This is a genomic window from Flagellimonas algarum (assembly GCF_040513375.1).
Lineage (GTDB): Bacteria > Bacteroidota > Bacteroidia > Flavobacteriales > Flavobacteriaceae > Flagellimonas_B > Flagellimonas_B algarum.
Genome location: NZ_JBEVTG010000004.1, coordinates 1 through 86,161, shown reverse-complemented (window position 1 = coordinate 86,161; position 86,161 = coordinate 1). Strand labels below are relative to the sequence as shown.

The 86,161-nt window shown below is 47.0% G+C and carries 85 protein-coding genes and 5 tRNA genes; 40 read left to right on the top strand and 50 right to left on the bottom strand.

What is annotated here, in order from left to right; genetic code table 11:
- Positions 1-714: hypothetical protein (locus ABV409_RS16070; protein ID WP_353878643.1), on the bottom strand; the 714-nt coding region annotated here is incomplete at its 3' end.
- Between the two features lie 374 nt (positions 715-1,088).
- Here ABV409_RS16070 and ABV409_RS16065 point away from each other — a divergent pair.
- Entirely contained in the window at positions 1,089-2,675 is a 1,587-nt protein-coding gene (locus ABV409_RS16065; protein ID WP_353878642.1) for a peptide chain release factor 3, read from the top strand.
- 14 nt (positions 2,676-2,689) lie between these two features.
- Here the strand turns inward: ABV409_RS16065 and ABV409_RS16060 are convergent, their stop codons facing one another.
- From ABV409_RS16060 to ABV409_RS15930, 27 genes are all read right to left on the bottom strand, one after another.
- Positions 2,690-2,998: a DUF3467 domain-containing protein gene (locus ABV409_RS16060; RefSeq protein ID WP_353878641.1), complete on the bottom strand. Its 309-nt coding sequence runs from the start codon at positions 2,996-2,998 to the stop codon at positions 2,690-2,692.
- Positions 2,999-3,059: 61 nt separating this feature from the next.
- Entirely contained in the window at positions 3,060-7,358 is a 4,299-nt protein-coding gene (rpoC, locus tag ABV409_RS16055) for a DNA-directed RNA polymerase subunit beta' (RefSeq protein WP_353878640.1), read from the bottom strand.
- 60 nt (positions 7,359-7,418) lie between these two features.
- Positions 7,419-11,228: a DNA-directed RNA polymerase subunit beta gene (gene rpoB / locus ABV409_RS16050; protein ID WP_353878639.1), complete on the bottom strand. Its 3,810-nt coding sequence runs from the start codon at positions 11,226-11,228 to the stop codon at positions 7,419-7,421.
- 130 nt (positions 11,229-11,358) lie between these two features.
- The gene (rplL, locus tag ABV409_RS16045; protein ID WP_353878638.1) at positions 11,359-11,742 is read right to left on the bottom strand and encodes a 50S ribosomal protein L7/L12; all 384 of its coding nucleotides are present in this window, start codon (positions 11,740-11,742) and stop codon (positions 11,359-11,361) included.
- 54 nt (positions 11,743-11,796) lie between these two features.
- Complete coding sequence (gene rplJ / locus ABV409_RS16040; RefSeq protein WP_353878637.1) at positions 11,797-12,312, bottom strand: 50S ribosomal protein L10; 516 nt, start codon at positions 12,310-12,312, stop codon at positions 11,797-11,799.
- Positions 12,313-12,337: 25 nt separating this feature from the next.
- On the bottom strand, positions 12,338-13,027 hold the full coding sequence (gene rplA / locus ABV409_RS16035) for a 50S ribosomal protein L1 (protein ID WP_353878636.1): 690 nt from the start codon (positions 13,025-13,027) through the stop codon (positions 12,338-12,340).
- A gap of 20 nt (positions 13,028-13,047) precedes the next feature.
- Positions 13,048-13,485 carry a 50S ribosomal protein L11 gene (rplK, locus tag ABV409_RS16030; RefSeq protein ID WP_353878635.1) on the bottom strand — a complete coding sequence of 146 codons (438 nt, stop codon included), beginning with the start codon at positions 13,483-13,485 and terminating at the stop codon, positions 13,048-13,050.
- Positions 13,486-13,553: 68 nt separating this feature from the next.
- Positions 13,554-14,105: a transcription termination/antitermination protein NusG gene (gene nusG / locus ABV409_RS16025; protein ID WP_353878634.1), complete on the bottom strand. Its 552-nt coding sequence runs from the start codon at positions 14,103-14,105 to the stop codon at positions 13,554-13,556.
- 3 nt (positions 14,106-14,108) lie between these two features.
- Positions 14,109-14,297 carry a preprotein translocase subunit SecE gene (gene secE, locus ABV409_RS16020; RefSeq protein ID WP_353878633.1) on the bottom strand — a complete coding sequence of 63 codons (189 nt, stop codon included), beginning with the start codon at positions 14,295-14,297 and terminating at the stop codon, positions 14,109-14,111.
- A gap of 18 nt (positions 14,298-14,315) precedes the next feature.
- Positions 14,316-14,391 (bottom strand) — tRNA-Trp (locus ABV409_RS16015).
- Positions 14,392-14,460: 69 nt separating this feature from the next.
- Entirely contained in the window at positions 14,461-15,648 is a 1,188-nt protein-coding gene (tuf, locus tag ABV409_RS16010; protein WP_353878632.1) for an elongation factor Tu, read from the bottom strand.
- Between the two features lie 47 nt (positions 15,649-15,695).
- Positions 15,696-15,767, bottom strand: a tRNA-Thr gene (locus ABV409_RS16005).
- Positions 15,768-15,835: 68 nt separating this feature from the next.
- Positions 15,836-15,908: transfer RNA gene (locus ABV409_RS16000), tRNA-Gly, on the bottom strand.
- A gap of 74 nt (positions 15,909-15,982) precedes the next feature.
- Positions 15,983-16,065 (bottom strand) — tRNA-Tyr (locus ABV409_RS15995).
- A 22-nt stretch (positions 16,066-16,087) separates the two neighbouring features.
- A tRNA-Thr gene (locus tag ABV409_RS15990) sits at positions 16,088-16,161 on the bottom strand.
- A gap of 101 nt (positions 16,162-16,262) precedes the next feature.
- Positions 16,263-16,565, bottom strand: coding sequence for a ribosome hibernation-promoting factor, HPF/YfiA family (hpf, locus tag ABV409_RS15985; RefSeq protein WP_353878631.1), 303 nt, complete (start codon positions 16,563-16,565; stop codon positions 16,263-16,265).
- Between the two features lie 62 nt (positions 16,566-16,627).
- Entirely contained in the window at positions 16,628-17,518 is an 891-nt protein-coding gene (locus ABV409_RS15980) for a tyrosine-type recombinase/integrase (RefSeq protein ID WP_353878630.1), read from the bottom strand.
- A gap of 95 nt (positions 17,519-17,613) precedes the next feature.
- Positions 17,614-17,808, bottom strand: coding sequence for a 30S ribosomal protein S21 (rpsU, locus tag ABV409_RS15975; RefSeq protein WP_353878629.1), 195 nt, complete (start codon positions 17,806-17,808; stop codon positions 17,614-17,616).
- A 68-nt stretch (positions 17,809-17,876) separates the two neighbouring features.
- A complete protein-coding gene (locus ABV409_RS15970) occupies positions 17,877-19,016 on the bottom strand; it encodes an acyl-CoA dehydrogenase family protein (RefSeq protein ID WP_353878650.1) in 1,140 nt (379 codons plus the stop codon).
- 34 nt (positions 19,017-19,050) lie between these two features.
- Entirely contained in the window at positions 19,051-19,905 is an 855-nt protein-coding gene (locus ABV409_RS15965) for a ComEA family DNA-binding protein (RefSeq protein ID WP_353878628.1), read from the bottom strand.
- A gap of 10 nt (positions 19,906-19,915) precedes the next feature.
- A complete protein-coding gene (locus tag ABV409_RS15960; RefSeq protein ID WP_353878649.1) occupies positions 19,916-21,514 on the bottom strand; it encodes an alanine/glycine:cation symporter family protein in 1,599 nt (532 codons plus the stop codon).
- Positions 21,515-21,598: 84 nt separating this feature from the next.
- Positions 21,599-22,606 (bottom strand): potassium channel family protein, encoded by a 1,008-nt coding sequence (locus ABV409_RS15955; protein ID WP_353878648.1) that lies wholly within the window; start codon positions 22,604-22,606, stop codon positions 21,599-21,601.
- A gap of 2 nt (positions 22,607-22,608) precedes the next feature.
- On the bottom strand, positions 22,609-22,836 hold the full coding sequence (locus ABV409_RS15950) for a PspC domain-containing protein (protein ID WP_353878627.1): 228 nt from the start codon (positions 22,834-22,836) through the stop codon (positions 22,609-22,611).
- An 8-nt stretch (positions 22,837-22,844) separates the two neighbouring features.
- The gene (locus tag ABV409_RS15945) at positions 22,845-24,128 is read right to left on the bottom strand and encodes a DUF2851 family protein (RefSeq protein ID WP_353878626.1); all 1,284 of its coding nucleotides are present in this window, start codon (positions 24,126-24,128) and stop codon (positions 22,845-22,847) included.
- Positions 24,129-24,202: 74 nt separating this feature from the next.
- Positions 24,203-24,511, bottom strand: a complete 309-nt coding sequence (locus ABV409_RS15940; RefSeq protein WP_353878625.1) for a rhodanese-like domain-containing protein — start codon at positions 24,509-24,511, stop codon at positions 24,203-24,205.
- A gap of 77 nt (positions 24,512-24,588) precedes the next feature.
- On the bottom strand, positions 24,589-25,206 hold the full coding sequence (locus ABV409_RS15935; protein WP_425590014.1) for a thioredoxin family protein: 618 nt from the start codon (positions 25,204-25,206) through the stop codon (positions 24,589-24,591).
- Positions 25,203-25,751 (bottom strand): TlpA disulfide reductase family protein, encoded by a 549-nt coding sequence (locus ABV409_RS15930; RefSeq protein WP_353878624.1) that lies wholly within the window; start codon positions 25,749-25,751, stop codon positions 25,203-25,205. Before ABV409_RS15930 ends, ABV409_RS15935 begins: the two co-directional genes overlap by 4 nt.
- Positions 25,752-25,882: 131 nt before the next feature.
- On the opposite strand from ABV409_RS15930, the gene ABV409_RS15925 reads away from it, so the two are divergent.
- The 10 genes from ABV409_RS15925 (at position 25,883) to trpA (ending at position 34,103) form a co-directional block, all read left to right on the top strand.
- Entirely contained in the window at positions 25,883-26,329 is a 447-nt protein-coding gene (locus tag ABV409_RS15925) for a MarR family winged helix-turn-helix transcriptional regulator (RefSeq protein ID WP_425590013.1), read from the top strand.
- A 1-nt stretch (position 26,330) separates the two neighbouring features.
- A complete protein-coding gene (locus tag ABV409_RS15920) occupies positions 26,331-26,963 on the top strand; it encodes an NAD(P)H-dependent oxidoreductase (RefSeq protein WP_353878622.1) in 633 nt (210 codons plus the stop codon).
- A 28-nt stretch (positions 26,964-26,991) separates the two neighbouring features.
- Complete coding sequence (locus ABV409_RS15915) at positions 26,992-27,564, top strand: YceI family protein (RefSeq protein WP_353878621.1); 573 nt, start codon at positions 26,992-26,994, stop codon at positions 27,562-27,564.
- A gap of 250 nt (positions 27,565-27,814) precedes the next feature.
- Positions 27,815-29,212: an anthranilate synthase component I family protein gene (locus ABV409_RS15910; protein WP_353878620.1), complete on the top strand. Its 1,398-nt coding sequence runs from the start codon at positions 27,815-27,817 to the stop codon at positions 29,210-29,212.
- A gap of 1 nt (position 29,213) precedes the next feature.
- Positions 29,214-29,780 (top strand): anthranilate synthase component II, encoded by a 567-nt coding sequence (locus ABV409_RS15905; protein WP_353878619.1) that lies wholly within the window; start codon positions 29,214-29,216, stop codon positions 29,778-29,780.
- Entirely contained in the window at positions 29,777-30,769 is a 993-nt protein-coding gene (gene trpD, locus ABV409_RS15900; protein ID WP_353878618.1) for an anthranilate phosphoribosyltransferase, read from the top strand. Before ABV409_RS15905 ends, trpD begins: the two co-directional genes overlap by 4 nt.
- Positions 30,766-31,554: an indole-3-glycerol phosphate synthase TrpC gene (trpC, locus tag ABV409_RS15895; RefSeq protein WP_353878617.1), complete on the top strand. Its 789-nt coding sequence runs from the start codon at positions 30,766-30,768 to the stop codon at positions 31,552-31,554. Before trpD ends, trpC begins: the two co-directional genes overlap by 4 nt.
- Positions 31,551-32,177, top strand: a complete 627-nt coding sequence (locus ABV409_RS15890) for a phosphoribosylanthranilate isomerase (protein WP_353878616.1) — start codon at positions 31,551-31,553, stop codon at positions 32,175-32,177. The genes trpC and ABV409_RS15890 overlap by 4 nt, the downstream gene beginning before the upstream one ends.
- Positions 32,161-33,342 (top strand): tryptophan synthase subunit beta, encoded by a 1,182-nt coding sequence (trpB, locus tag ABV409_RS15885; protein ID WP_353878615.1) that lies wholly within the window; start codon positions 32,161-32,163, stop codon positions 33,340-33,342. Before ABV409_RS15890 ends, trpB begins: the two co-directional genes overlap by 17 nt.
- Positions 33,339-34,103, top strand: coding sequence for a tryptophan synthase subunit alpha (trpA, locus tag ABV409_RS15880; protein ID WP_353878614.1), 765 nt, complete (start codon positions 33,339-33,341; stop codon positions 34,101-34,103). The genes trpB and trpA overlap by 4 nt, the downstream gene beginning before the upstream one ends.
- Here the strand turns inward: trpA and ABV409_RS15875 are convergent.
- A complete protein-coding gene (locus ABV409_RS15875) occupies positions 34,100-35,413 on the bottom strand; it encodes a sensor histidine kinase (RefSeq protein WP_353878613.1) in 1,314 nt (437 codons plus the stop codon). The two genes, trpA and ABV409_RS15875, sit on opposite strands and share 4 nt — an antisense overlap.
- 67 nt (positions 35,414-35,480) lie before the next feature.
- Between ABV409_RS15875 and ABV409_RS15870 the strand changes: the two genes are divergently transcribed.
- Positions 35,481-36,986, top strand: a complete 1,506-nt coding sequence (locus ABV409_RS15870; protein WP_353878612.1) for a M20/M25/M40 family metallo-hydrolase — start codon at positions 35,481-35,483, stop codon at positions 36,984-36,986.
- Here the strand turns inward: ABV409_RS15870 and ABV409_RS15865 are convergent.
- On the bottom strand, positions 36,983-38,128 hold the full coding sequence (locus tag ABV409_RS15865) for an acyltransferase family protein (protein ID WP_353878611.1): 1,146 nt from the start codon (positions 38,126-38,128) through the stop codon (positions 36,983-36,985). The genes ABV409_RS15870 and ABV409_RS15865 overlap by 4 nt on opposite strands.
- A 192-nt stretch (positions 38,129-38,320) precedes the next feature.
- Here ABV409_RS15865 and ABV409_RS15860 point away from each other — a divergent pair, with 192 nt between their 5' ends.
- A complete protein-coding gene (locus ABV409_RS15860) occupies positions 38,321-38,698 on the top strand; it encodes a response regulator (RefSeq protein ID WP_353878610.1) in 378 nt (125 codons plus the stop codon).
- Here ABV409_RS15860 and ABV409_RS15855 read toward each other — a convergent pair.
- Positions 38,695-41,241 carry a phosphoenolpyruvate carboxylase gene (locus ABV409_RS15855; protein ID WP_353878646.1) on the bottom strand — a complete coding sequence of 849 codons (2,547 nt, stop codon included), beginning with the start codon at positions 41,239-41,241 and terminating at the stop codon, positions 38,695-38,697. The genes ABV409_RS15860 and ABV409_RS15855 overlap by 4 nt on opposite strands.
- A 129-nt stretch (positions 41,242-41,370) precedes the next feature.
- On the bottom strand, positions 41,371-42,030 hold the full coding sequence (locus tag ABV409_RS15850; protein ID WP_353878609.1) for a uracil-DNA glycosylase family protein: 660 nt from the start codon (positions 42,028-42,030) through the stop codon (positions 41,371-41,373).
- Positions 42,031-42,110: 80 nt separating this feature from the next.
- Here ABV409_RS15850 and ABV409_RS15845 point away from each other — a divergent pair, with 80 nt between their 5' ends.
- Entirely contained in the window at positions 42,111-42,236 is a 126-nt protein-coding gene (locus ABV409_RS15845; protein ID WP_353878608.1) for a 30S ribosomal protein THX, read from the top strand.
- Between the two features lie 3 nt (positions 42,237-42,239).
- Here the strand turns inward: ABV409_RS15845 and ABV409_RS15840 are convergent, their stop codons facing one another.
- From ABV409_RS15840 to ABV409_RS15825, 4 genes are all read right to left on the bottom strand, one after another.
- Positions 42,240-42,602 (bottom strand): hypothetical protein, encoded by a 363-nt coding sequence (locus ABV409_RS15840; RefSeq protein WP_353878607.1) that lies wholly within the window; start codon positions 42,600-42,602, stop codon positions 42,240-42,242.
- 46 nt (positions 42,603-42,648) lie between these two features.
- Positions 42,649-43,410 carry a peroxide stress protein YaaA gene (gene yaaA, locus ABV409_RS15835; protein WP_353878606.1) on the bottom strand — a complete coding sequence of 254 codons (762 nt, stop codon included), beginning with the start codon at positions 43,408-43,410 and terminating at the stop codon, positions 42,649-42,651.
- 89 nt (positions 43,411-43,499) lie between these two features.
- Entirely contained in the window at positions 43,500-44,537 is a 1,038-nt protein-coding gene (locus ABV409_RS15830; protein ID WP_353878605.1) for an RluA family pseudouridine synthase, read from the bottom strand.
- On the bottom strand, positions 44,537-45,127 hold the full coding sequence (locus tag ABV409_RS15825) for a PASTA domain-containing protein (protein WP_353878604.1): 591 nt from the start codon (positions 45,125-45,127) through the stop codon (positions 44,537-44,539). The genes ABV409_RS15830 and ABV409_RS15825 overlap by 1 nt, the downstream gene beginning before the upstream one ends.
- Before the next feature lie 72 nt (positions 45,128-45,199).
- Between ABV409_RS15825 and ABV409_RS15820 the strand changes: the two genes are divergently transcribed.
- The 5 genes from ABV409_RS15820 (at position 45,200) to ABV409_RS15800 (ending at position 50,911) form a co-directional block, all read left to right on the top strand.
- Positions 45,200-46,180 (top strand): D-alanine--D-alanine ligase, encoded by a 981-nt coding sequence (locus ABV409_RS15820; protein WP_353878603.1) that lies wholly within the window; start codon positions 45,200-45,202, stop codon positions 46,178-46,180.
- A 27-nt stretch (positions 46,181-46,207) separates the two neighbouring features.
- Complete coding sequence (coaD, locus tag ABV409_RS15815) at positions 46,208-46,672, top strand: pantetheine-phosphate adenylyltransferase (RefSeq protein WP_353878602.1); 465 nt, start codon at positions 46,208-46,210, stop codon at positions 46,670-46,672.
- 156 nt (positions 46,673-46,828) lie between these two features.
- Positions 46,829-48,670 (top strand): PAS domain-containing sensor histidine kinase, encoded by a 1,842-nt coding sequence (locus ABV409_RS15810; RefSeq protein ID WP_353878601.1) that lies wholly within the window; start codon positions 46,829-46,831, stop codon positions 48,668-48,670.
- Positions 48,660-49,073: a response regulator gene (locus ABV409_RS15805; protein ID WP_353878600.1), complete on the top strand. Its 414-nt coding sequence runs from the start codon at positions 48,660-48,662 to the stop codon at positions 49,071-49,073. The genes ABV409_RS15810 and ABV409_RS15805 overlap by 11 nt, the downstream gene beginning before the upstream one ends.
- Positions 49,074-49,117: 44 nt before the next feature.
- Entirely contained in the window at positions 49,118-50,911 is a 1,794-nt protein-coding gene (locus ABV409_RS15800; RefSeq protein ID WP_425590012.1) for a M14 family metallopeptidase, read from the top strand.
- Here ABV409_RS15800 and ABV409_RS15795 read toward each other — a convergent pair.
- Positions 50,874-51,368: an NUDIX hydrolase gene (locus ABV409_RS15795; RefSeq protein ID WP_353878599.1), complete on the bottom strand. Its 495-nt coding sequence runs from the start codon at positions 51,366-51,368 to the stop codon at positions 50,874-50,876. The two genes, ABV409_RS15800 and ABV409_RS15795, sit on opposite strands and share 38 nt — an antisense overlap.
- A gap of 124 nt (positions 51,369-51,492) precedes the next feature.
- On the opposite strand from ABV409_RS15795, the gene pyrE reads away from it, so the two are divergent.
- Both pyrE and ABV409_RS15785 read left to right on the top strand, forming a co-directional pair.
- Positions 51,493-52,134: an orotate phosphoribosyltransferase gene (pyrE, locus tag ABV409_RS15790; RefSeq protein WP_353878598.1), complete on the top strand. Its 642-nt coding sequence runs from the start codon at positions 51,493-51,495 to the stop codon at positions 52,132-52,134.
- 3 nt (positions 52,135-52,137) lie between these two features.
- Positions 52,138-52,536: an SRPBCC family protein gene (locus tag ABV409_RS15785; RefSeq protein ID WP_353878597.1), complete on the top strand. Its 399-nt coding sequence runs from the start codon at positions 52,138-52,140 to the stop codon at positions 52,534-52,536.
- On the opposite strand, the gene ABV409_RS15780 is transcribed toward ABV409_RS15785, so the two are convergent.
- Positions 52,530-53,264 carry a biotin--[acetyl-CoA-carboxylase] ligase gene (locus tag ABV409_RS15780; protein WP_353878596.1) on the bottom strand — a complete coding sequence of 245 codons (735 nt, stop codon included), beginning with the start codon at positions 53,262-53,264 and terminating at the stop codon, positions 52,530-52,532. The genes ABV409_RS15785 and ABV409_RS15780 overlap by 7 nt on opposite strands.
- 89 nt (positions 53,265-53,353) lie before the next feature.
- Between ABV409_RS15780 and rsfS the strand changes: the two genes are divergently transcribed.
- From rsfS to ABV409_RS15750, 6 genes are read left to right on the top strand one after another with little or no spacing between them, the layout of a single operon-like run.
- Positions 53,354-53,728 carry a ribosome silencing factor gene (rsfS, locus tag ABV409_RS15775; protein WP_353878595.1) on the top strand — a complete coding sequence of 125 codons (375 nt, stop codon included), beginning with the start codon at positions 53,354-53,356 and terminating at the stop codon, positions 53,726-53,728.
- A 6-nt stretch (positions 53,729-53,734) separates the two neighbouring features.
- Positions 53,735-55,720 (top strand): ATP-dependent zinc metalloprotease FtsH, encoded by a 1,986-nt coding sequence (gene ftsH / locus ABV409_RS15770; RefSeq protein WP_353878594.1) that lies wholly within the window; start codon positions 53,735-53,737, stop codon positions 55,718-55,720.
- 40 nt (positions 55,721-55,760) lie between these two features.
- Positions 55,761-56,369 (top strand): LUD domain-containing protein, encoded by a 609-nt coding sequence (locus ABV409_RS15765; RefSeq protein WP_353878593.1) that lies wholly within the window; start codon positions 55,761-55,763, stop codon positions 56,367-56,369.
- Positions 56,370-56,373: 4 nt separating this feature from the next.
- Positions 56,374-57,177: a phosphatidate cytidylyltransferase gene (locus ABV409_RS15760; RefSeq protein ID WP_353878592.1), complete on the top strand. Its 804-nt coding sequence runs from the start codon at positions 56,374-56,376 to the stop codon at positions 57,175-57,177.
- Positions 57,167-57,832 (top strand): phosphatidylserine decarboxylase family protein, encoded by a 666-nt coding sequence (locus tag ABV409_RS15755; protein ID WP_353878591.1) that lies wholly within the window; start codon positions 57,167-57,169, stop codon positions 57,830-57,832. The genes ABV409_RS15760 and ABV409_RS15755 overlap by 11 nt, the downstream gene beginning before the upstream one ends.
- Entirely contained in the window at positions 57,825-58,091 is a 267-nt protein-coding gene (locus ABV409_RS15750; RefSeq protein ID WP_353878590.1) for an acyl-CoA-binding protein, read from the top strand. Before ABV409_RS15755 ends, ABV409_RS15750 begins: the two co-directional genes overlap by 8 nt.
- Here the strand turns inward: ABV409_RS15750 and ABV409_RS15745 are convergent.
- The 8 genes from ABV409_RS15745 to ABV409_RS15710 all read right to left on the bottom strand — a co-directional run bounded on the left by ABV409_RS15745 (position 58,088) and on the right by ABV409_RS15710 (position 68,103).
- A complete protein-coding gene (locus ABV409_RS15745) occupies positions 58,088-59,353 on the bottom strand; it encodes a sterol desaturase family protein (RefSeq protein WP_353878589.1) in 1,266 nt (421 codons plus the stop codon). The genes ABV409_RS15750 and ABV409_RS15745 overlap by 4 nt on opposite strands.
- Positions 59,354-59,357: 4 nt before the next feature.
- Complete coding sequence (locus tag ABV409_RS15740) at positions 59,358-60,194, bottom strand: sugar phosphate nucleotidyltransferase (RefSeq protein ID WP_353878588.1); 837 nt, start codon at positions 60,192-60,194, stop codon at positions 59,358-59,360.
- Positions 60,195-60,198: 4 nt separating this feature from the next.
- On the bottom strand, positions 60,199-61,248 hold the full coding sequence (locus ABV409_RS15735; protein WP_353878587.1) for a GHMP family kinase ATP-binding protein: 1,050 nt from the start codon (positions 61,246-61,248) through the stop codon (positions 60,199-60,201).
- 7 nt (positions 61,249-61,255) lie between these two features.
- On the bottom strand, positions 61,256-62,653 hold the full coding sequence (locus ABV409_RS15730) for a Gfo/Idh/MocA family oxidoreductase (protein ID WP_353878586.1): 1,398 nt from the start codon (positions 62,651-62,653) through the stop codon (positions 61,256-61,258).
- Complete coding sequence (locus ABV409_RS15725; RefSeq protein ID WP_353878585.1) at positions 62,653-63,537, bottom strand: dienelactone hydrolase family protein; 885 nt, start codon at positions 63,535-63,537, stop codon at positions 62,653-62,655. Before ABV409_RS15725 ends, ABV409_RS15730 begins: the two co-directional genes overlap by 1 nt.
- An 11-nt stretch (positions 63,538-63,548) precedes the next feature.
- Positions 63,549-64,433 (bottom strand): MBL fold metallo-hydrolase, encoded by an 885-nt coding sequence (locus tag ABV409_RS15720; protein WP_353878584.1) that lies wholly within the window; start codon positions 64,431-64,433, stop codon positions 63,549-63,551.
- A 97-nt stretch (positions 64,434-64,530) separates the two neighbouring features.
- Positions 64,531-65,382, bottom strand: coding sequence for a methyltransferase family protein (locus ABV409_RS15715; RefSeq protein WP_353878583.1), 852 nt, complete (start codon positions 65,380-65,382; stop codon positions 64,531-64,533).
- 90 nt (positions 65,383-65,472) lie between these two features.
- Positions 65,473-68,103, bottom strand: a complete 2,631-nt coding sequence (locus ABV409_RS15710; protein WP_353878582.1) for a valine--tRNA ligase — start codon at positions 68,101-68,103, stop codon at positions 65,473-65,475.
- 197 nt (positions 68,104-68,300) lie between these two features.
- Between ABV409_RS15710 and ABV409_RS15705 the strand changes: the two genes are divergently transcribed.
- Positions 68,301-68,687: a DUF1573 domain-containing protein gene (locus ABV409_RS15705; RefSeq protein ID WP_353878581.1), complete on the top strand. Its 387-nt coding sequence runs from the start codon at positions 68,301-68,303 to the stop codon at positions 68,685-68,687.
- 39 nt (positions 68,688-68,726) lie between these two features.
- Here ABV409_RS15705 and ABV409_RS15700 read toward each other — a convergent pair whose 3' ends face one another.
- Positions 68,727-70,073 carry a PDZ domain-containing protein gene (locus ABV409_RS15700; RefSeq protein WP_353878580.1) on the bottom strand — a complete coding sequence of 449 codons (1,347 nt, stop codon included), beginning with the start codon at positions 70,071-70,073 and terminating at the stop codon, positions 68,727-68,729.
- A gap of 148 nt (positions 70,074-70,221) precedes the next feature.
- Between ABV409_RS15700 and ABV409_RS15695 the strand changes: the two genes are divergently transcribed.
- The 9 genes from ABV409_RS15695 to ABV409_RS15655 all read left to right on the top strand — a co-directional run bounded on the left by ABV409_RS15695 (position 70,222) and on the right by ABV409_RS15655 (position 78,974).
- Positions 70,222-71,415 carry a pyridoxal phosphate-dependent aminotransferase gene (locus ABV409_RS15695; protein ID WP_353878579.1) on the top strand — a complete coding sequence of 398 codons (1,194 nt, stop codon included), beginning with the start codon at positions 70,222-70,224 and terminating at the stop codon, positions 71,413-71,415.
- Positions 71,412-72,428 carry a UDP-N-acetylmuramate dehydrogenase gene (gene murB / locus ABV409_RS15690; protein ID WP_353878578.1) on the top strand — a complete coding sequence of 339 codons (1,017 nt, stop codon included), beginning with the start codon at positions 71,412-71,414 and terminating at the stop codon, positions 72,426-72,428. Before ABV409_RS15695 ends, murB begins: the two co-directional genes overlap by 4 nt.
- A 178-nt stretch (positions 72,429-72,606) precedes the next feature.
- A complete protein-coding gene (locus ABV409_RS15685) occupies positions 72,607-73,173 on the top strand; it encodes an RNA polymerase sigma factor (protein ID WP_353878577.1) in 567 nt (188 codons plus the stop codon).
- The gene (locus ABV409_RS15680) at positions 73,170-73,928 is read left to right on the top strand and encodes an anti-sigma factor (RefSeq protein ID WP_353878576.1); all 759 of its coding nucleotides are present in this window, start codon (positions 73,170-73,172) and stop codon (positions 73,926-73,928) included. Before ABV409_RS15685 ends, ABV409_RS15680 begins: the two co-directional genes overlap by 4 nt.
- Before the next feature lie 72 nt (positions 73,929-74,000).
- The gene (locus ABV409_RS15675; RefSeq protein ID WP_353878575.1) at positions 74,001-74,210 is read left to right on the top strand and encodes a membrane or secreted protein; all 210 of its coding nucleotides are present in this window, start codon (positions 74,001-74,003) and stop codon (positions 74,208-74,210) included.
- Positions 74,211-74,263: 53 nt separating this feature from the next.
- The gene (locus ABV409_RS15670) at positions 74,264-74,797 is read left to right on the top strand and encodes an RNA polymerase sigma factor (RefSeq protein WP_353878644.1); all 534 of its coding nucleotides are present in this window, start codon (positions 74,264-74,266) and stop codon (positions 74,795-74,797) included.
- Positions 74,798-74,845: 48 nt separating this feature from the next.
- Positions 74,846-75,721, top strand: a complete 876-nt coding sequence (gene lipA, locus ABV409_RS15665) for a lipoyl synthase (RefSeq protein WP_353878574.1) — start codon at positions 74,846-74,848, stop codon at positions 75,719-75,721.
- A gap of 26 nt (positions 75,722-75,747) precedes the next feature.
- Positions 75,748-76,758, top strand: coding sequence for a type I glyceraldehyde-3-phosphate dehydrogenase (gene gap / locus ABV409_RS15660; protein WP_353878573.1), 1,011 nt, complete (start codon positions 75,748-75,750; stop codon positions 76,756-76,758).
- Positions 76,758-78,974: a tetratricopeptide repeat-containing hybrid sensor histidine kinase/response regulator gene (locus tag ABV409_RS15655; RefSeq protein ID WP_353878572.1), complete on the top strand. Its 2,217-nt coding sequence runs from the start codon at positions 76,758-76,760 to the stop codon at positions 78,972-78,974. Before gap ends, ABV409_RS15655 begins: the two co-directional genes overlap by 1 nt.
- Here the strand turns inward: ABV409_RS15655 and lpxK are convergent.
- Positions 78,946-79,968, bottom strand: coding sequence for a tetraacyldisaccharide 4'-kinase (gene lpxK, locus ABV409_RS15650; RefSeq protein ID WP_353878571.1), 1,023 nt, complete (start codon positions 79,966-79,968; stop codon positions 78,946-78,948). The two genes, ABV409_RS15655 and lpxK, sit on opposite strands and share 29 nt — an antisense overlap.
- A gap of 48 nt (positions 79,969-80,016) precedes the next feature.
- Here lpxK and ABV409_RS15645 point away from each other — a divergent pair, with 48 nt between their 5' ends.
- On the top strand, positions 80,017-81,111 hold the full coding sequence (locus ABV409_RS15645; RefSeq protein ID WP_353878570.1) for a Nif3-like dinuclear metal center hexameric protein: 1,095 nt from the start codon (positions 80,017-80,019) through the stop codon (positions 81,109-81,111).
- Positions 81,112-81,113: 2 nt separating this feature from the next.
- Complete coding sequence (locus ABV409_RS15640) at positions 81,114-81,893, top strand: zinc ribbon domain-containing protein (RefSeq protein WP_353878569.1); 780 nt, start codon at positions 81,114-81,116, stop codon at positions 81,891-81,893.
- Positions 81,894-81,922: 29 nt separating this feature from the next.
- On the opposite strand, the gene ABV409_RS15635 is transcribed toward ABV409_RS15640, so the two are convergent.
- Both ABV409_RS15635 and ABV409_RS15630 read right to left on the bottom strand, forming a co-directional pair.
- A complete protein-coding gene (locus tag ABV409_RS15635; protein ID WP_353878568.1) occupies positions 81,923-83,281 on the bottom strand; it encodes an FAD-dependent oxidoreductase in 1,359 nt (452 codons plus the stop codon).
- Positions 83,282-83,480: 199 nt separating this feature from the next.
- The gene (locus ABV409_RS15630; protein WP_353878567.1) at positions 83,481-84,026 is read right to left on the bottom strand and encodes a ClpP family protease; all 546 of its coding nucleotides are present in this window, start codon (positions 84,024-84,026) and stop codon (positions 83,481-83,483) included.
- 404 nt (positions 84,027-84,430) lie between these two features.
- On the opposite strand from ABV409_RS15630, the gene ABV409_RS15625 reads away from it, so the two are divergent.
- On the top strand, positions 84,431-86,161 hold a 1,731-nt coding region (locus tag ABV409_RS15625), incomplete at its 3' end, for a Calx-beta domain-containing protein (protein WP_353878566.1).

Genomic DNA, 86,161 nt, shown 5'->3' with positions numbered 1-86,161 from the left:
CACTACATCGGGAACACCGTCCCCGTCCGTATCGGGACAGACTATGGGTTGCAAGAACAAGGCGATACCGTGATTGACATCATCCTCAGTACTATAGAATTGTAATCGGGTAGCAGCAGTACGCGACGACCACTCGTAGTTTTCAGCATTATTGATATCATCGGCCATAGTGTTCTCTACGAAATAGTTGGTTCCCGTGTTTCCGGAAACGATTCCTGAAGGGATGTTGGCCACGAAGTCGTATTCGGTGCCATCAAGCGCGATGATCCCATCCCGTTCACCCGCCGACAAGCCAAAGGAATGATCGGCCTTTACCATGACCGGAATGGATCCTGAAAAGGTAAATTCAATAGGAAAACCATCACCGACCACAAAAGATCCATTGTTCCTTACACTTGCGTTGGAAACACTTATCAACACGCTCCCCGCGGGCAACCCCCATTTACTACTGATATCGACATCGATCGCTGAAAGGCTGCCATCGAATACCGCGGATGGAAAGCCAAACTCAATCGGATTGATCCGAACGAAGTTGGCTGGTGTACAATCCGTCATCATCGGTATCGCCGCGGTATCCGTCGGCAGAGGCTGACTCTTGTCAGTGGATTTTTGATTCGTATTTACGGTAAATGAAGTCAGTATAGTGAGCATCAAAACTGCCAGTGTTCCCAGGCTCCAGGAACCACTATTCATAAAACTTGATCTATTGTCCATAAATGATAGTTTTTCATTAAACATATCACCATGGCAAGCGTAGGTAAATTTGCCGATTCGGGTTCAATCGCAAAACTGCAAGATATCCATATTTTGGGCGATATCATGCTGTGCATAATTAGGTTTTATTCACATAACATCCCATTTTAATCGATTAAGTGTCGGCTTTTCAATGCTGTTCTGAACAGCTTTCCCATTCACTTGCAAGAATTGACAGTTCACCGGGTATATTAACATGAAAAATAGTACAGCTAAATTGAAAAAGTTGTTATTCGACCGAAAACAAATCGGAATACTGTTAACAACTTCCCTTTCAAGAATCAAGGATGACGACAGGTCAAGATCTCTTATTTTTGCTCAAATTTTTTTAATAGATGGATTTTGAAGCGGAAATCGCGCGTCGCAGGACCTTTGGTATTATCTCACACCCGGATGCCGGAAAAACCACGTTAACGGAAAAGCTATTGCTTTTCGGTGGGGCGATCCAAGAGGCAGGTGCGGTAAAAAGCAATAAGATCAAAAAATCGGCTACCAGTGATTTTATGGAGATCGAACGCCAACGTGGTATCTCAGTAGCCACTTCGGTACTGGCCTTTATTTATAAAGACAAGAAAATCAACATCCTGGATACCCCGGGACACAAGGATTTCGCTGAGGACACCTTTCGCACCTTAACCGCGGTCGACAGTGTGATCGTGGTCATCGATGTCGCCAAAGGGGTTGAGGAACAAACCGAAAAACTGGTCGAGGTTTGCCGGATGCGCAATATTCCGATCATTGTTTTTATCAACAAATTGGACCGGGAAGGGAAAGACGCTTTCGACCTTTTGGATGAAGTCGAGCAGAAACTTTCGCTTTCGGTCGTTCCGTTGAGTTTTCCTATCGGGATGGGCTACGACTTCAAGGGAATCTATAATATTTATGAAAAGAACATCAATCTTTTCAGCGGCAACAACAAACAGCAGATCGAGGATGCGATCGCCTTCGATGATCTAGACGATCCGAAGTTGGATTCGATCATTGGAGACGATGCCGCCGAATCGCTCCGTGAAAACCTAGAGCTCGTTTCAGGCGTTTATCCGGATTTCGATAAGCAAGCCTATCTCGAGGGCACCCAGCAACCTGTATTTTTCGGATCGGCCCTGAACAATTTCGGGGTACGCGAATTGTTGGATTGTTTCATCGATATCGCCCCTCCTCCCCGGCCTAAAATGGCTGAAGAGCGTTTGGTCAAAGCGGACGAGCCCGACTTTTCAGGATTCGTATTCAAGATCCACGCGAATATGGATCCCAAACACCGGGATCGCCTGGCCTTTATAAAAATCGTATCGGGCACCTTCGAAAGAAACGTGCCTTACCTGCATGTCAGGCATGCCAAAAAATTGAAGTTTTCGAGTCCGAATGCCTTCTTTGCCGAAAAAAAGGAAATCGTTGATGTTTCCTATCCCGGTGATATCGTTGGCCTGCACGATACGGGCAACTTCAAGATCGGAGACACGCTCACCAAAGGGGAGCAATTGAATTATAAGGGCATCCCCAGTTTTTCACCCGAACACTTCCGCTATATCAACAATGCCGACCCGATGAAAGCGAAACAGTTGGCAAAGGGCATCGATCAGTTGATGGACGAAGGTGTGGCCCAGCTTTTTACCCTCGAATTGAATGGCAGGAAAATCATCGGAACCGTTGGGGCCCTCCAATACGAGGTCATTCAATATCGACTTGAGCATGAATATGGGGCGAAATGCACCTATGAAAACTTTCCGGTGTATAAGGCCTGTTGGGTCGAGTCCGGGGACAATGAGGAAGAATTCAAGGAATTCAAACGGGTCAAACAAAAATTCCTGGCTACCGATAAGCATGGCCAATTGGTCTTTTTGGCCGACTCGTCATTTTCATTACAGATGACCCAGCAAAAGTACCCTTCGGTTACCCTACATTTTACTTCAGAGTTCGACTAGGAACCCTATTCGGTTCAGGCTTCGCCGGTAGGGCCGAAATTCAAAGGGATGGGGGGTTGCTCGTAATCCTTGATCGTGCCATGCGCCTTTTCGAAACGGCTCACATTGTCGTTCAAGGCCTTCAAGAACTTTTTGGCGTGTTGGGGGGTCAAAACGATGCGGCTCTTCACCTTGGCTTTAGGGGCACCGGGCATCATACTGATGAAGTCGACCACGAATTCGGAAACCGAATGGTTGATGATCGCCAAGTTGGAATAGGTTCCTTCAGCGGTCTTTTCATCAAGTTCGATATTGATCGATTTCTGTTTTTTCTCTTCTGACATGATGATATAAGGCATTAAAAAAGCCCTGACCAGGGTCAGGGCTTTTCACTATGTTTCGGTATTAAAACTTAAACTCCTCTTTGCGGGCCATGATTTCATCATACTCTTCTTTCGAGCCCACAATGATGTTGTCGTAATCACGCATCCCGGTTCCTGCTGGGATTTTGTGTCCGACGATCACATTTTCCTTGAGACCTTCAAGTGTATCGACTTTACCGCTTACCGCAGCTTCGTTCAATACTTTGGTCGTCTCTTGGAAGGAAGCCGCCGAAATGAACGACTTGGTCTGCAACGACGCCCTGGTGATCCCTTGAAGGATTGGGGTTGCCGTAGCAGCCACCGCATCCCTGGCGGTAACCAGGTTCTTGTCGGCACGCTTCAACAGTGAGTTTTCATCACGAAGTTCACGGGCGGTAATGATCTGACCTGCTTTCAAGTTATCGGATTCACCGGCATCTTCGACTACTTTCTTTCCGTAGATCTCATCGTTCTCACGGATGAAGTCGTCTTTATGCACCAATTGGTTCTCCAAGAAAATGGTATCACCCGCATCTTGGATACGTACTTTACGCATCATCTGGCGAACGACCACTTCAAAGTGCTTGTCATTGATCTTCACCCCTTGCAAACGGTATACTTCCTGTACTTCGTTCACCAAGTATTGTTGAACGGCTGAAGGTCCTTTGATCGCCAAGATGTCCTCAGGTGTGATCGAACCGTCAGACAATGGCATACCGGCACGAACGTAATCGTTCTCCTGAACCAAGATCTGATTAGACAATTTCACCAAATACTTCTTGATCTCACCCAACTTTGACTCGATGATGATCTCTCGGTTACCTCTTTTGATCTTCCCGAAAGATACTACACCGTCGATTTCGGAAACGACCGCAGGGTTCGATGGGTTACGCGCTTCGAAAAGCTCGGTCACCCTTGGAAGACCCCCTGTAATATCACCGGCCTTGGCCGATTTTCTTGGGATCTTGACCAACGTCTTACCTTCTTTGATCTTCTCATTGTCATCGACCATGATGTGCGATCCGACAGGTAGGTTGTACGAACGCAAGGTCTCTCCTTTGCCGTCTTTGATCAAAAGGGTCGGGATCAACTTCTTGTTCCTTGATTCGGAGATTACCTTTTCTTGGAAACCGGTCTGTTCGTCGATTTCAACCTGATAGGTCACCCCTTGCTCAATATTCTCATAGGCGATCTTTCCAGTAAATTCGGAAACGATGACCCCGTTGTATGGATCCCATTTACAAATCACATCACCTTTCTTGATCTTGGCGCCGTTCTTGATGAACAGTTGTGAACCGTAAGGAATGTTATTGGTACTCAATGTAATACCGGTCTTCTCATCGACTACTTTGATTTCCGAAGTCCTAGAGATGACGATATTGGCCTTACCACCTTCGCCGTCTTCACCGACTACGGTGCGCAAATCTTCGATTTCGGCAACACCGTCGAATTTGGCTTCCAATCGGTTTTCTTCAGAAATGTTACCGGCGATACCCCCAACGTGGAAGGTACGCAGCGTCAGCTGGGTTCCTGGCTCACCGATGGACTGGGCTGCGACCACACCGACGGCTTCCCCCCGTTGTACCATTTTATTGGTAGCGAGGTTACGACCGTAACACTTGGCACAGATTCCTTTCGGGGCCTCACAGGTCAATGGCGAGCGTACTTCGATCTTATCGATCGGAGCGGCCTCGACTTTCTTGACCTCGGCCTCGGTGATGTGCTGGCCTGCGGCCAACAACAACTCTTCGTTCAACGGATTGTAGACGTCATGTAAGGATACACGACCTAAAATTCGCTCTCCAAGGGTCTCCACCACCTCTTCGTTCTTCTTCAAGGCTTGGACCTCGATACCACGTAAGGTGCCGCAATCTTCGATATTGATGATCACATCTTGCGATACATCGACCAAACGACGGGTCAAGTAACCTGCATCAGCCGTTTTCAAAGCCGTATCGGCAAGACCTTTACGGGCACCGTGGGTCGAAATAAAGTATTCCAAGATCGAAAGTCCTTCCTTAAAGTTCGAAAGGATCGGGTTTTCGATGATCTCACCCCCACCGGCTGTTGATTTTTTCGGTTTGGCCATCAAACCACGCATACCGGTCAACTGACGGATCTGTTCTTTCGAACCCCTTGCACCGGAATCCAACATCATGTACACGGAGTTGAAGCCCTGTTGGTCTTCACGGATTCGCTTCATGGCCAATTCGGTCAACATGGCATTGGTCGATGTCCAAACATCGATGACCTGGTTGTACCGTTCGTTGTTGGTGATCAATCCCATGTTATAGTTCATCATGATCCCATCGACCTGTTCGTTGGCGTCAGCGATCATTTCGTGCTTTTCTTGCGGGATGATGATATCCCCTAAACTGAACGACAAGCCGCCTTTGAAAGCGAACTGGTACCCCATGGTCTTGATCTTATCCAAGAAGGCTGCGGTTCGCGGCACATCGGTTACGGCCAAAATATCGCCGATGATGTTCCGCAACGCCTTTTTGTTCAATACGGTGTTGATGTAACCGGCTTCTTCCGGCACCACGGTGTTGAACAATACCCTACCGACGGTAGTGTCGATGATTTGGTATACCAATTCACCGGCCTCGTTGAAATCCTTCACACGGACCTTGATACCGGCATTCAATTCCACTTGTTTTTCATTGAAGGCGATCTGTACCTCCTCAGGGGAGTAGAACGTCAAGCCTTCCCCTTTTACCTTGACCTCTTCGGTCGACACGCGTTTCTTGGTCATGTAGTACAAGCCCAAGACCATATCTTGCGAGGGTACGGTAATCGGTGACCCGTTGGCCGGGTTCAAAATGTTCTGTGAAGCGAGCATCAACAACTGGGCTTCCAAAATCGCCTCAGGGCCCAATGGAAGGTGCACCGCCATTTGATCCCCATCGAAATCCGCGTTGAATGCGGTACAGGCCAATGGGTGAAGGCGGATCGCCTTTCCTTCGATCAATTTCGGCTGGAAAGCCTGGATTCCCAATCGGTGTAGCGTGGGGGCCCGGTTCAATAAGACCGGATGGCCCTTGATCACGTTATCAAGGATGTCCCAAACCACGGGCTCTTTCTTATCGATGATCTTTTTCGCCGATTTCACCGTTTTCACGATTCCCCTCTCGATCAATTTCCTGATCACGAAAGGCTTGTAGAGCTCGGCGGCCATATCTTTTGGCAGACCACATTCGTATAGGTTCATTTCCGGACCGACGACGATGACCGAACGTGCCGAGTAATCGACCCGTTTCCCCAATAGGTTTTGACGGAAACGTCCTTGTTTTCCTTTAAGGGAATCGGAAAGTGATTTCAACGGTCGGTTCGATTCCGTTTTAACGGCAGAAGCCTTTCTGGTATTATCGAACAATGAATCGACCGATTCTTGCAACATCCGCTTTTCGTTCCTCAAGATCACCTCAGGTGCCTTGATCTCCATCAAACGCTTCAAACGGTTGTTACGGATGATCACCCTTCGGTACAGATCGTTCAAATCGGAAGTCGCGAAACGGCCCCCATCCAATGGCACCAATGGGCGCAATTCCGGTGGAATGACCGGGATGACCTTCATGATCATCCACTCGGGCCTGTTTTCCCTATTGTCTTGTGATTCGCGCAAGGCCTCGACTACTTGAAGTCGCTTCAAGGCTTCGGTCTTACGTTGTTTTGAAGTTTCGGTATTCGCTTTGTGGCGCAATTCGTAAGAAAGCTGCTCCAAATCGATACGGCCCAAAAGGTCGATCAAACACTCCGCTCCCATTTTCGCGATGAACTTGTTGGGATCGGAATCTTCCAAGTATTGGTTCTCGGCCGGAAGGGTCTCCATGATGTTCAGGTACTCCTCTTCGGTCAAGAAATCCATTTTGTTGATCTCTTCCCCTTCGGCGCCTTTGGCGATACCGGGTTGGATGACCACATAACGTTCGTAATAGATGATCATGTCCAATTTCTTGGATGGAAGACCAAGGAGGTATCCGATCTTGTTCGGAAGCGAACGGAAATACCAGATATGGGCCACCGGAACGACCAAGTTGATGTGACCTACACGATCGCGCCGTACTTTCTTTTCGGTCACTTCCACACCACAACGATCACAAACGATACCGCGATAACGGATACGCTTGTACTTTCCACAGGCACATTCGTAATCCTTGACAGGACCGAAAATACGCTCGCAGAATAGCCCGTCACGCTCAGGTTTGTGCGTTCGGTAATTGATGGTTTCAGGTTTCAAGACTTCACCCCTTGATTCTCCTAGAATGGCTTCAGGAGAGGCAAGGCCAATTGAAATCTGGTTGAACCTTTTTGGTGTGTTATTATCTTTTAATCTAGCCATGATGCTATAAAGATGAAAATGTTAAATATGTTCTCTTACAAATAGTCTTGCAACTATAATTTACTCTTCCAATCGGATATCCAAGCCCAAACCTTTCAGTTCGTGCATCAATACGTTGAAAGATTCTGGCAAACCAGGTTCTGGCATGGTCTCTCCTTTGACGATCGATTCGTAGGTCTTCGCCCTACCGATCACGTCATCGGATTTCACGGTCAAGATCTCACGGAGGGTAGAAGACGCCCCATAGGCCTCCAATGCCCACACTTCCATCTCACCGAATCGCTGTCCACCGAACTGCGCTTTACCACCAAGTGGCTGTTGCGTGATCAATGAGTACGGTCCGATCGATCTGGCGTGCATCTTATCATCGACCATGTGGCCCAATTTCAGCATGTAGATCACCCCTACCGTCGCAGCCTGGTCGAAACGCTCTCCGGTACCACCGTCGTATAGGTGGGTATGGCCGAATCGCGGTACACCGGCTTCATCGGTGAAGGAATTGATCTCATCCAAGGTCGCCCCATCGAAAATCGGTGTGGCGAATTTCTTCCCTAGGTTTTGACCGGCCCAACCGAGAACGGTCTCATAGATCTGCCCGATGTTCATCCGTGATGGTACCCCTAGTGGGTTCAACACGATATCGACCGGGGTACCGTCTTCCAAGAAAGGCATATCTTCTTGTCTGACGATACGCGCTACGATACCTTTGTTACCGTGGCGGCCTGCCATTTTATCACCAACCTTCAGCTTGCGCTTCTTGGCGATATACACTTTCGCCAACTTCATGATCCCTGCCGGCAGTTCGTCACCGACCGAAATCGTGAACTTATCGCGACGCAAGTTTCCTTGAAGGTCGTTCAATTTGATCTTATAGTTGTGCAACAAGTCGGCCACCATGCTGTTGGTACCGTCATCGGTCGTCCAGCTTCCGCCTACCAAGTGGGCGAAATCGTCGACCGCGTTCAACATTTTGATCGTATACTTCTTACCTTTTGGCAATACTTCCTCCCCAAGGTCATTGATCACCCCTTGTGAGGTCTTGCCATTGATCATGGCAAAGAGTTTCTCGATCAAGACATCCTTGAGTTGTTGGAATTTCACCTCGTATTCCATCTCCAATTTCGAGATCGCCTCTTTGTCTTCGGAGCGCTTGCGCTTATCCTTGATCGACCTAGAGAACAATTTCTTGTCGATGACCACCCCGCGAAGCGAAGGTGAGGCCTTTAGCGAGGCATCTTTCACATCACCGGCCTTATCACCGAAAATGGCGCGAAGGAGTTTTTCTTCCGGTGTTGGATCTGATTCCCCTTTCGGAGTGATCTTACCGATCAAGATATCACCCGGCTTGACTTCGGCCCCGATACGGATCATACCGTACTCATCGAGATCCTTGGTCGCTTCTTCCGAAACGTTGGGGATGTCATTGGTCAACTCCTCGGCCCCTAGTTTGGTATCACGAACTTCCAAGGCGTATTCATCGATATGGATCGAGGTGAAGATATCTTCACGTACTACCTTTTCGGAAATCACGATCGCATCCTCGAAGTTGTATCCTTTCCAAGGCATGAAGGCCACCTTCATATTCCGGCCCAAGGCCAATTCGCCTTTTTCGGTCGCATAGCCTTCACAAAGGACCTGTCCTTTCTTGACCTTATCGCCTTTTCTGACGATCGGCTTCAGATTGATGCTTGTTCCTTGATTCGTCTTACGGAACTTGATCAGGTTGTAGGTTTTGAAATCTTCTTCGAAACTGATCAATTTCTCTTCTTCGGTTCGGGTATATTTGATGGTGATCTTTTCAGCATCAACGTACTCGACCACACCATCTTCCTCTGCATTGATCAATACCCTTGAATCGGTCGCAACTTGACGCTCCAATCCGGTACCGACGATCGGTGACTGTGGGCGCAACAACGGAACGGCCTGGCGCATCATGTTCGATCCCATCAATGCCCGGTTCGCATCATCATGCTCCAAGAATGGGATCAAGGAGGCTGAAATCGATGCGATTTGGTTCGGTGCGACGTCGGTGTAATTCACTTCCGAAGGATCCACTACCGGGAAATCGCCTTCTTCACGAGCAATGACCTTATCCCTATCGATGGCGCCATCTTTCTTCAACGGAATGTTCGCTTGGGCGATTTTCATTCCTTCTTCTTCCTCTGCGCTCAAATAAGTAAATTCCTTCGTATCGACCTTACCGGATTCCACCTTGCGGTATGGCGTTTCCAAGAAGCCCATTGGGTTTACCTTGGCAAATACCGAAAGGGAAGAAATCAAACCGATATTCGGACCTTCAGGGGTCTCGATCGGACACAATCTTCCATAGTGGGTGTAGTGTACGTCACGAACCTCGAAACCGGCCCGCTCACGTGACAACCCACCAGGGCCCAATGCCGATAGTCTTCGCTTGTGCGTAATCTCGGCCAAGGGGTTGGTCTGATCCATGAACTGCGACAACTGGTTGGTACCGAAGAACGAATTGATAACCGAAGACAAGGTCTTGGCATTGATCAAATCGATCGGGGTAAATACTTCGTTATCACGAACGTTCATACGCTCACGGATGGTTCTTGCCATACGGGCCAAACCGACACCGAACTGCTGTGACAATTGCTCCCCTACGGTACGAACACGGCGGTTCGACAAGTGATCGATATCATCGATCTCCGCTTTGGAGTTGATCAATTCGATCAAGTATTTGATAATGGTGATGATATCTTCCTTGGTCAAGACTTCCTTGTCCATTCCGATATCCAATCCCAATTTTTTGTTCATCCGGTAACGTCCTACTTCTCCAAGGCTATAGCGTTGATCAGAGAAGAAGAGCTTATCGATGATACCCCTTGCGGTTTCCTCATCGGGCGGCTCGGCGTTACGCAATTGACGGTAGATGTGCTCGACCGCTTCTTTTTCGGAGTTGGTCGGGTCTTTCTGCAGCGTATTGTGGATGATCGCGTAATCAGACTGTGAATTGTTTTCTTTGTGCAACAACACCGTCTTTACATCCGCATCGATGATCTCATCGATGTGTTCTTTTTCCAATACGGTGTCACGATCCAAGATGATCTCGTTCCTTTCGATGGAAACGACCTCACCGGTATCTTCGTCCACAAAATCCTCATGCCAAGTGTTCAATACCCTTGCGGCCAATTTTCGACCCAAAACTTTCTTCAATCCGGCTTTGGAAACCTTGACTTCCTCAGAAAGGTCGAAGATTTCCAAGATGTCCTTGTCGCGTTCGAAGCCAATGGCCCGGAACAAGGTGGTCACCGGTAATTTTTTCTTTCGATCGATATAGGCGTACATCACCGAGTTGATATCGGTCGCGAATTCGATCCATGACCCTTTGAAAGGAATGACCCGTGCAGAGTACAGCTTGGTCCCGTTCGCGTGGAAGGATTGACCGAAGAAAACCCCAGGGGAACGGTGCAACTGTGAAACGACGACACGTTCGGCACCATTGATTACGAAGGTACCGCTTGGGGTCATGTAAGGAATGGTCCCCAAATACACATCCTGTACGATGGTCTCGAAATCTTCGTGCTCTGGATCGGTACAGTATAATTTCAAACGTGCCTTGAGCGGAACGCTATAGGTCAACCCCCTTTCGATACATTCTTGGATGGTATATCGTGGTGGATCGATGAAATAATCCAAAAACTCAAGTACGAATTGGTTTCTGGTATCGGTAATCGGAAAGTTTTCCATGAAGGTATTGTACAAACCTTCGTTGCCTCTTTCGTCAGATTTTGTCTCAAGTTGGAAAAAGTCTTGAAAGGACTTAATCTGAATGTCCAAGAAATCCGGGTATTCCGGTATGTTCTTAGCGGATGCAAAATTTACTCTTTCAGTCTGTTTTGTGAACATCTATGGACAATTTTTGATAGTGAATTCTCTAGGGGTGGCATGCGCCGAAACATGCTGCTATATAAACAGGCTAAGGTCTAACCCACCAATGGTGGAAAAGACCTTAACCCTAATGTATCAATGGATGCTATTATTTAAGCTCAACTTCCGCTCCTGCTTCTTCCAATGATTTTTTGATACCTTCAGCTTCATCTTTGGAAACAGCTTCCTTCACTGCTTTTGGTGCGCTGTCAACGATCTCTTTGGCATCTTTCAAGCCAAGACCAGTCAATTCTTTCACCAATTTAACAACAGCCAATTTCGAAGCACCGGCCGCTTTCAAAATAACATCGAACTCGGTTTTCTCCTCAGCAGCGTCTTCACCACCACCGGCAGCGGCACCGCCACCAGCAACGGCTACTGCAGCAGCTGCAGGCTCGATACCGTATTCTTCTTTCAATATGTCGGCCAATTCATTCACCTCTTTTACGGTAAGGTTGACCAACTGTTCTGCAAAATCTTTTAAATCTGCCATTTTTCTATCGTTTAATGAAATTCTTAAATTATAATTTATTTAGTGCGTACGTGATTATTTCTCGGACAAGGTTTTAAGGATACCCGCGATTTTGCCACCACCGGACTTCAAGCCGGAGATAACGTTTTTCGCCGGAGATTGAAGTAGACCGATGATATCGCCGATGACCTCCTCTTTGGACTTGATGTTCACAAGTGCCTCAAGGTTTTCGTCACCGATATAGACGGCTTCTTCGATAAAGGCCCCTTTCAATACGGGCTTATCCGATTTCTTTCTAAAGTTCTTGATAAGTTTCGCAGGGGCGTTTCCTGTTTCGGAAAGCATCAAGGAGGTATTCCCCTTCAATACTTCAGGAAGATCCCCGAATTCCTTATCAGAAGCTTCCATTGCTTTTGCAAGCAAGGTGTTCTTAACTACTGCCAATTTAATGTTGGCCTTGAAGCATGCCCTTCTCAAATCGGAAGTGGACACAGCGTCCAAGCCAGAGATATCGGCCAGATAAATATTGGTATTATCGGCCAATTGGACAGTCAAATCTTCAATTACAGTTGCTTTTTCTTCTCTTGTCATTGTTTCAATTTTGGACTATCCGTTATTAAACTGCTTTCGGATCCAATGGAACGCTAGGACTCATGGTGCTGCTCAAATAGATGCTCTTCATATACACCCCTTTGGCGGCGGCAGGCTTCATCTTTACCAATGTATCGATAAGCTCCTTGGCGTTTCCGGCGATTTTATCGGCCGAAAAAGACGCTTTTCCGATAGCGGCGTGAACGATTCCGGTCTTGTCGACCTTGAAATCGATTTTACCTCCTTTAACATCGGCGACAGCTTTGCCCACTTCCATGGTTACCGTTCCTGTTTTTGGGTTTGGCATCAGACCACGCGGACCCAAAATCCGACCTAGGGGACCTAATTTCCCCATAACGCTTGGCATGGTGACGATAACGTCAACATCGGTCCAACCGCCTTTGATCTTATCCAAATATTCATCCAACCCGACGAAATCGGCTCCAGCCTCCTTGGCTTCCGCTTCTTTGTCTGGGGTCACCAAGGCCAAAACCTTTACATCTTTACCGGTACCATGGGGCAGGGTCACTACACCACGGACCATTTGATTGGCTTTTCGCGGGTCAACCCCTAGACGAACGGCCAAATCGATCGATGCATCGAATTTTACGTTGGTTATTTCTTTAACTAGTGCAGAGGCCTCGTCTAAGGAATACAGTTTATTCCTATCTATCTTGGCGTTCGCCTCCTTTTGCTTTTTAGTCAATCTTGCCATTTGAAATTGCTTTAAGATTCTTAAAAAGGTCTTTTACCAGCGACTTTCAATCCCATGGATCTCGCCGTACCAGCAACCATACTCATTGCCGACTCGACGGTAAAGGCATTCAAATCGACCATCTTGTCTTCGGCGATCTGCTTGACTTGATCCCAGGAAACCGATCCTGATTTCACACGGTTAGGTTCGCCCGATCCTTTCTTGATCTTTGCTGCTTCCATCAATTGCACGGCCGCCGGAGGTGTTTTGACGACAAACTCAAACGATTTGTCTTTGTACACGGTGATCACTACAGGCAAGACTTTACCTTGCTTGTCTTGGGTCCTGGCATTGAATTGCTTACAGAACTCCATGATGTTGACACCGGCAGCACCTAAGGCGGGTCCGACCGGTGGCGATGGATTCGCGGCACCTCCCCTAACTTGTAATTTAACTACCTTATCTACTTCTTTTGCCATTGTTTCTAATTAATGTGAAATTGTATCAAGTGGAAGCAACACAATTTCGATATATGTAACAGCTCTTCTTAAACTTTTTCTACTTGCATATAGCTCAACTCCAATGGGGTCTTTCTACCGAAGATCTTCACCATAACCTCGAGCTTACGCTTTTCTTCATTGATTTTCTCAACGGAACCATTGAATCCGTTGAAAGGTCCGTCGATGACCTTGACCGTTTCGCCCAAGACGAACGGTATGGCCACATTGTCGGTATTGACCGCCAACTCATCGACCTTACCTAACATCCTATTGACCTCCGCCTTGCGCAATGGCACGGGATCCCCACCTTTGGTCTCACCCAAAAACCCGATTACGTTGGTAATCGATCGGATAATGTGGATCATTTCGCCGCCCAAATTGGCCTTGATCATAATGTAACCAGGAAAGTAGGTACGCTCTTTATTGATCTTCTTACCGTTTCGGATCTGAACGACCTTTTCGGTCGGAACCAAGACTTCTTCCAAGTAGTCGGCAAAACCATGACGTTCTACCTCACTTTCGATATAGCCTTTGATCTTGTTTTCTTGACCACTGACCGCTCGGACTACATACCATTTCTTTTCCAACACTTCCGACATGGCCTAACCGATTAGATTATCAAAGTACAACTTGATCAACTTACTGAAAACGGTATCGACACCCCAGGTCGCCAAGGCGAACAAAATGGAGAAGACCGCTACCACAACCATGAGATTCGATGCCTGTTCCCTGTTCAACCAAGTCACATTGTTCTTCAATTCTTCCCAAGATTCCTTTACGTAAGTCAACATATCACTACTTTTCTTTACTGGCACGGGAGGAGAGACTCGAACTCCCGACACCTGGTTTTGGAGACCAGTGCTCTACCAACTGAGCTACACCCGTTTATAATTACACTTAAAGGTATTCCGCAAAAGCGGAACACCTTTTAGTGTAAACTATGATATAAAATGATTAATCTAAAATTTCAGTAACCTGACCGGCACCTACGGTTCTACCACCTTCACGGATAGCGAAACGAAGTCCTACGCTCAAAGCGATAGGCTGGATCAAATCAACTGTAATGGTCAAGTTATCACCTGGCATTACCATTTCAACACCGTCAGGCAAGTTGATGTTACCTGTTACGTCGGTAGTCCTAACGTAGAACTGTGGACGGTAGTTGTTGTGGAATGGCGTGTGACGACCACCTTCTTCTTTCTTAAGGATATAGACCTCAGCTTTGAATTTGGCGTGCGGCTTAACAGAACCAGGCTTACAGATAACCATACCTCTTTTGATATCGCTTTTCTCGATACCTCTCAATAGGATACCTACGTTATCACCTGCTTCACCACGATCCAAAATCTTACGGAACATCTCAACCCCGGTAATGGTAGAGGCCAATTTCTCAGCACCCATACCGATGATATCGACGGCATCACCAGTGTTGGCAACTCCAGTTTCGATACGACCAGTAGCAACGGTACCACGACCAGTAATGGTGAATACGTCTTCTACAGGCATCAAGAAGTCTTTCTCAACATCCCTTTCTGGAAGCTCGATCCACTCATCAACGGCAGCCATCAATTCCATTACGGTATCGACCCATTTTTGCTCACCGTTCAATGCACCCAAGGCGGAACCTGAAACAACAGGACCATTGTCACCATCGTACTCATAGAAAGAAAGCAACTCCCTTACTTCCATTTCCACCAATTCCAACAACTCCTCGTCATCGACCATGTCGACTTTGTTCAAGAAAACGACGATTCTTGGAATACCGACCTGACGACCCAATAGGATGTGCTCACGAGTCTGAGGCATAGGACCATCAGTAGCGGCAACAACCAAGATAGCACCGTCCATCTGTGCAGCACCTGTAACCATGTTCTTTACGTAATCGGCGTGACCAGGACAGTCAACGTGTGCGTAGTGACGGTTTTGAGTCTGGTACTCTACGTGCGACGTATTGATGGTAATACCCCTTTCTTTTTCTTCAGGAGCATTATCAATTGAATCGAAGCTTCTAAGTTCAGACAACCCTGCGTTCGCCAATACAGTAGTAATAGCGGCAGTCAATGTAGTTTTACCATGATCAACGTGTCCAATAGTACCGATATTAAGGTGCGGTTTGGAACGATCAAAAGTTTCCTTTGCCATTTTAATTAATTTTAATCTTAGTTTATATTAGTGTACAAATCGTTTTGAGCCAATGACGGGATTTGAACCCGTGACCTCTTCCTTACCAAGGAAACGCTCTACCCCTGAGCTACACCGGCGTAAAGTGTTGAATCTTCGACGTTACTGCCGAGACTCCTGCCTTCGCAGGAATGACATCTTTTCTTTGAGCGGGAGACCGGGTTCGAACCGGCGACATTCAGCTTGGAAGGCTGACGCTCTACCAACTGAGCTACTCCCGCATTGTTATTTTCAATATTTCACTTAAAAGCCCTAAATTTTAACACTTTAGGACGGAACGTTGTTTTTTGTGTTGTGGGGAGAGCAGGATTCGAACCTGCGAAGGTAAAAACCAACAGATTTACAGTCTGTCCTCGTTGGCCGCTTGAGTATCTCCCCGCCTTTATTTTAGCACTTTACGAGCCGGTAGAGGGACTCGAACCCACGACCTGCTGATTACAAATCAGCTGCTCTAGCCAGCTGAGCTATACCGGCTTTTACAGCCCTTTTTTACACAAAAAAAGCCCGTTATTTCTAACGGACTGCAAATGTAGAGATTTATTTTTGTATTCAAAATAATTTGAGAAAAATTTTGACTAGGCGTGAGCCCGCATTTTCTCTTTCTTTTTGACCAATTTGCGTTCGAGTGAACTGCATGCCGAATCGATGGCTTCCTCGAAGCTTTTGCATTGCTTTTTGACAATGAATTTGTCGCGCGGAACATGTACTTTGATTTCCACAATCTTATTTTCCTTTGCACTGGTGTTCTCAACCTTCAAATACACGTCGGAACTGATCACCTTATCGTAGAAAAGATCGAGCTTGTCCATCCGGTTTTGGATGAAATCGATCAACTTCCTATCGGCATCAAAGTTTACGGATTGTGTGTTTACCTTCATAGTACTTCGAATTTTTTGGGATCCGCTTGGGACGGACCGGGTTAAACTTCGGCAAGGAGGGTCTATTCCTTACTCCTAGGATGGGCAGCTAGATGTGCTTTTTTTAGCTCGGCAATACTATTATGGGTATAGACTTGTGTTGACGCCAAGCTTGAATGGCCCAGTAATTCCTTGACCGTATTCAGGTCGGCTCCCTCATTGAGCAAATGGGTCGCGAAGGTGTGTCTAACGATATGCGGACTCCTTTTTGCCTTGGGGGAGACCATACTAAAATACTTATTTATAACCCTATAAACAAGTGTTTCATAGATTTTGTGACCCGTTTTGGTTAAAAACAAATAGCTTGGATCAGCGATTTCGGGCAGTAGTTCGCGCGCATCCAGATACTCCTTCAAAGTCATTTTCGTGGTGTCCAAAACCGGTATGATGCGCTCTTTGTTCCGTTTGCCCAATACCTTGACCATTTGTCTTTCCATATCGATGTCTGTCATCTTAAGGGCGATCAATTCGGCCCTTCGCATACCTGTTGCATAGAGCAACTCGATCATCGCCCTGTCACGCTTGCCTTCGAACGAGGCTTCGAAAGGGAGCTGCTCCAACACTTGCTTAAGCTCCGCTTCGGAAAAAGGCACCTGCACCTGCTTTTTGGTCTTTAAGGCTTTGTGTTTGGCCAAAGGGTCGGCAGTCAGGGTGCCTATGGCCAAAAGAAACTTAAAATAGGCTTTTAAAGAAGCTATCTTTCGGTTGATCGACCGGTTGGTGGTTCCTTGTCCGACCAATTCGACTACCCAGCTGCGGATCATGGGGTAGTTGATCTCAGTGGCATCCTTCAGCTGGAACTTATCAAGGCCAAAGGCCATAAAGGCGTCTAAATCACCTTTGTAGGCCTTGACCGTATGCATCGAATAGTTTTTCTCATGCTGCAAGTAGGCAATAAAGGCATCCAAATCCATGATTCAAAGGTACATAAAAGGCAATGGAACACTTGTAGCCATAAAAAAAGCCTTGCGATAGCAAGGCTTTGATTTTATGATTGAACGCTAGGGGACTAGATTTCCTCTCCGTCCCTCAAGTGTTGGATGTACTGTGCTTTTTGGATTTCGGCACGTCGCTTCACAGAAGGTTTGGTGAATTGCTGTCGGCTTCGCAACTGACGCATCGTACCTGTTTTATCAAATTTACGTTTGAACCGCTTCAGGGCCCTATCGATGTTCTCTCCTTCTTTTACTGGTATAATTAACATGGACTACAACCTCCTTTCTTTAAAATTTTGGTGTGCAAATATACAAATCTAGTTTCGCAATGAAAGCATTACTTCAAAATATTTTTTGAAATCACTACTTTCTGTATTTCGGTCGTGCCTTCACCAATGGTGCACAACTTGCTATCCCGGTAAAACTTCTCGACCGGAAAATCTTTGGTATATCCATATCCGCCGTGAATTTGAACGGCATCGTTGGCTACCTTGACACAGACCTCTGAGGCATACATCTTCGACATCGCCCCCATGGTGGTCACTTTTCTTCCTTGATTCTTCAAAAAGGCCGCCTTGTGCAACAACAGCTCCGAAGCTTCGATTTCGGTAGCCATATCGGCCAACTTAAAGGAAACCCCTTGAAACGCACTGATCGGTTTTCCAAACTGTACGCGTTCCTTGGCATATTTCAAAGCTGCCGAATAAGCCCCTTTGGCGATACCCAAGGAAAGGGCACCAATGGAAATCCGACCACCGTCCAAAATTTTCATGGATTGGATAAAGCCATCCCCGACCGCTCCCAAACGATTATCGTCAGAGATCCGGCAATCGGAAAAAATCAACTCAGCGGTCTCACTGGCCCGCATCCCCAATTTATCCTCTTTCTTACCGCTTGAAAACCCAGGAGTACCTTTTTCAATGGCAAAAGCGGTCATGCCGTGGCTGTCACCCTTCTCACCCGTCCTGGCTATTACGACCGCGATGTCGCCTGATTTACCGTGGGTGATAAAATTTTTAGCCCCATTCAGGATCCAATGATCCCCATCTTTAACGGCGGTGGTGTTCATACCCCCTGCATCAGAACCGGTATTATGTTCGGTAAGCCCCCAAGCACCGATCCATTCGGCTGTCGCCAATTTGGGTACCCAGCGTTGTCGCTGTTCTTCGTTGCCGAAAGAAAGGATGTGATTGGTACATAGCGAATTGTGTGCGGCTACGGAAAGGCCTATCGACGGATCGACCTTTGAAATTTCTTCAATAATGGCGACGTATTCATGGTATCCCAGTCCGGACCCCCCTAGGGATTCGGGAACCAGCACTCCCATAAAGCCCATTTCACCGGCTTTTTTAAAGACCTCGACCGGAAAGGTCTGGGCCTCGTCCCACTCCATCACGAACGGACGGATGTACTGCTCTGCGAATTCCTTGGCGGATTCCGCGACCATCTTTTGGGTCTCTGAATAATCGAAGTTAATAGTGGATAAGGTATCCGTAATCATTTCAGGCATTTTAAAGGGACAAATATAATTGAATTATGTCGATTTTGTTTACCGGAAACCCTTCAAGATCAAACAATTCTTCGAAAGATCCGATGCGTCCCCGCGCTTGACGGTAGGCGACCATACGACGGGCCAACCCATAGTCGATATATACCAAACGGGAAAGTTCTTTCACTGTTGCTTCATTAAGTGGTATTTTTTCGATTTGGGGCGCTTGCAATACCTGATACCTGGCAAGGCATCGTTCGACCACCTCGGGTTCAAGACCATACACTTCATACAACTGTGCATTGACCAAAAATCCACCCAATAATTCACGGTACTTTACGATGCGCTGCGACAAAACCTTTCCAATTCCCCGGATGCTGGTCAAAGCCTCTGGGGTCGCAAGGTTTAGATCGGAAGGCACTATTTTTTCCGACCTTGAAGCTTTGCCTTTCCGTCTTGGGTTTTTAGAGGTAAACTCCGGAAACCTGAAGTGCACCGCTAAGGTTTCCAACAACTCATCGGAAACCCCGGTAAGCGCTTGGAACCCCTCGAGGGAATTTACAAAACCACCTGTTTTCCGGAATGCAAGGAGTTTATCCATGGCCGTAACGGGAATGCCGAGCGCATAGCCTTTCGCATCGGTCAAGAAATTCGGATTCAAACGATAGGGCTCCCGCTGTTTGAAACGCAATACAGACAGGCTGTCGTATCGGGCTTGTGCAACCGTATCGAGATACAAGAGGGAATGATCGCTTTGTTTGGGTTTGGACCGGGTACCAAACCAAACCCCTTGGACAAGGAACAAAAGCAGCAACAAAAAAAAGACCCCATTCCGTTCCCTTTTGTCGAGATTGAAATGAGGTCTTAAACGTTTCAAATGTCCGTTCTTATTTGCTGGCCTTAATGGCTTCCATATAGCGGTTCAATTGTTTTTTCACGACCGGGAACAAGAAATACAATCCGACCATGTTGGGGAATACCATGGCAAAGATCATGGCATCCGAAAAGGCCCAGATCGAATCCATACTGGCGGCCGCACCGATAACGACGAACACACAGAACAAAAGTTTGTATGCCAAATCGGTTTTCTTTCCGCGTCCAAACAGATACTTCCATGATTGCAAACCATAATAAGACCATGAGATCATGGTCGAAACGGCGAACAACACTACCGCAATGGTCAAGAAAATATTCGAGAATGGAATGTATGCCCCAAAGGCTTTCGAAGTGATCCCCGCGCCTTCATAGGCAATGCCATCGATAAGGACGGCTCCAGAACCGTCTCCTCCGTAATCGAAGAACCCACCGAAGTTGAAGATCACGATGACCAAGGCCGTCATGGTGCAGATCACTACCGTATCGATAAAAGGTTCCAACAAGGCCACCAAGCCTTCTGAAGCCGAATATTTCGTTTTTACCGCAGAGTGCGCGATCGAAGCAGAACCGGCACCGGCTTCGTTGGAAAAGGCCGCTCTACGGAAACCGACCAACAAAACACCGATCACACCACCGACACCCATGGCCGTTGGATTGAAAGCTTCTGAAACGATCAAGCCGATCGCATCGTCGATCAATGAGAAATTGCTTAAGATGATGTATAGACAGCAGACAATATACATGACCGCCATAAAGGGTACTACTTTTTCGGTCACCGAAGCGATCCTTTTGATCCCCCCGATAATGATGATGGCCACCAAAACGGCCAAAACCACACCTACTATGGCACCAGCTGCGGTACTGTCCCATCCGAATAATTCTTTGATAACAATGGTAGCCTGGTTTGATTGCGCGGCGTTGCCACCCCCAAAAGATCCTCCGATACAGAAGACCGCGAATAGGGCCGCAGCGATTTTGCCAAGGGTCTTGAACCCTTTGTCCTTCAGACCACGACTGATATAGTACATTGGGCCGCCATATACGGTGCCGTTCTCATCTACATCGCGGTATTGCACGCCTAAGGTACATTCGACGAACTTGGTCGACATCCCCAAGAGTCCACAAACGATCATCCAAAACGTAGCTCCGGGTCCGCCAAGGGCGATCGCTAAGGCTACCCCAGCGATATTCCCGTTTCCTACCGTTCCGGATACTGCGGTCGCCAGCGCCTGGAAATGGCTCACTTCCCCCTCTTTGCTTTCGTCACGGATCGTATCGGGTAAATCACCGTCAACGATATTGACCTCCGCTTTTTCTACCCCAGGTCCTGCAGCCACCTCAAGATCATCATATTTGCCTCGAACGACGTTTATGGCCGTCCAGAAATGGCGGATGTTCGGAAAACCGAAATAGAGGGTAAAAAACAAAGCGCTCCCTACCAAGAGGATCAAAACAAAGGGCGTGCCCATGATTTCGAAGAAAATGACCTTATTGAAAAAATCGGAAACCGGTTGGAAGGCCTGATCGATCTGTTGGTCCAAGCCCACTTCCTGGGCATTTGCGAACAACGGTAAAAACAGGGCCATCGCACTAAGAAGTCTGTACTTCATCATATGGTTTTAGTTAGTTTGGTTACTTGTAAAGCTGACAATATCCTAAAAAAAAACTTCAGAATCAAAATTGAAAAAGTTAAACTAACCGATTTTGAACATCTGGTTCAGCTTTTGGATTTGTTCGGGTCGCCCCAGTACGATGACCTTACTTTTGGGCTCCAGTTGCTGGTTGGCCTCAGGGTTGATAATGTAGTTGCCGTTCGGTTCGATATAGCCGATAATGGTACAGCCAGTGCGCCTTCTCAAATCCAGATCCCGTATCGAACTGCAGTCGACCTGATCTTGAAAATCCTCGATTTCAACCTCTTCCAAGTTAGTGGTACTATCTACTTCGGTAGACAACTTATTAATGAAGGTGACCAAATCGGGCATGACTACCAAAGAGGCCATATGATCACCCCCGATCTTGTCGGGCATGATGACCTTGTCGGCCCCGGCCAACATCAACTTGTGTTGTGAGGTCACCTGCGAAGCACGGCTAATGATAAACAGGTCTTTATTCAATTGCCTAGCCGATAAAACCACAAAAAGGTTGGCTGCATCATCCGGTACCGCAGTGATCAAAAAGTTGGCCCTATCGATACCCGCGGCGAGTAAGACTTCATCTTCATTGGCATCCCCTTCGATAAAAAGCACCTCGTCTTCGTTCTTTTCAATGATCTCTTTGTTCTTCTCGATCACTACAAACGGTTTTTTGTAGGCATTCAGTTTTTCGGCCGCTTGTCGGCCATTCCGGCCATAGCCACAGACCACCACATGTTCACTGAGGTTTTCAATTGCTTTTTTCACCTTTTTCTGCTTTAAATTCTGTAGGGAGTTTCTACCCAATAAATACTCGGTGACCACCGAAATGGCGAAACCGAAAATAAAAACGCTGCTGACGATCAAGAATATGGTAAACACTTGGGCATCGGCATCAAGTGGGCGCACTTCTGAAAAACCGACCGTCGTTACCGTAATAATGGTCATATACACCGCCTCGACCCACGAAAAATCAGCCACTAGCCGATAACCCACTACCCCGATCAAAAAAACCATGACCATGAGGGTCAAGGCCAAGGCAATTTTAGATCGGAAAAGTCTCAGTATGGTCATAAATCGAATACGGAAGTCCGTTTAGTATAAATCAAATCCTTGATGCGCAGCCAAAATGCGATAAACAAATAAAGTGCAAAACCGAAACCCAGGGTGGCAAACGTCAAATAGATGAAGGTAGTTCGCACTACCCTAGCCCGGATCCCGAACCGTTCGGCAATGCGCTCACACACTTCAAAACCGCGTTTCTGCAAATAATAGAGTAGATCATAAAACCATCGCATACCCAAAATTAGCGTTTTCTTCCTAGTAAATGAATTCCGATGCTGCATTGCAAACACCGCCCTTTGGAACAGTAGTCATGGTAAAGGCCCAAATTCGCCTGGCTTTCGAAGGCGTTGCTAGCCGAAAGCCCAATGGTTTCGAATTGATCGAGAATACCGTTCTTTTCCCGAGGTAAGGTCCGCATTAACCCAATTACCTCTTCAGAGATATCGTTTCCCCTAGATTGGGCATACATCAACTTCAGGGGTACTATGGTATTGCCGATCAACAAATGGACGGTGGTTTTAGAAACCTGCTTGTTCCTTTTGGCCGAAAGCTTGCCAAAAGTGTAGTGGGTTTTCCAATAGTCGGATACCGACACCCGAAACAAGTCGTAAAAATCGTTTAGGTTGTTCATTCGCATCACCTTTTGGAACAAATCGGACCGAAGGGCATAGAGCTGTACCAACTGTGCCAAGCGTATGGTGGGAAAGTTGGCGGGTCGCAATCCAAAGAACTCAGGTCGTGGACCAAGATAAGGCCGTATACCATAGGTGTTCTTCAAAAAGCGGTAATGGGCTACCTGTTTTAAAAAATAAGGATCATGCGCCTTTTCATTTTCCAAAAACCCGGCCAAACCGAACAACAGCGTTTCCAAAGAAAAGGGACGATGGAACAACTTCTTGATCAGTGAAAAATCAAGATGTTCGGCAAGGGCCTTAAAAGCCCCCCCGTTCTTATTCAGACCGAACCCTTTCATCAAGGAACGGAACAAAATCGCCTCCCAATGGTTTTGGGTCGCCTCCATCGAGGTTTTGATCTCCTCTGATTTCGTTAAAAGGCGGGCGACATAAAGCCGCTGTTGCCATATCGACACCACATCATGGGGAACGGCTTTCAGATTACGTTCACAGGGAATGAACCGAACCTGTTGGTTTTCGAAAACCCTTTGATAACGCGATAACAGATCGGATCCCACGAATCGCTTTAATTCCAGCGTCGGGATGCGGCTGCCATCACGTCGGAATATGGCGACGTCATCAACCCAGACGACATGCAGGACCACATTATCATAGTTGGGATCTTTTTCATGGCCGTGGGCATACCAATCGGAAGCATTTCGATGAATTTCCACGTTTCCACCCCATTCCTGACCATCGATGCTTACCCGGGCATTGAAAAAATCAGGACCACTGGCATGATTGTGCTGACCCGTATTGCGGATTTCCAACACCTCGTTTTCGGTAGTGAACAGTTCCTTCTTGGGAATACGATGGGAAGCCCATACATAATGGAGTAGCGCTTCTTTCATGGTGGCATCTCGATTCGATTACGTCAAAAGACCAAAATAAACCGAGATAACCGCAACGGGTGCGAGCAGTAAGTTTATTCGGCTACTTCGCCCTCCCAGGCCATAAAGCCCCCTTCTAAATTGAACGTTTGCCCGAAACCTTGGCTGTTCATGATGGCGCAAGCCTGACTGCTCCGGTTTCCTGAACGGCAATAGACGTAATAGTTCTTAGACGTATCCAATTCGGCAAGGGCATCAAGGAACCCTTGACCCATATAAATATCTATGTTTTGTGACCCTGGGATGTATCCTTCTTCCACTTCATCGGCAGTGCGGACATCGAGAATGACCGCGTTTTGATCATCGGCTAATTGGGCCGCCCATTCTTCTTGGCTTAAATCCATGTGTTTCGTCAATTTTAATTTGCTCAAAATAAAAGTCCGGAGCATAACCCCGGACCTAAAACTACGTATTTTTCGTATTATACTTTTATCGAACATCCGATGGCCCTTGTGATCGTAAGCTCGATCTCTTCACCGGCCAGCATGGCATCGACCGCGTTTTCTACATATTTCTCTTCGACCTGTGCTGCATCTTGATAGTTGTCATCGATGGCGCCGATGTACCGCACTATATTTCCTTCGTCCGTACGTTCCAATAAATAGACATGTGGTGTGCGGGTGGCACCGTACTGTGGATATATGGTTTGACCGTCATCAAGGAGGTAGGGAAAGGTGAACCCTTTTTCTTGGGCCCTGACCTTCATGGCTTCGAAACTATCGCCGGGTTTTGCCGCCGGATTATTCGGATTGATGGCGATTACCGGAACCCCCATCGGTTTGTATTTGGCATCAAGGGCAATGATCCTGTCTTCGTAGGCCACCGCATACGGACAGGTATTACAGGTAAAAATGACCAAGAAGCCTTTGGCGGTTTCGAAATCGGATAGTGATACCCTATTCCCATCCACATTTTGCAAAGAAAAATCCGTTGCCGCATCCCCGATCGAATACCCTTTATAAGGATTTGTCGTAAAAGCCATGGCACCAATGAGGACCATTGTTAAGAGTAGTGGGGAGAAATAGTGTTTAAGTTTCATCGTATAAATTTTTCAAGTTCACTGTTCAGGGTTTCATAGGTAAAGCCTTGTTCATAGAATTGCCGCTGATCGCGATTATAAATCAAGGTTGCCGGGATACCCCCACCCCAATCGGGAGCTATCTTGGGGATCCAGTCATTCATTTTGGTGTCATCCAAAATCACCACTTGGCCTTTCAGGCCTTTCTTCTCGACAAAGGGTACTAATCGTTTCTGCCACATCGAGGGCATATCGAGACTCACGAAAACCAGGGCGACTTTCTCCGATTTGCGTTCGGCATACGTTTTTTCGAAATAGGGCATTTCTTCGATACAAGGTTTGCACCAGGTAGCCCAGAAGTTGACGATGTAGGTGGTATCGTTCTCTTGCCGAAGCAGCGGTTCAAGGCCTTCGTAGTCATAAACAGGAAATGGCAACCTGGCGTTGTCGGAGGTCACCGGGGTCTCGCTATCGGATACACTGACGGTCTGCGACTCTTTCTTCTTCTCGACACAAGCTTGGGTAAGCAGTACAGCTAGCATCAAAACAGGGAACAACGACCTCATGGCAAATGATTTAGGGTTAAAATTAGCCAATGCCCAAGCCACCGTTATTTTTTTAACAAAATTTTATCGATGGAAAATTTTTGTTCCCTTGCAAATCCTTATACATTTGTATATACAATTGTTGTAACAACATGAATGTAGAAGCGATTATAAAGACGGAAAAACGGCTGCCTCTTCGAATGCGGACCATGATCCACTTCGCCTTGGTTGGCAATAAGATCAGTGAAGCCTTTGCGGCTGCCCTTAAACCCTATGAGGTTTCGGAGCAACAATTCAACGTACTACGCATACTGCGCGGACAAAAAGGCACACCGGCCAACCTTTCGACCATCAATGAGCGCATGGTGACCAAAATGAGCAATACCACCCGATTGGTCGATAAATTATTATTGAAAGGCTATGTTGATCGGGCAGTTTGTGCGAACAATCGAAGAAAAGTCGAAATCACCATAACGAACAAGGGCAACACCATTTTGACCGAATTGGACAGTGTTATGGAGGCGACCGAAAAGCAGCTTCTGCAAAAATTCAACGACAAAGAACTGGAACAATTAAACCTTTTATTGGATAAATTTTAATATGGACAATACACTGAAAAACAGAAATTGGCGCTACGCCACCAAAAAATTCGATGCCAGCAAAAAAGTGTCGGACGAAGATTTGGAAACCCTATTGGAAGCCACTCGCTTAAGTGCCTCCTCGTATGGCTTGCAACCGTATCATATCTATGTCATTACCGACCAAGACATCAGGGAACGGTTAAAACCGGTCAGCTGGGGGCAATCGCAATTGACCGATGCCTCACATATCCTGGTTTTTACCAATGCCACCGATTTTGCCGATGAGCTCATCGATGACTATTTGACCAATGTTTCGGAAACCCGGAATATTCCCGCAGAGGGATTGAAAGGATACGGTGACTTTATGAAATCAAAATTATTGGAGTTGCCCAAGGAAGTGAAAAGCACTTGGACCGCCAAACAAGTGTACTTGGCACTGGGCAACGCCATGCAAGCCGCCGCAGAACTCCAAATCGACACTTGTGCCATGGAAGGTTTCGAACCGGATAAGTACAACGAGATATTGGGGTTATCGGAAAAAAACCAAAACGCAGCCGTTGTTTTGGCCGTTGGGTACCGATCTTCGGAAGACGATACCCAGCACTACGCCAAAGTGCGTAAATCTACCTCGGAATTATTTACACATCTATAAATTTAAAACAATCCATAATTCGAAAATCATGAAAAAGAATCTATTAAGCATTGCACTGACCCTAGTATTCGGACTTGCCCTCGCCAACCCGGTCGATGGTGAAAAGAAAGAAGTGAAAACCGACGCCAGTACGGTCACCTGGAAAGCCTACAAAGTTACAGGCTCGCATACGGGCACCATCAGCCTTAAGGCAGGAGCGCTGGTATTCGACCAAGGCAAATTGACCGGTGGCGAGTTTACCGTCGATATGACCACCATCAACACCACCGATTTGAGTGGTGATTACAAAGCAAAGTTGGATGGGCACCTCCATTCCGACGATTTCTTTTCAACAACCTCCCATCCTACTTCCAATTTGGTATTTACCAAAGTCGAAAGTTCAGGAAAGAACTCGTATAAAGTGACCGGCGACCTCACGATCAAAGGAATCACAAAACCGGTGACCTTCGATGTTTCGGTATATGGCAGCAAAGCCACCGCTACGATGAAAGTTGATCGCGCCCAATACGACGTAAAGTATGGTTCGGGAAGTTTTTTCGACAACTTAGGGGACAAGACCATTTATGACGAGTTCGATTTGGTCGTCGATTTGGAATTTTAAGACCCAACATAGAAAAAGGAAATTAGTTTGAGTGTTTGGAAATCCTGCCGTGGTACTGCCGCTGCGGGATTTTCATTTTTTTATTGGGATTCATCAAATTGATTTCTATATTTGACCCTATGCAACAACGCAATACATCTTGGTGGTGGAAGAACTTACGTCAGATTTCGTGAGCTAGTCCTGCTATCCAAATAATAATATTAAAGGCTTGTCATCACGACAAGCCTTAATTTTTTGAATAAAGTCGAACATGAATTTCAAATTAAAGACCCATCACAAACAGATCCTCGCCGATACGATCACACCGGTCAGTGTGTACCTGAAGGTACGCGATAGATTCCCGAACAGCATTCTGTTGGAGAGTAGTGATTACCATGCCAATGACAACAGTTTTTCATATATCTGTTGCAACCCGATCGCTTCTTTAAAGGTGGCCGATGAACGCATGGAGCAACGGTTTCCTGACGGATCGATCGAAACGGTGGCCTTGGACGACAAAAGCGATGTGACCGCCCTCATCGATGGTTTTTCGAAGCGTTTCGAAATCGACCAACACGACTTCAAGTTCATTACCAACGGCCTGTTCGGCTATATCGCCTATGATGCCGTTCGCTATTTCGAATCGGTGACCCTTACCAAAAAGCCGGATTCTATCGATATCCCCGATATCTTTTATGCAGTCTATCAGAACGTCATCGCCATCAACCATTTTAAGAACGAGGCCTACCTCTTCGCCCATTGTTATGATTCGGACGACAATACCGCCGAATTGGAGCAACTACTCAAAGTACGCAGTTTCGCCACCTATGGGTTCAGTAAAGACGGTGAGGCGGAGTCGAATCTCGAAGATGCCGAATACCGCGAGCATGTGGCCTTTGCGAAAAAGCATTGCCAACGTGGTGATGTCTTCCAATTGGTGCTTTCACGACGGTTTTCACAAGGTTTCAAAGGGGATGAATTCAATGTCTATCGAGCACTGCGATCGATCAACCCCTCGCCCTACCTCTTTTATTTCGATTATGGCGATTTCAAGATATTCGGAAGTTCGCCCGAAGCACAGCTTATCGTGAAAGACGGAAAGGCCGAGATCCACCCCATCGCAGGCACCTATAAACGCACCGGCAATGACGAACAAGATGCCGCTTTGGCCAAAAAACTCGCTGCCGATGAGAAGGAGAACAGCGAACATGTGATGTTGGTCGACCTGGCCCGAAACGACCTCAGCCGCAATGGCAATCTGGTCGATGTCGAAACCTATCGTGAGGTTCAGTATTTCTCACATGTCATCCACCTGGTCTCCAAAGTGACCGGTCAAAAAAAGGATTCCATTTCGACCCTGAAGATCGTCGCCGACACTTTTCCCGCAGGCACGCTGAGCGGAGCGCCCAAACATCGGGCCATGCAATTGATCGAACAATATGAAAAAACCAGTCGGGCCTATTATGGGGGCGCCATCGGGTTTATGGACTTTAAAGGCAATTTCAACCACGCCATTATGATCCGGACCTTCTTGAGCAAAAACCACCAGCTCCATTTTCAGGCAGGTGCGGGCTTGGTAGCGGCCTCCGATCCCGAAACGGAATTACAAGAGACCTATAACAAACTCGGTGCCTTGAACAAGGCCCTTGAAATCGCGGAAAAGATCTAAAATGGGAAGACGGATACTGATGATCGACAACTACGATAGTTTCACCTATAATCTGGTGCACTATCTTGAGGATTTGGACTGTGAAGTGGTGGTCAAACGCAACGATGAATTGAACCTCGATGAAGTGGATGCCTTTGATGAAATCGTGCTCTCACCCGGACCCGGAATTCCGGACGAAGCCGGTTTGCTCAAGCCCATTATCGCCAAATACGGACCAAGCAAACGCATCTTCGGGGTCTGTTTGGGCCAACAGGCCATCGCGGAGGTCTATGGGGGCAGCTTGGTCAATTTGGACCAGGTCTACCACGGGGTGGCCACTACGATAACGATAACCGAGCAAGATCCGATTTTCAAAGGTTTACCCGAAGAGATTGAAGTAGGTCGCTACCACTCTTGGGTAGTCGATACGCATCTTCCGGATGCCCTTGTGGCAACATCGACCGATGAAAACGGAAAGATCATGTCATTACGCCATGCCGAATACGATATCAGGGCGGTCCAATTCCACCCCGAGTCGGTCTTGACCCCACACGGCAAACAAATCTTAAAAAACTGGTTGGAACGATGAAAGAGACCTTGAACAAACTGATCAATCATGAGATCTTGGCCAAAGAAGACGCCAAGCAAATATTGGTGAACATCGCCAAAGGCGAATACAATACCAGTCAAATTGCCGCCTTTCTGACCGTTTACATGATGCGGAGCATCACCATTGACGAGTTGGAAGGCTTTCGTGACGCCCTGTTGGAGCTTTGTCTAGCGGTCGACCTCAGCGCCTATGATCCCATCGACCTTTGCGGTACAGGGGGTGATGGCAAAGACACCTTCAACATCTCGACCCTGGCCTCTTTCGTAACGGCGGGAGCCGGTGTAAAGGTCACCAAGCACGGCAACTACGGGGTTTCGTCAAAATGCGGCAGCAGCAATGTCATGGAGTTTTTGGGCATCCGGTTCAGCAATGAGGCCGACTTCCTCGAAAAGTCCATTGCGGAAGCGGGCATTTGTGTGCTGCACGCACCCTTGTTCCATCCGGCCATGAAAAACGTCGCCCCGATCCGAAGGGAGTTGGCGGTGAAGACCTTCTTCAATATGTTGGGCCCCATGGTAAACCCTGCATTTCCGAAAAACCAAATGGTCGGGGTCTTTAATTTGGAACTGGCCAGAATGTACGGCTATCTCTATCAGAATACCGACAAAAATTTCACGGTGCTCCATGCTTTGGACGGGTATGACGAAATCAGTCTGACCGGGGCCACAAAGACCATTTCAAACGGGTCGGAGGGCATGCTTTCGCCTTCCGATTTCGGTGTCGATGCCGTCAAGGCCGAAGCCATCGTCGGGGGTGATGACGTGAGTGATTCGGCCCGGATCTTTATGGATATCCTACAAGGCAAAGGCAGCGAGGCACAAAACCACGTGGTCTGTGCCAATGCAGGGGTCGCCATTGCCACGGCCCAGAAGGTTACGGTAAAGACCGGTTTTGAAAAGGCCATGGAATCCTTACAGGGAGGAAAAGGTTTGGCCGCATTGAAAAAACTCCAGGAGCTCAGCGCATGAAGAACATCTTAGATCATATCATAGCCGATAAGCGGAAGGAAGTCGCTTTAAAGAAACGTTTGATACCCCAAACACAGTTCGAGGCTTCCCCACTATTCGAACGCGAAGGACCTTCGCTTTCCGCAGCCCTTCGTGAATCATCAACGGGCATCATCGCAGAACACAAGCGCCGTTCCCCATCCAAGCAAACGATCAACCAAGATACCAATGTGGGCCTAGTCGCCCGAGGGTATCAGCAAGCAGGGGCCTGTGGTATGAGCGTGCTTACCGATATCAAATATTTCGGGGGATCCTTAGAAGACTTGGTTTTGGCAAGGGCCTCGGCCCAATTGCCGTTGTTGCGAAAAGAGTTCATGATAGACACCTACCAGGTATTCGAAGCCAAAGCCCATGGTGCCGATGTGATCCTATTGATCGCGGCGGTATTGACACGGCAAGAGATCAAGACCCTATCCGAATTGGCCCAAAGCCTCGGCTTGGAAGTCTTGCTTGAGGTGCACAATGAAACCGAATTGCAGAAAGCCTTGATGCCCAGTCTGAATATGCTGGGGGTGAACAACCGCGACTTGAAAACCTTCGAGGTGTCCCTGGAGACCAGTATGGCCCTTTCCGAAAAGATTCCGGCCGACTTCGTCAAAGTTTCCGAAAGTGGCATCAGTTCCATTTCGGCCATACAGCAATTAAAACCTTATGGCTACCAAGGGTTCTTGGTGGGCGAACACTTTATGAAGACCGAAGACCCCGGAGCCGCGGCAAGGGAATTCATCAAAAAGCTAGACGCATGAAACTGAAGGTCTGTGGTATGAAATACAATAGCGAGGCGGTTGCCGAATTGCGACCCGACTACCTAGGGTTCATCTTTTGGGAGCCTTCGTCGCGCTTTTTCGACCGCAGCATGCCCCAGTTGCCCGATTCGATCAAAAAAATCGGGGTTTTCGTTGACGCACCGATCGCGCAAGTACAACGGACCATAACGGATATGGGCCTGTACGGGGTGCAATTGCACGGATCGGAAACTGTCGATTATTGTCGGGAGGTACGGAAATCAGGAGTTAAGGTCATCAAGGTCTTTTCGATCAAGGATGATTTCGATTTCGATACGCTCGGCCCGTATGAAGGGGTATGCGATTATTACCTCTTCGACACCAAAGGAAGGTTACCGGGGGGCAATGGGTATCGTTTCGATTGGAAGGTCTTGAACGACTATCCATCGACCAAGCCCTATTTCTTAAGTGGTGGTATCGGATTGGAAGAAGGGGAAGCCCTCAAGGGTTTTCTCGCTTCGGATGCAGCCCGATATTGCCATGCCATTGACGTCAATAGCCGGTTCGAAACCGAACCGGGTCTCAAGGATACCGAAAAACTGAACGATTTTAAAAAATTGCTTGAAAATGAGTTATCACGCTAACGAAAAAGGGTACTACGGCGAGTTCGGCGGGGCCTTTATCCCTGAAATGCTCTATCCGAATTGCGAAGAGTTACGAATGAACTACGTTCGGATCATGGAGTCTGCCGAATTCCAAGAAGAGTTCGACCAACTTTTAAAAGACTATGTCGGTCGCCCGACCCCATTGTACTTTGCCGATCGCCTTTCTAAAAAATACGGTTGCAAGGTCTATTTGAAACGCGAGGATCTTTGCCATACCGGGGCCCATAAGGTCAACAACACCATTGGGCAAATCCTGATGGCGAAGAAATTGGGAAAATCGCGTATCATCGCCGAAACCGGGGCTGGCCAGCATGGGGTAGCCACGGCAACGGTCTGCGCCTTGATGGGCATGCAATGCGTGGTCTATATGGGCGAGATCGATATTGCCCGCCAGGCCCCGAACGTGGCCCGCATGAAGATGTTGGGGGCCGAGGTTCGCCCGGCCAAATCGGGCAGCCGTACCCTGAAAGATGCGACCAACGAAGCGATCCGCGATTGGATCAACAATCCGGTCGATACCCACTACATTATCGGTTCCGTGGTGGGGCCCCATCCGTATCCGGACATGGTAGCCCGTTTTCAATCGGTGATCTCCGCAGAGATCAAATGGCAATTGCTCGAAAAAGAGGGACGTGAACGTCCTGATTACGTGGTCGCCTGTGTGGGTGGTGGCAGCAACGCCGCAGGGGCCTATTACCATTATCTCGACGAGGAAGCGGTAGGCATCATCGCGGTCGAGGCGGCCGGTAAGGGTATTGATTCGGGCGAAAGTGCCGCGACATCGGCCTTAGGAAAGGTCGGCATCATACATGGCAGCAAGACCCTGCTCATGCAGACGCCTGACGGCCAAATTACCGAACCTTATTCGATTTCGGCAGGATTGGATTATCCTGGGGTCGGACCGATGCATGCCCATTTGTACCGAAGTGGTAGAGGTGAATTCGTATCGATTACCGATGACGAGGCCATGACGGCCGGGTTGGAAGTTTCCCAATTGGAAGGCATCATACCCGCCATCGAAACCAGCCATGCGTTCGCGATTTTCAATTACAAACAATTCAAGGCCAGTGATATCGTGGTCATCAACTTGTCAGGGCGGGGCGATAAAGACCTGCAGACCTATATAGATTATTTTAAACTATGAACCGCATCAATTCCGCACTTCAGAAAGATCACAAGTTATTGTCCATCTATTTCACGGCTGGGTTTCCGCAACGCTCCGATACGGTCGGGATCATTGAATCCTTGGAACGCGCCGGTGTCGATATGATCGAGATCGGGCTGCCGTTCAGCGACCCCTTGGCCGACGGCCCTACCATTCAGGAAAGTTCGACCGATGCCCTTCGCAATGGCATGCATACCGAATTGCTGTTCGAACAACTGAAAGACATTCGCAAGACCGTTTCGATCCCCTTGATCGTTATGGGCTATTTCAACCCCTTGTTGCAATACGGTGTTGAGGCATTTTGCAATCGCTGTCAAGAAATCGGTATCGACGGGCTTATCATGCCCGACCTGCCTTTGGACGTGTACCAAGAAGAATACCGGGCACTGTTTGAAAAATACGGATTGATCAATGTCTTTTTGATCACACCGCAAACCAGCGATGAACGAATCGCCCAGATCGATGCCGCTTCGAAAGGGTTCATTTATATGGTGAGTTCGGCCAGTACCACAGGGGCAAAATCAGGATTCGGATCTGAACAGGAAGCCTATTTCGAACGGATCGCGGCAATGGGGCTACAACACCCCCAGATAGTAGGTTTCGGTATTAGCAATGCCGAGACATATCAAGCGGCGACCCAACAGGCCAAAGGGGCCATTATCGGCTCGGCCTTTATCAAACACCTTCGTACCGAAGGAACAGCGAAAATCGCGGATTTCATAAGCGCGATACGCGACTAAGACAAAGCGACCGGGCGATTGATCGAGACCGATTTGAATATTCGGATCTCGGCCATGACCCCTTTACTCGTCTTTGATAAGCGCAGACTGGCGTTGTTGTTTTTCAACATCCTTTTGCAAATAAAAAGGCCTTTGCCAGAACCGCTCTCCTTTCGCGTACCCGGAGAACTAGTGACCATCTGTCCGGAGTTTATCTTGGAAAACTTGGATTCATCGATATCGACCGCTGCATTGTGGACGCGCAAATTGAATTGGTTTTCATCTTCGAAATTATCGATAAGGATTTCACGATCCGGAGGTGAAAACTTGATGGCGTTGGTCAAAAGGTTACGGATGACCGTCTGAAAGACTTCTTTGGAATAAAACAGGTTAAAATCCGTCGCGACCTCATTGACCAATTTCAGGTTTTTACCTGAAAGATTCTGTTCGTACTGTGCTCGGATACCCTCAACCAATTCATGGACATTGACATCCATATAGGATTTCAAGGCATCATCGTTCTGCATCGACCAATTCAACAGATTGTCCAACATCCCGTAAGTCTTGTCAATGGACTGTTGTAGCAGTTCTAGATAGGTGTTTCGGTCTTCGCTCGATTTTGAGTTTCTGATCACCGTCGTCAGCATGGAGATTTGATGTATCGGGGTCTTTAGATCATGGGCAATGATCTTCATGATATCCTTTCTGAAATTCGTCAACTCAACAAGTTCCTCGTTTTGTAAACTGACCAATTGATGTTGTTCCGTCAAATCGTTTTGCAATTTGATGACCTTATTGAAAATAAAATAACTGATCCCTGCTACCGAAGAAATCAAGATGAAGGCCAAAATGTATTTGCCTAAGGCCATTTCAGGATACAATAAGGCACAGGCAATAATGAACACCGTATTGTAGCCGATAACCACCAATTGGTGCCATGGTCGCTCAAATACGGCCAACAGCAACCCCATAACGAAAATGATCATCTCGACCCGTGAAAAGTAACCTTCGAAATTCAATTGGGGGTCCTCGATCCGAAATGGCAAATAAATCGTTGACGAAACGATATTGATATACACCATGATGATGAAAAGCGTATGGGTGCCCATCAGCTTTAATTTCCAAGCGACGGCCGAAACCAGAATAATGGAAAATACCGTAAAGTGCTTAATGGCGTATTTATTGAATCCTCCCAAACCATATTCGGTAAAAAAGTTAGTTGCCAATCCTGCAAGCACCAAGAGGATCAAAACATGAAAAATTATGCTGGAGCGGTGTATGGCAACAAGCACTTTTTTATCTTTAACCGGAGAACTGAACGTCGTATCCAAAATGGGTGGTTTGTGAAACCAACAACGATAAACGATGTATTTTCTTACATTTTTGAATTATTATTAGATGAAACGCAGGTTTTTTATAGTTTTTTTCTTGGCTACCAGTTCCGTTTTGGCGCAACGTATCGATAGCATCGCCTTAAAATCAAAGGTTGCCGAAGCCATCACCGATCTTCGCGATTTCGTGGCCATTCCGAACGATGCCCTAAATTCCGATGCCATATCCGACAATCTGTTTTGGCTCAAGAAAAAATTCAGTGAAAGGGGCTTCAACACCACGGAATTGGAGACCGACAACCATCCTTTGTTCTTTGCCACCATGCCCATGGAAGATGGCAAACCCACCATTTTGATCTATATGCATTTCGACGGGCAATCGGTAGATGCTACGAAATGGGATCAACCGAGTCCGTACCGCACGGTTTTGAAAAAACAGGGTCCGAAAGGGTTTGAAACCATAGACTTCAGTGCTTTGGATGAAGATATCGATTACGAATGGCGCCTCTTCGGGCGTTCGACCGCCGATGACAAAGGCCCGATCATCATGTTCCTCAACGCCATCGACTTGCTCAAAAAAGAGGGCAAGACCATTCCGTTCAACATCAAGGTGATTTTGGATGGGGAAGAAGAACGTGGCAGCAAACCACTACCGAAAGCAGTAAAAGTCTATCGTGAATTATTGGAAGCCGACTATTTACTCATCAATGATGGACCGATGCACAGCACGGGCAAACCTACGGTGGTATTCGGATGTCGAGGCATCACTACCATGACCTTGACGACCTATGGCCCGGTCAAACACCAACACAGTGGGCACTATGGCAACTATGCCCCGAATCCGGGATTTCAATTGGCGCAATTGTTGGCCACCATGAAGGATGGTCAGGGCAAAGTGACGGTTTCAGGCTATTACGATGGCATCTCAATTGATGAAAAGGCCATGGCCTTACTTCGCAGTGTTCCTGAAAATGCCGATGATTTCGCCGATAAACTCCAATTCAAAACCGCTGAAAAAGTCGGTGGGTTTTATCAAGAGGCTTTGCAATACCCAAGCTTGAACATTCGAGGCCTCGGTTCTGGATGGGTAGGTAACGAAGCCCGTACCATCGTTCCTGAAAGTGCCACGGCCGAACTAGATCTTCGACTCGTACCCGAAACCGATGGCAATCGACTAAAACAGTTGGTGAAAAACCACATTACCGAACAAGGCTTTCACCTTCTCGATCACGCCCCGACCAAAGAAGAACGCTTGGCCCACGATCGATTGATCACCGTTACCGAAGGAAGTGTGACCGATGCCTTCCGAACCGATTTCGATCATCCTTTCGGACAATTTTTAGTGAACACCCTTGGGACCACTTTCAATGAGGATGTCGTACAAATCCGCATTATGGGTGGCACCGTACCGATCGCCCCGTTTATCAATGAACTGGACATACCGGCCTTTATCGTGACCATGGTCAACCCGGACAACAACCAGCACAGCCCGAACGAGAATCTGAAAATCGGACAGTTGGCCTATGGTATTCAGGCATTCTACAGCATGTTGAGCAATCCGGTACAGCCTTAGATTTTTGTTTTCCAACGCATTCCGAACAGGAGCCGTGTCACCTTGGTGCGCTTGATAATGAAATGGTAGACTAGACCGATAACCGAAATACAGATCAAAACCAGTAGCAAGAGCTTTGGTAAGATACCGATATCCCATTGTAAGATGTAATACCCGGAAGCGACGATTACGGCCTGGTGCATGATGTAATATGGATACACCGCTTGGTTCAAATAGGAAAGCCGCTTATTCGAAACGTTAAGGTAGCGCATCGTATATCCGATGGCGGCCAATATGATGGTCCAAATATGGAAGCCGTTCAAAACCCCAAAACGATAGAGATAGCCATCTTGTGTCAAGGGTTTATTGGCCGACCACTCCCAAAAGTATAGCCCTATTAAGAAGGAAGCCAGTACCAATGCGATCAGTAGGAAGCGTTTCCGATAGCGCATACAAGCTTCCCAAAACGTTGGAAACGCACTGAGCGAAAATCCCAAGACATAGAACGTCATGGAAGATAGGAACACATACCAATCATCGATCAAACTCCCTTGTTCAGGCCATTCGATATACAGTCCGAAAATATACCCCACAAAAGGCAGTCCGAGCAACAAGAGCACGAACCAGCTGTTAAAAAGCTTGGTGACCGCAGTCGCTTGCGAGCGGAACCAAGGAATTTTTGCCGTGGCAAATACGGGCATCAGAATCAAGGTAAAAACGAAAAGATAGGCGACGAACCACATATGACTCCAGGTAAACGAGCCGTCAGGATAGGGTACGATCTCAAAAACGGAAGGGTAGAATTCTGAATACCCCATACTGATCTTTTCCTTTTGAAGCCATTCAAAATACACTTGGATCGGGGTAATGAAAAAGATGGCAAACACCAACGGAATAAAAAGACGTATGATCCGTTCACCCAAAAACCGACCCAAACTCCGTTTTCTCAAGGAGAACCGTACGCCTACCCCTGAAATAAAGAACAAAAGCGGCAATCGCCATTGGTGTACCCACCAAATGATCCTGGTAATTGTAGGGGATGTCCGGTCATTATTGATCTCCCAACTGTAATCTTCAACAAAGGGTACGGCACAATGAAAGACTATCAAAGTAGAAAAGGCCAATACCCGCAACCAATCAATGTAGTGCAAGCGTTCCGTCATAGGTCGGTAATCCAATGGTTCTATAACCAAGACGGACGATCGCAACAAATGGTTGCCCACATTCGAATTGAGCACCGGAATTAAACCTGTAATCCTTGAGTTTCACTTGTTAACGAATTTTCTTACCATTGAACTTCAAACTTTGGTGAAACGCGCGATAAGGGGCAACTTGTCCTTCCCAAATCCTATGTTATGAGCTTAAAGACCGTAATTATCGATGACTCGTCGATACAGTTACTCGCCACCTCCTTTTTGGTGCAAAACCACCCAAAGCTGGGATTGATCGGAGCGTATTCCAATCCTTTTGAAGGCATTCAAGCGGTTTATGAGCAGAAAGCCGACCTTCTTTTATTGGATGTGCTTATCGATGAAACGAACGCTTTTGAACTTTTGGATGCAATAGAGATCCCTTGTACGATCCTGATCAACTCTACCTGGGAACGCTATCTTGACCAGGCGAAGGCCTATGGAATCGATCACTTTTTGATGAAACCCATTCGCAAACAGGTTTTCGTTGAAACTATCGACGCGATAGCCGAAACTTTGCGAATTCCTGAAATGGTCGTTTAGGCCGAATTCCTGCTGGCGTTGATATTGCCGTATAAGGAGCGCGTTACGATCTTTCCGTAATCATCCTTGAAGGGTGAATTTTGGGTAATATGGTACAAGGCGTTCTGTTGGATGACCAGCAGGGGTAGCACGATTTTCTCACGGATTTTGACCGACTCCCTTGAAATGGCCTCATCTTCCATCAAGATCTTGTAACCCGATATGGCGAGCAACATCTTTTCCGAAAGCCTGTATTCATCATATAGGATGTTCCAAAACTTCCCGAACTCGGGATCTTCCTTCATGTAACTGGTCAAATTGAAATTGGTCTTGGCCAATGACATCATGCTGTTATGCATCAAGGCCCTAAAGAAAGGTACTTCTTTGTACAGTTTTTTGATCTCTGGCATTCGACCTTGTTCCTTCAATTGGGCAATGGCACTCCCGAGACCGAAATAGCCCGGTACGTTTTGTTTCAATTGACTCCAAGAACCCACGAACGAAATGGCCCGTAGGTCTGACAGGGTAAGCTGTTTCTTGTTTCCACGTTTGCCAGGCCGACTACCGATATTGGCGTTCGAATAATACTTCAACGTACTTCGATGTTCGAGATATGGTATGAAGTTCGGATGCTGCTTGAGCGCATCGTATTTTTCGAAACTCAATTCGGACAATTCTTCGATCAATTTACGTTGGGCCGTACTGATCGAATGCTCCTTACCGAAAAGGTTGTTGCTAAGACCGGCAGTCAACAATTGTTCGGCATTGTGGATGAACTGGGCTTTGGTACCATAGGTACTGGTGATGGTCTGCCCCTGAATGGTCAACTGTATCTCGTGATTGGCCACATCCTTGGTTTGGGCCGCATAGAAACGGTGTGTCTTTCCACCACCTCGGGCAGGTGGCCCACCACGGCCATCAAAGAAAATGGCTTTGATCCCATTTTTCTTGCAGACCTTACTCAAGGTTTCCTTGGTCTTTAAAATGCTCCAATTGGCTTTAAGGTACCCCCCATCCTTCGTACCATCGGAAAAACCGAGCATGATGGTATGCGTTTCCTGGCGTCGGGCCAAATGCGAACGGTATTGGGGGATATCGAACAAGGCCTGCATGACCGATTCGGAGGCTTCCATTCCCTTCATTGTCTCGAACAGCGGAATAATGTCAAAGCTGATCTCCTCTTCCTTCCATCCACACCAACGGAACAGTCCGAAAACGAACAAAACCGAAAAGATATCCTCCGAGTTGCTGATGATATAACGGTTACATCCATCTTGCCCATTGGTACGTTGAATTTCACCGAGTTGTGAAATATTGGCAATGGTATCCTTGACGATCTCTTCGGTATAGTCGGAAGCCTTTAACGCGAATTGTTCTTTTAACAAAAGATCGACCAATTCGGATTCGGAAAGTTCATTCAAGTCATCTTTGATCTTTCCTTGTCGCTTTAAAATCGTTTCGACCGCCACATAATGTTTGCTATGATCTTGACGTATATCAAGAGTCGCGAAATGGGTCTTGAAAATGTGGACTTTGTCCAATAAAAAGTTCAGTTCATCAAGGTAGAGTGAATGGTAATCGGCAATCAAAATGGCTTTGATTTCTCCCAATTTCCCTACGATCTCAGCATATGGGATAACGTAATTTTCTTGGAACATCGCGCGATAGAGACTTTGGTTCAAAGCATTCAAAGGTTGCTGCAAGCCTTTGAAAGTTAACTTTTTGCGCAAGGCCTTCAATTCATTGTAGTAGCACTTCATCAAGGTAATACGGAGCTCATCGGCAACACTTTTGGTCATGTCGGCGGTCACGAACGGATTGCCATCACGGTCCCCTCCGGGCCAGAACCCCAATTTGATGATATCATAGTTATCGAATCGTTCATTGCGGATGTTGCTTTTGACATATTCGAACAAATCCCCGATAGCATCGTAATACGTATACCTCAAGATATGGATGATGTTTTTGGCCTCATCCAGGGGCGTTGGTTTTTTGGTATTGATCAAAGAAGTGAGCCCCAATTGCTGGAGTGTTTGGTCGATATCGTCGACGCGGTTTTCATCGATTAGATCCCGTAATTCGGAAATGATGTCGAGGACGGCCGGGGTATAAAATTGTGTGGGATGCGCAGTTAACACGATTCGAGCGCTGAACGAACCCAGCTTTTTTCCGATCTTGTCCCAATTCTTCGAGCGGTTCACCAACTCGAAATAATCGTTGATCGACAAGGATTCGGTATATTCTTGGAGTTTCGGGAATGCGGCATCTTCGACACTGTCGAACAATACCACTTGACGTTCGACGTACTGGATGATCCGAAACATGAAATCAACACGTTGCTGTTCGGTTTCAAGCTCCGTGAAATTATCGAAGAAATGCGAAAGGATGTCTTGGGGTTTCTTGCCGGCATTCAAGCCCTTCTCACATTGTTCGAACAACAAGGGCACCAACATGCCTACGTTTTCCATGTCGGCATAGGGCAGACTGAGAAAAAGGCTGTTGTAGATATTGAATTTATTGGTGACCGACTTTTTGAATTCGTCCAACCGCTTCGATCGTTGCATGGCATTCATCCGTAGGTGATTTAAGTGTTGTGCAAAGTTCGCCATAAAAGGGCGATATCCGAACCGCATGTACCGATGTCACAAAAATTTGGTCCGACCTTGCAAACCTAACAAAGCAGTGGGGCTTTGTCAAAAAAACTTTCGATACTGCCCTACCCTGAAATCAAAGGTGGTGAAGTTGGGGTCCTTGGCCTTGATCTGCTTGTATTCTTCCAAACTTCCGACAGCCCGATTCGCAGCTCCTGAGGGGGCGATCAATGAAACGGTGGAAATGGTTTTTTGGGTCACCGGATGGATGAAACGGTACCTTCTCGGTACTTGATCATCAACGGTTTCAAGCTTGAGGTCGAGCGGTTTCAATTGCTTCCTAAAAAAATACTCCGGTCCATTTTTGCTATTTCCCCCCGTGAACAAGAGGGTATGCACGCTCGGATAATGCTCGAGGTATGCCAGCAGATCTCGAAGTTCGACCTGCTGCATCCCGATATCGGAAGCATCGATCTTCTCCCTTTTGGCCGAGGCGACAATATCACAGATCCCTATCTTGCGCCGCTTTAGAAAGGCTTTGCGCTGGGCAACGGCCTTTTCACTGGTCTCGAAAACCAACCCAAGATCGAAAATCCGATCTAGGATGGGCCATAACTGCCCATCGCGGCTGCCATAACAAAAATCGACGTCGCCGGGTTTCAACTCACGGGAAGTAAACCGTGGTGGTGGCAAGGTACCAACGATCAATTTTTCGACTCCTTCGAACAAAAATGGCACATATGGATGCTGATGCACGAACATAAAGACGAAGGTACGCTTCTGTTTGGATTTTGAACCCTATGGAATTTTTGCTAGTTTAAGGGGTTACAAAATTCAGAATTATGGGCAAAGGAGATATCAAGAGCAAGCGTGGTAAAATCATCAACGGCACTTATGGTGCGAGAAGAAAACGCAAAAAGAAGAAGGTCGCACCTGCTCCTGTCAAAAAATCCAGTAAGAAAAAATAAGGGTCAATCGATACGAAAAGTCAATACCACTTCCCCATCGGCATCTATACTGACTTGATATGTATACAATCCTATGGGTAATGGGTCGAAAACTTGATCGGGTGGGGTATAGGTGAAATTCGCCGAATCGGTTTCAATAGTGAACCTCATGGCCTCAAAGGCGGTATCGAAAGGAAGGTATTCCGAAAATCCGTCGGCGGGCACCGCCTCGTAAAACAGACTATCAGGAACGATTTCAAGCAAGTTGAAGGTACTGTTCGTTAGGTTATTGATCCGGATGTTCGCTGCGGTCAGTTCGTCGTCGCGATCTTGACAGGAGAAAAGGACCGCGGCCAATACCGCAAGGCTGTATACTAGCTTTTTCATGGGAGCATTCTTTATAAAACAAGAACGCCCGCTTCACCAAAATATTCTATCGAACGAAAACAGGTTGGTTCTCGTTCAAGGTATGTTCAGGGCTGAAATGATAGTCTAGATAATCGAAGCCTTTGATGGCATCAAGGGTCCGGGCATCTTTATCGATGATATAGCGTACCATGGCCCCCCTGGCCTTTTTGGCGAAGAAACTGATGACCTTTAGCCTGTCGTTCTTCCAATCCTTGAAGATGGGGCTTATCACCGGAACCTTTAAAGACTTGGTGTCTACGGCACTGAAATACTCATTGCTCGCCAGGTTGATGAACAATTCATTATCGGCCAACTCCCCGTTGAGCTGGGCGGTGATTGGTTTGCGCCAAAATTCATAAAGGTTCTTTTTTCTTCCGATGCGTAATTGGGTCCCCATTTCAAGTCGGTATGGTTGAATGAGGTCCAAAGGCTTGAGCAGACCGTAAAGTCCTGATAAGATCCGTAAAGAATCCTGCAAGTTATCCAATTGGCTTTCTTCAAGGGAATGAACGTCCAACCCTTGGTACACGTCCCCATTGAAAGCATAGACCGCTGGTCGCGCGTTTGCCGAAGTAAATGGTGGGGCGAACGATTGGTTTCGTTCCCAATTCAATTCGGCCAATTTTTCGGATATCGACATCAATTTCGACAGGGCTTTCGGCTTTTTTTTGGCCAATACCGTGTTGATTTTCTGGGCTTGTTCAACGAATGCAGGTTGACTGAACCTGTCGGTGGGTAACCGGCTTTCAAAATCCAAGGACTTGGCTGGGGAAATAACGATTTTCATGCGATCGTGAATTTCCCCAAAAATAACCCCTATTGGTCAAAGATGGAATTTTGGGACCAAGGACTTTTCAATAGGCGCATCGGCAAAACCTATTCCGTTGAGTCACCGAGGTGTTTGGCATAATTGCGCCATTTCACCAAGCATTGCTGCATATCATCGGGAAGATCGGAATCAAAACGCATGAACTCACCACTGACGGGATGTTCGAAGCCCAAGGTCTTGGCGTGCAAAGCCTGTCGCGGTAAAACCTTGAAGGTATTATCGACGAATTGCCGGTATTTGGTAAAAGTGGTCCCTTTCAAGATCTTGTCTCCCCCATAGCGGGCATCATTGAAAAGGGTATGGCCGATATACTTCATATGCGCTCTGATCTGGTGGGTACGACCGGTCTCGAGACGGCATGAGACCAGGGTAACATATCCAAAACGTTCGACCACCTTGAAATGGGTAACCGCTTCCTTTCCTTGATCTCCTTCAGGAAAAACCACCATTTGAAGCCTGTTTTTCGGGTTGCGGCCCAAATTTCCAATGACGGTGCCTTCCTCTTCTTCCACATTTCCCCAAACCAAAGCGAGGTATTCACGCTCGCTGGTTTTTTCAAAAAATTGTTGGGCTAAATGGGTCATCGCCGTTTCGGTTTTCGCGACCACCAATAAGCCCGAAGTATCCTTGTCGATCCGGTGCACCAATCCGGGCCTGTTCGAGCTGTTATTGGGCAAATTCTCGAAATGATAGACCAAGGCATTGATCAGGGTATGCTCGTAATTGCCATGGCCGGGATGCACCACCATTCCAGCTTCTTTATTGACCACCAATAGACTTTCATCCTCATAAACGATAGTAAGTGGAATATTTTCACCCACCAGCAAAAATTCATAAGGTGGATGCTCGAAAAGAACCTTGACCTCATCGCCCGCCTTGACCCTATAATTCTGTTTCACCTGTTGATCGTTGACCCAGATATGCCCTTGTTTTGCGGCCTGTTGGATTTTGTTGCGGGTGGCGTTCTCGATGAAGTTCATCAAAAACTTGTCGACCCGAAGGGGTTCTTGGCCTTTTGATGCTTCAAAACGATAATGCTCGAAAAGTTCGTCTTGTTGGATTTCGGAGGGGTCGGTGTCACCCATTAGTCTTCGGATTGGGCACGAATGATCGCACTATTGGGTATGGTGCCATTGCCGCAGATCAATTCGATCTTGGAGGTCTTCGGCAACTTATCGCCCGGACTGACGTATTTGCCTTTGTATTTCATTTGATACACCATGTCCTTACCGAGTTCATCGATATAAGTTATGCGTTGCACGTCAAGACCGACGGCACGCAACATCGATGTCGCGTTGCGCTGTGTTACCTGCACGATATCGGGTACGGTGACCTTTTTGTATCCGGAAGGGTTGACCGTAAAGTAGATTTTTCGATTGTCTTTAACCTTGGTTCCCGCAACAGGATCTTGCTCCAAAATGGAGAAACGCGGGAAATCGGGATTGTAATTGGTCGAATCAAGCACTTCATAACGTAAGCCCCTAGCTTCCGCCAAATCACGCATTTCCTGAACCGACATTTTCGAAAAATCCGGAACCTCGACAAACTCCCCATGGTTGGTGGTACTTTTCAACCAGCCCAAACCGATGAAAACGAAAAGCAACACTACAACCAAGGCCAGGCCCAATTGGATCAAAAACGTTTTACTCTTTAAAAAATCAACAAAATTGCGCATCGTAAGTACTTCTGACAACAAATATAGAAAAAGGGTAATTTTTAATTACTTTGGTGCACGCATATTTGAGCAATGAAGAAAAACATCGCCATTATCATGGGGGGGTATTCCAGTGAACACGCGATTTCCATTAAAAGTGGAAACGTGGTTTACGCACACCTAGACCGAACGAAATTCAACTCTTTTCGCATCCTTATCGAAACGGATGGATGGTACCATCTAGCTGAAGACGGAACCCGACACCCCGTTGACAAAAACGATTTCAGCCTCACTTTGGATGGAAGGAAGGTGCGCTTCGATTGTGTGTTCAATGCCATACACGGCACTCCGGGTGAAGACGGACTGATGCAAGCGTATTTCGAACTTATAGGTCTTGTCCAGACTTCTTGTAACCACTACCAAGCCGCCTTAACGTTCAACAAGCGTGATTTTTTGAGTACCCTCAAACCCTTCGGCATCCATTGTGCCGAGTCGTATTACCTGAATAAAGGCGATGCCATCGACACCAAACACATCATCGATAAAGTCGGGCTTCCCTGTTTCGTTAAGGCCAATAAAGCAGGAAGCAGCTTCGGGATCAGCAAAGTGTACGAGGAAACGGCCATGGGAGCGGCTATCGAACATGCCTTTAATGAAGATGATGAAATCATTATCGAGTCTTTTTTGGACGGTACCGAAGTTTCGGTCGGCGTCATCACCTACCAAGGCAAGACCAAAGTGCTGCCGATTACCGAAATCGTCAGCGAAAACGACTTTTTTGATTATGCGGCGAAGTATGAGGGTAAGTCCAAGGAAATCACTCCAGCCCGAATAAGCGAAGCGCAACGGGAAAAGGTGGAGCGGGTAGCCAAGTACCTATATGAGCTTTTGAAAATGACCGGATATACCCGAAGTGAATTCATTTTTGTCGAAGATGAACCCTATCTTCTTGAAATGAATACCACTCCCGGGTTGACCGAGGAAAGTATCTTACCACAGCAAGCCAAGGAGGCCGATATCAGCTTGGCGCAGCTCTTCGAAAGTTCGATTACCGAGGCCTTGAAAATCAAATAATCCGTACTTTTAAGAAAACTATTCGCCATGAGAAAAGCGGTATTTCCGGGATCGTTCGACCCTTTGACCCTTGGGCACTACGACATCATCAAAAGGGGCATCACCTTGTTCGACGAACTAGTCATTGCCATTGGCATCAACGCCGATAAAAAGTACATGTTCTCCTTAGAACAACGAAAGCAATTCATTGCAGGGGCCTTTGCGAACGAACCCAAGATCAAGGTGGTTACCTATGAGGGCTTGACGGTCGACTTCTGCAAGGAGATCGAAGCGGATTTCATCTTAAGGGGGTTGCGCAATCCGGGGGATTTCGAATTCGAAAAAGCGATCGCCCACACCAACCGAAAATTATCGGAAATCGAAACGGTCTTTTTATTGACTTCTTCCGGCAAGTCTTACATCAGTTCCTCCATCGTTAGGGACGTTATCCGGAATGGAGGCGATTATACCGGTCTCGTTCCCGACACGGTCATTGTCGACAAAGCCCGGTGATCAGGCATCAACATGTCATGGTTCCAAACGCCCGGAACTTGGCTCACCACAGCTTTCGCACCCTACACAACATTATCTTCTATTTGTAGTTATATACTTATAATATTGTAAGTAATTACGTATTAAGTCAAGATCCCAAATCTTAAACACTACATTTTGAAAACCGTCAAAACCTACGACCACACCTATTTGGTCAAACAATTGCCACAACCTATCGCACTGATCGATACCAATTTTGATTTGGTCACCGCTTCCAATAGCTGGTTGTCCTATTTTGAATATGATTTGCATGAGGTGGTCGCAAAAAACATATGTTCCTTGTTTCCGGATAGCAATACCGAATCATGGCAGCAATGCCTAGAACGATGCTTGCAAGGGAGCACCGAATACGGACTGCAGAACAAACTGTTGGAAGATGGTACCGAAAAATGGTTCGAATGGTCGAATTCGCCTTGGTATGATGCATCGGAGAACATCATTGGGGTCATAGTACAGGTACAGGATGTGACCAAGAAAATGGAAGACGAGATCAAGTTTGAAAAATTGGAAAACCTACTTCGTGACCAGTCTGAAATTTCAAAAGTAGGCACTTGGGAGTACAATGTGAACACCGAACAACTGGAATGGTCCGAAATGACCAAACGCATTCATGAAGTAGCTCCTTCATACATACCAAGTGTCGAAACGGCGATCAACTTCTATAAACGGGGTCATGATAGAAACACCATTGCCATGTTGGTGCATAATGGCATCCATAAAGGGGAGGCCTGGTCTGAGAAAGTGCAATTGATTACCGCCAACGGCAATGAACGTTGGGTTATCGCAGCGGGTAAGGCCTTGTACAAAGAAGGAAAGGTCACCCGTTTGATCGGAACCATCCAAGACATCACCGAAGAAGTGGTCGCCACCATCAAGACCCTTGAAAGTGAACAGCTCTTGCGTTCGATTATCGACAACCTCCCGCTGAATGTCTTCGTCAAAGACAAGGAATCGCGCAAAACCCTGGTCAATAATGCCGAATGCGAATATTTGGGGGCAACGCAAGAAGAGGTCCTCGGAAAGACCGATTTCGACCTATTCGAAAGCCATTGCGCCGAATTGTCTAGAGAAGAAGACCTACAAGTCATGAAAACCTTGAAACCGATTATAGGTAAGGAAACCATCGGTTTGAAAAAAGACGGAGAAGCAACCACCTTCCTCACCTCGAAAATTCCATTGGTCAATATCGAAGGGCAGGCCAAAGGCATTATAGGAATCAGTGTCGACATCACCAATATCAAACAAAAAGAGGATCAATTGCGTGACTTGATCAATGTGACTTCGGTACAGAACAAAAAACTGATCAACTTCGCCCATATCGTTTCCCATAATCTAAGATCGCATACAGCGAATTTCTCGATGCTGCTCGACTTTTTGGTCAATGAAAAGGACGACAAGGAGAAAAAACGCATTTTGGATATGCTGCTACACGCTTCCGATAACCTTATGGATACTTTGGAAAACCTGAACGAAGTCGTTGATATCAGTACGAATGTCAGCCTTGAGAAAAAAACATTGAACTTGAACGAATACATTACCCGGGTGCAACAGAACCTGGCAGGTTTCCTTCAAAAAAACCAAGTCGAGATTACCAATACGATCCCCGACAGCATGAACATCAAGGCAGTTCCGGCCTATTTGGAAAGTATTATCCTGAACCTCTTGACCAATGCCGTGAAATACCGACATCCGGACCGCCAACCCCAAATTCGTCTCGAATGCAGAAAGCAAGACGGGCATATCCAATTCAGTATTGGTGATAATGGTTTGGGAATTGATTTGAACAAATACGGCAAGAAATTGTTCGGTATGTATAAGACCTTCCACAATAATGTCGACGCCCGGGGTATCGGGTTGTACATTACGAAAAACCAAATTGAGGCTATGGGCGGAAGCATCATGGCATGCAGCGAACCAGAGCAGGGATCAACCTTTAACGTATACTTCCATGACGATTAATTCGATTTACATAGTAGACGACGATCTGATCACCATTTTCGGACTTAAGAAAATCCTCGGGCGGATACCGATGGATATTCCCATCAAGGAATTCCATAACGGAAAAGACGCCTTGGATGCCATTGAATTACAGCGTATACAAGGTATTCCTCTGCCTTCGGTAATCTTTCTTGACATCAATATGCCGGTGATGGATGGCTGGACGTTTCTCGAAAAGTTCATGGCCATGAACATCGACACCAAAATCAGGATCAAGATCATCACCTCATCGATTGACGTGAGTGATCGAAAAAAATGGGAATATTTCTGTAATAAGGCCAGTTTTCAAATCGACTTCATCACCAAACCCATTTACGACCTGCAGCTCAACGATTTATTGGTAGGCATGGAAATGGCATCATAAAGGGATATTCAATACTTTTGGGGCTCATCATCAAGCCATCCGAAGTGACATTTTCCAATTTTTCCCGTTTCCTCTTTCTTGCGTTGTTCTTTTGGGCATGCAACCCGGCCGAAACCTCCAAATCCTTTCGATTCGACACCACCTTCGAGACTTCAAAAGGTACCGAGACCGCTACCTATGAAGAAGTTATCGAATTTTACCTAGCGCTTTCCAGATCGTTCTCTTCAATCAACGTCCAGACCATTGGGCAAACCGACAGCGGGTACCCCCTTCATTTGGTGACTTATAATCCGGATGGGGAATTCAACTTTTCGAAAATCAGGGAGTCGAAATCCGTCTTGCTGATCAACAATGGCATCCATCCTGGTGAAAGCGATGGCATCGATGCCACCATGATGCTGTTCAGGGATCTGGCCACAGCCGTCTTGGAGTCCCCCGAAAATGTGGTCCTAGCGACCATTCCGGTCTACAACGTCGGTGGCATGCGCAATCGGAACGCTACAAGTCGCGCAAATCAAAACGGCCCCTTGGAATATGGGTTTAGGGGCAATGCGAGGAATTATGACTTGAATCGTGATTTTATCAAAATGGATTCGGAAAACGCCAAAACTTTTGCCCAGATTTTCCATTTGGTCAAACCGGCGGTTTTTATCGATAACCATGTAAGCAATGGAGCGGACTATCAATATACCTTGACCCATCTTTTTACACAGCATAACAAATTGGGCGGCGCCTCGGGAGCCTACCTCCATAATAGCCTGATGCCAAAATTAGAGGCGGGATTGGCCAAGGCAGCATGGGACATTACCCCCTACGTAAACGTTTTCAACCGTTCTCCCGAATCGGGTTTTAGTCAATTTCATGATCATCCCCGCTATTCAACTGGTTATACCACGCTTTGGAACACCTTGGGGATGATGGTCGAAACACATATGCTCAAACCCTACAAGCAAAGGGTCGAAGGTACGTATGCATTGATGAAGACCATGTTGGATATCGTCGAGCAAGATCATGAGACCATCGTGGGCAACCAAGAAGAAGATCGCAAGCGTAATCTTGCCTTAACACAATACCACTTGAATTGGCAAAAGGATACCACTCGTCACAGCAGCTTGCAATTCAAGGGTTTCAAAGTCGACACCTTGACCAGCAAGGTCACCGGTTTGCCCCGATTGAAATATGATCGCGATAAGCCGTTCACCAAAACCGTGCGGTACGATAATTATGAAATCCCCTTGGATACCATTGAGGTACCTGCCGCTTATGTGATCAAAAAAGCATGGTCGGACATTATCGAACGGCTATCGGCCAATGCCATTTCGTTTTACCCGATCCCACAAGACACTAGTCTAAGGGTCCAATCGTATCGCATTGCCGATTACGGAACGTCATCGCGGGCCTATGAAGGACACTACTTGCATTACAACACTACGGTTGAAACCAATGAAAAATCGGTGTTCTTCGAAGCGGGTGATATCTTGGTTCCTTTAGATCAAGAGGGAGCGCGGTACCTTTTGGAAACCTTGGAACCCAACGCACCCGATTCGTTCTTCAACTGGAATTTCTTTGATACGATCCTTCAACAAAAAGAAGGCTTTTCACCCTATGTTTTCGAAGATGTAGCAGCAACCATGCTTGAAGACGACCCGGAACTCCAGGCCGCATTCTCGGCAAAGCGGGCCACTGAACCGGAATTCGCGGCGAATTGGTATGCCCAATTGGATTACTTGTTCAAACGATCGAAGCACTATGAAAGCGCCCACTTGCAATACCCCATTTACCGCATTGTCGATAAAGATCTTACTGCTGGGCTTTTATCGAAATGGTCGCTTCGTTGAACAACAGTTTGATATTGAAATAGGAATTGGTCAAGGCCTTGGCCATTTTTTTTGGGCCCAACCATTTAACTTTGGTAATGCCCTCATCAAGCTGCCCCACTAACTTGCCTTCATAGTTGGTGGTCATGGAGAACCAGTACACCTGTTTCAATTGGAATTTTCCTCCTCTTTTGAAGATATGGTAGGTTTTTCGAAGAAAGCCCTCAACCACAAGGTCTTTGACACCTGTCTCCTCTTCGACCTCACGAACTGCGGCCTTTTCAATGGATTCCCCTTTATCGAGCTTACCCTTAGGAAGGTCCCATTTATCGTTTCGATAGATGAACAAGACTTTTCCTTTCTTGTTGGTGACCAAGCCTCCTGCTGCTACCACAATAGGGATCTTACTCGAAAATTGTTCTAGGATATCGTCTCCGGGATCATAGATATACGCATGGTCCAACAGCTTCTTCGACAAGGACTCAATAGCGTATTTTATCGCATCGTCTTCCATCAAAAAAACATGACCACTATTGCTCGAAGGCTTTTCGTTTGTTAAGATTAGCGGGGACTCATTAACAAAAACTTTATACATTTGCCCAATGATTTTTGATAAGAACAGCGCAGAGAAAACAGCTGAGCTATTGCTGCAAATTAATGCAATTAAGTTGAGACCTGAAAATCCGTTCACTTGGGCTTCAGGCTGGAAATCACCCATATATTGTGACAACAGGATCGTGCTTTCCTACCCCCAGATCCGGAATTTCATCCGTGAGGAAATGGCAAAGCAGGTTGATCACATCCACGGAAAACCCGAAGTCATCGCCGGGGTGGCTACCGGGGCTATCGGTATCGGTATTTTGGTGGCAGAAGCCATGGGGCTTCCCTTTGTTTACGTGCGCCCTGAACCTAAATCGCACGGCCGTCAAAACCAAATCGAAGGAAAGTTGGAAGCCGGTCAGTCTGTCGTGGTCATCGAAGACCTTATCAGTACCGGAAAAAGTAGTCTGAACGCCGTCAAAGCCTTGCGCGATGCGTCTGCGAACGTCAAAGGAATGCTAGGAATTTTCTCTTACGGGTTCGAACTGGCCGAAACGAATTTTTCGGAGGCGGGGGTTACCTTGCATACCCTAAGTGATTACGGGCATTTGATCGACAGGGCCTCAAAGACCGATTATATCAAAGAAGAACAGTTACAAACCCTGTTGCAATGGCGTCAAGCCCCGCAACAATGGAATCCATAGATCATGCATATTGAAATCCCAAAAAAGGCGGTTGCCAAGAGCAGCGCGGAAGTCTTCGAATTTTTGACCGACATCAAGAATTTCGAGATACTCATGCCCGAGAATACCGAAAAATTCGAAATTTTGGACGAACGCACCTTTCGTTTCGCCCTCTCCGGAATGCCAGAGATCATCCTCCGTTTGAAAGAGCAGACCCCGAACTCGCATGTCGTCTATGGCGCGGCAAGCGACAAACTTCCTTTTCGACTGAATATGGATATTGCTTCGGTGTCGGATACTGAAAGTGAGGTAAGTCTAGGGTTCGAAGGCAAATTCAACGCCATGATGGCCATGATGATCAAAAGACCGATCACCAACTTTATGGAGACCCTCGCCTCCAATTTCGACCGTATCGGTCAATAACAAAGCTTGACCTCTTTGAATCCGAATTCCACGACGGATTCCGTTTCGGTCTGCAACTGTAGCAAACCCTGATTCGAAACCCCGAGTATCACGGCATTGAAACGCTGACCGTTTCGGTTTTCAAAAGTGCTCGGGCGCCCCTTTCTAAAAAGGGCCTGATCATAGTGCTTCCGTAAGGTTTCGTCCCCCTTTTTCTCACAAAACTTGAAACTGGATTTCAATGCGTGGAGCAACTTTTCGCGTACCATCCCCAAATCGTGGGTTTTTCCGGTCAAAAGCCGCACCGACGCTGCCCGTTCCAACCCTTTGAATGCAGTCTGGTTTACATTGAGCCCGATTCCGATGACCGATCGTGCGATATGTTCACCCCGGAGGACGTTCTCGATAAGAATGCCACAAACCTTTCGGTTTCCTGACATTATGTCGTTAGGCCATTTCACCTTGATATCGGGCACTGACAGTTCGTCTAAAACATCCTTCACGGCAAGAGAGACAAGGATATTCAAAAGAAAGTGTTCGGAAGCCTGTAGATCGACACCGGTTTTCAACACACTCATTGTCAGGTTTTTGCCACCTTCAGATTGCCATATAGCCCCTTGTTGACCGCGCCCTTGGGTCTGGGATTCGGTCACGACAACCGTATAGTCGTTCAGGGTTTGATTGGCCGAGAGTTCTTTGAGAAAGGTATTGGTCGAGGGCGTGGCATCAAGTTTGATTATCTGCATCATACAGCTCTTGCTTGGTTTTCAATGTAATGTTAAAATCCCAAGGGGTCAAAACAAAAAAGTAATAACTTTGTAGAAACTAAAATTTTTGAATGCAGAAAAACAAAGCTAGCGCAGATGAACTCATTGCTTTAATACTACACGGAATTGAAGAAGTCAAGGGGATAGACATCAACCTACTTGATTTGAGGGAAATTGAAAATACGGTCTGCGACTACTTTATTATTTGCAACGGCACATCGAACACCCATGTCAACGCCATTGTTTCCTCTATACAAAAGACAGTAAGCAAATCAATCAAAGACAAACCTTGGCATATCGAAGGCTCTGACAACGCGGAATGGGTCTTAATGGATTATGTCAATGTAGTGGTCCATGTGTTTCAAAAGCATGTTCGGGAGTTTTATGACATTGAAGGACTTTGGGGTGATGCCAAGGTCACTATGGTGGAGAGCAGCTATAATTAAAACGAAATGGCAAAAGACAACAATGCGAATACCCCCAAGAAACCAAGGTTTAATTCATGGTGGATCTATGGTGTGATCATCGCCCTGATTTTAGGGTTCCAATTCTTCGGCAGTAGTGCCTTCTCCAGTACCGAAAAGACGACGACGTCCGAGTTGCAGGAGTTTTTGAGGAACGGTGACATCAAAGAAATCCTGATCATAACGAACACGCGCCAGGCCAAGGTCTTTTTGACCGATGAAGCCATGAAAAAGGACGTGCATAAAAATGTAGCCGACAAACCACTGATCCCTTCTTCAGGAATCATCCCGCAATACGTTTTGGATTATGGGGACCTCCAGAACTTCGAAGACGAGATCAAAAACATCAAAAAAGAGAACAACCTCGATACCATAGTTGATTTCGATACAGAAAACAACGTATTCGGTGACTTGTTGCTTTCCCTTTTACCCTTCGCCCTAATCATTGGGATTTGGATTTACCTCATGCGAAGAATGTCAGGTGGAGCTGGTGGAGGAGCCGGCGGTCAGATTTTCAACATTGGAAAATCGAAAGCCAAATTATTCGACGAAAAGACGGATACCAGAACCTCATTCAAGGATGTAGCCGGATTGGAAGGGGCTAAAGAAGAGGTACAGGAAATCGTGGAATTCTTGAAGAATCCGGATAAATACACCTCTTTGGGCGGTAAAATTCCGAAAGGTGCGCTTTTGGTAGGCCCTCCCGGTACGGGTAAGACCCTATTGGCAAAAGCCGTTGCAGGTGAAGCCAAAGTACCGTTCTTTTCACTCTCCGGTTCCGATTTCGTTGAAATGTTCGTCGGTGTCGGTGCCTCAAGGGTGCGCGACCTGTTCAAGCAGGCAAAAGACAAATCACCAGCCATCATCTTTATTGACGAAATCGATGCGATCGGGCGTGCCCGCGGTAAAAACAACTTCACCGGTTCGAACGATGAACGTGAAAATACCTTAAACCAGTTATTGACCGAAATGGATGGCTTCGGAACCAATACGAACGTCATCGTATTGGCCGCCACCAACCGCGCAGACGTGCTCGACAAAGCCCTTATGCGGGCCGGTCGATTCGACCGTCAGATCTATGTTGATCTTCCCGATATCAGGGAGCGAAAGGAAATCTTCGACGTACACCTGAGGCCCATCAAAACGGCCGAAACCTTGGATCTTGATTTCTTGGCCAAACAAACCCCTGGTTTTTCAGGTGCCGATATTGCGAACGTCTGTAATGAAGCCGCTTTGATCGCTGCTCGAAAAGAACGAAAGGCAGTAACGAAACAAGACTTTTTGGATGCCGTTGACCGTATCGTCGGCGGACTTGAAAAGAAAAATAAGATCATCACACAAGAAGAAAAACGGACCATTGCCTATCACGAGGCAGGGCATGCTACGGTGAGCTGGATGCTCGAACATGCCGCGCCATTGGTCAAAGTGACCATCGTGCCCCGTGGCCAATCTTTGGGCGCGGCTTGGTACCTGCCCGAAGAACGATTGATCGTAAGGCCCGATCAAATGCTCGATGAGATGTGCGCAACGATGGGCGGACGGGCTGCAGAAAAAGTGATTTTCAATAAAATTTCCACAGGCGCCCTAAGCGATCTTGAAAAGGTAACCAAACAGGCACGGGCCATGGTGACGATCTATGGGTTGAACGACGAGTTGGGCAACATAACCTATTACGATTCATCGGGTCAAAACGAATATGGGTTCTCGAAACCCTACAGTGAGGAGACCGCGCAGAAAATCGATGAGGAAATCTCCAAGATTATTGAAAAGCAGTACCAAAGGGCGATTGAGCTTTTAGAAAACAATAAAGATAAATTATCGGAACTCGCAGACCGCTTGTTGGAAAAAGAAGTGATTTTCAAGGATGACCTTGAAAAGATCTTTGGCAAGCGTCCTTTTGAAAAAGAGGAGGAGGAAGCATCCGTTTCGGTCGACCAACCTACTGGTGAAGAGGTAGGCGGCGAGGCCAAGTAAGATTGCTTTTGTTGCGGTACGAGGGTTGACATGACCTTTGATGGGCCTATTTGACAAACTTTTCGGTGGTGGTAAGAAAGTTTCCAAGGAAACCTTGGAAACACGAGGTGAGCACATGCCCGATCTTAAGATTCCCGTCGATGAGAAGTTCACCATCTATTTTAAAAAGAACGGCGGAAAGTTCATTTATTGCGAAGACTTTTCCGAAGTTACCGAAAGCCTTCAGAATATCGTTTCTGAGAACAACTGGACCGCACATCCATTCTACACCCTTGACAAGCGGTTGAACGAACGATTCGCCTCCAATGGCGTAACGTTCACCTCAAAACGCAACGAAAGTGATATTTTCTTTACCACCTGCGAACATTTGGTCGCCCACAATGGTTCAGTTTTGGTTTGCTCGAATCAGATCAAAGAAAAAAAATTGAACGAGCTGCCCCATAACTTGATCATTTTCGCCACCACAAGCCAATTGGTCGATTCGATCAGCGAGGCCTTAAAGGTGATTAAAAAGAAATATCAAAAGAAAATTCCCGATAATATCACAACGCTGAAACATTTCCAGCTGACCCAAGAAAACAAAAACGACTTTCTTTCATACGGTAGTACTTCAAAAAATGTATATCTTTTGCTTTTAGAAGACTACTGAATTTATGAAAGAACTGTTACGACGGTCACTTACCGGGATCGTTTATGTCGTACTCCTCTTGTCGGCGGTATTTTTAAGTGCCGACGCATTTGATTTTCTTTTTATGGTCTTCGGGTTGGGGTGTTTGTACGAATTCAAGCGCATCGTCAAAATCAAGGGGTACTACGTCTTCTTAGCCTATTTAGGGCTGTGGTGGGCCTATATCTACCTGATCAAAAGCCAAATGCCGATCCGCATTTTGTTGCTGTTGACCTTGACCGTCAATTTGGCTTTATTGGCTTTTCTCTTTTCTAAAAAAGCCCACAACTTCACCGCTTTTCAAAAATTTTTGATCGCCCTACTCTATATCGGGGGCGGCTGTATTTTTTTGACCATGATTCCATACGAAGGCAATTCTTTTGCCAAATTCCTTATTATGGGAATATTCGTGTTGGTCTGGGTAAACGACAGTTTTGCCTATCTCGTAGGACGTACCCTTGGCCGTACGAAATTATTTCCTTCCGTTTCTCCTAAAAAAACCATTGAAGGTTCACTGGGAGGGTTTATTTTTGCATTGATCGCCGCGTACTTTTTAGCGGAATACGAACCTCGGTTGGATACCATGCAATGGATGGTGCTCGCCTCGGTCATCGTCATCGCCGGAAACTTGGGAGACCTATTGGAATCGAAGTTCAAACGTATTGCGGGGGTCAAAGACAGTGGTGCGATATTACCTGGACACGGTGGGATTTACGACCGCCTTGATAGTTTGGTTTTCGCTGCACCATTTGCGTATTTGACACTCAATATTTTCTCTTATGTTTCATAAAGAAGGAAAGCAAATCATTCTGATCACCTTTTTTTTGGTCGTTGCGGCCCTTTTGGCCACGGAATACTACATCACCATCGATTGGTTGCGCTGGGCTTTGCAGCTCACAGCCTTGGTAGTGTTGGTGTTGATCTTACAGTTTTTCCGGAATCCGAAAAGGGTGGTCACCCCGAATTTCGATGAAATTTTAGCCCCGGTCGACGGCAAGGTCGTTGTTATCGAAGAAGTGGAAGAAACCGAGTATTTCAATGGAAAACGCAAGCAAGTCTCGATTTTCATGTCGCCCTTGAACGTGCACGTCACCCGCTATGCGGCCAGCGGCACCATCACCTATTCAAAATACCACCCCGGTAAATATTTGGTCGCGTGGCATCCGAAATCGAGCACCGAAAACGAACGCACGACCGTAGTCGTGCATACCCCAAAATTCGGGGAAATCCTTTACCGTCAGATTGCCGGCGCATTGGCCCGACGAATCGTCAACTACGCCGAAGAAGGCGAACAAGTGGTACAAGGACAGGATGCCGGGTTCATCAAGTTTGGCTCGCGTGTCGATCTTTTCCTTCCACTTGAAGCCGAAATCGCCGTTAAACTGGACCAAAAAGTCGTAGGTGCCAAAACCTGTATAGCGGTTCTTCCAGAAGACGATGCGTGACGAGGCCTTACATAAGGAATTCGAAAAGGCAGTCGCCTTGGTCAACGCCTACACCGACCCCTTACCAGCTGACTTATTGCTTAAATTATACGCTTACTTCAAAATAGCCAATAAGAACTTCAACAATCCAGGAAGTAAAACACCGCTCATCAATGCCTTCAAAGCCAACGCATTGATCCAGGCGCAGCACATCACCATTAACGAAGCCATGCAGCGGTACATCGATTTGGTAAAATCGGAAATCGGTGAAGGTTCTTAAGGCTTCGAAGCAGTCGTAATAGGTATTCGATTAAAGCTGAAATATGCCCCACCGAGACCGGTGATAACGAAATAGGCGGCGACCACAAGGCTTCCCCAACTAAAAACACCATTCAAACCGAACCAATCACCGGTCAAATATAATACCGCTAGGCCTGATATCGCCCGGATCAATTCGATCCAAATAGCATAGAACTTACCGTCCATAAGGGTGGTATACCCATAGATTCCTACAAAAATAAAGGCGCCATAGACCAAAAGGCCCTCATATCCGATATTGGAGAAATTATAGAACATGAACAGCATTAGGGCCGTATTGGCCAACAACTGGAAGATCGAGTATCCTTTGAGGCCATGGGTAACCCTTGGGCGGTACTTTTCAAAGTCGTAAACGTCTTCGATTTTTGAAATCGGATACTTTTCGGCCACATCGGCAGGGCGCCAACCGGTGGGCATGAACCAAATCCTGAATTTATCGACCCAGCGTTCACTGCGCCAAGCATCTTGGGCCAATCGCCAAAGATGTTGGAAGTTGATCAAGACCGGGTTCCAGGTTTCCGCTGGTTTCAAAACCCCGTATTGAGGTGGTACCGTATCCAATTCCTCTTGAAAAGTCCCGAACCAGCGATCCCAAATGCATAAGATCTGGCCGAGGTTCTTGTCGATATATTCCGGATTGATGGCATGGTGCACCCGGTGCTGCGATGGGGTCACGATAACATACTCCAACCAACCCAATTTTCCAATATGCTGGGTATGGTACCAAAACTGTGCAAAGAGGTGGATCGGGGCCAAAATCGCAATGACCTCATTGGGCACCCCCAGTAGGGCCGCAGGTAACATGAGAATGGCAAAATACCCGATAAGATTCGAAATCGATTGTCTTAAGGCGCAGGCCAAATTGAATTCCTCACTGCTATGATGGATGACATGTTGATTCCAAAAAATATTGATGTGGTGACTCAATCGATGGTTCCAATAGCCTGCAAAATCAATCACAATAAAAGCGATGAACCATACGGCCCATGTCGCTTTGATCTCGGTCAAGGCCAAATATTCCAACAATACCGGATAACTCACCAATACGACGGCAAGCCCCAAAGAATCCTTGATGATGTTGGTCAGGCCTGAACTCAAGCTACTGACCGTGTCCATTACATTGTGCTTTTGGTCTTTGACGAAATGGCCGTACAAAATCTCGATGAGCACCAACCCGACGAAAAAGGGAATAGCATAAAGCAAAGCATTCGCATAGGTTTCCATAACGCTAAAGATAAAAATCTTTCACGTCTTCAGCGTTGGTTATGTCGGGTACATGCTCGGCCCTTAAGATGCCGAGAACGCTTTTCTGCTTGGTTTGGGCCATGGTTGCTACAGCATTTGGCAATTCTTTCTCGTCGCGCACGGGATGGAGGGGACAGCTTTCCAAAAAAGGAAGTAAGGTCTTCCCGTAAAAGTTGTAAATGTTCATACTCACCCGAAGTTTCCCCCTTGGATCACGATACTGACCGATCGTATCCGGTTCAGGTTTTTCTACGATCCCTGTTAGGTGCCCTTCGCGTGACAAAACCAACAAGGCAAACCTCGCGATCTTTTCATCTGGGAACTTCAGGGCATCGCGATCATAAGCAATCAGGGCATGGTCGGCCTCGCGGTGATCCCTCAGAGCCAAAAGAGCGGATACCGAGTACAGGTTGTCACCGTTGCAGACTGCGAAACGTTGTTCGAGAAGTTCAGGATACTGCGCTAGACATTGGGTCACCGCATCGGCCGTGCCAATCGCTTTCCTCCTCCCTTTGGGAAGATATTGAATCGCGAAACGGAACTGAAGCGATGCGAAATCCGCTTTATAGGTTTTGACGAACTCCTTGAACCCTTGGTTGGATTCAGAAGTAATCAAGTAGATTTCGCGAATACCGGCATGCATGGCGTTTTTCAACAGATGATACAGCATAGGGCGTTGCGCTGCACCAAGGGGTATCAGGCTTTTATGTTGCTGCTTGGCGATTTCGAAAGCGGTTTTTGACAGTTGCGCCTTTTCAAGGCTCTTCTTCATCCGTGAAGAGGCCCCGGCGACCATAATTAGTAGGCTATCGTTCTTCATAGCATTAATCGGATAAGTTAACTTCATAAGCGCTTGCGGCTCCATGCGCTAAAAAAGCATCGATTACCCCAGTTTTGAGCGAGGGTGACGTTAAGGCGAGCATGCATCCCCCACCACCCGATCCGATGATTTTGGAGCCAACTGCACCGGCGTCAATCGCTGCGCGCATCATACTAGACATGGCCGCGGGGGTATTCTTGATTCGTTGCTCCAAAATGGTCTGATGTGCGATCATCAACCGGCCCAATCGGACGATATCGGGCGTTGGTCCCTGCAATTGTTCGCAGGCTTTCCGGGTGATGTTCAAATTATGAATGGCAGCGTACCAATAATCATGGTATTCCTTGGACACATGGGGCAGGTAGCGATCAAAATCGCTTTCCTCTGAATGTTTCAACTGAAAATCAGGATGCTTAGCCTTCACCTGCGCTACTGCCTTTTCAGCATATTCCCTCGCCTTTTGCAAGACTTTCAAGGTTTTTTTGGCCATTCCGGATTCCGCTACGATCAAAACCCCTAAATCAGCAGTCAAACGCTTTGTATCACCACTTTCAGTATCAATGAATCGTAACCCTTTTTGCGCAATGGAAAATTGATCCATCAATCCACCGGGGCCTTCGAAAAACCCTACTTCGGTTGCATAAGCCAAACGGCCGATTTCGGCATCCGAAAGCACAAGGGCTTCTTCTTGTATGGCTACTAAAAAACGGATCCAAGCCACGATCATGGCCGAAGAACTCGAAAGGCCGGCATTGATCGGAATGGTGCTATGAAATACCAGATCATATCCCGTATTGAACACACATCCCTTTTCTGCGAGAACGACGAGTGCGGCCCTCAAAAAATCGCCGGATTCGACGCTTTCGTCCGAACTCGGATCGATAGTTCGTCGCTTACCCAGATCTTTGAATTCGATTCGAAAAACCCCAAGGGTGTTCCCCTTTCCTTTAATATGGAAGTACCGATCTATGGCACCGGCGATGACCGGCAATGCCAAATAGTCTTGGTGATCGCCGAAAAAACAGATTCTAGCGGGGGCTTTGCAATGCAACATGGTCGTGTTAGCTTACAATTCCCAAAGGGGCCGTGGTCGTCCAATTGCCACGGGTAAAATCAGGGAATGGCTGCGGATATCCCCCACTGGCCACCGATCGCTCACTCAATGGGGCTACCGCACTCCAAAAGCATCCTTCGTATACATTTTGATCCAAAGGCAATCCTTTTTGCAGGCATTCGACGATGCGATAGACCATGATACCATCCATACCACCGTGCCCACTTCCTTTGGCCGCTTGGTTCAGTCGAGTATAAAGTGGATGGTCGTATTTCTCGTAGAGGGCCTGCAATTGCTCTCCTTGCACCCAAGAATGATGGTCTTTGGTCAGGCCTTCAACCCCGCCTTCAAATGCGACCCGGGTCGGGAATCCGGCGAGGGTACCTTTGGTCCCTTGAATGAGGTTGAGTCGGGAATAGGGTCGCGGGCTGGTTTCATCCCATTGCACCATGATCGTTCGTCCTTGTTGGGTTTTAATGATCGTGGTATTCAAGTCCCCCCCTTTGAATTTTAAGGCATTCCATTGATGGTTTTCCGGATAGTTCTTACGGGCATAGGCTTGTCTGCCCATAGCCGGGGTCGAAAAGGAGACCAAGCTACCAAAAGTATCCTCACCACGGCCCAAACTCATGTATTGGGCTACGGGGCCCAAACCATGGGTAGGATATAAATTGCCGTTCCTTTTGGCGTAATGATGGGTACGCCATGAACCCGTTCCCCGCTGCTGTTCTTCCATTTGCCAACGCAATTCATGGATGTAGGCAGCCTCACCATGTAAAAGTTCTCCGATCAGTCCTTTTCTGCATAAATTCAAAAAAAGAAGTTCATCGCGGCTGTAATTGACGTTCTCCAACATCATGCAATGTCTTTGGGTGCGTTCGCTGGTATCGACGATATCCCATAGTTCCGATAAGGTCACGGCCATGGGTACCTCAACGAAGGCATGGGCTCCAGCTTCCATGCTGGCTATGGCCATTGGGGCATGGTTCGTCCAATTCGTGGCAATGAACACCACATCGGGTCGCACTTCCTTGAGCATGGTACGCCATTGGTTTTCATCGCCCGAATACAATTTGATATCGGTATGCCGATCACTACCGGAGACTTCCCGGACCCAGCCCTCCTTTTCCTTGACCAAATCCTCGTATACATCACAAATAGCGACAACCTCGGTACCGGGCAGCGCTGCCAAAAACTTCAAATGATAGCCTCCGCGCGCGCCGACGCCAATGAAAGCGGCCCTGACCGTATCCAACTTAGGGGCGGCATAACCACCCATATACTGGGCCTTAGCGGGTCGTTCCGCTTGACCGTAAACAAATTCAGGGAACAGGCCGGCCGTACCCAACGCGGCGCCGGCAATGGATGATTTCTTTAAAAATGCCCTTCGATCGATCGACTTCATTAGTGTAAGTGTTTATTGAAAAATTCCATGGTACGTTTCCATGCCAATTCGGCCGCAGCTTCGTCGTAGCGCGGTGTGGAGGTATTGTGGAAACCGTGGTTTACATCCGGATAGGTGTAGGCCTCATAGGTCTTACCATGGGCCTTCAAGGCAATTTCGTAAGCTGGCCATCCTGCATTGACCCGCTGATCCAGCCCGGCGAACTGCAACATCAAGGGCGCATTGATGTTTTCGATTTCCGATTTGGGCTGACCTCCATAAAAGGGAACAGCGGCTGCAAGGTCGGGCACACGAACTGCCATCATATTCGAAATCCATCCCCCGAAGCAGAATCCGACCACCCCGATTTTTCCCGAACAATCCGCATGGTTTTTCAAATAATCGTAGGCCGCTATAAAGTCTTCGAGCATTTCGTTTCGGTCGCGCTTGCGTTGCATGGCCCGACCCTCGTCATCATTTCCCGGATACCCGCCCAAAGGGCTAAGTGCATCAGGGGCCAAGGTAATAAAACCGGCCAGGGCCGCCCGTCTCGCCGTATCTTCGATATAAGGATTCAACCCCCTGTTCTCATGTACGACCACGATACCACCAAGCTTGCCATCATGCGTTTTAGGTTTCGATAACAGCCCGTTAATGGCACCACCTCCTTTGGGGGAATCATAAGTAACCACCTGCGAATCGAGGTTGGGATCATCGGGATCGACCAACAGGGTATCGACATAATTGGGTAACATAAAACCCATCAATCCGCTGATAGTAATGCCCCCAACCGCATAGACCGATAGCTTTTCCAAAAATTCCCGGCGACTTAATTTGTTGTGGGCATAGTCATCGTAAAGGTCGAACACCTCTTGTTCGATGTCTTCTTTGCTTAGTTCTTTCATGCTATTCGGTTTTAGTCTGCGGATTTATATATGAACTCAATGATACGATCGCCGTTGATAAAGCCGTTTCCATGGGTGGCATCCCATTCTTTGGATAGTCCTAATGCTTTGGTCGCTTCCAAAGATCGGCCTTCAGAGCGCGCTTTCACCACCCGTTCGCGTAGAGTGACCAACACTTGCCGGTAGGCTTCCAAACCGCCCTTGTCACTCACTTTTCCATGCCCGGGAATGATTTTGGTCTGTTCATCGATAATCCCCAAGGCCATGGTTACATTGGCGATCAATCCGTCGATATCGCCTCCCGAATTCAAATCGATATATGGGTAGCGCCCCGCGAAGAAATTATCTCCCATATGGAGAACGTTGGCCTCTGGAAAATAATAGTAGGCATCACCATCGGTATGTGCCGGATTGACGGATAAGGCATGCATGCTTCCTCCGTTGCCCAAATACAAGGTCAACTTATCGTTGAAGGTAATGACCGGAAGAGCGGCCTGCGGTGATGGTTCGCTGACCCTACCCCCTCCGCGATCTTGACGGGTCGACATGCGTTCGTATACGTTTTCGTGGGCTAGGATCAAGGCCCCTTCATTAGCTAGATTCTCATTACCACCGGTGTGGTCGCCATGCCAATGGGTGTTGAGTACGAACTTCACGGGTTTATCGGTCAAGGTGGCGATATGGGCCAATATCTTTTCCGTCAGCGGACCGAACTGATCATCGATTACAAAGGCTTCGGTCTCCCCAATGGCCAACCCGATATTGCCCCCTGCACCAAACAGTACATAAACATTGTCGGCCAGCCGTTCGGAAGTGATCCGTACCTTACTGTAATCGCGCTGTGCCTGTGAAATAAACGCGAAAAACAGGCAGCAATAAAAAATCGTGGATCTCATAGGTTGGGAATTAGTCATCCCTTAAAAATACCAATTATTTGAAGGAAGATAGCTAGCGGAAAAAGAAATCCCTAAGGAACCCAATCGAGGGTGTCTTTCACCGATGTCCCCTTTTTGGAATCCATAACCCGACTTGGTCACGATACGTACGGTATGCTTCGCCGAATCTCGAAACCATATTCCGTTCCTCAATAGGACGTACGGCGAAATGCCATATCAGTCCACCAAGAATCGTGTAAATAGCAAGGTGTAGTGATCCGACATATAGGGCAATGGAAAGTCCTTGTCCCATACCGGCCAAGGCCATGGGATTGCGAATCCATCGATAGGGTCCGCTTACCACCAGATCATTGGTCTGGTCTGCCGGTAAGGGGGTCCCATTTCCAAAAGCGACCAAGACATAGGCACTTGAAAGGCCCAATAGACTCGAAATCACAAAACCGAACAAGGCCACAATTCGTTGTACATCGGAAGAGGTCACCTCGATGTGGAATGCATCCATGATAATGTATGGGAACAAAACTAGGGTAATGCTCCAGACGCTTACGATCTGCAACAAGGTCTTAAGTGCGTTTCCAAGAAACCCAACGGTATTTGAAGTTTTAAACACCCTAAATTGAAAAACCAAAAACACATTGTACAGCAACCCAAGCAGCATCAAAGTTGTCGATAAGTACCCTCCTGAAGTTAGAAGGGAAGCATTGATACAGTACAGACAGGCATAAGCAAATGCCCCTAGGATAAGAAATTCAAGGCTTCTTTTGGGTACATAGGCCCGAATAACCGATAGGACCGCGACCAAAACCACATCCGGCAATAAAAAGGAATAAAATGCCACCTTGGGGATACCTGGGAATTGGAAAGCCTCGAAAAAAGTATCACTCAATGCCAAAGCGACCCACCAAATGGAAATCAGTGCGCTTTGTACTAAATAAGCCGTGCCTTTCAATTACTAGCGTTTTAAGGGTCGTATCTGCGAGCGAATTAGCCAAAAGCGTGGGTCAGGAACCAATATCCGGCACCATTCGCCCAATCCCTTTTATCCTAAACTCGCCAAGCTCTTCTCCAAGGTATCGATTTTGGCTTCCGCATCGGCAGCTTTCTTACGTTCCAATTCGACAACTTGGGCCGGAGCGTTGTTTACGAAGCGTTCGTTACCCAATTTCTTTTGTACCGACTGCAGAAATCCACGGGTATATTGAAGCTCTTCATTGATTTTCTTGATTTCGGCCTCAACGTCAATGGCACCACCGATCGGTATGAAGTATTCATTGCTCTTTACCCTGAAGCTCAGCGCACCTTCAACGGAATCGGTGACCGTTTCTATCTCGGAAACATTACCCAGCTTAAGGATGATCGCATCCATTACCGAAGAAAGCCCTTCTTTGTTGAGTTCAGAAAGCTGCAATGCTTCTTTTTGAGGGATATTCTTTTCTTTTCGTATGGTGCGGATTCCTGAGATAACCTCAGAGGCGAATTCGAAATCAGAGATGATTTGGGCATCAAAACCGTTTTGTTTGGGCCATTCGGCGACACAGAGTGATTCTTCTGGACTTCTTTCGGCGATATGCTGCCATACCTCTTCCGTCAAAAAAGGCATGAAAGGATGCAACAAGCGGATATTGCGCTCGAACAAATCGATAACCGCATCATAGGTAGTGCGATCTATGGGTTGCTGGTAGGCCGGTTTGACGATTTCCAATAGCCACGAACAGAAATCATCCCAAACCAATTTATACAAAGCCATCAGTGCATCCGAAATACGGTATTTACTGAAATGATCTTCGATTTCGGCCAACACTTGATCGAAGCGTGCCGTATACCAGTCGATGCCGATGCGGGCGGCTTCAGGTTGGTCGATCGCCGCGGTTTCCCAGCCCTTGACCAATCGGAAGGCATTCCAGATTTTATTGGCGAAATTCTTACCCTGTTGGCATAAGGCCTCATCGAAAAGCAAATCGTTCCCCGCCGCTGAACTCAACAACAGTCCAACCCGTACCCCATCTGCACCGAACTCGTCGATAAGCGCCAAGGCATCGGGTGAATTGCCAAGCTGTTTTGACATTTTCCTACGTTGCTTGTCGCGAACCAGACCTGTTAGATACACGTTTTCATAAGGACGTTCATCCCTAAATTCATAGCCTGCAACGATCATACGTGCCACCCAGAAAAACAGGATATCGGGACCGGTGACCAAATCATTGGTCGGGTAATAGTACGATACTTCGTCATTATCGGGCTCCAAAATGCCCCCGAAAACACTGATGGGCCACAACCAGGATGAAAACCAGGTATCGAGCACATCGGGATCTTGTCGAAGGGACGCTTCATCCAAATCAGGATTACCACTTGCCGTTCTCGCCAATTGCAACGCCTCTTCAGGAGATTCGGCTACGACGAAATCCTCGGTCCCGCTACCGTAGTAATAGGCGGGTATCTGTTGCCCCCACCAAAGCTGCCTAGAGATGTTCCAGTCGCGGATATTTTCCATCCAATGCCGGTAAATATTTTCAAATTTCTTAGGAAACAACTTGACCTCTCCGCTTTCCAAGACCGCTTCCAGTGCCGGTTTGGCCAAATCTTCCATCTTCAAGAACCATTGATCCGACAATCGGGGTTCGATTACCGCTTTGGTACGCTCTGAAGTACCCACCTTGTTCATGTGCTGTTCGGTCTTCACCAAAACCCCGGCGGCATCCAACTCCTTGGAAATCGCTTTACGCACATCAAACCGGTCACGACCTTTGTAGTGCAAGCCATAATCGTTTAGCGTGGCATCTTCATTGAAGATATCGATGATTTCCAACCCGTGTTTTTCACCCAAGACTTTGTCGTTCTCATCGTGGGCCGGAGTCACTTTAAGACAACCGGTACCGAACTCCATGGTCACATATTCATCTTCGATAATAGGAATAACGCGATTACATATCGGCACGATGGCTTTTTTCCCTTTGAGGTGCTGGTACCGTTCGTCATTGGGGTTGATACAGATCGCCGTATCGCCTAGAATGGTCTCGGGGCGCGTCGTTGCAATCGTAACGGTTTCTTCAGACCCCTCGATCTGATAGGCCAAATAATACAAGGAACCTTGTCGTTCTTCGTAGATCACTTCTTCATCCGAAAGGGTGGTTTTGGCCTCTGGGTCCCAGTTAACCATACGAAAACCCCTATATATCAACCCTTTACGATAAAGGTCAACGAAAACTTTGATGACCGAAGCCGACATGTCGTCATCTAAGGTGAACTTCGTCCGATTCCAATCGCAAGAACATCCCAGTTTCTTTAATTGTTCCAAGATGACCCCGCCATAGGTGTCGGTCCATTCCCATGCATGCTTCAAAAACTCCTCCCGGGTCAGGTCGTTCTTATCGATTCCGTCGGCTTTTAATTTAGCCACGACCTTGGCTTCGGTCGCTATGGAAGCATGGTCCATTCCGGGAACCCAACAGGCGTTCTTTCCTTCCAAACGGGCCTTGCGGATCAAAACATCCTGAATGGTATTGTTGAGCATGTGCCCCATATGGAGGATTCCGGTCACATTGGGTGGTGGGATCACGATGGTATAGGGTTCCCGATCGTCGGGTACCGAGTTGAAAAACCCTTGTTTCATCCAGTAATCATACCATCGCCCTTCAACCGTTCTAGGTTCATATTTAGATGGAATCTCCATTTTCGGTACAGTTTTTGTCTAATTAGGAATGGACTGGGAAATCGTAAGGAATGGCGCTTTGTTAAATTTACGCTATCCGTCGGCGATTGGCCAATCCTTGAAATACGAAACAAAAATAAGTAACGTTATAAGATAACAAAAGAATTTTGGAGGTAGGTTGAAATGGGCTACTTTTGAAATGACCCAAAACTAGAAAAATGAAAAGAACAGTACTTGTATTATTCGTAGGACTTTTGGCCTTCAGCGTGAAAGCGCAGGACAAAACCGCTAAAATCGAGTTTAAGAGTGAGACCATCGACTATGGTGAAATCGACAAAGGAAGTGATGGGGTTCGCGTTTTTGAATTTACCAACACCGGTGATGCACCTTTGGTGATCAGCGATGTACGATCAAGCTGTGGATGTACGATCCCTAAAAAACCGGATGCCCCGATTCTACCAGGAGCTACCGGTGAGATCCAAGTCAAATATGACACCAAGCGTGTCGGACCTATCCGGAAAGCGATTACGGTAAGTTCGAATGCTGATACGCCTACGAAAATCTTGAAAATTAAAGGCACGGTGAAAGCGGAAGGAGCGAAGTAACCGAAGAAAAGCGATAAACCAAAAGCCTTGATGGAAACATCAGGGCTTTTTTGTTTCGAATAGATCCTTTAGGACGAAGGTAAAGAGCAGGTCTTTGTTGTAGCGCTCGATCAAGACCCGAACACGTTTGCCCTTGCGATGGTTGAGCAACTCGAGTATTTCCTGCAATTTGTAATTATGCACTTCCTTACCGTTGACCGCCAAAATAATATCACCCTCCTGCAAGCCCGCTTCTTCTGCTGGACTACCTGCCCGGATTCCTGATACGATGATTTCGGGCACCAAACTCAATCGGGTGCGGTTCTGCATCAAAATCTGCACATTGCCAAAGCTTTTTTCGTCTTTGGTCACGAAACCATTCACATCGGCGATCCGTTGCGATATGTAACGAACCCCGTTATGCTGCAACTCGATTCCGGCCAAATTGTACCGAAATGGATCGTTGAACCTGGCGTTCTTCGATAAGGTAATCTTATTATTCGGGTAGTCGAAAACAATGCTAAAACGTTTTAAGACCTCCCCTCCTACACTACCATTGCGGTCTCCAAGGTCTTTGATGGCATCGAAGGATTCCCGATGGGGAAAAGCGGCCTTGGCCCCGAGCAAATGGAAATCGCCGATCTTCATGCCCTTTAACTTGGTCCGCTTTCCGAAAATGTTACCGCTCAAACCCTTTCCTAGGAAATCCTCATAGTTCGCTTCCGGGATATCCAACCCTTTCTCCGGATTGTGGAACAACCATAAGGCATCGCTGCTCCCGGTATCCACGAGCAATTTTACAGGTACTTCGGCATCATCGGCTTTAATGATCATCCCATCGACATAGGCTTTTTTATCAATGACGGTCAGCGGTAGGGTCTGTTTCTTTTTTGAAGGCTTGTAGGTGTAGTTCTCAGGTCGGTACAACTTGAGGTGTCCTGCCGTGTAGTTGACCTCGACCACGAAACTCTTGAACAGATCATAACCGATGATCCCATGCACGGGCACCCCCAAGGAAGTGGAAAAGTTCAAATCCTTATCAAGGACCACATACATCGATTGGTCGAAACTTTTCGCATTTCCGATAGCGAAGTTGTTGTGTCGCGATTTCAAGGCTTTCATGGGTTCACCCTCGCCAAGACCCCGTAGGGTGATCTCCGTGACATCATTGATTTGCACCGAATCTTGATCGGTAAGATTGAACAAGATCGGATTACTTACCCCAGTATCAAGGATAAAAGAGAGCTTCGCACCATTCAATTCGACAGGTACGACCATGAGGTTGTTGATCAATTCAAAATTGATCTTTTCGAATTTTTTTTGATTGGAAATATGAAACCGCTGGCCGATACCACTAAAGGAAAGGGTCGATAGAAAAAGCAGCAAAAGGGCGGATTTCTTGTTCAAACCGTTAAAAGAGAATTGATTGACTGTCTTAAAGTTACGAAAAACGGATGAATTATACCAGTCTTTTCAAAGGGGATGACTGCGAAATCCTCGGGCAATAATTGCTTTGCTTCCTAGGTTTCACCATTTTTGTCGAAAATAAACGGTAATGCCAGCGATTTCAAAAAAAGGGGCGTTGATGCCCCCTTCACCCATACGGAAATTGGTGCCCTATGCCGAAGCTGCCAAAAAAAAGGGAGTGGAAGTCATCCATTTGAACATCGGTCAACCCGATATCAAGACCCCGAGAGCGGCCTTAGAGGCAGTCAAAAATGCCGATATCGAGGTATTGGCCTATAGCCAGACCGAGGGATCGGAAACCTACCGAGGTAAAATTTCAGGGTATTACGCCAAGCACGATATCCAATTGGACGCCGACGAGATCATCGTCACTACCGGCGGCTCGGAGGCCTTGACCTTCGCCATGGGGTCGGTATTGGATCCCGGGGATGAAATCATCATACCCGAACCGTTCTACGCCAATTACAACGGATTTGCAACGGCCAACGGGATCAATGTCGTGCCTATCGCCTCTTCGATCGATCGGAACTTCGCTTTGCCCCCGATATCCGAATTCGAAAAGCGCATTACGGATAAGACCAAAGCCATTTTGATCTGCAACCCCGGTAATCCGACCGGATACCTCTACACCCATGGGGAAATCAAGGAATTGGTCCGATTGGTGAAGCACCATGATCTCTTTTTGATAGCCGACGAAGTGTACCGTGAATTTGCCTATGACGGCAAGCGGCACCATTCGATATTGCGAGAACATGAAATCGAACAACATGCGATCGTCGTCGACTCGGTCTCAAAGCGTTACAGCATGTGTGGCGCACGAATCGGATGTCTGGTCAGCAAAAACAAAGAAGTCATCGCTACGGCACTGAAATTCGCCCAAGCGAGGCTCTCACCGCCGACTTTGGCACAAATCGCGGGTGAAGCGGCTTTAGAAACCCCACAATCCTATTTCGAAGCGGTCATTGAAGAATATGTTGAACGACGTGACCTGCTCTTGCAAGAATTGGCGAAAATCGAACAGGTAAAGATCGCCAGACCCAATGGCGCCTTTTATTGCGTGGTCGAACTACCGATTGCCGATGCAGACGATTTCGCACAATGGTTGTTAGAGTCGTACCAACTTGATGGACAGACCGTGATGGTAGCCCCGGCAGCCGGTTTTTACGCCACTCCGGGAATGGGTAAAAACCAAATTAGGATCGCCTATGTATTGCAAAAGGAATCGCTGGTGAAAGCCGTCGAGATCTTACGTACCGGTCTCCAAGCCTATCGCACAGCGTGAACATCCAAGAAAACATATCGCTCAAACCCTACAACACCTTCGGCATGGACGTCAAGGCGCGGTTCTTTGTCGAAATCACCGGTCTGTTGCAATTGCAACGCATCTTGCAATTGTCGGCCTATCCGAACCGGTTCATCATCAGCGGTGGGAGCAATATGCTACTGACCAAGGATATCGATGCCTTGGTCCTCTTTATCAACCTCAAAGGGATCCATAAGGTTTCGGAATCCGATGATTCGGTGATCATCAAGGCCATGGCAGGTGAGAACTGGCATGAATTGGTGCTCTGGACGTTGGAACGGGACTATGGCGGCTTGGAAAACCTCTCGCTCATTCCAGGAAACGTTGGAACGGCACCCATTCAGAACATCGGGGCCTATGGGGTCGAGTTGCAGGACGTTTTCGTTTCTTGTGAGGCCATGAACCTTGAAACCAATGAGCTCGAGGAAATCACCAAAGAGGAATGCGCCTTTGGTTATCGCGACTCGATTTTCAAGAACAAGGCCAAAGACCGCTATATCATTACATCGGTCAAACTGCGTCTGAGCAAAACCGACCATAAGATCCACACGCTCTATGGGGCTATTGAAAGCGAATTGGCGGCAAAAGGCGTTGTGCACCCAACGATCAAAGACGTGTCGGAGGCAGTGATCAAAATCCGTCAGGAGAAGTTGCCCGATCCCAAGGAAATCGGAAATAGTGGCAGTTTTTTCAAGAACCCCGTGATTTCGAAAAAGACCTTCGAAAACTTCCATAAGAAATTTCCGGATGCCCCATATTATGCGCAGGAAAACGACCGCTTCAAAATACCGGCCGGTTGGCTGATCGAACAATGTGGATTCAAAGGGAAACGTTTCGGTGATGCCGGCGTACATGCCAAACAGGCCTTGGTGTTGGTCAATTACGGCCAAGCCACCGGAATGGAATTGTACAAATTGGCCCAAACCATCAAAAACTCCGTGTACGACCGCTTCAAAATACACATCGAGCCTGAAGTGAACATCATAAATTAACCCCGGGAACCTAACGATTGCCCGGGGTTAAACCAAACCAAACTAACCAAACTCTTATTGTAATTCTTTTAAAACACCGCGGTAATAATCATTTTTATACTTTAGCGTTTATCTATATACGAGCGAACAAAAGGTTTGGATTCTTAAGGTTTTCCCAATTTTACCCATTGGCCTCTCCATGAGCACATTACTTGAAAAACATATTGTCGAATTGTTAGCGGAACGCGACGAAAAAGCCATTTCATTGCTATACGACAATTATGCCGATACGCTCTTCGGTGTGGCCTACAAAGTGGTCAAAGACGAGGATCTTGCCCAAGATGTCGTACAGGAAAGCTTTGTCAAAATCTGGAAAAAAGCCGATTCCTATGATGCGTCCAAAGCCAAATTGTTCACCTGGCTTTTTCGGATTACCCGAAATACGGCCATCGACAAATTGCGAAGCGCAAGCAAAAAAACCGACAAGGAAATCCAAATCGATGCCTCTGACGTATATAATGTAGGCGTTTCAGCGATCCGCCCTGAGCTTTTGGATATCAAAGAGCACCTTGATAAAATCGAGCCGAAGTACAAATTAGTGCTTGAGGCCCTGTTTTTCGAGGGGATGACACAGCAAGAAGCCAGTGAAGAGCTTGATATTCCGCTGGGTACCATCAAATCAAGGCTCAAGATCGGATTGCGCGAATTACGGAAGATTTATGGTGCCTTTTTGGCCCAAATCATTTTAATGAGCCTGTTGCAATGAAAGAAAAAATAAAAATATTCTTAGACTCGGATCTGCTCGAAAAATACCTTTTGGGCAGTACGTCGACCGAAGAAAGTCTTCAGGTCGAACGGTATATCGCGATGTATCCCGAAGTCCGCAAGACCTACAACGAATTGCAGGAAAATCTGGAAGCATTCGCCAAGCTACATGCCCTAAAGGCCCCGGAGGGACTCAAAGAGCGTATTCTGGCCAGCATCCGCCAAGAACGAAAAAGCAGGTTCAAATTTTACCGCTACGCCATTGCGGCCAGCATCGTTGCCTGTGTTTTTGCAGGTTCGTCCTATTTCTTCTACAATCAGAACAAGAGCCTTCAACAAGAAAACACCATTGTCAACAACAAGATCAAAAACCTTGAGATGGACATGAAGGTGCAATTGGAAGACCTTCGCAACCAATACATTGTTTTGAACAACCCCAACACCCGTCGGTTTTCGGTAATGGGGAACCAAAAGGCGAAAGAGCTGAAGGCCGTCGCCTACATCAATCCGGTGAAAAAATTGTCGTACATCAACGTCAGTCATTTACCCCAATTGCCCGAAGACCAATGTTTTCAAATGTGGGCCGAAGTCAATGGGGAGATGGTCAACCTGGGTATTATCAAACAATTCGATGATAAGGAAAAGCTCTTGGCCCTGCCCTATGCGGATGATGCCATCAGTTATATCACCATCGAGCCCGAAGGTGGCAATGAAGCACCCACCGTACAAAACATCGTGGCCAATATTACCTATTGACCCAAGCATAAAGTCCTCTTAAATGCGAATGCAAGGTGGTTCTATTTCGTACCTTTGCAAAAACTTTCAGGCATGAAATTGATACTTTTGACCATTGGACTCCTAGCACTGGCCTTCGCCGGTATCGCCATCAAGATCTGGTCGAAAAAGGACGGGAAGTTCGCCGGCACTTGTGCCAGTCAAAATCCGTACCTGAACAAAGACGGGGAAGCCTGTGGCTACTGCGGTAAATTGCCGAGCGAACAGGAATGTCGCAAAGACATGGTAACCGACCCCTCCTAACCCTCACGACAAAACCACTTTTTTTGAGTAAACCGGAGTTAAACGTCAATGATATGGTCGCCAAGGCAAAAACGGGCAACCAAATCGCGTTCAGCGCCCTATTGGATCGTTTTTGGAACGATGTCTACGGCTTTCAGCTCATCCGGACCAAGAATGAGAACGATGCCGAGGATATCACCATCCAGACCTTTTCAAAAGCATTCGACAAGATCGACACCTTCGACGAGTCCTATGAGTTCGCAACCTGGTTGATCACTATTTCAAAGAACCTCCACGTAGACCTCATCCGGAAACGCAAACGGAACGTCATGGCCGATGCCGATCAAGGAAAGGCCGAAGAAGTCAATAAAGTCTTGGATGAAAGCCCTACGGCTGAGGATAACCTGATCATCGAGCAAAATTTGGCCACCTTGTTGGCCGACATCAAAAAATTAAAGCCGACCTATCAGAAAGTCATCAATTTGCGCTTTTTCAACGAAATGAGCTACGCCGAAATCGCCAATGAACTCGGAGAACCCATCAACAACATCAAAGTAAAGCTCTTGCGGGCCAAAAAATTGTTGGCCGAGGTGATCGCCAACCGATAGCCGGATTCCGTCCATCAATTCGTATATTTGTAGTCCAAAATTCCAGGTATGTCTACAGCAACCGCTTCACATGTGCATCCGCCGAAGGGCAAGCCGAAATGGCTTCGTGTTAAGCTTCCTACGGGTAAAAAATACACCCAACTCAGGGGATTGGTCGAGAAATACGACCTGCATACCATTTGCACCTCTGGTAGTTGCCCCAATATGGGCGAATGCTGGGGTGAAGGTACCGCTACCTTTATGATCTTGGGGAACATTTGCACCCGTTCTTGCGGTTTTTGCGGGGTCAAGACAGGAAGACCTGAAAGTGTGGATTGGGAAGAACCGGAAAAAGTGGCACGCTCGATCAAGATCATGGGCATCAAACATGCCGTACTTACTTCGGTGGATCGAGACGACCTTAAAGACATGGGATCCATCATTTGGGCCGAAACGGTAAAAGCGGTGCGCCGCATGAACCCTGAAACCACTATGGAAACCTTGATTCCCGATTTCCAAGGTATTGAAAAACACTTAGATCGTTTGATCGCCGTAGCCCCCGAGGTGATTTCACACAATATGGAAACTGTGAGGCGATTGACCCGTGAAGTCCGCATCCAGGCCAAATACGATCGCAGTCTCGAGGTATTGCGCTACTTGAAACAAAATGGCGCCAATCGCACCAAGTCGGGCATCATGCTAGGTTTGGGTGAAGAAGAAGCCGAAGTGCTTCAGACCATGGAAGATTTGAGAAAGGCCGAAGTTGACGTGGTCACCATCGGCCAATATCTACAACCCTCGAAAAAACATCTTCCGGTCAAAAACTTCATACTGCCCGAGCAGTTCAAAAAGTATGAGACTATAGGTTTGGAGATGGGTTTCCGTCATGTAGAAAGTGGGGCATTGGTCCGATCTTCTTACAAAGCCCACAAGCACATCCACTAGTGCCATAACCCTTAAACCCCTTTCTTTTGAACCAAATTCGCATCGGCATCAATGGTTTCGGTAGGATCGGTAGGACTTTCTTTAGGTTGCTCCAGAACCATCCTGAATTGGAAGTCGTTGCGATCAATGACCTTAGCGATGCCAAGACCTTGGCCCATTTGGTCAAATACGACAGCATACATGGCCCCCATAGCGCCTCGATAGCAGGGCAAGATGGACATTTGGTCTATGAAGGAAGGGAGATTCCAGTATTGAACGAACACCATCCGAAACATATCGAATGGGGCAAATACGCAACGGATTTGGTCATTGAGGCCACCGGTAAATTCAAAACCCGCAAAGAACTTGACTTCCATTTGAAGAATGGGGCTAAAAAAGTGATCTTAACGGTTCCTCCCATTGAAACCGATATCAAAATGGTCGTCTATGGGGTCAATGAAGGGGAACTCGGGGCTGATGACCACATCATTTCCAATGCCTCCTGCACAACGAACAATGCCGCCCCGATGATCAAGGTCATCCAAGACCTTTGCGGCATCGAACAAGCCTACATCACCACGGTGCATTCGTACACATCAGATCAAAGCTTGCATGATCGACCACATCGCGATTTGCGAAGGGCACGTGCGGCAAGCCAATCGATTATTCCGACCACCACAGGGGCAGCGAAAGCGCTAACGCGTATTTTCCCTGATTTGGCAGATGTCATTGGTGGATGCGGTATTCGTGTACCTGTTCCAAACGGGTCCTTGACCGACATTACATTCAACGTCAAAAAACAAACCTCGATCCAAGAAATCAACGAGACTTTTAGGCATATTTCTGAAAATCAGCTAAAAAATGTACTTTTCTATACCGAAGACCCCATTGTATCGATCGATATAAACAATAGTTGCTACTCTTGTACGTTTGATTCTCAGATGACTTCGGTGATTGGAAAAATGATCAAAATCATCGGCTGGTACGATAACGAGACCGGCTACTGTTCACGGATCATCGATGTAATTAAACTGCTTATCAAAAAGAACTACGTTTAATGTTTGAACGGTCGAACTTCAAGGGCATACCAGGTCTTGCGGCATTGCTGCTTTGCCTGCTGTTTTCATGGGTAGCCCATACACAAGAATCGACCACTACCGAAAGTTTCGAATCACGCTTTAGGGAAGCCTTGTCGTATGGACATCAAGACAATCTCGAAGCCGCCCTGGAGTCGTTGAAATTAGCAGCGGATCTTGCAGAAAAGGAAGAAAACCTCAAAGCCCTATTGGATACCTACCATCGGTATGCCATGCTCTTCCTTGAGCGTGAAGACAAAGAAAAAACCGAATTCTATTGGGATCGTGCCGGCGTTTTACTCAAAGATCTCGAATATCCTTATGGGGATGCCGTACACCGTTTTATCGAAGCTAACCTGCTCTACCGTGAAGGAAACAACTACCAGGCGATCAACATGTTGGAAGAGGTCAAACTGATCAACAACGATAAAAACCTATTGAACAACATTCTTTTGGCCGAAGGCAATGCCTATTTGAACATCGACAAGTTCGAGGAAGCATCGACCAATTTCAATGCCCTATTGGTAAATTCGGATGAATTGGAACGGGCTTATTTGGCGACCAAGGCGAATCTTGGGTTGGCGCAGTTGAACCAGAAGACCGGGAAGCTGGAACAAGCGACCAAACATGGGGAGGCGGCCCTGCAGCTCGCCCTCAAACACGACTATCGCCTTGAAGCCTTGAACGCCAACCTCTTTTTGACACAAGCCTATGAGGTCACCGGCGAATTTGAAAAATCACTCTTCTATAACAAGGAGGTCACGAAATTCAGGGATTCCATTTTTACCATAGAAAAGTCAAAGACCGAACAGAAAACATCCGAAAAGATATTGCAAGCCCGACAGACCAAGATCATCGCTGATTTGGAGGCCGAAAATGAAAAGTTGAGCCAATCGGCCAACCGATCTGAGATCACCTCGATCTTGACCTCCGCCTTTTTGATCATCATCTCCCTTTTGGCTGTCTCGTTGTATCGCAATAACCAGATCAAGCTGAAAACCAACGACCTTTTACACACCAAGAACCGTGAGTTGGAAACGGCGCGTGACGCAGCGGTATCCGCGATGGAGGCAAAGACCAATTTCCTCTCAACTGTGACCCACGAGCTTCGAACCCCTTTGTATGCGGTAACGGGGCTGACCCATTTGCTCTTGGACGAAAATCCGGCAGAACACCAAAAGGAACACCTGAAATCATTGAAATTTTCAGGAGACTACCTTTTGAATTTCATTAACGACATTCTACAGATCAACAAGATCGACGCCGACAAACTCGAACCGTTGAACATCGAGTTCAAACTCAAGAAGGTTCTGACGGATGTTATCGATTCCTTGCAACAAACGGCGAATGAGAACAATACCAAGATCGTTTTGGATTACGACAACAACATTCCGTTGCATTTGCTCGGCGACCCTTTGAAAATCTCGCAGATATTCATGAACCTCGTCGGAAATGCATTGAAATTCACCAAAGACGGGCAAGTTGATGTAATCACCAAGGTCAAACAACGCGAAGGGGAAGAAATCGACCTGTATTTCGAAGTTAAGGACAACGGTATCGGTATTTCGGCAGAACAGCAGAAGAACATTTTCGAAAGTTTCGAACAAGGCTCCGTCCAGATCAATCGGGAGTACGGGGGTACGGGTCTCGGATTGACCATAGTGAAGAGCTTGTTAGGTCTTTTCGACAGTCAAATCCACCTAAAAAGTGAATTGGGCACGGGTAGTTCCTTCTTTTTCGACCTCAGACTGAAAGTCGAGGAGAACTCTTTGGAAGAAGTCCCATTCGAACTTAGTGTCGAGGATTTCGACTTCGATGGCCTTCATGTTTTGGTGGTCGAGGACAACAAGATCAATCAAGTCATTACCAAGAAAATGTTGAGCAAGAAAAACATCAGTTGCGACATTGCCAACAACGGTAACGAGGCGATTGATGCCGCTAAAGCCAATACTTACGACGCCATCTTAATGGACATTCATATGCCTGGCATCAGTGGTACCGAAGCCACTAAACAAATCCGAAAGTTCGATCCCGACATTCCGATCATCGCCCTAACCGCGATTTCCATGGAAGACAGTCTCGACGAGTTCTACGCCGCTGGGTGTAACGCGGTGGTTACCAAACCCTTTAAACCTGAAGTGTTTTACCAGAAAATCGGAGAAAATATCTTTAAGACGAAGATGGGGAGCAACGCTTGATACCTGTATTGATGAGCTCCATTAATTTCTTGTCACCCCCTCGTAAAAATTCATGATATACCGGCAGGTAGGAAAGTTTGTCGACTTTTCCTTGTAAACGGACATAGTCCTTTTCCGTGGTCAACACAAAATCCACCGAATTGAAAAAAGCGATTTCCTTGGCAGTGAAATAATGATGGTCCGGGTAGGCATGGTGAACGACTTGGATATCCAAAGCTTGCAAATGTTCGACCAAAGGTCTTGGGTCAGCGATTCCGGTCACCAAATCAATGGTCCGATGCCGCAAAAGTTCCAGATCCATGGCACCCTCCTTGTTCTTTACCGCCCCGCCATACCCTAAGGTTGCGAACAACACCTCTTGACCACTATGCCTTCGCAATCGATTGCCAAGTTCTTCCATTTCCTTGATGCCCATAGTTTTGGGGCATTTGGTCACCACAATGGCCGAGGCCCGCTTCGACTGTGATTTGGCATCCCTTAGATATCCTGTCGGCACATACCAATCGCGATGAAAAGGGCGGGCATAGGTGGTGAGCAAAAGCGACAGACAAGCTGCTACCCTTCGATGCTGGAACGCATCATCCAACAGGATGACCTCCGGCCCCACCTCGCGTTCCAATCGGGCGATTCCGCGACGGCGGTCCCCGTCGACTGCCAAGGGAACCTCTGGGAATTTTCGGGACATTTGATAGGGCTCATCCCCCAAGTCCAAAACATCGGAATCCGCATTCGCGAGCACAAAACCTTTCGATTTACGACGATACCCACGACTGAGTATGGCCAACTTCCGATCTTGCATCAGGGCCGCGACCAGGAATTCGATCATAGGGGTTTTCCCGGTTCCCCCGACACTTAGGTTACCCACGACGATGGTCGGGGTTTCAAAACGCTTCGATTCGAACAACCCGAAATCATAGCACCAATTGCGTAGCACCACGATCAGGGCATACAAAAGTGAAAACGGAAAGAGGATGTAGCGAAGAAGGGTCAACATGAGGACGAAATTATAATATTTTATCTTTAACGGATCAAACCACCGTTTATGACCATAAAGAATATCGCCGTCATCCTTGAGGAACTGGCTCCACTGCATTATGCGGAGGATTTCGATAACGTTGGCCTTTTGGTCGGCCAATGGGAACAAGAGGTCAACGGCATCTTGGTAACGCTTGACACCCTCGAGAACGTGGTCGATGAGGCCATTAAAAAAGAATGTAATCTCATTGTAAGCTTTCATCCGATTTTATTCACCGGCATCAAAAAAATTACCGGAGCGAATTATGTAGAACGCGTACTCTTGAAAGCCATAAAGAACGATATCGCTATTTTCAGTATGCACACCGCTTTGGACAATAGTCCCCTAGGGGTCAATGCGAAAATTTGCGAGGTATTGGGACTGGGCAATACCAAAATCTTGCGGCCCAAGGAAGGGACCATCAAAAAATTGACCACCTATGTACCTGTCGATAAAGCCGATGCCCTGCGGGATGGATTGTTCCGTGCTGGTGCCGGAAGTATCGGAAATTATAGCGAATGCAGTTTTAGTGTGGTCGGTACCGGAAGTTTCAAACCAGGAACCGATGCCCATCCGATCATCGGGCAAGAAGGGGTGACCCATTTCGAAAAAGAAGTCCAATTGAACCTGACCTTTCCTGCGGCCTTCGAAAAGGCGGTCCTATCAGCGCTTTTTACAAACCATCCTTACGACGAAGTAGCTTATGAGATGGAGACCTTGGAAAATAGCAACCAAAACATCGGCATGGGTATGGTCGGTACCTTAGCAACCCCAATGAAGGAAATCGAATTCTTTCAATACCTCAAATCGCATATGAACGCCTCCGTAATCAGGCATTCGACCTTGTTGGGTAAGGATGTGGAAAAAGTCGCGGTTTTGGGTGGTAGTGGCGCCTTCGCGATACTGGATGCCGTTCGTGCCGGGGCCGATGTGTTCGTTACCGCCGATGTGAAATACCACCAGTTCTATCAGGCTGAGGGCCAATTGGTCATAGCCGATATCGGGCACTATGAAACTGAGCAGTTTACAAAAAATCTTTTAGTGGATTTTCTTAAGAAAAAAATTCCTAATTTTGCGGTCACTTTATCGGAAAGTATTACTAATCCCATCAAGTATTTTTAAGTATGGCTACCAAAACGGAAACAACTGTTGAAGAGAAACTAAGGGCGTTGTATGATTTGCAATTGATCGATTCTAGGGTTGATGAAATCAGGAATGTACGAGGTGAATTGCCGTTGGAAGTTGAAGACCTTGAAGACGAGGTCTTGGGACTCAAAACCCGCATGGACAAGCTGAAATCGGATGTGGAGACCGTAAACTTCGAAGTCACTGCCAAAAAGAATCTGATCGAGGAATCAAAGGCATTGATGAAAAAATACAGCGAACAACAGAAAAACGTTCGCAACAGCAGGGAATTCAACTCCCTGAGCAAGGAAATCGAATTCCAGGAGTTGGAAATCCAATTGGCCGAAAAGAACATTAAGGAATTCAAAGCGCAGATCGAGCAGAAAAAAGAGGTTATTTCGGAAACCAAGGAAATCCTTTCGGAACGCGAATCACACCTAAAGCACAAAAAAGGGGAACTTGATGCGATTTTGGCCGAAACAGAAAAAGAGGAATTGGCCTTATTGAAGAAATCGGAAGAGTTCGAAGAGAAAATCGATGAGCGTTTGGTCAAAGCCTACAAGCGTATTCGCGGTAGTGTCAAGAACGGATTGGCGGTTGTTCCTGTTGAACGGGGTGCCTCAGGCGGATCGTTCTTTACCATTCCACCACAGATCCAAGTGGAAATCGCTTCCCGAAAAAAAATCATTACCGACGAGCACAGCGGTCGAATTTTGGTCGACCCGGTCTTGGCCGATGAGGAACAAGGCAAAATGGAAAAGCTCTTCGCTAAGCTATAAGAAACAAAGCCTCCGATCCGGGGGCTTTTTTATTGGGATTGTTTTTCGATCAATTCCAACATCAACGCTTCGATTTCCGGAGCATCCCAGCGGGTATCGATATCAGGTTGTTGCATGACCGTTTGCATGATCCGTTCTTGGGCATCCCCTATTTCAAGGGCCTCTCGATATGGGCGGCTTGAAAAGGTTACCCGACTGTATACGGGTACCCATTGCCCAGGATACTTGGCCGCGAATCGTTTCTCGATTTTCTTTTGGAGCTGAAAGTCGGGTTCTGCGGTTTTCTTGCTCATTTCGATGAAATTGCGGTAGCTCAATTCGGCAATGGCATCCGCATTGGGTTTGCGCTGCTCTTGGTAATTCTTGAATATCGCTTCCCAATCATCGCCAAATTCCCCCAATAGCTTGTCAAGTTCCGAAATATCCTCAAAACCCGCATTCATCCCCTGACCGTAAAAGGGCACGACGGCATGAGCCGAATCGCCCACCAAGGCCACCTTATCCCAATACGTCCATGGGTAACATTTCATGGTCACCATGGCGCTGGTCGGGTTTTTGAAAAAATCCTTGGTCAAGTTTTCGATTTCCTTTCTGACATTCGGAAAATAGGTCTCGAAAAAGGCTTTTGCTTCGGCCTCGTTCGTGATGTTCTCAAAAGAAACGGCCCCTTCGAATGGCATGAACAAGGTACAGGTAAAACTACCGTCGGTATTGGGCATGGCGATCAACATGAAGTTGCCGCGCGGCCATATATGGAAGGAATGCTTATCGAGCTTATGGCTTCCATCCTGATTTGCCGGTATGCTGAGTTCCTTATAACCCACATCGATAAAGTCTTGCGAATAATCGAAGCGGCTTCGACGCTGCATTTTGTGCCGAACCCGCGAAAAAGCCCCGTCACAACCAAAGACATGATCGAATGCATAGGCTTTCCAATTTGCTTTTTCTGAAGCACCGGTGTAGATTTTGGCTTCCGGAAGATCGACGTCCCAAACCTTTTCGTCAAAACGGAATTCGGCACCGCTTTCTTCGGCCAAATCGATCATCTTACGGTTCAATATACCCCGTGAAATCGACCATATTGCTTCTCCCTCCTTACCATACGGTTGCAGGAACAAGGGTTCATCCTGCACGTGGATAGCTCTTTGGTAAAGGGGTATCGCGATATCCTTAATGGCATCTTCGATACCTACGTTCCGAATCGCTTTCCAACCACGATCACTCATGGCAAGATTGATCGAACGTCCTGAAAACTCGACTGTTCGGATATCGGGCCGCCGATCGAATATAGTCACAGCATGGCCCCGTCGTCTTAGATAAATAGCGAGTAAGGAACCGACCAATCCAGATCCTATGATCGCGATATTTTTCGGGCTTTGTTTCTTCATGGGGATGGCAAGTGCTTGACTATGATAAATGTAGTCAAAAATACAGTGGGGACGAATCGGAGGGTTATGTAAGGTCTTTCAGCGACAACCGACCAAATCAAAAGTAAAAACGAAATCGCGCGAGCATTCCGCCTAAGGCGTCCATATATATCAAAAAGTCCCTCCTGTTTCGGAAGGACTTTTTTTGTTTGTTACCATTTTAAAGGATGTCGTCGACGATGCCGTAGGCAACCGATTCTTCAGCTCCCATCCAATAATCACGATCGAAATCGCGCATGACCTTTTCAAAATCCTGACCACAGTTATCGGCCAAAATCCGGGCACCCAACTCTTTGGTCTTTATGATTTCCTTAGCTTGGATTTCGATGTTAGAGGCTTGTCCTTGAGCCCCGCCACTCGGTTGGTGGATCATTACACGGGCATGGGGTTGGATAAATCGCCGTCCTTTTTTCCCAACGGATAGCAAAATCGAACCCATAGAAGCGGCCAAACCTGAGCAAACCGTAGATACGGGACTTTTGATTTGTTTGATGGTATCGTAAATAGCAAACCCGGAAGTGACATACCCCCCCGGACTATTGATGATCAACTGTATCTCTTTATTTGACAAAAGATCCAAGTACAGCAAACGGTCTATGACATGTTTGGCCGAATCGTCGTCGACCATACCCCATAGAAACACCTTGCGTTCCTCCAATAATCTTTCGTGAATCAACTCTTGAACTTTTCCTTTCTTCGAACTCATTGTTTTAATCTGATTGAATTCCAAAATTAACCAATTAATCGCAGCTATGATAACCGAATCCACCCGCACACGACCAGTTTTCCCAAATCTTCCTACAATTCTTACATACGACCGGATTTAGAAGAAATTCACATACAAAACCCTCTGTTTCACAACAAATTACAAATATCGATTAAACATAGCCGTTAAACTATGTTGAAGTAATTAATCGATTAAAACAACGCTAACAACGTGAAATTTTACACCGGCGGCGTATTGGGGGTACTTTTATAGCGCAATTGACCCCAAATCAATGCAAAACCGTAAAACTAAAACCTTGACCTATTAAAGATTGCTACTTTTTGAACCACAATTAATTTAATGGGATAAGGTCTTTAGGATTGTAAATTTTTGCACCTAGACCTATGAAGATCAACATTGCTCCTGCTATGCCCGTATTGGCCAGATGGTTACTCCTTCTGGTTTTTGCTATTTCATCTACTACCCTGACCGCCCAAGTGGAAGGTATCCGAACCGGTGCCTCCTTTACCTGGTCCAGTCCACAACCTTCCAACAGCGATCCTGCCCAATTGGAGAGTGTCGAAGTGAACGGTACAAGCTACAATACCTTCGCCGTACCTTCAGGATACTCCTTGATCCGTTTGGGTCCAGCAGGCCACACTGCCAACAGGATTTTTGAAGACGGTACTCTGATAGTCACTTCAAGTGCTGCTGCCAACTGGGATGCGGAAGCATTGGGTGCATATCAAAGCCTAAACTTGAATTACTATTTCGCCTGTAACGGAAACGGGGCGAACATTTGTGAGAATGAAGCGGCCCTGGCTACCACCAACGCCCAGGTCCAAGCCGTTACCTATTCACCGGCACTTCCGGTCAATGATGGTTCCATACTCTTGGTAACCGAGCGGAACGCGAACAATTGTCAACATATTTCGCTTTATGGGATTCCTCCAGGAGGGGGCCCAGAGCAATTGCTTGGCCAGACTTTCGTTCGCCACCAAAATGTATCCAATGGCCCACAACCGAATATTCCTCCCCAAGCGAATAGCGATTACTGGCTGACCGAACGTGTCAACCATACTGGGGGCACCATAGGTATCGCGCTTTACAATCTAACCGATTTGGCCCCTGAAGGATCCCAATTGACCGAAATCAGGTTTACCGCTGCAACGGTCGATGTTGCCGATGGTAAATTTTTGATCATGCAGGAATATGCCGTAGACGATACCTTTGACGTTGACTTCAATACGGTTTTCAATGGGGATGTCGGCGCGAATGATAATGTTCCTGATGGTTCGACTTATACGGCGACTTCCAGCCCTTCAAGTGGCACCTTAACCGTGAACAGTGACGGTACGTTTAGCTATGAACCGGATCCCGATTTTGTCGGCACGGACACTTTTACCATCGAAGTTTGTTTGCCCGCCCCGAATACTGGAATTTGCGAAACTTCTACGGTCACCTTGAACGTGAAACCTGGAGTGAGCATCAATGATGCCATCGCGGACGAAGGCAATAATTTAACCTATACCATTTCCATATCCACACCACTAAGTCAAGATGTGGATTTCAACATTGGTTATACCGATATTTCTACAAGTAATGCGGATTATAGTGGTCCGACTACGGTAACCCTACCGGCTAATGCCTCCTCGGTCAACTTCAATGTGGCTGCTTTGGATGATGCCTGGGTGGAAGGAACCGAAACCCTAGAGGTCGTATTGACCAACCCGGCTGACTTAGTGACTTTTACGGATGACACCGGTCTAGGAACCATCAATGATACGGATGCCGCCTCTGTCATTACGGAAGATTATACCTTTAGTGAAGCCGATGGCAATGTGCAACTTCGAGTACGTTTGGTCGGGGCTGGCGTTGATAGCGCCTTTACGGTTGATGTAACACTAGGTAACGACGGTTCGTTGAGCGATCCGGCTACCGCTGGAACGGATTATACGGCAACGACTACAACAACCTTGACATTCCCTGCGAATTCTCCGGATGGAACCGAATTCTTTATCCCGGTTTCCATTGTTGACGACGGAATCATAGAACCTGCTGAACAATTCATCCAACAACTTGACAACCTAGTAGGAAATAATGGGGTTTTCTTAGGATCTCCTGAAGGAATCGTT

What these genes read in the sequence shown, in the direction of transcription:
- ABV409_RS15805 (WP_353878600.1), top strand. Translation starts at nt 48,660, where the DNA reads ATGACGATTAATTCGATTTACATAGTAGACGACGATCTGATCACCATT.
- ABV409_RS15685 (WP_353878577.1), top strand. Translation starts at nt 72,607, where the DNA reads ATGAGCACATTACTTGAAAAACATATTGTCGAATTGTTAGCGGAACGC.
- ABV409_RS15905 (WP_353878619.1), top strand. Translation starts at nt 29,214, where the DNA reads ATGGGAAGACGGATACTGATGATCGACAACTACGATAGTTTCACCTAT.
- ABV409_RS15945 (WP_353878626.1), bottom strand. Translation starts at nt 24,128, where the DNA reads ATGAAAGAAGCGCTACTCCATTATGTATGGGCTTCCCATCGTATTCCC.
- trpC (WP_353878617.1), top strand. Translation starts at nt 30,766, where the DNA reads ATGAAGAACATCTTAGATCATATCATAGCCGATAAGCGGAAGGAAGTC.
- rplK (WP_353878635.1), bottom strand. Translation starts at nt 13,485, where the DNA reads ATGGCAAAAGAAGTAGATAAGGTAGTTAAATTACAAGTTAGGGGAGGT.
- ABV409_RS15735 (WP_353878587.1), bottom strand. Translation starts at nt 61,248, where the DNA reads ATGTTGCATTGCAAAGCCCCCGCTAGAATCTGTTTTTTCGGCGATCAC.
- ABV409_RS15890 (WP_353878616.1), top strand. Translation starts at nt 31,551, where the DNA reads ATGAAACTGAAGGTCTGTGGTATGAAATACAATAGCGAGGCGGTTGCC.
- coaD (WP_353878602.1), top strand. Translation starts at nt 46,208, where the DNA reads ATGAGAAAAGCGGTATTTCCGGGATCGTTCGACCCTTTGACCCTTGGG.
- ABV409_RS15950 (WP_353878627.1), bottom strand. Translation starts at nt 22,836, where the DNA reads ATGCGATGGTTTTATGATCTACTCTATTATTTGCAGAAACGCGGTTTT.
- ABV409_RS15720 (WP_353878584.1), bottom strand. Translation starts at nt 64,433, where the DNA reads ATGAGATCCACGATTTTTTATTGCTGCCTGTTTTTCGCGTTTATTTCA.
- ABV409_RS15930 (WP_353878624.1), bottom strand. Translation starts at nt 25,751, where the DNA reads ATGAGGTCGTTGTTCCCTGTTTTGATGCTAGCTGTACTGCTTACCCAA.
- ABV409_RS15935 (WP_425590014.1), bottom strand. Translation starts at nt 25,206, where the DNA reads ATGAAACTTAAACACTATTTCTCCCCACTACTCTTAACAATGGTCCTC.
- rplA (WP_353878636.1), bottom strand. Translation starts at nt 13,027, where the DNA reads ATGGCAAGATTGACTAAAAAGCAAAAGGAGGCGAACGCCAAGATAGAT.
- ABV409_RS15860 (WP_353878610.1), top strand. Translation starts at nt 38,321, where the DNA reads ATGAGCTTAAAGACCGTAATTATCGATGACTCGTCGATACAGTTACTC.
- ABV409_RS16065 (WP_353878642.1), top strand. Translation starts at nt 1,089, where the DNA reads ATGGATTTTGAAGCGGAAATCGCGCGTCGCAGGACCTTTGGTATTATC.
- ABV409_RS15760 (WP_353878592.1), top strand. Translation starts at nt 56,374, where the DNA reads ATGAAAGAACTGTTACGACGGTCACTTACCGGGATCGTTTATGTCGTA.
- ABV409_RS15825 (WP_353878604.1), bottom strand. Translation starts at nt 45,127, where the DNA reads ATGCGCAATTTTGTTGATTTTTTAAAGAGTAAAACGTTTTTGATCCAA.
- trpD (WP_353878618.1), top strand. Translation starts at nt 29,777, where the DNA reads ATGAAAGAGACCTTGAACAAACTGATCAATCATGAGATCTTGGCCAAA.
- ABV409_RS15640 (WP_353878569.1), top strand. Translation starts at nt 81,114, where the DNA reads ATGGCTACCAAAACGGAAACAACTGTTGAAGAGAAACTAAGGGCGTTG.
- lipA (WP_353878574.1), top strand. Translation starts at nt 74,846, where the DNA reads ATGTCTACAGCAACCGCTTCACATGTGCATCCGCCGAAGGGCAAGCCG.
- ABV409_RS15655 (WP_353878572.1), top strand. Translation starts at nt 76,758, where the DNA reads ATGTTTGAACGGTCGAACTTCAAGGGCATACCAGGTCTTGCGGCATTG.
- pyrE (WP_353878598.1), top strand. Translation starts at nt 51,493, where the DNA reads ATGATTTTTGATAAGAACAGCGCAGAGAAAACAGCTGAGCTATTGCTG.
- ABV409_RS15630 (WP_353878567.1), bottom strand. Translation starts at nt 84,026, where the DNA reads ATGAGTTCGAAGAAAGGAAAAGTTCAAGAGTTGATTCACGAAAGATTA.
- ABV409_RS16060 (WP_353878641.1), bottom strand. Translation starts at nt 2,998, where the DNA reads ATGTCAGAAGAGAAAAAACAGAAATCGATCAATATCGAACTTGATGAA.
- rplJ (WP_353878637.1), bottom strand. Translation starts at nt 12,312, where the DNA reads ATGACAAGAGAAGAAAAAGCAACTGTAATTGAAGATTTGACTGTCCAA.
- tuf (WP_353878632.1), bottom strand. Translation starts at nt 15,648, where the DNA reads ATGGCAAAGGAAACTTTTGATCGTTCCAAACCGCACCTTAATATCGGT.
- ABV409_RS15765 (WP_353878593.1), top strand. Translation starts at nt 55,761, where the DNA reads ATGGGCCTATTTGACAAACTTTTCGGTGGTGGTAAGAAAGTTTCCAAG.
- secE (WP_353878633.1), bottom strand. Translation starts at nt 14,297, where the DNA reads ATGTTGACTTACGTAAAGGAATCTTGGGAAGAATTGAAGAACAATGTG.
- ABV409_RS15635 (WP_353878568.1), bottom strand. Translation starts at nt 83,281, where the DNA reads ATGAAGAAACAAAGCCCGAAAAATATCGCGATCATAGGATCTGGATTG.
- ftsH (WP_353878594.1), top strand. Translation starts at nt 53,735, where the DNA reads ATGGCAAAAGACAACAATGCGAATACCCCCAAGAAACCAAGGTTTAAT.
- ABV409_RS15745 (WP_353878589.1), bottom strand. Translation starts at nt 59,353, where the DNA reads ATGGAAACCTATGCGAATGCTTTGCTTTATGCTATTCCCTTTTTCGTC.
- ABV409_RS15915 (WP_353878621.1), top strand. Translation starts at nt 26,992, where the DNA reads ATGAAAAAGAATCTATTAAGCATTGCACTGACCCTAGTATTCGGACTT.
- ABV409_RS15855 (WP_353878646.1), bottom strand. Translation starts at nt 41,241, where the DNA reads ATGCAACGATCGAAGCGGTTGGACGAATTCAAAAAGTCGGTCACCAAT.
- rpsU (WP_353878629.1), bottom strand. Translation starts at nt 17,808, where the DNA reads ATGTTAATTATACCAGTAAAAGAAGGAGAGAACATCGATAGGGCCCTG.
- ABV409_RS15845 (WP_353878608.1), top strand. Translation starts at nt 42,111, where the DNA reads ATGGGCAAAGGAGATATCAAGAGCAAGCGTGGTAAAATCATCAACGGC.
- ABV409_RS15705 (WP_353878581.1), top strand. Translation starts at nt 68,301, where the DNA reads ATGAAAAGAACAGTACTTGTATTATTCGTAGGACTTTTGGCCTTCAGC.
- ABV409_RS15980 (WP_353878630.1), bottom strand. Translation starts at nt 17,518, where the DNA reads ATGGATTTGGATGCCTTTATTGCCTACTTGCAGCATGAGAAAAACTAT.
- ABV409_RS15755 (WP_353878591.1), top strand. Translation starts at nt 57,167, where the DNA reads ATGTTTCATAAAGAAGGAAAGCAAATCATTCTGATCACCTTTTTTTTG.
- ABV409_RS15750 (WP_353878590.1), top strand. Translation starts at nt 57,825, where the DNA reads ATGCGTGACGAGGCCTTACATAAGGAATTCGAAAAGGCAGTCGCCTTG.
- rpoC (WP_353878640.1), bottom strand. Translation starts at nt 7,358, where the DNA reads ATGGCTAGATTAAAAGATAATAACACACCAAAAAGGTTCAACCAGATT.
- ABV409_RS15695 (WP_353878579.1), top strand. Translation starts at nt 70,222, where the DNA reads ATGCCAGCGATTTCAAAAAAAGGGGCGTTGATGCCCCCTTCACCCATA.
- ABV409_RS15725 (WP_353878585.1), bottom strand. Translation starts at nt 63,537, where the DNA reads ATGAAAGAACTAAGCAAAGAAGACATCGAACAAGAGGTGTTCGACCTT.
- rsfS (WP_353878595.1), top strand. Translation starts at nt 53,354, where the DNA reads ATGCAGAAAAACAAAGCTAGCGCAGATGAACTCATTGCTTTAATACTA.
- rplL (WP_353878638.1), bottom strand. Translation starts at nt 11,742, where the DNA reads ATGGCAGATTTAAAAGATTTTGCAGAACAGTTGGTCAACCTTACCGTA.
- ABV409_RS15675 (WP_353878575.1), top strand. Translation starts at nt 74,001, where the DNA reads ATGAAATTGATACTTTTGACCATTGGACTCCTAGCACTGGCCTTCGCC.
- ABV409_RS15870 (WP_353878612.1), top strand. Translation starts at nt 35,481, where the DNA reads ATGAAACGCAGGTTTTTTATAGTTTTTTTCTTGGCTACCAGTTCCGTT.
- ABV409_RS15865 (WP_353878611.1), bottom strand. Translation starts at nt 38,128, where the DNA reads ATGACGGAACGCTTGCACTACATTGATTGGTTGCGGGTATTGGCCTTT.
- ABV409_RS15850 (WP_353878609.1), bottom strand. Translation starts at nt 42,030, where the DNA reads ATGTTCGTGCATCAGCATCCATATGTGCCATTTTTGTTCGAAGGAGTC.
- hpf (WP_353878631.1), bottom strand. Translation starts at nt 16,565, where the DNA reads ATGAAGGTAAACACACAATCCGTAAACTTTGATGCCGATAGGAAGTTG.
- ABV409_RS15740 (WP_353878588.1), bottom strand. Translation starts at nt 60,194, where the DNA reads ATGAAGAACGATAGCCTACTAATTATGGTCGCCGGGGCCTCTTCACGG.
- ABV409_RS15940 (WP_353878625.1), bottom strand. Translation starts at nt 24,511, where the DNA reads ATGGATTTAAGCCAAGAAGAATGGGCGGCCCAATTAGCCGATGATCAA.
- ABV409_RS15840 (WP_353878607.1), bottom strand. Translation starts at nt 42,602, where the DNA reads ATGAAAAAGCTAGTATACAGCCTTGCGGTATTGGCCGCGGTCCTTTTC.
- ABV409_RS15710 (WP_353878582.1), bottom strand. Translation starts at nt 68,103, where the DNA reads ATGGAGATTCCATCTAAATATGAACCTAGAACGGTTGAAGGGCGATGG.
- ABV409_RS15785 (WP_353878597.1), top strand. Translation starts at nt 52,138, where the DNA reads ATGCATATTGAAATCCCAAAAAAGGCGGTTGCCAAGAGCAGCGCGGAA.
- ABV409_RS15730 (WP_353878586.1), bottom strand. Translation starts at nt 62,653, where the DNA reads ATGAAGTCGATCGATCGAAGGGCATTTTTAAAGAAATCATCCATTGCC.
- ABV409_RS15780 (WP_353878596.1), bottom strand. Translation starts at nt 53,264, where the DNA reads ATGATGCAGATAATCAAACTTGATGCCACGCCCTCGACCAATACCTTT.
- ABV409_RS15920 (WP_353878622.1), top strand. Translation starts at nt 26,331, where the DNA reads ATGGACAATACACTGAAAAACAGAAATTGGCGCTACGCCACCAAAAAA.
- ABV409_RS15960 (WP_353878649.1), bottom strand. Translation starts at nt 21,514, where the DNA reads ATGAAGTACAGACTTCTTAGTGCGATGGCCCTGTTTTTACCGTTGTTC.
- yaaA (WP_353878606.1), bottom strand. Translation starts at nt 43,410, where the DNA reads ATGAAAATCGTTATTTCCCCAGCCAAGTCCTTGGATTTTGAAAGCCGG.
- ABV409_RS15670 (WP_353878644.1), top strand. Translation starts at nt 74,264, where the DNA reads ATGGTCGCCAAGGCAAAAACGGGCAACCAAATCGCGTTCAGCGCCCTA.
- nusG (WP_353878634.1), bottom strand. Translation starts at nt 14,105, where the DNA reads ATGTCGGAAGTGTTGGAAAAGAAATGGTATGTAGTCCGAGCGGTCAGT.
- trpB (WP_353878615.1), top strand. Translation starts at nt 32,161, where the DNA reads ATGAGTTATCACGCTAACGAAAAAGGGTACTACGGCGAGTTCGGCGGG.
- ABV409_RS15925 (WP_425590013.1), top strand. Translation starts at nt 25,883, where the DNA reads ATGAATGTAGAAGCGATTATAAAGACGGAAAAACGGCTGCCTCTTCGA.
- ABV409_RS15820 (WP_353878603.1), top strand. Translation starts at nt 45,200, where the DNA reads ATGAAGAAAAACATCGCCATTATCATGGGGGGGTATTCCAGTGAACAC.
- trpA (WP_353878614.1), top strand. Translation starts at nt 33,339, where the DNA reads ATGAACCGCATCAATTCCGCACTTCAGAAAGATCACAAGTTATTGTCC.
- ABV409_RS15645 (WP_353878570.1), top strand. Translation starts at nt 80,017, where the DNA reads ATGACCATAAAGAATATCGCCGTCATCCTTGAGGAACTGGCTCCACTG.
- ABV409_RS15910 (WP_353878620.1), top strand. Translation starts at nt 27,815, where the DNA reads ATGAATTTCAAATTAAAGACCCATCACAAACAGATCCTCGCCGATACG.
- rpoB (WP_353878639.1), bottom strand. Translation starts at nt 11,228, where the DNA reads ATGTTCACAAAACAGACTGAAAGAGTAAATTTTGCATCCGCTAAGAAC.
- ABV409_RS15680 (WP_353878576.1), top strand. Translation starts at nt 73,170, where the DNA reads ATGAAAGAAAAAATAAAAATATTCTTAGACTCGGATCTGCTCGAAAAA.
- lpxK (WP_353878571.1), bottom strand. Translation starts at nt 79,968, where the DNA reads ATGTTGACCCTTCTTCGCTACATCCTCTTTCCGTTTTCACTTTTGTAT.
- ABV409_RS15830 (WP_353878605.1), bottom strand. Translation starts at nt 44,537, where the DNA reads ATGGGTGACACCGACCCCTCCGAAATCCAACAAGACGAACTTTTCGAG.